The organism is Corallococcus caeni, from assembly GCF_036245865.1.
GTDB classification, from domain to species: domain Bacteria; phylum Myxococcota; class Myxococcia; order Myxococcales; family Myxococcaceae; genus Corallococcus; species Corallococcus caeni.
Genome location: NZ_BTTW01000002.1, coordinates 1,142,870 through 1,256,619 on the forward strand (window position 1 = coordinate 1,142,870; position 113,750 = coordinate 1,256,619).

Annotated in this window: 93 protein-coding genes, 1 tRNA gene and 2 pseudogenes (2 of these 96 running past the window's edge); 38 read left to right on the forward strand and 58 right to left on the reverse strand. The window is 69.5% G+C overall.

Annotated features, from left to right (window positions below):
* On the reverse strand, positions 1–1,432 hold the start of the coding sequence (locus tag AABA78_RS12785) for a hypothetical protein (protein WP_338263251.1). The gene continues 2,132 nt to the left of window position 1, outside the view; the window shows 1,432 of its 3,564 coding nt (coding positions 1–1,432); it begins with the start codon at positions 1,430–1,432; the stop codon falls past the left edge of the window.
* Positions 1,433–1,528: 96 nt separating this feature from the next.
* On the reverse strand, positions 1,529–3,643 hold the full coding sequence (locus tag AABA78_RS12790; protein ID WP_338263252.1) for a chloride channel protein: 2,115 nt from the start codon (positions 3,641–3,643) through the stop codon (positions 1,529–1,531).
* 177 nt (positions 3,644–3,820) lie between these two features.
* Here AABA78_RS12790 and AABA78_RS12795 point away from each other — a divergent pair, with 177 nt between their 5' ends.
* Positions 3,821–4,261, forward strand: a complete 441-nt coding sequence (locus AABA78_RS12795) for a peroxiredoxin (protein WP_338263253.1) — start codon at positions 3,821–3,823, stop codon at positions 4,259–4,261.
* Positions 4,262–4,291: 30 nt separating this feature from the next.
* Here the strand turns inward: AABA78_RS12795 and AABA78_RS12800 are convergent, their stop codons facing one another.
* The 3 genes from AABA78_RS12800 to AABA78_RS12810 all read right to left on the reverse strand — a co-directional run bounded on the left by AABA78_RS12800 (position 4,292) and on the right by AABA78_RS12810 (position 7,206).
* Positions 4,292–5,074 (reverse strand): DUF1109 domain-containing protein, encoded by a 783-nt coding sequence (locus tag AABA78_RS12800; protein ID WP_338263254.1) that lies wholly within the window; start codon positions 5,072–5,074, stop codon positions 4,292–4,294.
* A complete protein-coding gene (locus AABA78_RS12805) occupies positions 5,071–5,643 on the reverse strand; it encodes an RNA polymerase sigma factor (RefSeq protein ID WP_338263255.1) in 573 nt (190 codons plus the stop codon). The genes AABA78_RS12800 and AABA78_RS12805 overlap by 4 nt, the downstream gene beginning before the upstream one ends.
* A 135-nt stretch (positions 5,644–5,778) precedes the next feature.
* Complete coding sequence (locus AABA78_RS12810) at positions 5,779–7,206, reverse strand: site-2 protease family protein (protein WP_338263256.1); 1,428 nt, start codon at positions 7,204–7,206, stop codon at positions 5,779–5,781.
* Between the two features lie 96 nt (positions 7,207–7,302).
* Between AABA78_RS12810 and dusB the strand changes: the two genes are divergently transcribed.
* Complete coding sequence (dusB, locus tag AABA78_RS12815; RefSeq protein WP_338263257.1) at positions 7,303–8,316, forward strand: tRNA dihydrouridine synthase DusB; 1,014 nt, start codon at positions 7,303–7,305, stop codon at positions 8,314–8,316.
* On the opposite strand, the gene AABA78_RS12820 is transcribed toward dusB, so the two are convergent.
* Positions 8,295–9,620, reverse strand: coding sequence for a glycoside hydrolase family 1 protein (locus AABA78_RS12820; RefSeq protein WP_338263258.1), 1,326 nt, complete (start codon positions 9,618–9,620; stop codon positions 8,295–8,297). The genes dusB and AABA78_RS12820 overlap by 22 nt on opposite strands.
* Positions 9,621–9,968: 348 nt before the next feature.
* On the opposite strand from AABA78_RS12820, the gene AABA78_RS12825 reads away from it, so the two are divergent.
* The 4 genes from AABA78_RS12825 (at position 9,969) to pyk (ending at position 14,251) form a co-directional block, all read left to right on the forward strand.
* Positions 9,969–10,175: an excinuclease ABC subunit A gene (locus tag AABA78_RS12825; RefSeq protein WP_120528607.1), complete on the forward strand. Its 207-nt coding sequence runs from the start codon at positions 9,969–9,971 to the stop codon at positions 10,173–10,175.
* Between the two features lie 120 nt (positions 10,176–10,295).
* Entirely contained in the window at positions 10,296–11,753 is a 1,458-nt protein-coding gene (locus AABA78_RS12830; RefSeq protein ID WP_338263259.1) for an NFACT RNA binding domain-containing protein, read from the forward strand.
* A 152-nt stretch (positions 11,754–11,905) separates the two neighbouring features.
* Entirely contained in the window at positions 11,906–12,721 is an 816-nt protein-coding gene (locus AABA78_RS12835; protein ID WP_338263598.1) for a hypothetical protein, read from the forward strand.
* Positions 12,722–12,820: 99 nt separating this feature from the next.
* Positions 12,821–14,251 (forward strand): pyruvate kinase, encoded by a 1,431-nt coding sequence (gene pyk, locus AABA78_RS12840; protein WP_338263261.1) that lies wholly within the window; start codon positions 12,821–12,823, stop codon positions 14,249–14,251.
* A 9-nt stretch (positions 14,252–14,260) separates the two neighbouring features.
* Here pyk and AABA78_RS12845 read toward each other — a convergent pair whose 3' ends face one another.
* Positions 14,261–15,769: an HD domain-containing phosphohydrolase gene (locus tag AABA78_RS12845; RefSeq protein WP_338263262.1), complete on the reverse strand. Its 1,509-nt coding sequence runs from the start codon at positions 15,767–15,769 to the stop codon at positions 14,261–14,263.
* Between the two features lie 173 nt (positions 15,770–15,942).
* Between AABA78_RS12845 and rpe the strand changes: the two genes are divergently transcribed.
* Positions 15,943–16,599, forward strand: a complete 657-nt coding sequence (gene rpe, locus AABA78_RS12850) for a ribulose-phosphate 3-epimerase (RefSeq protein WP_171422249.1) — start codon at positions 15,943–15,945, stop codon at positions 16,597–16,599.
* Position 16,600: 1 nt separating this feature from the next.
* Here the strand turns inward: rpe and AABA78_RS12855 are convergent, their stop codons facing one another.
* Complete coding sequence (locus AABA78_RS12855; protein ID WP_171422248.1) at positions 16,601–16,999, reverse strand: response regulator; 399 nt, start codon at positions 16,997–16,999, stop codon at positions 16,601–16,603.
* Between the two features lie 253 nt (positions 17,000–17,252).
* Between AABA78_RS12855 and AABA78_RS12860 the strand changes: the two genes are divergently transcribed.
* Positions 17,253–17,329 (forward strand) — tRNA-Pro (locus AABA78_RS12860).
* Positions 17,330–17,969: 640 nt separating this feature from the next.
* Here the strand turns inward: AABA78_RS12860 and AABA78_RS12865 are convergent.
* The 3 genes from AABA78_RS12865 to AABA78_RS12875 form a co-directional block, all read right to left on the reverse strand.
* A complete protein-coding gene (locus AABA78_RS12865) occupies positions 17,970–18,914 on the reverse strand; it encodes a PAS domain-containing protein (protein WP_338263264.1) in 945 nt (314 codons plus the stop codon).
* A 122-nt stretch (positions 18,915–19,036) separates the two neighbouring features.
* Positions 19,037–19,324, reverse strand: a complete 288-nt coding sequence (locus tag AABA78_RS12870; protein ID WP_338263265.1) for a hypothetical protein — start codon at positions 19,322–19,324, stop codon at positions 19,037–19,039.
* Entirely contained in the window at positions 19,321–25,755 is a 6,435-nt protein-coding gene (locus AABA78_RS12875; RefSeq protein WP_338263266.1) for an RHS repeat-associated core domain-containing protein, read from the reverse strand. The genes AABA78_RS12870 and AABA78_RS12875 overlap by 4 nt, the downstream gene beginning before the upstream one ends.
* Positions 25,756–27,394: 1,639 nt before the next feature.
* On the opposite strand from AABA78_RS12875, the gene AABA78_RS12880 reads away from it, so the two are divergent.
* A complete protein-coding gene (locus AABA78_RS12880) occupies positions 27,395–27,532 on the forward strand; it encodes a hypothetical protein (protein WP_338263267.1) in 138 nt (45 codons plus the stop codon).
* A 536-nt stretch (positions 27,533–28,068) separates the two neighbouring features.
* On the opposite strand, the pseudogene AABA78_RS12885 reads toward AABA78_RS12880, so the two are convergent.
* Positions 28,069–28,246 (reverse strand): annotated as a pseudogene (locus AABA78_RS12885) (TetR/AcrR family transcriptional regulator); the annotation flags it as partial.
* Between the two features lie 174 nt (positions 28,247–28,420).
* Between AABA78_RS12885 and AABA78_RS12890 the strand changes: the two are divergent.
* The 3 genes from AABA78_RS12890 (at position 28,421) to AABA78_RS12900 (ending at position 30,817) form a co-directional block, all read left to right on the forward strand.
* A complete protein-coding gene (locus tag AABA78_RS12890) occupies positions 28,421–29,266 on the forward strand; it encodes a GC-type dockerin domain-anchored protein (RefSeq protein WP_338263268.1) in 846 nt (281 codons plus the stop codon).
* Positions 29,267–29,312: 46 nt separating this feature from the next.
* Positions 29,313–29,495 (forward strand): hypothetical protein, encoded by a 183-nt coding sequence (locus AABA78_RS12895; RefSeq protein ID WP_338263269.1) that lies wholly within the window; start codon positions 29,313–29,315, stop codon positions 29,493–29,495.
* A gap of 368 nt (positions 29,496–29,863) precedes the next feature.
* The gene (locus AABA78_RS12900) at positions 29,864–30,817 is read left to right on the forward strand and encodes a Vgb family protein (RefSeq protein ID WP_338263270.1); all 954 of its coding nucleotides are present in this window, start codon (positions 29,864–29,866) and stop codon (positions 30,815–30,817) included.
* Positions 30,818–30,900: 83 nt separating this feature from the next.
* On the opposite strand, the gene AABA78_RS12905 is transcribed toward AABA78_RS12900, so the two are convergent.
* Positions 30,901–31,110 (reverse strand): hypothetical protein, encoded by a 210-nt coding sequence (locus tag AABA78_RS12905; RefSeq protein WP_338263271.1) that lies wholly within the window; start codon positions 31,108–31,110, stop codon positions 30,901–30,903.
* A gap of 175 nt (positions 31,111–31,285) precedes the next feature.
* Here AABA78_RS12905 and AABA78_RS12910 point away from each other — a divergent pair, with 175 nt between their 5' ends.
* Positions 31,286–32,083 (forward strand): hypothetical protein, encoded by a 798-nt coding sequence (locus tag AABA78_RS12910; protein ID WP_338263272.1) that lies wholly within the window; start codon positions 31,286–31,288, stop codon positions 32,081–32,083.
* A 76-nt stretch (positions 32,084–32,159) separates the two neighbouring features.
* Here the strand turns inward: AABA78_RS12910 and AABA78_RS12915 are convergent, their stop codons facing one another.
* Positions 32,160–33,266, reverse strand: coding sequence for a sensor histidine kinase (locus AABA78_RS12915; protein WP_338263273.1), 1,107 nt, complete (start codon positions 33,264–33,266; stop codon positions 32,160–32,162).
* 164 nt (positions 33,267–33,430) lie between these two features.
* Between AABA78_RS12915 and AABA78_RS12920 the strand changes: the two genes are divergently transcribed.
* Positions 33,431–33,943, forward strand: coding sequence for a DNA alkylation repair protein (locus AABA78_RS12920; RefSeq protein ID WP_338263274.1), 513 nt, complete (start codon positions 33,431–33,433; stop codon positions 33,941–33,943).
* Between the two features lie 2 nt (positions 33,944–33,945).
* Here the strand turns inward: AABA78_RS12920 and AABA78_RS12925 are convergent, their stop codons facing one another.
* Positions 33,946–35,517, reverse strand: coding sequence for a serine hydrolase (locus tag AABA78_RS12925; protein ID WP_338263275.1), 1,572 nt, complete (start codon positions 35,515–35,517; stop codon positions 33,946–33,948).
* Between the two features lie 143 nt (positions 35,518–35,660).
* Between AABA78_RS12925 and AABA78_RS12930 the strand changes: the two genes are divergently transcribed.
* Complete coding sequence (locus tag AABA78_RS12930) at positions 35,661–36,803, forward strand: hypothetical protein (protein ID WP_338263276.1); 1,143 nt, start codon at positions 35,661–35,663, stop codon at positions 36,801–36,803.
* A 26-nt stretch (positions 36,804–36,829) separates the two neighbouring features.
* Here AABA78_RS12930 and AABA78_RS12935 read toward each other — a convergent pair whose 3' ends face one another.
* The 5 genes from AABA78_RS12935 to AABA78_RS12955 all read right to left on the reverse strand — a co-directional run bounded on the left by AABA78_RS12935 (position 36,830) and on the right by AABA78_RS12955 (position 43,838).
* Entirely contained in the window at positions 36,830–38,158 is a 1,329-nt protein-coding gene (locus AABA78_RS12935) for a DUF418 domain-containing protein (protein ID WP_338263278.1), read from the reverse strand.
* Between the two features lie 127 nt (positions 38,159–38,285).
* Positions 38,286–39,377: an NAD(P)/FAD-dependent oxidoreductase gene (locus AABA78_RS12940; RefSeq protein WP_338263279.1), complete on the reverse strand. Its 1,092-nt coding sequence runs from the start codon at positions 39,375–39,377 to the stop codon at positions 38,286–38,288.
* 4 nt (positions 39,378–39,381) lie between these two features.
* Positions 39,382–41,250, reverse strand: a complete 1,869-nt coding sequence (locus tag AABA78_RS12945; RefSeq protein ID WP_338263280.1) for a LodA/GoxA family CTQ-dependent oxidase — start codon at positions 41,248–41,250, stop codon at positions 39,382–39,384.
* Between the two features lie 28 nt (positions 41,251–41,278).
* Positions 41,279–42,994, reverse strand: a complete 1,716-nt coding sequence (locus AABA78_RS12950; protein WP_338263282.1) for a hypothetical protein — start codon at positions 42,992–42,994, stop codon at positions 41,279–41,281.
* A gap of 22 nt (positions 42,995–43,016) precedes the next feature.
* A complete protein-coding gene (locus tag AABA78_RS12955; RefSeq protein ID WP_338263283.1) occupies positions 43,017–43,838 on the reverse strand; it encodes a hypothetical protein in 822 nt (273 codons plus the stop codon).
* Positions 43,839–44,034: 196 nt separating this feature from the next.
* On the opposite strand from AABA78_RS12955, the gene AABA78_RS12960 reads away from it, so the two are divergent.
* A complete protein-coding gene (locus tag AABA78_RS12960; RefSeq protein WP_338263284.1) occupies positions 44,035–44,535 on the forward strand; it encodes a hypothetical protein in 501 nt (166 codons plus the stop codon).
* Between the two features lie 116 nt (positions 44,536–44,651).
* Here the strand turns inward: AABA78_RS12960 and AABA78_RS12965 are convergent, their stop codons facing one another.
* Complete coding sequence (locus AABA78_RS12965; RefSeq protein WP_338263285.1) at positions 44,652–45,632, reverse strand: LysR family transcriptional regulator; 981 nt, start codon at positions 45,630–45,632, stop codon at positions 44,652–44,654.
* A gap of 52 nt (positions 45,633–45,684) precedes the next feature.
* Between AABA78_RS12965 and AABA78_RS12970 the strand changes: the two genes are divergently transcribed.
* Positions 45,685–46,071 (forward strand): DoxX family protein, encoded by a 387-nt coding sequence (locus AABA78_RS12970; protein WP_338263286.1) that lies wholly within the window; start codon positions 45,685–45,687, stop codon positions 46,069–46,071.
* A 373-nt stretch (positions 46,072–46,444) separates the two neighbouring features.
* On the opposite strand, the pseudogene AABA78_RS12975 reads toward AABA78_RS12970, so the two are convergent.
* A pseudogene (locus tag AABA78_RS12975) lies at positions 46,445–46,737 on the reverse strand (trypsin-like serine peptidase); the annotation flags it as partial.
* Positions 46,738–47,182: 445 nt separating this feature from the next.
* Between AABA78_RS12975 and AABA78_RS12980 the strand changes: the two are divergent.
* On the forward strand, positions 47,183–50,329 hold the full coding sequence (locus AABA78_RS12980; protein ID WP_338263287.1) for an ATP-binding protein: 3,147 nt from the start codon (positions 47,183–47,185) through the stop codon (positions 50,327–50,329).
* A 314-nt stretch (positions 50,330–50,643) separates the two neighbouring features.
* On the opposite strand, the gene AABA78_RS12985 is transcribed toward AABA78_RS12980, so the two are convergent.
* On the reverse strand, positions 50,644–51,474 hold the full coding sequence (locus AABA78_RS12985) for a HEAT repeat domain-containing protein (RefSeq protein ID WP_338263288.1): 831 nt from the start codon (positions 51,472–51,474) through the stop codon (positions 50,644–50,646).
* A gap of 351 nt (positions 51,475–51,825) precedes the next feature.
* Between AABA78_RS12985 and AABA78_RS12990 the strand changes: the two genes are divergently transcribed.
* Positions 51,826–54,339: a CBM96 family carbohydrate-binding protein gene (locus AABA78_RS12990; RefSeq protein ID WP_338263289.1), complete on the forward strand. Its 2,514-nt coding sequence runs from the start codon at positions 51,826–51,828 to the stop codon at positions 54,337–54,339.
* 64 nt (positions 54,340–54,403) lie between these two features.
* On the opposite strand, the gene AABA78_RS12995 is transcribed toward AABA78_RS12990, so the two are convergent.
* The 4 genes from AABA78_RS12995 to AABA78_RS13010 form a co-directional block, all read right to left on the reverse strand.
* Entirely contained in the window at positions 54,404–55,405 is a 1,002-nt protein-coding gene (locus AABA78_RS12995) for a TolB family protein (RefSeq protein ID WP_338263290.1), read from the reverse strand.
* A gap of 367 nt (positions 55,406–55,772) precedes the next feature.
* Positions 55,773–56,963 (reverse strand): ARPP-2 domain-containing protein, encoded by a 1,191-nt coding sequence (locus AABA78_RS13000; RefSeq protein WP_338263291.1) that lies wholly within the window; start codon positions 56,961–56,963, stop codon positions 55,773–55,775.
* Complete coding sequence (locus AABA78_RS13005) at positions 56,960–58,459, reverse strand: hypothetical protein (protein ID WP_370469455.1); 1,500 nt, start codon at positions 58,457–58,459, stop codon at positions 56,960–56,962. Before AABA78_RS13005 ends, AABA78_RS13000 begins: the two co-directional genes overlap by 4 nt.
* Positions 58,460–59,164: 705 nt before the next feature.
* On the reverse strand, positions 59,165–59,767 hold the full coding sequence (locus AABA78_RS13010; RefSeq protein ID WP_338263292.1) for a winged helix-turn-helix domain-containing protein: 603 nt from the start codon (positions 59,765–59,767) through the stop codon (positions 59,165–59,167).
* A gap of 95 nt (positions 59,768–59,862) precedes the next feature.
* Here AABA78_RS13010 and AABA78_RS13015 point away from each other — a divergent pair, with 95 nt between their 5' ends.
* A complete protein-coding gene (locus tag AABA78_RS13015; protein ID WP_338263293.1) occupies positions 59,863–61,248 on the forward strand; it encodes a S41 family peptidase in 1,386 nt (461 codons plus the stop codon).
* Positions 61,249–61,741: 493 nt separating this feature from the next.
* On the opposite strand, the gene AABA78_RS13020 is transcribed toward AABA78_RS13015, so the two are convergent.
* Positions 61,742–63,094 carry a hypothetical protein gene (locus tag AABA78_RS13020; RefSeq protein WP_338263294.1) on the reverse strand — a complete coding sequence of 451 codons (1,353 nt, stop codon included), beginning with the start codon at positions 63,092–63,094 and terminating at the stop codon, positions 61,742–61,744.
* A 186-nt stretch (positions 63,095–63,280) separates the two neighbouring features.
* Here AABA78_RS13020 and AABA78_RS13025 point away from each other — a divergent pair, with 186 nt between their 5' ends.
* The 3 genes from AABA78_RS13025 (at position 63,281) to AABA78_RS13035 (ending at position 66,314) form a co-directional block, all read left to right on the forward strand.
* On the forward strand, positions 63,281–63,529 hold the full coding sequence (locus AABA78_RS13025) for an FG-GAP repeat domain-containing protein (RefSeq protein WP_338263601.1): 249 nt from the start codon (positions 63,281–63,283) through the stop codon (positions 63,527–63,529).
* A gap of 136 nt (positions 63,530–63,665) precedes the next feature.
* A complete protein-coding gene (locus AABA78_RS13030; protein WP_440588504.1) occupies positions 63,666–65,609 on the forward strand; it encodes an Ig-like domain-containing protein in 1,944 nt (647 codons plus the stop codon).
* A 402-nt stretch (positions 65,610–66,011) separates the two neighbouring features.
* Positions 66,012–66,314, forward strand: coding sequence for a hypothetical protein (locus AABA78_RS13035; protein WP_338263296.1), 303 nt, complete (start codon positions 66,012–66,014; stop codon positions 66,312–66,314).
* A gap of 10 nt (positions 66,315–66,324) precedes the next feature.
* Here AABA78_RS13035 and AABA78_RS13040 read toward each other — a convergent pair whose 3' ends face one another.
* Positions 66,325–66,489 carry a hypothetical protein gene (locus AABA78_RS13040; RefSeq protein WP_338263297.1) on the reverse strand — a complete coding sequence of 55 codons (165 nt, stop codon included), beginning with the start codon at positions 66,487–66,489 and terminating at the stop codon, positions 66,325–66,327.
* 187 nt (positions 66,490–66,676) lie between these two features.
* On the opposite strand from AABA78_RS13040, the gene AABA78_RS13045 reads away from it, so the two are divergent.
* Positions 66,677–68,317: an LVIVD repeat-containing protein gene (locus AABA78_RS13045; RefSeq protein WP_338263298.1), complete on the forward strand. Its 1,641-nt coding sequence runs from the start codon at positions 66,677–66,679 to the stop codon at positions 68,315–68,317.
* 77 nt (positions 68,318–68,394) lie between these two features.
* The gene (locus AABA78_RS13050; RefSeq protein ID WP_338263299.1) at positions 68,395–69,711 is read left to right on the forward strand and encodes a DUF1444 domain-containing protein; all 1,317 of its coding nucleotides are present in this window, start codon (positions 68,395–68,397) and stop codon (positions 69,709–69,711) included.
* Here the strand turns inward: AABA78_RS13050 and AABA78_RS13055 are convergent.
* Both AABA78_RS13055 and AABA78_RS13060 read right to left on the reverse strand, forming a co-directional pair.
* Positions 69,633–70,526: a helix-turn-helix transcriptional regulator gene (locus AABA78_RS13055; RefSeq protein ID WP_338263300.1), complete on the reverse strand. Its 894-nt coding sequence runs from the start codon at positions 70,524–70,526 to the stop codon at positions 69,633–69,635. The two genes, AABA78_RS13050 and AABA78_RS13055, sit on opposite strands and share 79 nt — an antisense overlap.
* A gap of 164 nt (positions 70,527–70,690) precedes the next feature.
* Positions 70,691–71,938 (reverse strand): glycosyltransferase family 87 protein, encoded by a 1,248-nt coding sequence (locus AABA78_RS13060; protein ID WP_338263301.1) that lies wholly within the window; start codon positions 71,936–71,938, stop codon positions 70,691–70,693.
* Between the two features lie 344 nt (positions 71,939–72,282).
* On the opposite strand from AABA78_RS13060, the gene AABA78_RS13065 reads away from it, so the two are divergent.
* Positions 72,283–72,798: a hypothetical protein gene (locus AABA78_RS13065; RefSeq protein ID WP_338263302.1), complete on the forward strand. Its 516-nt coding sequence runs from the start codon at positions 72,283–72,285 to the stop codon at positions 72,796–72,798.
* Here AABA78_RS13065 and AABA78_RS13070 read toward each other — a convergent pair.
* Genes AABA78_RS13070 through AABA78_RS13080 form a run of 3 tightly spaced genes read right to left on the reverse strand, consistent with a single transcriptional unit; the run spans position 72,791 to position 76,831 of the window.
* The gene (locus AABA78_RS13070) at positions 72,791–73,561 is read right to left on the reverse strand and encodes a phosphocholine cytidylyltransferase family protein (RefSeq protein ID WP_338263303.1); all 771 of its coding nucleotides are present in this window, start codon (positions 73,559–73,561) and stop codon (positions 72,791–72,793) included. The two genes, AABA78_RS13065 and AABA78_RS13070, sit on opposite strands and share 8 nt — an antisense overlap.
* Positions 73,558–74,187, reverse strand: coding sequence for a gamma-glutamyl-gamma-aminobutyrate hydrolase family protein (locus tag AABA78_RS13075; RefSeq protein ID WP_338263304.1), 630 nt, complete (start codon positions 74,185–74,187; stop codon positions 73,558–73,560). The genes AABA78_RS13070 and AABA78_RS13075 overlap by 4 nt, the downstream gene beginning before the upstream one ends.
* A complete protein-coding gene (locus AABA78_RS13080) occupies positions 74,180–76,831 on the reverse strand; it encodes a PEP-utilizing enzyme (RefSeq protein ID WP_338263305.1) in 2,652 nt (883 codons plus the stop codon). The genes AABA78_RS13075 and AABA78_RS13080 overlap by 8 nt, the downstream gene beginning before the upstream one ends.
* 176 nt (positions 76,832–77,007) lie before the next feature.
* Between AABA78_RS13080 and AABA78_RS13085 the strand changes: the two genes are divergently transcribed.
* Entirely contained in the window at positions 77,008–77,796 is a 789-nt protein-coding gene (locus tag AABA78_RS13085; protein ID WP_338263306.1) for a hypothetical protein, read from the forward strand.
* A 5-nt stretch (positions 77,797–77,801) separates the two neighbouring features.
* Here the strand turns inward: AABA78_RS13085 and AABA78_RS13090 are convergent, their stop codons facing one another.
* The 6 genes from AABA78_RS13090 to AABA78_RS13115 are packed head-to-tail and all read right to left on the reverse strand — an operon-like array spanning position 77,802 to position 84,392.
* Entirely contained in the window at positions 77,802–78,791 is a 990-nt protein-coding gene (locus AABA78_RS13090; protein WP_338263308.1) for a nucleoside-diphosphate kinase, read from the reverse strand.
* Positions 78,788–80,479, reverse strand: coding sequence for an alpha-amylase family glycosyl hydrolase (locus AABA78_RS13095; RefSeq protein ID WP_338263309.1), 1,692 nt, complete (start codon positions 80,477–80,479; stop codon positions 78,788–78,790). Before AABA78_RS13095 ends, AABA78_RS13090 begins: the two co-directional genes overlap by 4 nt.
* On the reverse strand, positions 80,476–81,387 hold the full coding sequence (locus AABA78_RS13100; RefSeq protein WP_338263310.1) for a nucleotidyltransferase domain-containing protein: 912 nt from the start codon (positions 81,385–81,387) through the stop codon (positions 80,476–80,478). The genes AABA78_RS13095 and AABA78_RS13100 overlap by 4 nt, the downstream gene beginning before the upstream one ends.
* Positions 81,384–82,634 (reverse strand): aminotransferase class I/II-fold pyridoxal phosphate-dependent enzyme, encoded by a 1,251-nt coding sequence (locus tag AABA78_RS13105; protein WP_338263311.1) that lies wholly within the window; start codon positions 82,632–82,634, stop codon positions 81,384–81,386. Before AABA78_RS13105 ends, AABA78_RS13100 begins: the two co-directional genes overlap by 4 nt.
* Complete coding sequence (locus AABA78_RS13110; protein WP_338263312.1) at positions 82,621–83,430, reverse strand: ABC transporter permease; 810 nt, start codon at positions 83,428–83,430, stop codon at positions 82,621–82,623. The genes AABA78_RS13105 and AABA78_RS13110 overlap by 14 nt, the downstream gene beginning before the upstream one ends.
* Positions 83,427–84,392 (reverse strand): ABC transporter ATP-binding protein, encoded by a 966-nt coding sequence (locus AABA78_RS13115; RefSeq protein WP_338263313.1) that lies wholly within the window; start codon positions 84,390–84,392, stop codon positions 83,427–83,429. Before AABA78_RS13115 ends, AABA78_RS13110 begins: the two co-directional genes overlap by 4 nt.
* A 196-nt stretch (positions 84,393–84,588) precedes the next feature.
* On the opposite strand from AABA78_RS13115, the gene AABA78_RS13120 reads away from it, so the two are divergent.
* From AABA78_RS13120 to AABA78_RS13130, 3 genes are all read left to right on the forward strand, one after another.
* Positions 84,589–85,500 carry an RluA family pseudouridine synthase gene (locus tag AABA78_RS13120; protein WP_338263314.1) on the forward strand — a complete coding sequence of 304 codons (912 nt, stop codon included), beginning with the start codon at positions 84,589–84,591 and terminating at the stop codon, positions 85,498–85,500.
* A 218-nt stretch (positions 85,501–85,718) separates the two neighbouring features.
* On the forward strand, positions 85,719–86,555 hold the full coding sequence (locus AABA78_RS13125; protein ID WP_338263315.1) for a hypothetical protein: 837 nt from the start codon (positions 85,719–85,721) through the stop codon (positions 86,553–86,555).
* A 236-nt stretch (positions 86,556–86,791) separates the two neighbouring features.
* Entirely contained in the window at positions 86,792–88,300 is a 1,509-nt protein-coding gene (locus AABA78_RS13130; protein ID WP_338263316.1) for an aldehyde dehydrogenase family protein, read from the forward strand.
* Between the two features lie 52 nt (positions 88,301–88,352).
* Here the strand turns inward: AABA78_RS13130 and AABA78_RS13135 are convergent, their stop codons facing one another.
* The 4 genes from AABA78_RS13135 to AABA78_RS13150 form a co-directional block, all read right to left on the reverse strand.
* A complete protein-coding gene (locus AABA78_RS13135; RefSeq protein ID WP_338263317.1) occupies positions 88,353–88,970 on the reverse strand; it encodes an HMA2 domain-containing protein in 618 nt (205 codons plus the stop codon).
* Positions 88,971–88,979: 9 nt separating this feature from the next.
* Complete coding sequence (locus tag AABA78_RS13140; RefSeq protein ID WP_338263319.1) at positions 88,980–89,219, reverse strand: hypothetical protein; 240 nt, start codon at positions 89,217–89,219, stop codon at positions 88,980–88,982.
* A 27-nt stretch (positions 89,220–89,246) separates the two neighbouring features.
* The gene (locus tag AABA78_RS13145) at positions 89,247–92,150 is read right to left on the reverse strand and encodes a cation-translocating P-type ATPase (protein ID WP_338263320.1); all 2,904 of its coding nucleotides are present in this window, start codon (positions 92,148–92,150) and stop codon (positions 89,247–89,249) included.
* 174 nt (positions 92,151–92,324) lie between these two features.
* Entirely contained in the window at positions 92,325–93,566 is a 1,242-nt protein-coding gene (locus AABA78_RS13150; RefSeq protein ID WP_338263321.1) for a hypothetical protein, read from the reverse strand.
* A gap of 287 nt (positions 93,567–93,853) precedes the next feature.
* Here AABA78_RS13150 and AABA78_RS13155 point away from each other — a divergent pair, with 287 nt between their 5' ends.
* Positions 93,854–95,032, forward strand: coding sequence for an efflux RND transporter periplasmic adaptor subunit (locus tag AABA78_RS13155; RefSeq protein WP_338263322.1), 1,179 nt, complete (start codon positions 93,854–93,856; stop codon positions 95,030–95,032).
* Positions 95,033–95,052: 20 nt separating this feature from the next.
* The gene (locus AABA78_RS13160) at positions 95,053–98,160 is read left to right on the forward strand and encodes an efflux RND transporter permease subunit (RefSeq protein WP_338263323.1); all 3,108 of its coding nucleotides are present in this window, start codon (positions 95,053–95,055) and stop codon (positions 98,158–98,160) included.
* A 28-nt stretch (positions 98,161–98,188) separates the two neighbouring features.
* On the opposite strand, the gene AABA78_RS13165 is transcribed toward AABA78_RS13160, so the two are convergent.
* The 3 genes from AABA78_RS13165 to AABA78_RS13175 all read right to left on the reverse strand — a co-directional run bounded on the left by AABA78_RS13165 (position 98,189) and on the right by AABA78_RS13175 (position 100,275).
* Entirely contained in the window at positions 98,189–98,302 is a 114-nt protein-coding gene (locus AABA78_RS13165; protein WP_338263324.1) for a DUF2378 family protein, read from the reverse strand.
* Positions 98,303–98,383: 81 nt separating this feature from the next.
* Positions 98,384–99,151 (reverse strand): zinc-dependent metalloprotease, encoded by a 768-nt coding sequence (locus AABA78_RS13170; protein WP_338263325.1) that lies wholly within the window; start codon positions 99,149–99,151, stop codon positions 98,384–98,386.
* 269 nt (positions 99,152–99,420) lie between these two features.
* On the reverse strand, positions 99,421–100,275 hold the full coding sequence (locus AABA78_RS13175; protein ID WP_338263327.1) for a class I SAM-dependent methyltransferase: 855 nt from the start codon (positions 100,273–100,275) through the stop codon (positions 99,421–99,423).
* A gap of 75 nt (positions 100,276–100,350) precedes the next feature.
* Between AABA78_RS13175 and AABA78_RS13180 the strand changes: the two genes are divergently transcribed.
* Complete coding sequence (locus AABA78_RS13180) at positions 100,351–100,782, forward strand: helix-turn-helix domain-containing protein (protein ID WP_338263328.1); 432 nt, start codon at positions 100,351–100,353, stop codon at positions 100,780–100,782.
* Positions 100,783–100,839: 57 nt separating this feature from the next.
* Here AABA78_RS13180 and AABA78_RS13185 read toward each other — a convergent pair whose 3' ends face one another.
* The 4 genes from AABA78_RS13185 to AABA78_RS13200 form a co-directional block, all read right to left on the reverse strand.
* The gene (locus AABA78_RS13185; protein WP_338263329.1) at positions 100,840–101,472 is read right to left on the reverse strand and encodes a glutathione S-transferase N-terminal domain-containing protein; all 633 of its coding nucleotides are present in this window, start codon (positions 101,470–101,472) and stop codon (positions 100,840–100,842) included.
* A 72-nt stretch (positions 101,473–101,544) separates the two neighbouring features.
* Complete coding sequence (locus AABA78_RS13190) at positions 101,545–102,762, reverse strand: serine hydrolase domain-containing protein (RefSeq protein ID WP_338263330.1); 1,218 nt, start codon at positions 102,760–102,762, stop codon at positions 101,545–101,547.
* A 98-nt stretch (positions 102,763–102,860) separates the two neighbouring features.
* Positions 102,861–103,916, reverse strand: a complete 1,056-nt coding sequence (locus tag AABA78_RS13195) for a lipocalin-like domain-containing protein (protein ID WP_338263331.1) — start codon at positions 103,914–103,916, stop codon at positions 102,861–102,863.
* Positions 103,917–104,061: 145 nt separating this feature from the next.
* Positions 104,062–104,850: a helix-turn-helix domain-containing protein gene (locus AABA78_RS13200; RefSeq protein ID WP_338263332.1), complete on the reverse strand. Its 789-nt coding sequence runs from the start codon at positions 104,848–104,850 to the stop codon at positions 104,062–104,064.
* A 78-nt stretch (positions 104,851–104,928) separates the two neighbouring features.
* Here AABA78_RS13200 and AABA78_RS13205 point away from each other — a divergent pair, with 78 nt between their 5' ends.
* Complete coding sequence (locus AABA78_RS13205) at positions 104,929–105,420, forward strand: anthrone oxygenase family protein (RefSeq protein ID WP_338263334.1); 492 nt, start codon at positions 104,929–104,931, stop codon at positions 105,418–105,420.
* Here the strand turns inward: AABA78_RS13205 and AABA78_RS13210 are convergent, their stop codons facing one another.
* On the reverse strand, positions 105,421–105,828 hold the full coding sequence (locus AABA78_RS13210; protein ID WP_120523420.1) for a DUF3224 domain-containing protein: 408 nt from the start codon (positions 105,826–105,828) through the stop codon (positions 105,421–105,423).
* A 138-nt stretch (positions 105,829–105,966) separates the two neighbouring features.
* On the opposite strand from AABA78_RS13210, the gene AABA78_RS13215 reads away from it, so the two are divergent.
* Positions 105,967–106,773, forward strand: a complete 807-nt coding sequence (locus AABA78_RS13215; protein ID WP_338263335.1) for an intradiol ring-cleavage dioxygenase — start codon at positions 105,967–105,969, stop codon at positions 106,771–106,773.
* Between the two features lie 119 nt (positions 106,774–106,892).
* Entirely contained in the window at positions 106,893–107,063 is a 171-nt protein-coding gene (locus AABA78_RS13220; RefSeq protein WP_158616851.1) for a hypothetical protein, read from the forward strand.
* 4 nt (positions 107,064–107,067) lie between these two features.
* Here AABA78_RS13220 and AABA78_RS13225 read toward each other — a convergent pair whose 3' ends face one another.
* Positions 107,068–107,511: a DUF4437 domain-containing protein gene (locus AABA78_RS13225; protein ID WP_338263337.1), complete on the reverse strand. Its 444-nt coding sequence runs from the start codon at positions 107,509–107,511 to the stop codon at positions 107,068–107,070.
* Positions 107,512–107,612: 101 nt separating this feature from the next.
* On the opposite strand from AABA78_RS13225, the gene AABA78_RS13230 reads away from it, so the two are divergent.
* Positions 107,613–108,536 (forward strand): LysR family transcriptional regulator, encoded by a 924-nt coding sequence (locus AABA78_RS13230; protein ID WP_338263338.1) that lies wholly within the window; start codon positions 107,613–107,615, stop codon positions 108,534–108,536.
* Between the two features lie 30 nt (positions 108,537–108,566).
* On the opposite strand, the gene AABA78_RS13235 is transcribed toward AABA78_RS13230, so the two are convergent.
* The 5 genes from AABA78_RS13235 to AABA78_RS13255 all read right to left on the reverse strand — a co-directional run bounded on the left by AABA78_RS13235 (position 108,567) and on the right by AABA78_RS13255 (position 112,988).
* Positions 108,567–109,151 carry a hypothetical protein gene (locus AABA78_RS13235; RefSeq protein ID WP_338263339.1) on the reverse strand — a complete coding sequence of 195 codons (585 nt, stop codon included), beginning with the start codon at positions 109,149–109,151 and terminating at the stop codon, positions 108,567–108,569.
* 122 nt (positions 109,152–109,273) lie between these two features.
* Entirely contained in the window at positions 109,274–110,032 is a 759-nt protein-coding gene (locus AABA78_RS13240; protein ID WP_338263341.1) for an iron ABC transporter ATP-binding protein, read from the reverse strand.
* Positions 110,029–111,000: an iron chelate uptake ABC transporter family permease subunit gene (locus AABA78_RS13245; protein ID WP_338263342.1), complete on the reverse strand. Its 972-nt coding sequence runs from the start codon at positions 110,998–111,000 to the stop codon at positions 110,029–110,031. Before AABA78_RS13245 ends, AABA78_RS13240 begins: the two co-directional genes overlap by 4 nt.
* Positions 110,990–112,024, reverse strand: coding sequence for an ABC transporter permease (locus AABA78_RS13250; RefSeq protein WP_338263343.1), 1,035 nt, complete (start codon positions 112,022–112,024; stop codon positions 110,990–110,992). The genes AABA78_RS13245 and AABA78_RS13250 overlap by 11 nt, the downstream gene beginning before the upstream one ends.
* On the reverse strand, positions 111,987–112,988 hold the full coding sequence (locus tag AABA78_RS13255; protein WP_338263344.1) for a siderophore ABC transporter substrate-binding protein: 1,002 nt from the start codon (positions 112,986–112,988) through the stop codon (positions 111,987–111,989). The genes AABA78_RS13250 and AABA78_RS13255 overlap by 38 nt, the downstream gene beginning before the upstream one ends.
* 162 nt (positions 112,989–113,150) lie before the next feature.
* On the opposite strand from AABA78_RS13255, the gene AABA78_RS13260 reads away from it, so the two are divergent.
* Positions 113,151–113,750, forward strand: partial view of a family 43 glycosylhydrolase gene (locus AABA78_RS13260; RefSeq protein WP_338263345.1) — the start only. The gene runs 990 nt beyond the window's last position; the window shows 600 of its 1,590 coding nt (coding positions 1–600); its start codon is at positions 113,151–113,153; its stop codon lies off the right edge, out of view.

Genomic DNA, 113,750 nt, shown 5'->3' on the forward strand with positions numbered 1-113,750 from the left:
CCAGGGCCTCGGTGTGCTCGGCGCGCCACATCCGCCGGGGCCACGCGGCCAGCGCCTGCAGCATCACCCCGCGCACCGGGTCCTGTTCGTTCTTCCGGGCCAGCACCGCCGCCAGCGCGGGCGCCACCCACGCGGGCTCGTCCGGGCGCAGGCCGGGCAGCGCCAGCAGGGCGCCCAGGCCCTCGCCGCGCATGGCCGCGTCCGGATGTCCCAGCGCGCCCCGGAGCGAGCCCAGCGCCTCATCCCAGGGCAGGAAGCGCGCGTAGGCGATTCGCGCCTCGGCGCGGGTGCCCAGCGCCACCACCTCGTTCAGGTGCCGGCGTGCCTCCCGCTCCCGCAGCTCCACCGGCAGGTGCCGCAGGTACTCCAGCGGGATGACGCCGTCGCGGTTGCGTGCCCCCACGGTCCAGCGCGCGTAGACACCCTCGCGCACGGCCGGGTCCACGATGCGAGCGATGAGCGGCGTGCCCCACGCGGGCGCGCGCTCCACGGACGCGGCCCAGGCCTCGGTGAGCGTCGGGTGCAGCGGCTCCGGCAGCTCCTTCAGCACGTCCTCCGCGCGGCCCAGCAGCGTCGGGTCGCGCTGGACGACCCACGTCAGGGACCCGGCGTCCAGCGACGCCACGACCTTCGTGAACAGCAGGTGGGGGAGGAACGCCGGGGGATGCCGGCGCAGGAGCGCCACCATGCGCACGGGGCGCTGCCGCACCAGCGTCCGCACCGCGTGATCGTCCGGCGGGATGCCCCGCTCCAGCAGCAGCGCCAGCAGCGTCTCCGCGACGTCGGGCGCCCGCTCCGCCAGCCACGAGAGGCCCCATCCCAGGTGCTGCCGCGTGACGGGGTCCGGCTCGCCCGACACCGCGTGCAGTCGCTCCAACAGCACCTCGCCCAGCACCGACGGCGCGTGCCGCGCCAGCCGCGCCCAGAACCGGTGGCTGGGCCGCTCCAGCGCCCGAGCCAGGTGCCGGCGCAGGACCGACTCGGAGGCCAGGGGCACCGTGTCCGCGAAGGTGGCGTGCTCGCCGCGCTCCACCAGCCCGTCCAGGAACGCGTCGATGACGGCGTGCCGTCTGCGCTTGCGCAACTGGTGGATGACGGCCTGCTCGCGGCGCATCCCGTGCGCCATGCGCAGCGCCTCCAGCGCCTGCGCATCGTCGCAGGCCACGGACACCAGCTGGAACGCCAGCGCGCGCACGCGGAAGGACTCGTCCGCCGTGGCCTTCAGCACCGCCGCGCCGTCGCGCCGCGTGAACTGCGCCGCCAGGGCCAGCCGCCGCTCGAAGGCGTCCCCCCGGGACAGCGCGTCCAGCAGCGCCTGCGCCTCCGGGTCCGTCAGGGCCTTGCGTCCCAGGGCCACCATGTGACGCACCCGGGCGTCATGGAAGGTGGAGGACAGCTCGGCGCGCAGGGTGGACAGGGCGGGTTCGGACATGGCGCCCAAGGATGCCTGCTCCCCAGGATTCCTGACAGACCCGGCCCCCCGCGCGGGCCCCCCTCCGCCCGGGGCGGACACCTCCGTGGCGACCACTCAGTGCGTCGCCTCGGTGGGCGTGATGGGGTAGTCGCCGGTGGCGTGCGCGCGGGTGTGCTGCGCGAAGAGGAAGCGCCGGACGGCGGCGCGGGTGAGGAGCCCGCACGGGGCAAGCCCCAGCACGGGGGCCACCGGCAGCGCGTCCACGTCCTCGTGGTCCATCACGTGGAGCGCGTGCGCCAGGTCCGAGTCCGGCGCCAGCGCGGGCAGCTTGCGCGCCAGGTCGCTGGCCACGAGCAGCGGGTACATGGACTCGTCGCGCCACACCTCGCGCAGCTGCTCCACCTGCACCGTGCCGTAGAGGTTGCCCTGCGTGTCCAGCACCGGCAGCGTGCCGGCCTCGGACGTGAGCAGCTGGTCCGTCAGCGCGCGCAGCGGCGTGCCCGCGGGCACCGCCGCCACCTCCGTCATCAGGGCCCGCACGTGTGTGGCCACGAGCAGGTCCTCGTCGCTCTGCACCTTGGGCGCGGTGCGCTCCGTGAGGTAGTGGCACAGCGCGGACGCGATGGTGCACGTCACCATCAGGGGCAGGATGATTTCATGGCTGCCGCTGAGCTCGTACAGCATCATCATGCCGGTGAGCGGGCCGCGCGTGAGCGCCGCCACCGCGCCGCCCATGCCCACGATGGCGTACGCGCCGCTGGGCCCGGTGGCGTGCGGGAAGAAGTAGTGCACCAGCGTGCCGAACGCACCGCCCGCCATGGAGCCGATGAGAGCCGCCGGGAAGAACGTGCCGCCGGAGCCTCCCGACCCGATGGTGAGCGACGTGGCCACGAGCTTCATCACGCACGCCGTCACCAGGAAGAGGAAGGGCAGCTGACCGGCCGCCGCCAGGTTGATGTAGTCGTGCCCGCTGCCCCACACCGTGGGACTCAAGAACACGAGCACCCCCGTGCAGAGGCCGCCCAGCGCGGCGCGCACCGGCAGCGGCTTCTTCCCCAGCCACGGGGACAGCCGTCCGCCCATGCTGCCGTGGAAGAAGTGCTCCACGCCGTGCAGCAGCTTCACGAACGCGAACGCCAGCAGCCCGCACCCGATGCCCAGCCCCGCGTACGCGAACACCTCCGCGCCGCTGACCAGCTCGTAGTTCACCCGGTTGATCATGGGCGCCTCGTCCAGCACGCCCCGGCTCACCAGCGTGCCCGCCACGCTCGCCAGGATGATGGGGGAGAACACCCGCAGCTCGAACTCGCGCAGGATGATCTCCATCGCGAACACCGCGCCCGCGATGGGGGCATTGAAGGACGCGGAGATGCCCGCGCCCGCGCCGCACGCCAGGAGGATGGACAGCTCCTTGCGGCTGAAGCCCAGCACGCGCCCCACGCTGGAAGCGAACGCCGCGCCGCCATAGACGATGGGGCCCTCGCGGCCCGCGGAGCCGCCGCTGCCAATGGTGATGGCGGACGCGATGAGCTTGAGCAACCCGCGGTCCGCCGGCACCACGTTGGCGCCGCTCTTCACCGCGCGCACCACCTCCGGAAGGCCATGGCCGTGCGTCTCCGGCCGGTCGCGCAAGAGCCGCCCCACCGCCAGCCCGCCCACCGTGGGCGCGAGCAGCATCAGCCACCAGGGCAGGTGCGGCAGCGCCGCGGGGAGGTTGTGCGCGTGGCCGAACACCGCGTTCACGGCCGCCAGCCCCACCAGCGGGTAGTACAGCGACAGCGCGCCCAGGGTCAGCAGCGCCAGCAGGCGCAGGCGGCGCTTCACCTCGTCGCGTGGACCGCCGGGCTCGATCACCCGCGCCAGCAGGAGCGCGCCCAGCGCCAGCGGCACGCCCACCAGCGCGTACTCCAGGTGCCAGCGCGCGGAGGAGAGCGACTCCATCAGCGTGCGCAGCCGCTGCGGCCTCAGCGTCGCCGCCAGCTCCGCGGCGCTGAACGTGATGCCGCTCATCACGCCAATGAGGTTGGAGAAGATGCCCGCGGCCAGGCCGCTGTACAGCCCCACCACCGCGCCCGCGATGGGCAGCACGGACGGGGTCGGCAGCCGGATGCGGTTGGACGCGCCCAGCAGGACGTAGATGAGGCGTGAGAGGTTCTGGCGCGCCCAGAGCGTGAGCGCGGCCACCCGCTGCCCTGGATGAGCAGGCGGAGGTTCGTCGGAGTCGTTCATTTGGTGCACCTACTAAACGGAGGAGGCCGGTGGGTTTCAAGCCTCTTGATGGAGGTGTCACCCCGGCGCCGTCCGCCTGCACTCCACTCCACACATCACCCGAGCGGTGCCCGGCTCCCCGCCCCCCGGGCGTGCTACGACGCCCCCTGTTTCCACCCCATGAAGGAGGCATCGCACATGCTCAAGCAGGGAGACGTGGCGCCGGAGTTCACCGTGCAGGACTCGACGGGGAAGACGCACCGGCTGTCGGACTACCGGGGCAAGAACGTGGTGCTCTGGTTCTACCCGAAGGCGGACACCCCCGGATGCACCGCGGAGGGCTGCTCCTTCCGCGACCACAAGACCCAGTACGAGGCGAAGGGCACCGTCATCCTGGGCATCAGCTTCGACACGCCGGCGGAGAACCAGGCGTTCTCCCAGAAGTTCGGCTTCAACTTCCCCCTCCTGTGCGACGTGGACCGTCAGGTGGGGCTGGCCTACGGGGCCGCGGATGACGCCTCGGCCGCCAACGCGCGCCGGGTGGGCGTCGTCATCGGGCCGGATGGCCGCATCAAGGAGTGGCACGCCAAGGTGGACGCGCGCGCCTTCCCCCAGGAAGCGCTGGCGCGCCTCCAGTAGGGGGCCCGCGTCCAGCCGGCTCCAGGGCCCTCAGGGCGCGTACGAGCGGGACGGCAGGCGCGAGCGGATGAACACCGCCACGCCCGCCAACGCGAACCACGGCAGCACGTGGCCCAGCATCAGGTGTCCCGCGGTGCCGTCCGGGCAGTGCACGTGAAGGACGAGCAGGCTCACCCCGGCGGAGGACAGGCCCGCCGCCAGCGCGCGCACGGGCTGGAAGGCGGAGCGGCACAGCAGGACGAGCGCCAGGGCCAGCGGCACCACCGACAGCATCACCTCCGCGCCCATGCACCCCAGGGTGCCGGCGAGGAAGGGCCGCACCTGGACGCCGGAGCGCCCGGTCAGCAGCGCCAGCGCCAGCAGCAGCGCGCCTCCGGCCACGAGCGTGAGGGGCCAGGTGCGCCGCACCGGCGCCAGGGCCACCAGCGCTCCGCCGCCCACGCCCACGACGATGAGCAGCGCCACGAGCGCCACCACCCACGGCGACGCGGCGTTGAGCAGCATCCCGTGCCGGCCCACCACCAGCAGGCCCACCCCTCCCACGCCCAGATAGGTGGCGAGCAGCACCGCCACCTCCTTCCACCACGGCGTGGGCAGGGGCCGCGCGGCCAGCTCCGTGAGGGACTGGCGCCGCGTCTGCTCGAGCTTCGCCTCGTCGATGGGGGCGGGGGGCGGTGCCGCGGCGGGGGGCGCCAGGGCCTGGAAGCCGTCCAGCAGGGCACGGCAGTCCGCGCAGCCGGCCGCGTGCGACGCCAGCTCCGGAGGCAACGGGCCGTCCAGGCAGTCCAGGACGCGTTCGCACTCGGGCGTCATCGCGAGGTCTCCTGCTGAAGGGGGGCGAGCAGCTCGCGCAGGCGCGCATAGCCCCGGTGGGCGCGGACCTTCACCGCGCTCTCCGTGAGGCCCAGGGCCTCGGCGATCTCCGCGAAGCCCATGCCCTCGAAGCGGTGCATGAGGATGGGCAGCCGCTGGCCTTCCGGCAGCTGCGCCAGGGCGCGTTGCACCGCGCGCTCCAGGCCCGCGTCGCGCGGCTCCGGGGTGTCCGCCACGGCGGTGAGGGGCAGCTCGCCCTCCGGGGTGAGGTCCTCCGGACGGCGGTGGCGGCGCGCATGGTCCCGCGCGGCGTTGGTGGCGATGGCGTACAGCCAGGGCCGGACGCGGGCGCCGGGTTGATAGCGGCCGCGCGCGCGCACCAGGGACAGGAAGGTGAGCTGGGTCAGGTCCTCCGCGGTGGCGGCGCTGCCCGTCAACCGCGCCAGGTAGCCCTGGACGGGGCGTGCATAGCGCTGGAAGAGCGCGTCGAACGCCTGCGCCTCGCCCTGGCAGAACCGCTCCATCAACACCTCGTCCGAGTCGCCGGAAGCTCCCAGGGATGCCGGCATGTCACCGGTACGCACCGGCGCGGCGGAAGGTTTCACGGGAGGGGACGAAGGGCTCACGGGGCAGGCGGGGACTCTAGGCCCCGGAGGCGGTTCGCGGGAGAAAGTCGCCCTCCCGCGCGCGGTGTCAGCCCGGCTTCAGGGCGAGGCCGCCGGACGCAGCCGCGCCAGCCACTCCTCGAAGGCGGGGTGGCCGTGCAGGTGCGACAGGTCCTCGTCGGAGGAGGCATACGCCGCGTCCTGGAAGCCCAGTCCTTCCGCCCGCTGGAGCAGCCGCACCGCCTCCGCCACGTTGCCCGCGCGAGCGAACGCGCAGGCCGCGTCGTACGCGATGCCCGGGTCCGGCACGTACTTCAGCGCCGCCTCGCTCACCGCCGCGGCCTCCGAGTAGGCGCCCCGGATGAACAGCGCCCGCTCCGCGCACCGGAACGCGGCCGCCGGGTCCACGCCGGGCAGCCGCAGCGCCTCGTTCACCTGGCCCAGGCGGATGAGCGCGCCCGCGTACTCGTGCATCACGGTGCGGTCCTGCGACTCGCCCCACGCCTGCTTCCAGTAGCCCACCGCCCGGGCGTCATCCCCCACCAGCGAGAACGCCGCCGCCACCGCGTGCATCTCCACCGGCTGGCCCTGCACCTGGGAGAAGTGGTCCAGCGCGGGCCGCCCGTGGCCCTGCTTCAGCGCCACCCAGCCCAGCAGGTAATGGGCCCGGCTGGTCAGCCCCGCGGACAGCCCCGGCGTCTCCAGCAGCTGGTTGCCCAGTCGCCACGCGTCGTCCAGCCGGTCCTCGCGCAGCGCCTGCTGCGCCTCGCGCAGGGCCTGGGCCTTGGGGCCCTCCTCCTCCTTCGCCTCGTTGCGCGCGCGCATCACGTCCGCCAGCACGCGGAACGACTGGTAGCCGAACGAGGCGAAGAGGACGCCCATGAACAGGGCCCCGCTCTTGATGGCGAGCAGCACCATGCCCACGCACAGGCCCAGCGCCAGCACGTGCGACACGATGAAGCCCCGCCGCCCGAACATCCGCGTGGCCAGCGCCGTGCTGATGTGCCCGCCGTCCAGGGGCGGCACCGGCAGCAGGTTCAGCACCGCCCACACCATGTTGGCGAAGAAGAAGTTGCCCAGGAAGAAGTCCGCCACCTCCGAGCGGCCCCGCACCTGCATCAGCACCGCCCAGCACAGGACGCCCAGCGTCAGCCCCGCCAGCGGGCCCGCGAAGCTGCTCACCACGTCCTTGTGCCAGGGCAGCGGCGCGTCCGTGTTGGGCCGGGTGACGCCGCCCATGAAGACCAGGTCCACGCTCGGCCGGTAGCCGAAGAAGCGGAAGGCCACCGCGTGCCCCAGTTCGTGGATGAGCACGGACACGAAGACGATGAACATCCACGACAGCACGTAGGTCACCACCGCTCCCATGTGCCCGGGCGACGAGGGGTCGGCCAGCTGGTCCCCCAGCCACCCGGCACCCGAGTGCCGCCCCGGTGACGGCAGGGACTGGTAGGCGAGCACCGCGGAGAACAGCAGGTGACTCGTGTGGACGTGGACGGGGACGCTCCCGAGCCGAAAACGGAACATGGGTGGGGACCTTAATCGTTGGCCCCCACTCGCGCAGGGTCGTTCTCATGGCCCGCGCGCTTCTGTTCCCCGCCGGGTATAGGGTGTCTTTTTCGCATGCTGAAGCTGGGTCCCTACACGCTCCCCAACCCCTACATCCTCGCGCCCATGGCGGGCGTGAGCGAGCGCCCCTTCCGCGTCATCGCCTTCCGGCTGGGCGCCGCCCTGTGCCCCACGGAGCTGGTGAGCGCCCAGGGGCTGATGCGGCAGAACCAGCGCACCCTCAAGTACCTGCGCTACGACGCGGCGGTGGAGAAGCCCTACTCGCTGCAGATTTTCGGCGGCGAACCGGAGGCCATGGCCCAGGCCGCGCAGGTGGGCAAGGCCGCCGGCGCGCAGCTCATCGACATCAACATGGGCTGCCCGGTGAAGAAGGTGGTGCGCAACGGCGCCGGCAGCGGCCTCTTGTGCGACGTGCCCCGCGCCGCGGCCATCGTCCGCGCCATCCGTGAGGCCACCGGCCTGCCCGTCACCTGTAAAATCCGCTCGGGCTGGGACGCGCGCACGCTCAACTACCTCCAGGTGGCGGAGGCCCTCCAGGAGGCGGGGTGCGCGGGGCTCGCCCTGCACCCCCGCACGCGCGAGCAGGGCTACTCCGGCCAGGCGAACTGGGCCCACATCGCGGACCTGAAGCGCCACTTCCCGGAACTGCCCATCATCGGCAACGGGGACGTGAAGACGGTGGCGGACGCGCACCGCATGCTGGACGTCACCGGCTGCGACTTCGTGATGATTGGCCGGGGCGCCCTGGGCAACCCGTGGCTCTTCCGCGAGCTGACGGGCGGCCCGCCCGCGACGCCCGAGGAGCGCTGCGCCCTGGTGCTGGAGCACGCCCGGTCCCACGCGGAGTTCGTCGGGGACCCCCTGGGCGCGGTGCGCTCGTTCCGCCGGCACCTGGCCTGGTACGCCCATGGCCTCAAGGGCGCGGCGCACTTCCGCTCGGAGGTGAACGGGCTGGACTCGCCGGAGGCGGTGGAGGACAGCGTGCGCCGCTTCTTCGCGGGCGCGGACACGGACCCCACGGCTCCACCAGAGGAGCCCGAGGTGGACTACCGCGCGGCGCTGGGCTGAGCGCTGCCAGGGCTCGGAGCCGCCGGCGGCACCAGCACGCGCCCGGTGGCCACGGCGCGGAAGTAGTCGCAGGCCGGGGTGGGGCGGCGCTCCAGCGTGTCGAAGTCCACGTGGTAGAGGCCGAAGCGCGGGCCCCAACCCTCCAGCCACTCGAAGTTGTCCAGCAGGCTCCAGTAGAGGTAGCCCTGCACGTCCACGCCGGCCTCGCGCGCGGCCAGCACCTGGCGCAGGTGCGTGTGGAGGTATTCCGGCCGCACCGACCCCTGCCGGTCGTCGATGCCGTTCTCCGTGACCCACACCGGCTTGCCGTAGCGCTTCACCTCCTGGAGCAGTTGGAGGAAGCCCTCGGGCCGCTTCTCCCACCCGATGTCGGTGAGCCCGCGCCCGTCCGGGTCGCGGTACTTGAAGTCGATGAAGGGCGGGCGCGGCATGAAGCGCAGGTGCGCGCGCGTGTAGTAGTTGACGCCCACGAACTCCACCGAGTCGCGCGCCCCTTCAATCCGCACGTCCGTGGACGCGACCCCCGGCATGAACACGCGCAGGTGGCCGGACGACAGCGCCTCGTGGAACGCGTGGTTGTAGGCGGGGGCCGCCAGCCGCACCAGCGAGCGGTCCAGGGGATGCCACCAGCGGTCCGGCGCGAACGCGAGCATGTTCTGGGAGATGCCCAGCTCCACCCGGCCCAGACGCTGACCCAGCTCCTCGCGCGCGATGACGTGCGCGCGCACCAGGTTGCCCAGCGCGGCCATCGTCTTCGCCCCGTCCGTGATGCCCGGCGGCATCAGGCCCTGGAGGTAGCCGCCCAACAAGAGGACCATCGGTTCGTTGAAGGAGATGACGAGCGCGTCCAGCCCCTCCAACAGGGGCGCGCATTGGCGCACGTACTGGCGGAAGGCCTCCAGGCTCTCCGGAAGGTGCCAGGGCGTGGACGTGTGGAACCACGTGGGGTGGGTGAAGTGATGGAGCGTCACCACCGGCCGCAGGCCATGCGCGCGCAGCTGGAGCAGCCGCTCGCGGTAGCCCTCCAGCGCCGCGCCATCGAAGCGGCCGCGCTCGGGCTCGATGCGCGCCCACTCCAGCGACAGCCGGAACGCCGTGGCCCCCACCGCCTTCGCCAGGGCGTAGTCCTCCGCGTAGCGGTTCCAGTGGTCCACCGCGCGGCCGCAGCGGGCGTGGGGCTCCTTCAACTTCCCCTGCCGCTCCCATTGGGCCCAGTCGTTCTCGATGCCGCCCTCCACCTGGTACGCGGACGTGGCGACGCCGAAGGTGAAGGACGCGGGGAAGGTCAGCGTGGCGGAGCTCATGCGGGCGGGCACCGTAGGTCGTCGCCTCCACGACGGGAAGCGACGCGATGCGCGCGCGCCGGATGCACGGCAGCGGACATCCATACCTGTAGCGCGGACCCTCGAAACGCGTCCGGAGCCGGAAACTCGGCCCCGCACGCGACGCGCCGGACCCCCGAAATGACCGCCCACGAACGGTTCGAAGCGCCCGGAGGCCAAAAATCGGCCTCGCCGCGCACTGCAATACATCACCATGCGTTGACACACTGGCATGTCGCCCGTACCATTCATTTCAAGCACTCACGTTCAGTCCAAAGTGGGTGCAGGGCTCGCGTCCTCGCGGGCCTCAACACTGAACGGAGGATTCCGATGGCCGCGAAGAAGAAGACCGCGAAGAAGGCCGCGTCGAAGAAGACCGCGTCGAAGAAGACCGCCGCCCGCAAGGCCCCTGCCGCCAAGCGCGGTGCGGCCAAGAAGGCCCCGGCCAAGAAGGCCGCCGCGAAGAAGTCCGCGCGCAAGACCACCCGCAAGAGCGCCAGCAAGGCCGCTGCGGCCCCGGCGACGCCGGAAGCCTGAAGTAAAGCGTCATGACGGGCGTCGGTTGACGTCCGGTGAACGGCTCGGCGAAACCCGCCGGGCCGTTTTTCTTTTGCGGGCCAGGGGTTCCCACCTCGCGTCCCGCGTCCGGGAGGCCCCATGTCGCTGCGTCCGGTGGAGTTCGGTGAGGTCGTGGCGGAGGCCGCGGCCCGGCTGGTGGGCGCGGTGGCCCAGAAGGCGTGGTGCCCGCTGCCCCGCCTGGCCTACCTGGAGCTGCGCGTCCCGGGCAGATCGGTGGTCCTGTGTCTGTGCGCCGAAGGCGAGCTGTCGCGCCTGTCCGTCGCGGAGGACCGCTTCCCCACGCCGGGCGAGCCCGCCCCCTTCCAGCGCTGGCTGCGCCAGGAGCTCACCGGCTTCAAGCTCCAGGCCGCGAGCTACCTGGAGGACAGCCGCGCCATCGTCCTGGAGTTCGAGCGCGAAGGCGTGCGCCGCCGGCTGGTGCTGGAGGTGGGCGCGCCCGGGGGACTGCTCCTCCTCAGCGACAACCACCGCGTGCTGATGCTCTCCGGCGAGGGCTTCGGCCCCAGGCGCAACCTCTATCCCGGAGCGCAGTGGTCGCCGCCGGAGCCCGTGTCCCCGCAGGCGCTGGCGAAGGGGCGCGCGCAGCCCTCGCGCCTGGAGCCGCGCGAAGAGGACGCGCTCCCCAAGCTGCAGGCCGCCGAGCGGGTGCTCGGGCAGAAGGACCGCACCAGCCGCGCGGACGCCATCCGCCGCCGGCTCGCGCAGCCGTACCGGGCGCGGCTGAAGCGCTCCTCGCGCACGCTGGAGAAGGTGCGCGCGGAGGCCCAGCGCGGTCCGGAAGCGGAGAAGCACCGCGAGGTGGGCGAGCTGCTCGCGCAGAACCTCCACCGGCTCAAGCGCGGCGCGTCCCAGGTGACGCTCACCGCCTATACGGAAGCCGGCGTGGAGGAGGTCCAGGTGAAGCTGGACCCGAAGCGCACCCCGAAGGAGGAGGCGGACTGGCACTTCCACCAGTACCGGCGCCTGCTGCGCGGCGTGGAGCAGGCCCGCCACCGCGAGATGGAGCTCGCGCGGGAGGTCGCCCACGCGCAGACGGCGCTCACGCAGATTGAGGCCATGGACGACGCCGCGCTGATGGCGCAGGCCGAAGTGCTCCAGGTGGTCCAGGGCGAGGAGGGCCCGAAGGGGGGCCTCCCCTTCAAGGAGTACGTGGGCCACGGCGGCGCCCGCATCTGGGTGGGGCGCGGCTCGGAGGACAACGACCAGCTCACCTTCAAGGTGGCCCGTCCCTGGCACATGTGGCTGCACGCGCGGGGCCTGCCGGGCAGCCACGTGGTGGTGCCGCTGGAGAAGAACGCGGAGGTGTCCCAGGAGGTGCTGCTGGACGCGGCGCACCTGGCGCTGCACCACTCGGGGGCGAAGGGCGAGCCGCGCGGCGAGGTGAGCTACCTGCCGGTGAAGTTCGTGCGCAAGTTGAAGGGCGCTGCCCCCGGACAGGTGACGTATGCCCGGGAGAAGACCTTCGTGGTGCGCATGGAGCCGGAGCGGCTGGAGCGGCTGCTCAAGTCGCGCCATGGGGACCCGGGCCTGCCCTGAAGGACAGGGGCACTGGGACGGATTCAACCCGGGGTGTCACGCTCGGCGTGTGGGCCAGGTCGACCGGCGGACGAGCGTCCAGCCCCTGGCCTTGAGGTTCGGGAAGTGCCGGGTACGATGCCCCCCGCGTGACGCCCGAAGCCTTCCGCCAGATGTCCCTGTTCCCGCGTGGCTCGTCCGCGGAACGCGCCGCCACCTCCGCGCAGCGCGCGCCGGAGGGACAGGCGCCCCTGCCGCCGCGCAACCGCGTCGCGGAGGAAGCCCCGCGAGTCCTCACCGCGTCGCGCGAGGAGCTGTGGACGCGCGCGGAGTCGCTCGCGTGGCGCCTGAGCGCGAACCTGGGCATGCCGGTGCGCCTGGCCGTGACGGACAACCGCTCCACCATGGTGTCCTTCCGCCGCGGCTCGCAGGTGCTCCAGCTGCGGCTGCACCACATGTTCCTGGACGCGCCCGAAGGCATCGTGCGCGCGGTGGCGGACTACGCGGGCCGGGGCCACCGCGCCGCGGGCGCCCTGCTGGACGAATACATCCGCGGCCAGCAGCCGCTCATCCGGCAGCTGCGGCGTGAGTCGGACGCGGAGCTGAATCCGCTCGGCCGCTGCTTCGACCTGCGGGCGCTCTACAACGGCGTCAACGAGGCCTACTTCCAGAACGCCATCCAGGCCCGCATCGGCTGGGGCCGCATGCCCCCGCGCCGCCGCCGCAAGTCCATCCGCCTGGGCGTCTACGACCACCAGACGCGGGAGATCCGCATCCACCCCGCGCTGGACAAGCCGGACGTGCCCGCCTTCTTCGTGGAGTTCATCGTCTTCCACGAGATGCTCCACCAGCTGTTCCCCAGCAGCAATCGCACCGGGCGCCGCGTGCACCACCCGCGCGCCTTCCGCGAGCGCGAGCGCACGTACCCGCACTACGCCGCCGCGCTGCGTTGGGAGCGCGAGAACCTGGGCACGCTGTTGCGCGGTTGAGCGCACGCCGAGCAGCCTGGACATTTACTGGTTTACCTGCTCGGTCACATTCGGTGACTCCTTGACCGAAACGCGGGGGTCCCGGATGTTCGCGCTCCTATGCGACGAGCAAAGATTGTCTGCACCCTCGGCCCGGCCAGTCAGACCCCGGAGATGTTGGAAGCGCTGCTGGAGGCCGGCATGGACGTGGCCCGGCTCAACTTCTCCCACGGCAGCCACGAGCAGCATCAGGCGAACATCGACATGCTGCGCGCGGCCTCGCTGAAGGTGCGCAAGGCGGTGGGCATCCTGGGCGACCTGCAGGGTCCGAAGATCCGCACCGGCCGCTTCATCACCGGCAGCACGGAGCTGAAGCACGGCGCCACCTTCCACATCACCACCGACGAGACGGTGAAGGGCACGGACGAAATCGTGTCCACCACGTACCCGCACCTGGCGGCGGACGTGAACCCGGGCGACCGCATCCTCCTGGACGACGGCCTCCTGGAGCTGCGCGTCGTGGAGACGGACAAGAAGCAGCTCATCAAGACGGAAGTCGTCCACGGCGGCACGCTGAAGAACAACAAGGGCATCAACCTGCCCGGCGTGGCGGTGCGCGCGGACGCGCTCACGCCCAAGGACCGCGAGGACCTCATCTTCGGCCTCAAGGCGGGCGTGGACTACATCGCGCTGTCCTTCGTGCGCCAGCCGTCGGACCTGGACTCCGCGCGCCAGGCCATGGCGGAGGTGGGCCGCACGGTGCCCATCATCTCCAAGCTGGAGAAGCCGGAGGCCATCGCGCGCCTGGACGCCATCCTCGACAAGACGGACGGCGTGATGGTGGCCCGCGGCGACCTGGGCGTGGAGATTCCCCCCGAGGAGGTGCCGGCCGTCCAGAAGGACATCATCCGGCGCTCCAACCTGCGCGGCCTGCCCGTCATCGTGGCCACGCAGATGCTCAACTCGATGATCGACAACCCGCGCCCCACGCGCGCGGAGGCCAGCGACGTGGCCAACGCCGTGTACGACGGCGCGGACGCGCTGATGCTCTCGGGTGAGACGGCGAGCGGCAAGTTCCCCGTGGACTCCGTGCAGATGATGGAGCGCATCATCCTGGCGGCCGAGTCCTCCTCCCGCGCGCAGCACCAGCCGCGCGTGATTGAGGCCCCGCTGGGCCTGCCGCTGCACTTCCCGGACGTCATCGCGCGCGTGGCGTGCGAGGCGGCCAAGGCCAGCGGCGCCTCGCTCATCGCGGCCTTCACGCTGTCGGGCGTGACCGCGCGGCTGCTCGCGCACTACCGGCCCACGGTGCCCATCGTGGCGTTCAGCCCGAACCAGGAGGTGCGCCGCCGCCTGTCCCTGCTCTGGGGCGTGGTGCCGCGCGTGCTGGAGCCCATCCAGGAGACGGAGACCATGCTCCGCCGCGTCGAGGAGGAGCTGGTGTCGCGGGGCCTGGCGCGCAGAGGCGACCGCATCGTGGTGGTGTTCGGCGCGCCGGTGGGCCAGCCGGGCAAGATCAACAGCCTCCGGCTGCACACCATCAGCGCCTGATGCCGTGCTCTACGCCGGGCCCTTCTTGAGGGCCCGGCGGGGAATCTCCGCCTCGACGAAGATGGTGAAGAGGTCCTTGTCCAGCTGTCCGGACCCCGCCTCCTTCTTGAGGATGTCCAACGCGAGCGTGTGCGGCACGGCCTTCTTGTAGGGCCGGTCACTCGCGGTGAGCGCGTCGTAGATGTCGCAGATGGACATCATCCGCGACTGCACGGGAATCTCCGGCACGGCGCGAGGGTAGCCCGTGCCATCCAGCTTCTCGTGGTGCGCGTACGCAATCTCCGGCACGCGGCGCAGCGCGCGAGTCCACGGAATCTGCGACAGGAAGCGGTACGTGTGCTCGACGTGGCTCTCGATTTCGCGGCGCTCCTCTGGAGAGAGCGTGCCGCGGGTGATGGAGAGGGATTGGATTTCGTGGGGCAGCAGCAGCGGCTGCCCATGGTCGTGCGCGTCGGTGTAGCTGAGCTTGCCCAATTCCAGCAGCCGCTCGAAGTTGCCCTGCGCGAGCACCGTCGGCTTGTTGCAGGTGAGCAGGAACCCCATCACCTCATCCAGCTGCGCCAGCTCCTGGGCAAGCCGGGCGTCCTCCTCCTGGTGGATGGTGGGCAGGGCGGACAGGCCGCGAGCCTCGACGGAGGCGAGCCTGCGCCGGGAGCTCTGCAGCTGCAGGTCCTTGCGAGCCAGCTGGAAGCGGGCGCGCAGCGTCTCCAGCTCATGCGGGTAGAGCTTCTCCGCCTTGACGAGCACGTTCTCGCGCACGCCCACCTTGCCGAAGTCGTGCAGCAGCGACGCGTACCGCAGCTCCTGCAGCTCCACGGCGGTGAAGCGCGTCTGGGCATACGGGCCGGTGGTGTGGTGCTCCAGCGCCCGGGCCAGCGACACGGTGAGGTCCGCCACGCGGCCGGAGTGGCCCGCGGTGGTGGGGTCGCGCGCTTCGATGGCGACGACGGACGCGGAGACGAAGCCCTCGAAGAGGCGGTTGATCTCCTCGTGGAGGAGGGCGTTTTCAATCGCGCCGGCGGCCTGGGCGCCCAGGGCGAGCAGCAGCTCCTCGTCCTCCGCGTCGAAGATGCGTCCACCGCGCTTGTTGAGGGCCTGGATGACGCCCGTCACATCTCCATTCGCGTCGCGCATGGGGACGCAGAGGATGGTGTGGGTGCGGTAGCCGCTGGAGACGTCGAAGCTGCTGTTGAAGCGGGGGTCGGCGTAGGCGTCGGGGATGTTGATGACGGCGCCGGTGTGGGCGACCTGTCCGGCGATGCCGCTGCCCATGGGGAGCCGGATTTCATTCTTGGAGCCCTGGGCCACCTTGCTCCACAGTTCCTCGCGCTCGCGGTCCAGGATGAAGAGCGAGCAGCGGTCCGACTCCACGACCTTGGTGGCCTCATAGAGGATGAGGGGCAAGAGCAGGTCGAGGTCCCGCTCGGCGCTCATCGCCTTGGCGACATCCAGGATGGACGTCAGCTTCGCGAGTCGGCGGGACAGGTTGGGGGAGGCGGGCACGGACTGGGGAAGCACCGGGGCGGGCTCCGTGGGATGCGGCGGATGGCCGCGGGCGCGCCAAGTTGTAGCACGCGCGGTGTGTCGGCCGCCCGGCCCCCCCACCTGCTGGGTCCACCTGTGTCCGCCAGGTCTCTGTCCAGTCGGGCAGAGGTACCGTGGCCAACGGGAAGCGGTTATGAAGCGCCGCCATGACCCGCCCTGTCCGCATCTCTCCGTCGCTGCTCTCCTGTGATTTCAGCCGTCTGGGTGAGGAGGTCCGCGCCATCGAGGCTGATGGAGCCGACTGGATTCACGTGGATGTCATGGATGGCAGGTTCGTCCCCAACCTCACGTTGGGGCCGCCCATCGTGGAGGCCATCAAGCGGGTGGCGACGAAGCCGCTGGACGTGCACCTGATGATTGTCGAGCCGGAGAAGTACGTGGACGCGTTCGTGAAGGCGGGCGCGGACGTGCTGACGGTGCACCAGGAGGCCAGTCCCCATCTGCACCGCACGCTCCAGCAGATTCGTAACGCAGGGGCGAAGCCGGCGGTGGTGTTGAACCCGGGCACGCCGCTGGTGACGATTGAAGAGGTGCTGGGGGACGTGGACATGGTGCTGCTGATGAGCGTGAACCCGGGGTTCGGGGGCCAGTCGTTCATCGAGTCCACGGTGGACAAGGTCCGCCGGCTGCGCGCGATGTTGGACGCGCGGGGGCTGGACGTGGACATCGAGGTGGACGGCGGCATCAACGCCGAGACGGCGAAGCGCGTGGTGGCCGCGGGGGCGACGGTGCTGGTGGCGGGCAGCTACGTGTTTGGCGCGAAGGACCGGGCGGCGGCCATCCGTTCGCTGCGTCCGTCGTGAGTCAGGCGGCTTCGGGGGAAGCGGGCGGGCGCACGGCGGCGGCGGCCATGCGGGCGATGCGGGCCATGAAGGTGGGGTCGCACGGCTTCACTTCGTAGTCGTCGGCGCCCAGCTCGAAGCACACGTGGCGGGTGAACTGGTCCTCCACGCCGCTGAGCATGATGACCTTGGAGTCGCGCGTGGCGGGGTCCTTCTTCAGCTGCGCGAGCAGGTCCCGGCCGTCCTGGTGCTGGTTGATGTCCAGGATGATGACGGCGGGGCGGTGCTTGCGGGCCAGCTCCAGCACATGTTCGGAGGTGGTGTCGGACACGCACACGAGGCCGGAGCGCTTGGCCTCCCGGGCGAGTGCGGACACGACGAGGGGCTCATCATCCGAGATGAGGACAGTGGGGGCAGTCATGGTCCTCTGTGGGGGAACAGGGGCGGATCAACGTGCAACACCTTGGAACTACAGGAAGGCCCGGATGTTGTGAAGAGGGTGAACATTGTCCCGTCCTGAAGGGTAGGTAGGACAACAGTCGAGGGAGCTGGGGCGGTGGGCAGGGGGAGGGAAGGGAGGGGCGAAAGAGTCCGTTGACTCAAGGAAGCGGCTCGGATAGATCCGCTCGCGCTTCGCCGGGCCCGAGGGCAGTTCCTGGCGCAGCACCGGATATCGGGGAGTGGCTCAGCCTGGTAGAGCACTTGGTTCGGGACCAAGGGGTCGCAGGTTCAAATCCTGTCTCCCCGACCAAACGATGAAGCGGGCTGGAGGCCGAAAGGTCTCCAGCCCGTTTTCATTTTCGGGGCTCAAGCATCGGATCGCCGCCGACTTGGCCGCCGGGCTTAGGTGCATGTAGCGCTGGGAGTAGATATTCTGGTGCCCGGCCAAGTCCTGGACGGCCTCCGCCGGAGCGCCCACCATCGCCAACTGGGAGTAGAAGGTGTGGTGGAGGATGTGGGGATGCCTCCCGTCACCCTCAGCTCTTCCAGCCGCTGGATGCGGCTCATCCACTTGTTCAGCAGCACCTGGGGCATCTTTGGGTGGCCGTCGGCCCGCCAGAAGATGCGCTCGCCCCGGAGGTGACGCTGCTTGCGAAGGGTGTCCGCCAGCCGGGCGGTCATGTTCACCTGTCTGGCCCGTCCGCCCTTGGGCAAAGAGCCCTGCTCCATCCGCAGTGGGGCTCCTCCCCAGGCACTACTGCCCGTGCCTCACCGGTTCCCGAAGATGCTCGGCCAGCGCGAAGACGACGGCCGCCATCATCTTTCGGGTGAGTGTCGAGGCCAGCAGCTTCCTCACGGCGCTCAGCATGGCGTTCACCCCCTTCCCGCCGGACTGATGACGCCTCGCCCATACCGTGACAGATACGGGGACGAAGCCTTCTCATCGATCCTTATCCCATCATGGTGAGGAGACTTGCCGTCCAGCGCGAACGTCCGGCGCAGCAGTCCCGTCCAATCCAATCGCGGCGTGCGCTCCTTCGCCGACTCCACTGTCGCAGCCAGGGCCGGGCTCTCCTCCTCCAGCCCCGGCTCCGCCCCCGCTTGAGGGAGCCAGGGGCTCCGGATAGGGGCCCGCGGACACCTGCCCGAAGCGGGCTGTCAGGTCCGTCACCTGCTCCACCCGTCCGCTGCGCACCGCGCGCGCGAGCGGCCAGGCCCCGGCCTCCGCGTCGGAGGAGAGCCGGAGGGCGCGGGGCGCGAGCGGCCCTCCCGCCGGGGTCCCGCACGTTCCGCGCAGCAGCGCCTCCGTGCCGTCGGGGGGGCGTCACGTAGAGCAGCGCGAACGACAGGTCGGAGCCGTACTGGCCCAGCGTCGTGAGCAGCAGGGCGCAGGCCTCGTCGAACACGAGCGCCCGCCCCGCCCGGTCGGCGATGTCTCGCAGCGCCCGGGTCCGCCGCTGGGAGAGCATCGTGGCGGTGGTTTCGGTCACGGGGTGGAAGAGGCCCACCACCTTCCCGGACTCGTCGCGGATGGGGCTCAGGGAGAAGGTGAAGAACGTCTCCTCGGGGTAGCCGTTGCGCTCGAGGAACATCCGCTGGTTTTCGAGGTAGGACGTCTCGCCCGCGAGCGCGCGCTCGAACGGTTCCCCGATGGCGGGCCAGGCGGAAGCCCAGGTGACGCGGTAGCTCTCCCCCATCGCGCGGGGGTGCACGGCGCCACACACCACGCGGTAGCCGGCGTTGTAGATCTGATTGTGGCCGTCACCCCAGATGATGTTGATGGGGAAGTTGGACGCGAGGCAGATGCTGACGGTGGTGCGCAGGCTCTGCGGCCAGGATTCGATGGGGCCCAGAGGGGAGTTGGACCAGTCCAGCGACGCGATGAGCGTCGCCATCTCGACTCCGCCCGCCAGCCATTCGAGCCTTCCGGGGAGCGTGACCATCGCGGAGAAGGGTAAAGGTTGTGCGCGTGCCGGCGCAGAGCAATGTCTCCGGCACGTGAGAGCAGATTGACCGCCTACGCAATGATCTTCGAGCCGATTCGCCGCAGCAGCGAAGACAGCCACACCAGACCGTAGCCAATCGGCGGCTTCTGCCCCGACCCGATTTGCCGTAGCTCATTCCAGTCGTCCGACAATTGCCCGACCGTGAAGCCGGATGGGTCTTCGTAGACCGAGTACAGGCGTTCCTCCGGAATGTTCCAGTAGAAGTCCTCGGTGAACTCGACTTCCGGATGGCCGCTCCGCTCAAGATGGTCGAGTAGGAGGTTCGTCATGTGTCGGAGTTCGGAGACTTTAATCTTCATGGGGTTCCTCCAAGATCAGTAATGGCCTTTGCGAACGCGCGAATCTCGTCCCCCAAGTGTTTGATGCGTCCATCAATGATCTTCTGGCGCACCTCAGGCGACGGAGCGTTCTTCAAGAAACCCTCATTGTCGAAGGCATCCGGATTCGCCCGGTAATCCGCGAGCTTCTTCTCGTGCTCCGCCATTCTATCTCTGAGCGACTCAATGGACTTCTCTGGGCTCAAACTCGTCTGCTGTCCCACCTGCTTTGTGGCATTGGGAGACGATTTTCTCCCACCGCCCGCTTGATTCGCCATCTGGAGCGCGTTCTTCGCCCCTTCCGCGTTCGCAACCGCGGCCACCGCTGCTCCGGCGCCTGCGGCTACTGCAGACACGCTGATGCCCTCGACGACGATACCCGCTCCCGCGGCCCCTCCTGAGGCGAGCATCATCCCGCCCGCACTCATCCCGCCCATACCCGCGAAGGTTGCCGCCATTCCAAGCGCAGACTCTACCTTCGATGCCCAATCCAGCGACCACGCATACCCCTGGTAGTACGCGGAGGACTGACCGGGAACCATGGGTATGAAATAGGCACCCAGGGGTATCTCCGCGACCCAACCCCCAAGGATCGCCCCCCCTGCGAAGCGGGCTCCGTGCCTCAGAGCCTCCTGGTAGTAGGCCCCCTGCGCCCCCAGGGTCAACCGGGTCAGGGCCCACCACGTCTCGGCGCTCATTGATGGGCCGGTCTCCCACCACGCCTTCTCCTCCCGGTGTACTACGTCACACGTCTGACCCGTTGGGGTCATTATATTACAATTGGTTTCATCAATCCACTTGACCACGCGACTCATGGCCCAGCCCGGGGTCACATACCCGCCATACCAGGAGTCATACACAATGATGGGCATGACCAGGGGCAGCCAGCCAGACGGGTCCACGTACTTCAGCGGGTTGTTGAGCACGTAGCTGTACCGATTCAAGGCTTGGCTGGGGGCCTGCCCCGGCAGGAGCCGGTCCGGGCTGAGGAATCGACCTAGGGACGGCTCGTAGATGCGCCCCTTCATGTTGATGAGACCCAGCTCCTCTTCATGCTCATGACCGGTGAATCCCTGACGGACACCCGATGTTCCACGAACCACGGGGTTTGCCAGGGATTGAGCCAGCCGGCGCCCGCCAAACGGCTCGTAGCGCAGTTGCTCCGTCACTCCACCCATCTCATCCGACAACGTCGCGACCGAGCCGAGCGCATCCGTGTGGAGATAGGTCGTCTTGGGAGCGCTCGCATTGCCCAGCGCATCCGTGGCCCATGCAAGCTGCGCAACCGTGCCCGCATCCCCCAGGACATTGAAGACACGACTCATCGCTCCGTTGGGGGCTCGTCGCTCCTCGAAGAGTCCCCCTACGTAGAAGGTGGACTCCCCGGAAGAGTCGCTCTTCACAACCCGAGCATTCATTGAATCGTACCGGTATTCGGTGTTTCCCGTGCCGGTAACGACTCGCGAGGGAAGGCCAAAGGTCGTGTACGTCACGGTCCGGCCAGGCGCAGTCAACTGGTTCCCGCTCGCGTCATACGTGTACGATCCAAAGGAGGACCGTGTCACGGCATGAGGGCCCGCTCCGCCGGTCCGCTCATAGAAGCTGGAGATGTTCTCCCCCATCCCCTGGCGGCTCAGGAGGTTGCCAAGATCATCGTACCCGTAGTTCGCGGTTCGCGACTGGCAGTTCTGGAAGACAGTCCAGGACTTCACGCGGTCCAACGCGTCGTAGGTGAAGTCCTCCGTCGACATCCGCAGCGGGTCATGACGGTCGTGCCGGCTTCGAACATTGCCGTTCGGCTCGTACTCGTAGGCCAGCTTCTGCAGTTCCTGGCTCCCGTGGGTGCCCTGGATGAACAGGAGGCGCCCCCGCGTGTCGTACCGGCGCAGGCTGGAGACGCCATTCCCGAAGGACTCCGCGGTCAACTGCTGCAGACCATTCCGTCCCTCCACACTCCAGTAGACGGGACCGTTGTTCGCGGCCCGCACCCGCTTCAACGACCCCCGGGCGGTGTACTCATAATTCACCGCGAAGTTCGTCGTGCCCACCTGGGGATACTGCAACTGGGAGAGCCTGCTGTATGCGTCATACTGCCGGCCAATCGCGTACTGGGAGCCTCCGATCGTCCAGAGGTCCTCCACCGGGCGCCCGAATGAATCATAGGCATACTTCGTACTGATCACGCTCTGGGCGGTCCCCGCGAGGTCGTCCTTGATGCTCTTGTACAGCTTCCCGATGCCCGCATTGCCCGCGATAGCGTTGTCCCAGATGTACGTCGACACACCATCGCGATTCGTGGTCTTGGTCACACGCCCCAGAAGGTCGTGCTCGTATTGCGTCGTGTCCCCGTTCGCGTCCTTCGACTCAGTGAGTTCGCCCAGGGCGTTGTACTTGGAGATCGACAGGCCGGAATCCGGATCATTGACTTCGACCCGTCGGCCCTGACGGTCATACTTGAAGGTCGGTCCCGTCCCATCCGCGCTGAGCACCCCGGCGGGATTCCCGAACGGCCCATACCGGTACGTCGTCGTGAGCTTGCGCCCGTCCACGTAGTCGTCCACGGAGGCCGTCCGGCCATAGACATCCAACCAGCTGACCTGGAGATTGTTCTTCTCATCGAAGCTGTTCACCTGGTTCGCGATGTATCGACGGAGGGTCTTCGAACCATCCGGATACGTGGTCACCAGGGGCCGCCCTAGCGCGTCGTAGGTGAAGGACGTGCTGACCTCCCTGGAGCCCGTGGGCGACGGCGCCCAGGAGTAGGAAACGCGTCCCAGCAGGTCGAACTCCCGCCGGCTCGTGATCCAGCCATCCGCGTCGTTGAAGGCACGCTTCGAAACACTCAGCGTTCTTCCCAGACGGTCCAGGTTCGTCCGCTCCTCCTGGCCCTGGACCGTTTGAGACTGGACCTGGTACGCGCACCCGGCCTCGTTGGGGCAGGGGACGTACGACAGCGAGACGTCCGCAGCATCCGGGTTGTCCAGCTTCCGCACCCGGCCAAAGCCATCGTACTGCCAGCGGGTCGTGAGGCCGTTCTCATCCACCTTGACCGCGGGTAGACCCAGTGAAGGATGGTAGGCGTGGGTGACCGTGTGGCCCAGGCTGTTGATCACGGACGCGGGATGGACACGCTCCAGGGCGTCGTAGGTGAACAGGGTGCTCCGGGTCACCATTCCCACCCCCGTCGTCCGGACCTCGGTGAGGAGCCCATCGTCATCACGGATCTGTTCGGTGACCACCTCCAGGATCGGGTCGTTCGGCTCCACGGTCGTCTTCTTGAGAAGCACGGTCCCTGGCTTGTACTCATACGACAGCCGTCTCACCTGCGCGACACCCTGCACGGTGCTCGTCTGCGATTCCTGGATTGGCAGCCCTACGAGCCAGTTCACGGGGTCGTTCTGGTAGCCCGTCACCCACTCCATCTCATCGCCGTTGGAGAACATCTGCTTCCGGTTCAGCACGTTTCCGTAAGTCTCATCGAAACCCAGCACGCTCACGACCCGGTTCAGGAGTCCCGCGTTCCAGGCATTCGTCTCCAGCCGGTCGTACACTTCTTCCGTGATGACCTCGGGGAAGACCCGCAGTCTGGCATCCACGCGCGAAGTACCCTGCGCGAGGATCTTGTGCTGGGTCGCACGCACCTGCAGATGCAATCGCCCAGGCAGGAACATCGTGGTCACTTGAAAGACCGGCGTGCCCGCGAGTGGGTAGAAAGTCCCTTCACGGGTCTGGTTGTCAAAGTCGACCCGGGACTCCGTCCCAGAAACCAGGTCCTTCGCTGTCATCCGCGCGAACCCCAGCCACCCTCGGCCCAGGAGATCAGCGCGACCATCCCCATAGGAATACCGGGTCGCATGCATCACCGGGGACCCAGTGTCCACGCGATGCTCTGAAACCAACCACTGCCCCTTCTTCACGCACACCTGCGGATAGGAGCAGCCCGTGCCGGGCGTGTAGACCGACGCATCGCTCATCGGCTTGTACGAGAACTCGATTCGCGCGCCCAGCGAGTCCGAAACGCCCGTCAGCAGCCCGGCGGGCGGCCCCTTTCGAAGATAGACGTGCAGCCTGCCGTTGACGATTTGTGCGAGGTCCATCAGGCCGTCACCATTCGCATCCAACAACTGCGAAAGATTGACCCCCAGCCCCCCAGCCTGCGCTACCGGCACGCCCAAGAAGCGCGTGGCGAACCCGGTCCCCACCGACTGGAGGAGTGCCACCTGGCCGCGCGTCCCGGCTCCATCATCCATCAGCAGCAGGTCCTGTCGCCCATCCTGATCGAAATCCAGGACGCGGATTCCGTTATCCCGGGTGAATGGCGCCAGGTTGAATCCGACCGGCAACTGGATTGGGACCGGCGGCGCAAAGCCATCGCCCGTGTTGACGAGCACCTCCAGATCCCCCCCTGTCTTCGCTTTTGCCCGGACGGCATCCGGGAGGCTGTCTCCCGTCAGATCCACGAAGAGATATTGCCAGTTGTAGCAGTTGTTGCAGGTCTCATCTCCTTCAGGGCCATGGTCAAAGGGAGTTCCATCCGGCAGCAAATCCACGTCTGAGCGGACGAGCGTCGTCTCCTGCTTGGCGAAGGTGCCATCCGGCCGCTGGGTCATCGACCAGTACCGCTTGCCTACCTCTGCGTAGATGTCGTGCGGACCGGGGGGCCTGCGCATTTCAATGAACAGGAGGCTGGTCTTGGACGAGCCATCCAGGTTCAAGGCGAACTGGGTGTTGTCATTCAAGTCCGACGTGACGATAGGCTGAAAGGGCTGCAACGCACCGCCCACGTTCGGGCGGTACCCCAGTGTCCGGGTTGACGTGAGCACCCGCACCAACTCAGGGTAGGCATCTCCATTGAGGTCCGCGTACCAGAATGCGTCTCCCCATTTCCCATCGTTTCCCACTTCTTGGAACGAATTGGCCGCACGTCCGCCAGCCAGGTTCGTTCGCCGGAAGTGCTTCAATTCACTGTATTGACCCGGCCCGACACAGGCATTCCATTGAAGAATGCTGACATCCGGCAGACCATCCATATTGACATCCGCCCATTTCCCATTGTGTCCTGCCGAGCTATCCCAACAGGCATTGGGCAGGGACACAGCATCCACAGCGGCGCCATAGCCAGCAGCCGAACCGTAGCGCATGACCCATTTGAACGAGTTGGATTGACTGCTCGTCGTGCGGTAGAGCAGGTCGTCGAATCCATCCCCGTCAACATCCATGGGATTGAGCGCACGGAAGATGGCCGCGGAAGTGGGCGGGCTCAGGATGTCCGTGATTCCAGTATCGACGTCCTCGAAAAGGTCGCTCTCTGGGGTCCAGGAGAACGTCACGGCTGGAAGGCAAACCCCTGCACCATCGCACTCCTGGAAGGATGCAAGGCGGGTCACGCTGCTTTGAGCCGGGGGCAGGTAGGTAAAGCGGTACGCGCGGACAAGGCCTGTAGAGACGGGGTTCGGACCACTCACCCGAATCTCCTTGAGCCGCCGACTTGCCTTCGTCTTCAAGCCATTCAAGTGGACGACACGTGGGTTTGTGTGGTCGCCATAGTCAAAGTCGACGAAGCGGTACGCGGGACGCCCCGCCCCGAGCGAGGAGCCTGTGTAGGCGATACGCGAAAGGGTCTGTTCGTAGCTTCCATCCGCCGGGTCCTGGGTCTTCGCGTACTGGAAGCTCATGAAGTTTCCGCTGCGGTCCTCCACCTGGGAGAGCGCCCAGACGAGCCGGTTCTCCCTTCCATCCCTGGAGACGGCGAATCCGGTCGCGTCCAGGGCCCGAACGCTGCCGCGCTCCCCGGCGAGGGTCGAATTGTTCAGCTTGCCGTAGGTCATGACCCGTCCGTCCTTCAGGTAGACCTTGAACAGGGCGGGCCCGGATCCATCCGCTTCCAATGAGACGACCTTCGAGAAGCTTTCCTGCTCGGTCCGGTATTCGGTGCCCGAGGCGCCATACCCCCCCTGGATGGCGATGAGTCGCTGGCCGTCCAGGCAGAACGCGTCCGCGCTCGTGAAGGAGATCCCTTCCACCCTCCCATCCTGCGCCAGCGTTCGGGGGCAACGAGCGACCGCCGACAGGCCGGTAATGCTCCAGCCCTGCCCCAGCATGTTGCTGCCACTGTTGCCTTGATAGGAGAGGGTCAGTGCCGGCTGCATGCCCGCGCGGCCATCCGGAACCCAGAGTGGCAGCGTGTACTTCGCGGTGCCATCCGGGCTGACGGACGAAGCCCCCTTCGATAGACCTACCGCGAGCCCATCAGGCCCCACCTGGGTCGGAATGATGGTGTCCGCGGGCGTGGTCACAACCCTTGCGGAACCCGTTCCCAACTTGAGATCCGCATCAAGACTTTCGGGCTCCGCGGGACCGCATGCGCTTACGGCGATGACCAGCCCCAAGGAAAGGGCAATGGCATTCTTCAAGCCTCGACTCACGGTCAATTTCATTTCATCACCCCGGGGCACGTTCCGCAGTTGAGCGTCCCCCCGCAGCCATCCGCGGCCGAGCCGCAATTGACCCCGAGCTGTCCACACGTCAGCGGCTGACACTGACACGTCGTTGCGTCCGAGCGACAGACGCCGCCCTCGTCAAAAAGATTGTCACAGTCGTCATCCAGCCCGTTGCATACTTCCGCGGGAGCGATGCAAGCGGACCAGGCTCCCGCCACGCAGCGCTTCAAGGAGCCCGGGCACTCACCATTGCCACCCTGGCAGGTGCTGACAAGGGTGTCGCGTCCCTGCCCCGGCAGGTTGTCGGCCACGCTGTCCCTGTCGTCATCGCAGCCGTTGCACGCTTCAGGCGCCGCGACATCCCTCGTGCAGACTCCCAGAGAGCCGTCCGGGTTGCACTGACGGTGGGCCGGCGCTCCGCACTGGGTGCTGCAATCCACGGTCTTGTTCGAGGGAATGAGGCACTGCCATCCGCCCGCGACACACGTTCTCGTGCCAGAGCAGCCATTCCCCTGAGGATCACACGCTCCCGACGTCAGCCCTTCGTCAATGGCTCCGTCGCCGTCGTCATCACAGTTGTTGCAGGCCTCGGCGGCGTAGGCGGAGCATGACCCTGAAATGAGATCGCCGGCCTCGGTACAGGACCGGGTCCCCGCCCGGCCACAGACAGAGCATGTCGCGCTCGATGCTTGAGAATATTGGCAGTAGGTCGTGGGGTAGTCGCAAACCTGTGTCCCCATGCACACTCCCTTGTTGCAGCTTTTGGGAGGAGCAGTCGGGTCACAAGCGGGCGCTGCATCAACGGGCAGCGAAAGGATGAGCGGAATCGCAAGCGCCATCCAGCGCGCCAACACAAATATCTTCATAATTCCCATCTAACGTGGGCCCCTTGATTCCTTGCAGTGCGAGTTCTTCCAATTCCCCAACAGGAAGACCTCCGCGCGGCCGCGCCTTAGACCAGACATTCCGCCCACTGTCCATGACGCTGGGGGTTCTTCAGGGAAGGGAGGTCGGCGTAGGCTCTGCCCCCATGAGCGCTCCTGCCGCGTCCCAGGTCCACTTCCGCACCTGCAACCTCTGTGAAGCGATGTGCGGCAAGTATAGGACGGATAGGAGCCCTGTTGAGGGCGGCGGGCTGGTGAAGAGGGGCCAAGAAGGGCCGCTGGAGGGTGACGCGCGGGCTGTGCGCCGGGCCGGAGCAGAGGCCGTGCCGCCCCTCGGGGCGCATGCCGACCCAAGCGGCCCAGCCAGGCGGCAGGCCGCAGGGGCGTGGGCTTCCAGGTCACTGTGGGTGCTTGGGCTCAAGACTACGCGCCCTGGGGTGGACCCTGTGCCGGGGTCAGCTTCGCAGGCCGCGAGGGCAATGCCAGGTGCTCCAGAACGGCGCGCCCTCCACCGGGGCCGTCAGGGATGCCAGCACCCTCCTGCGGCCTCCACACCTCACTCAGGCGAACACGTCGAAGTCGAACGTCCTCCTCAGCAACTCGGCGTAAGTCCACTCGCGGCGTTCTCTGCTTCATCCGCTCCGTTCTGGCCGCTGCCTCCTTTCCCCCTCTCGCCGCCTCCTCACCTGCTTGGGGGAACGCCTTTGACCTGGTGACGGGCACCCTGGATGTCCAACTCCAGGGCACGAACGGGCAGCCCATCGTTCTTCCCTGCGGGGCCGGCGGATGAGAGCCAGGGCCTCTACGGCCGGCTGGACGTGGCCACCACGGGCGCGCCCCTCGTTCCGTTCCGTCCCACGCGCTGAGCCGCGAGGGAGCAGCTGGTGAAGCAAACGCTAAAGCAAGGCCTGGCAACCCGTATTGGATTGCCAAGCACCTAGCTGCCTTCGCGGCTAATTGCAGACGCCGTCGCGGTCCGCGCAGTAGGCGAAGCAGGACGACATATAGACACCCATGATGCTGGTGCCGTCGCAGCAGTAGCACATCACCCAGGAAGCGTTCTTCTCAGCCGCGTCGGCGCTGGGACCGCACGTCGCCTCGCACTGAGCAATGGAACCGGTACACGTGGTGCCGTCCGCGCATGCAGCGACAACCTCTTCGTCGGACGTGCCACCACACCCCGCCAAGAGTCCCACTGCCATCAAGCCCGCGACGATTGCCATTCGCATGTGTATGTCTCCCGGTTGAGTGCTGCCCGGCCACCATAAGACAGGGTGTCTCCCCTCTGGGAATACGGGTCGCGAACACCTCATGCACTGACGGGGTGCGGGGCCTCCAGGCCTGTCACGGCTCGACGATGAAGGTGATGGAGTCCACTCCGGTACTCCCGGTAACGGGGGCATACGCACTCATCGTGATTTCGTATGCGCCCCGAGGCCGCGGCCTGCGCGAAGGCCTCCTCTAGGAAGTCCACGTAGCGCTTCTTCCGCTCATCGATGAACGCGCGCCTCGCCCGTCCGGGTGGCGTGCTCGTGGAGGATGCTGATGACCTCCTTGCTCCACCCGTGCGTCACCAACAGTGACGCGAGCTGCCAATGCTCGGGGTGTGGGGGAGCGAGACGAGGGGTACGGATTTTTCCTTGTGTTTCGCGGAGCTACGAGAACAGGCGGGCCGTCACCGGATTGGTAGGGAGGCCGTCAGGCAGGGCGCCTAAGTTGCGCGCTTGACCCCGTCACGCAGCTTGGAGGTTTCCATGCGTCGCATTCACATGTTGGCTGGTGCTGTTCCCCTCTTCGCGGCCACGTCCGCGCTCGCGCAGGCGCAGTTCATCACTCCGTCGGAGGGCACCCGCTCGGTGTCCGCCACCGTCATCGCGAAGGACGCCGGCATCACCAACGTCAACGCGTCCGACTCGCGCCGGACGAATGGCTTCGAGGACTTCAACGAGAGCCTGGAGCTGAAGGCCAGCAAGCAGCCGCAGTACGACGACACGCACAGCCACGCGGACTCGAATGGCTCGGGCACGGAGACGTCGAGCATCACCGGCTCCCGCATCAGCGCCGAGGTCCGGGCCACCGCGAATGGCTGGACGCAGGCCACCGGGCGCGGCTACGCCACGGGTAACGCGGACTTCTACCTGACGTTCCAGCTCAACCGCTTCGCGCGCTACGCGGTGTCCGGCGATGCGACGGCGGACACGACGGCGGGGGTGTACGGCGGCTCCACGTCGCTCGTGTACATCGCGAGCCTCACCACCGGCGAGCCGGTGCTGTCCATCGACATCGGCAACACGGACTCGGACTCGGTGCGCCGCAAGGGCTGGCTGTTCCCCGGGCCCTTCACGCTGCAGGGGGACGTGTCCGCGCTGGTGGACGCGCGCGAGGGCACCGCGGGCACGGCGACGTCGTGGTGGAAGATGGACATCCAGTTCTTCTGCCCGGCCGACTACGACACCAACGGCACCGTGAATCAGGCGGACCGCGACGCGTTCCTCAACGCGTGGAACGCGGGCAGCCTGGACGCGGACGCGGACGGCAACGGCGTGGTGAACAGCACGGACCGCACCACGTTCCTGCTGGCGTACGGCTCGGGCTGCTGAAGCAGTCGCTTGAAGCACCGGTGCGGGAGGACGACATCCCGCACCGGTGTCCCAGCACGTCGAGTGGACGCACTGGCGGACGCCGCCGATGCACCGGCCGAAGCTGGCCCCCGGGTCCATGCAGTCGCTGGCGCAGACGCCCGTCGTGCAGGAGGCGAGCGGCTCGCCCGGCGTCGGCGCGAGTGCCACGGTGGTACCGAACGACACGGCGGCGCTACGAGGGGCGTGAGCTTCAGGAGCAGCGCGACTGTTCGAGGCTCAACACCCGGTCTGCTTCGAGCCTGGAGCGAAGACGCCGTGGAACCTCGTGAGGAACACCTCCCAGGGCCCCAGCGCATTCAGCCTGCTCTGTTGAATCAGGCTGTAAACAAACAGGCCGGGTTTGAGTCGTGTTGGTAGGGATTGAACGTGTGGCGTTTTGCCCCAAGCACCGGGCTCTCGCGTCAGCCCAGACCCAGTTGCACAGCCACTCAATGCCTGTCAAAAGAACCCGTGCGTCAGGAACACCGAGACAAAGGCTGTTCCGATTCAAGGACCCTGAGCTCCGCCGTCTGGTGGGGCGGGGCAAGCGGTCCGCTCACTCCCCCCGAGATATAGATGAGACAACCAGGAAGGCTCCTCGCCCTCGCCCTTGCCCTCGCCTCGCTCACCGCGCTCGCGGGCGGCACCTCGTACGGCTCCCTTTCGACGTACGGCCTTCCCAGCCCCACCTCCCAGCCGCTGGACATCGTGGTCGCTCCCGACGGCAACGTCTGGTTCACGGAGTCCTCGGACAGCTGGAGGAAGGTTGCCCGGCGCGACACCCAGGGCAAGCTCACCGAGTTCCCCGTGCCGGAGGCCCCGAGCCATATTACCGTGGGCTCGGACAACAACATCTGGTTCACGATGAACACGTCCATCGGCCGCCTCACGCCGGCGGGCGCACTCACCGTGTTCACGCCCGTGAATCAGTATGGCTTGACGAGCTTTCCGCGGGACATCGCGAGCGGCCCCGATGGGAACCTCTGGTTCACCATGGGGTCCTACGTCATCAAGATGACGACGGCGGGCGCGATGACCTGGTACCTCGTCTCGAACCCCTACCCCCCGAACCTGCAGGGCATCACGGCCGGACCGGACGGCGCGATGTGGTTCGCGGACTACGAGAACAACATGATCGGCCGCATCGACATGAACGGGAACATCACGCAGTTCGGGCCGGTGTTCGTGACGTACGACGGGCCGGCGAACGTCGGCGCCGGCCCCGATGGCAACGTGTGGTTCACCTGCCCGTTCAGCAGCACCATCGGGCGCATCACGCCCACGGGAATCATCACGCTCTTCCCCCTTGGCGGCTCGCTGGGTCCGGAGAATCTCCGGGCCGGCCCGGACGGCAACCTCTGGTTCACCGAGTACCTCGGCAACAAGCTGTCGCGGATGACCCCGGACGGGGTGGTCACTGACGTGGTGACCGTGAACGGCGCCGATGGGCTCGCCCGCGGCGTGGGCAACACCCTCTGGGTCACGCACCGGGACGAGGGTAAAATCTCGAAGTTCACGCTGGCGCCGTAGCCTCCTCGCGCCATGTGCCGGAAGGGCTTCCTCCCGTGGCGGCAGCGCCACTGCCACGGGAGTCGAGCCCATCGCCCGCTACGTCAGGAAATCGCCAGCAAGGTGCTGTCGTCGTCGAGCCGCAAGATTCGCGGCTCGATGCCGAAGGTCTCCTTGATGTCCGCGAGGCTCAAGTCGTGGACGACGCCCACGGTGACCAGGTCCTTCGCGCGCGAGAGCGTCTGGATCTGCCGCATGAATTCGAACTGATGCTGGATGTCGAGCGAGGCGAGTGGCTCGTCGAGGAACAGCACCCGGGTTGGAGCCCGCCGGCTGTGGCGAGCTCCAGCCCGGTGAAGAAGCGGTGCGTGGTGCCGTCGGGCAGCGGGCGCTTCATCCGGTAGGCGATGCGGCCGTTTGTCCCAGGAAGAAGCCGCCGCATACCTGCGTCCGTACACGGCCTTCACGTGTCGCGGTGGCCGCCTGGGCATGGACGTCGACCCCCAGGTCCTCGCGTCTGTCTTCAACAAGAGTGGCGCCGGGCTCTTCACGGGCGGCCGCGTTCCCTCGCTCAGTCTCACGAACAACAAGGGCTCCACGTTCATCGACGGTGACCTGTACGTCGATGGGTGGCTGGAGAGTCCAGGAGGGCTTGTCTTCGTCCGCGGCAACCTCATGGCGCAGACGCTCTATACGGAGGGCTACCTCGTCGTCCTGGGGGAGCTTCGCGTCCGGCAGTTGTTCGGCCAGGGCGAGCCGCTTGGCACCTATGTCTTTGGCGACGCCTCCGTCGAGAGCGCAGCTCTGAACCACAACCATCACTTCGACGTGTGGGGAAAGGCCGAGCTGGGAGACGTCCTTCACGACGAGCTGCAGGGGCAAACGACCGTGCGCGAGTGGCTGGAGGCCCACGGCATGCCCTCCGCCCCGAGGTACGAGGACTTTCTCGTCGGCGTCCAGCAGGGCCTGCGCAACCTCGCGGAGAGGCGGGGCCCGCTCCCAGAGGACTGGGTCGCACGCCGCCACACGCCGAAGCCCGGAGACATCGATGCCGGGCAGCTTCCGCCTCCCCGGTTGGGCGTCATCCTCGAGCTTGAACGGTGGCTGGCGACCACGGAGCTTGCCCAGCGGCAGCAATTGGAGGAACTCCGTGCGCACTGGCTCCCGCGGCTGACCGACGCCGAGGTGCGTCCGGAGGCCCTGCGGATCATCCGCAAGGCCATCAACTCGAAGAAGCTCGTCGTGGAGCGTGACGCCCTTCTGCGGGTGCTGGACGGAAGCGGGTGAGGTCCTCTGCGCCGCGCACCGCGACCGCGCCGGTCGTCAGGAGGTACAGCGCATCACCTCGAAGCCTTGCGCGCAGCTACGTCGCGGTGGCCGCCGCGCCAGGGAGCGTGAAGAGGAAGGTGCTGCCCTGGCCGGGCTGGCTCTCCGCCCAGATGCGCCCGCCGTGCGCCTCCACGATGCCCTTGGAGATGTAGAGCCCCAGCCCCAGGCCCCGCCGGTCCTCGCTGCGAGCCTGCCAGAACCGGTCGAACACCACCTCCAGCTGGTGGCTCGGGATTCCGGGGCCGGTGTCCGTCACGGAGAAGCGGACGGACTGGTGCACCGGCTCCACCCGGAGGGAGATCCTGCCGCCGCCTGGCGTGAACTTGATGGCGTTGGACAGCAGGTTGGCGAGCACCTGGAGGACGCGCTCATGGTCGAACTTCGCCATCAGCGTGTTCCCACGCAGCTCCACGTCGAGCGTGAGGCCCTGGGCGGAGGCCAGCGGCTGGAACGTCTCCAGGGAGTCCTTCACCAGCGCGGTCGCGTCCTGCAGCGCTGGGGCGACGCGGATCCTCCCCGCTTCGATGCTGGCCACGTCCACCAGGTCTCCAATCAGCCGGTTCATCCGCGCGGTGAAGCGCTGGATCTTCTCCGCGGCCTGGGTCGCCTTGCGGCCCGCCTCGTCCTCGCCAGCGCCGCGCTTGAGCAGGGCCGCCTGCAACGCGATGCCCCCCAGCAGCGTGCGCAGGTCATGGCTGACCATGCCCATGAAGTGGTCCCGGGTCGCGAGCGCTTCGTCGGCGTGCGTGCGCTCTCCCGACAGCCGCAGGTCGGTCTCCGCGCGCTCCAGGTGGAGGAGGGCCTCCAGGGCGTGTACCCGCTCCTCGCGTTCGTCCCGCAGCTCCGCGTCCGCGGTGTCCCGCTCTCCCTGGAGGGCCGCGTCCTCGTCGGCCCGCTCCTGGGTGAGGGTCTCCTTCGCCACGGGCGCCGCGTTCCGCGCCCTCCTCGCGTCCGCGGTGTCGCGGGCCGCCTGGAGGGCCTCGTCCGCCTGCTCGCGGGCTTTGTTGATGGCGGCGTCCGAGCCCTCTTCAATCGCGTTCTGCCGCTGGGCGTACTCCCGGTCCGCCTTCTCCCGCTCCACGCGGAGGCCTTCGTCCGTGTGGGCCCGCGGGAGCTGCGGTGCTGCGTCCTGGGTCGCCATGGAGAAGCCTCCTGGGAAGTGCCACCAGGCGCCACAGTAGTCCCAATCCGCTCCGCCCCGGGCCGGAGGAAGCCAGGGGTGTTGCCTGGCCACTGCTCAGGCTGGCCCTGGACCTGCCCCGGACATCCGTACAACCCTGGGCCCTCCATTCACGGGATGGGCCCATGCGCGCGACCCCTGCCGTCATCGACGAGCTTCGAAGCACCCTGAAGTCGCGGAGCGACCCGCGCCTCGCCGAGGCGACCCGCCGCTACTTCCCCACGGACATCCGCGCCCTGGGGGTCGGCAACGCGGAGGTTCGGCGCATCGCCGATGCGCTCGTCAAGCAGCGGGGCCTGTCTCCCGAGGACTGCCTCGCGGTGACCGAGGACCTGCTCGCCCAGGCGACCCACCATGAAGAGGTGCTCCTGGGGTTCGCCATGGTCCGCAAGGCGGTCGGGCGCGCGTTCGACGAATCGCTGCTGGACCGCTTCCGGTACTGGTTGGAGCACACCGACGTGCAGAAGAGCGTGGGATGGCTGCTGAAGGTGGCGGCGGACCACCACCGGGAGGCGGTGGTGGGGTTCATCCAGGAGAACATCTCCAGGATGCAGCGGGACACCCTGCGCTATGCCATTGAGCGGCTGGCGCCGGAGCAACGCAAGGCATTGCTGGCGCTGAAGCCCAAGATGCCCTGAGCTCACTTCCCGGTGGGCACGCCCAGCTTCCCGAGGACCTTCACCGCGTTGGCGTTCCCCGCGTCCAGTGCGAGTGACTTCCTGTAGCTCGCGATGGCTGCTTCCTTCTGTCCCTGTTGGAGCTGGGCCTCGCCCAGGCTGTCGTAGGCATTCGCATCCGTCGGGAAGAGTTTCACGTTCGCCTCGAACACCCGCACCGCTTCCGCGCCCTTGCCGTCTGCCAGCAACCGGTAACCGAGCTGGTTCAGGTCCCCCGACTCCAGGCCCTTCATGCCCTCGCCATGCTTCGCGGTGTACCAGGCGAGCGCGGTGTCGACGCCCTTGAGCCGCATGAGCACATCCACCTGGGCGGACGGCGACACGGGCTCGGGCTTGAACGCGGTCCAGGCATACTCGGCCGCCACGCTCGCGATGAGGCGGTCGAAGAGCAGGAAGCCGTTGTCGGAGTTGGCCATGACGACCACGCCGCTGCCCGTGTCACTGAAGGCCATGAACGCGGCCTGGAAGCCTTCGTCCGAGCCTCCGTGAACGAAGCGGTCGGTGCCGGGCTCTACCTGGAAGCCCAGCCCGAATCGCTCCGACTGCTGCGTCAGCATCTGTTTCGTCATCGCTTGCGACAGCACGCGCTGGGACTTCCCTGCCTTCGCGCTGGACACCTCGAGGGCGACCCGCGCGAGGTCGGACGGCGTGGTCCACAGTCCGGCCGCGGCCATCTCCGGGTACACATGCCATCGGCCCGCGACGCTCTTCCCGCTGGCGTACGTCCCGGTCGCCGTCCTGACGGCGAGGGCCGGAGGCAGGGGCTGCTCGTAGGAACTGCTCGTCATGCCGAGCGGCTTCAGCACCGTTTCCCGCATGACCTGGGGGAACGGCTTCTGGAGCTGATCCACCATCATCAACTGGACGATGGACGTGCCACCGCCGCTGTAGCGCGTCTTCGTCCCGGGCACGAGGTCGACGCGCACCGGGCCGGTGTTCGCGGGCGCCGCGCCCTCCAGCACCTGCACCAGCGTGGGCATGGGCGCGTCGACGGCGTACCCGGGGAAGCCATGCACGGTCGTCCCCGCGCTGTGGCTGAGCAGCCGGCGCAGGGTGACCTTCTGCTCCTTCGTGAAGTCGTTCTCGGGGAGCTTCCACGAGCGCAGCTTGTCGTTGATGTTCTCATCGAGCGACCATTTGCCGGCCTCGACGAAGTGCAGCGCTGCCAGGGCCGTCACCGGCTTGCTGATGGACCCCGCCTGGAACAGCGTCTCCAGGGTGACGGGCTCCGAGCCACCCGCCTCCTTCACGCCATAGGTCCTGGCCCAGACGATGGCGTGCTTGTCGAAGACGGCGATGCTCAGCCCGGGGATCCGGTACAGCGCCATCCACTGCGGGAGCGTCAGGCTCTGGGGTTTCTCGCCTTCGATCACGACCGGGGCCAGGCCCGCCTCCACTCGCGCCGCGCGGGCCGCCTGCGCAGGGCTGGCCAACCATTGCGTGGCGGGCTTCTTCGTCCCCTCCGCCGCGAGGGCCGCACCTCCCGGGCTGAACAGGAGGGCCGCGAGCACGAGGCGGGACAGGGAACGGCGCATGGGTTCACCGAAGGATGGGGGTGGGACGCGAGGTGTACGCCGTCCCCACCTTTCGATTGCCGGTCCGAACGCTTTTCCCGTGGAGGCCCACCTGCCCGTCACGACGTCAGGTGCTCCCTCGGATTTGAGCGACAATGACGGACATGGCGGTCCGCCTTGCGTCCATCGTGTGTCTCCTCGCTGCCTTGCCCGCCGCCGCCAACGTGGCCGCCTCCACGCGGACGCCAGCAACCCTGACCCTGTCCTCGGGGACCGCGCGCACGCGCTCGGAGGTGCTCAGCGAGAAGCTGGACTTCGATTGCGCGGAGGCGGAGCAAGAAGCGGTCTGCCGCTTCGAGGCGCGCTACTGGCTGCGCAACGGGACCTCCGAAGCGGAGGTCATCGATGCCGCCTTCCTGGGAGTCCGTACGCACGAGGTCCGCGTGCGATTCGACGAGGAGCCTCTCCCGGTGACGGAGGGGAAGGCGGACTCGGTGGGACCCACGTCGCCGGTGGAGCGCTTCGGCTTCACCCTCACGCTTCCGCCCGGGCGGGAGGGGGAGCTGGTGGTACGGGGCCTGATGCAGCTCGCGCGGCGCTTCCTGCCCTCGGGGTACGTGTGGCCCGCGGTCCAGGCGCGTCACGTCCTGCTGTCCTCCGGACCGCCGCGGGCCACGCACTGGGACATCGACTATCTGCTGGGGCCCATCCGGACCTGGGCGGGCAACCCTACGCTCCATGTCACGGTGCGTGTCCCTTCCTCGTGGGAGGTGGGCAGCAGCCCGGACGCATCCGCGCGTACGCTGCCGGTTGCCACGGGCTGGCGGCTTCGGCACGAGGAAGAGCACGTGGTGGCGGAGCGGAGCCTCACGGCGGCGAGCGCGCCCGAGTGGCTCAACGTCACGCTGACGAAGCCCAGGCCGTGGTGGACTCCGGGCGGTGTGCAGCTGGGCCTGGGAGCGCGGCTCGGGGACGGTTCCCGCTTCATGGCCCGGCTCGGCTACCAGCTCGCCGCGCCCGAGTCCTTCCTGCACTCGCTCTCGGTGGAGACAGACTTTCGCGAACAGGTCGTCCTCACGCCCCTCACGCAGTATGCGACGCCCCAGGTCGCCATCATCCCCAGCTTCGGGCTCGGCCTGGGGATACCGGTGCAGGTGCTCCCTGAAGTCAGGCCGGGACTGCGGCTCCTCGCGGACCTGCACTTCGGTCCGCTGGGGGCCGCGCTCAGCTGGGACCACCATCCAGCGCTGAAGGAGGGCACGGACTCCTTCTCGCGGCTCATCCTCCTGTTCCAGGTAGGGCTGTAAACCGGCAGCCCCTCTTCGTCGAAGCGCTACACCGGCGCGGTCGTGCGTTGTCCCAAGGCGTCATCCCGACGCATTGGCTGGGCCTTTCCATACGTCAGCGAACGCCACACCCACTCCGCGGGGCCGAAGCGGAACCTCGACAGCCACAGGTGGCTCCACACCACTTGAACGGAGAAGACAGTCAGGCAGTACGCCACGCACGCCGCCGGGCCCAGCTTCGTGATGAAGCCCAGTCCGTAGCCGTAGAAGAACAGCACGCTGATGATGGACTGGGACAGGTAGTTCGTCAGCGCCATGCGCCCCACCGGCGCGAGCAGTCCCAGCGCCCGCTGCCAGGTGGCTCGCTGGAAGAGCAGGGTGATGCCGGACACGTAGACGGCCGCGAAGCCCAGTTCGCCCAGGTTGCGCAGCGGCGCCATGGCGAAGGGCACCCAGGTCGGCAGCGTCTCCGGGGTGAAGACCTTCTTCAGCATGAGTTGCTGCAGCACCAGACCGCTGCCGCTGCCAATCACGCCGGCCATGAGCCCCCACCCGAGCAGCCGGCGGAACAACCCCAGGTGCTGGGGCACGTCGTGGAAGATGCGGCGCCGCCCCGCCAGCAGGCCCAGCAGGAACCGGCCAAACACAGGGAGCAGGATGGAGAGCAGCAGCGGGAAGTAGTCGCGGAAGAAGAAGTTCCCGGTCGCCTTCACCGCGTCCAGCCAGCTCCCATTCGTGAAGGCCGCCAGCGTCTGCGCCTTGATGGCCGCGGACTTCTCGTTGGCCGCCTTGAGGAGGGCCGCGCCAGCCTCCGGCGTGTCCGCCATCAACTGCGGGAGCTTGATGATGACCACGCTGATGACGGACCACCCCAGGGCGAACAGCAGGGCGCTGATGAGCAGCGTCCGGTCCGAGCGACGCCGGAACAGGAACAGGCCGAATCCCAGCACCGCGTAGGTGCTGAGGATGTCGCCGTACCAGATGAGGAACAGGTGGGAGAGCCCCATCACCAGCATCACTCCCAGCCGCCGGACATAGAGCGGCGTGATGGAGGTCCCTCGTGCCTCGGCGCGGCCCATCTGCACCGCGAAGCCGAGGCCGAAGAAGAACGAGAAGAGGGTGATGAACTTCCCTGCTACCAGTGTCGAGAACACCTGCCAGACGACAGTGTCGACGAGCGGCGCGTTGTTCATCGCCGTGAGGACCTGCTCTCGCGGCAGGAAAATCCTGCCGCTGAACCACACCATCACATTGGAGATGAACACGCCGCACAGGGCGAAGCCGCGCAGCGTGTCGAGGAGCGCCAGTCGCTCGTTGGAGTCCACGGGACGGGCTTCGGCGCTGGGGTGCGAGGCCTCGGAGGAGACTGGGGTCATATTCGGAAAAGAATGGGCAACGTGAACCCACCTGCCCGTATTCCACGCAAGCGCGTCACGTGAGCGCCGGAGGCGTGGCGCCAACGAAGCCCCGTGTCGCCAGGCCCATGCGGTGGGTGCTCGGTCCTCAGAGCCTGTGGCGCGTTTGCCAGTATGGCGCATCCGGCCAACGCTGCTCGTCGCGATAGAGGCGAAGGGCTTCGCGCCGGTAGGCATCGAAAGCACGCGCAAGACGGGTGCTGTAGGCCGGCAGCGCGGAGGCATCGCCTTGTGCGTCGGCGACAAGCGCGTCCGCGGCGTCGATGCCCGTGCGTAGCGCGAGCGTCAGTCCATGCGCGGCGATGGGGTCGTAGGTGAGCGCGGCGTCGCCGACGGCGACCCAGCCCGGGCCGCACGTCGTCGCGAGGTGGGCACTGCTGGCGTCGACGAACCGCGGGACACCTTCGAGCCTGGCGCCGTGGGCCTCGAGGCGGAGTCGCGTATGCGGCGCGTTGGCGAGGAGCGCGCCAAGCCCGTCCGGCGTGCGCACGCTTGCCGGGTGGTGCAGGGATGCCTCGGTGAAAAGCGAGAGGACGAAACGTCCACCGGGAATGGGCGCCGAGTACCAGAAGCCCTTGGGCACCGCCTCGATGAGCGTGAACGCCTCGTCGAGCTGCCGGGTCACCCGCGAGAAGGCGAAGAGCGCCACCTGCTCCCAGGCAAGCTGGCGCGACACTCCCTGACGTCGAGCAAAAGAGGCCGCTCTGCCTGACGCGTCGACCACGTAGCGGGCTCGGACCGCGGGGTGTCTGTCTGTCGCCTCCGCCCTCCAGACCCCGTCCTCGTATTCAAGGTCGCGCGGCGCGTCGCCTTCGAACAACCGCGCCCCTACCGCGACGGCTCTCTCTCGCAGCATGGCCTCGAAGCGCATGCGGTCAACGTGGAAGCCGTGTCCGCGCGGGTCGCGGACGAAGTCGTGCCATGTCAGCACGGGGCTGCCCCATGCGGAGGCGTTCGCGTGGCAGGGCAAGGGCCCATCCTCGATGAACCGCTCGCAAAGCCCCAATCGCGCGAGGAGGGCTGGAGCCCCTGGCGACAGGCTTTCGCCGATGCGTTCACCCGCCTGCGTGCGCCCAAAGACAGCCACACGCAGCCCCGCGTGGGCGAGCGTGATGGCGGACGCGCACCCGGCCGGCCCCGCGCCGATGATGACCACGTCCGCCTCGAGTTCGCGCGCCACTGCGTCAGTCTTCGGAGGCCCAGATGGGGCGGAGCGCCGTCATCGCCGGCTGGCTGTGTTCCACCTGCCGGCCTGTCTCCACCCAGAGCTGGCCGGGCAGCGGGCCACCCGGTCCGGGCAACGCTTCGATGATGCCAACCTGCGCCCACTCACGGACGAACTTGTTGATGGCTTCCTTCGAGGGGTAGATCTGCGGCGGGTAGGTCGGCTTCATCGGGTAGCGGATGCCGCGCAGCCACTTCACGCGCTGGTCGAAGGCGAGCACCCGCTCCTTCTCATTGGCGGGCGTCTTCGGGTCCATCACCTTCTGGTATTGCTCCTCGCTGAGCACGTCGTTGGGCACGCGCGCGGGCCAGAACGTCGGCAGGTAGTCGTCGACGTAGGGCACGTAGGCTGACAGGCACGACGAGGTGTCCGTCTGCCACGGCGTCGCCATCCAGCGGGTGAGGTCGCCCGCCGTCGAGCCATCCAGCGGGCCGCCGCGCATGAGCGCGATGGAGGAGATGAGCTGGGGGCCCCAGTCGGGTTCGGGAGCGGCGCGGCGCTTGATGCGGAACGGCTCCGCGTAGAGCATCGCGTGGCGCATGGGCCAGGTGAACTCCGCGCCGGGGTGGAAGGGCCCGCCGAGCACCTCGTCGAGCACGGCGCGGTCGATGCCCCGCACCTGTTCCGCCGCGCTCAAGCTCGTCCAGGCGGGAGGTGCCTTGGGCGGCCCGTCGGCCACGAAGTCGCCTTCCGCCCACTGTTCGAGCCACTTGTATTGCGTCGGCAGGATGGCCATCCACTCGCGGGGACCGGTCTGCGTGGTGTTGAGCGTCGTCCCGTCGCCGTAGTAGGCGGGCAGGGCGGCCGGCTGGGGATGGTCGTAATTGGCGTTCCTGAACCCGTTGAAGATGCTGAAGCGCAGTGAGCGCGAAGCGTCGGAGGGGTCGTTGAGGCGTGCGGCGAGCGCGGGGTCCGTGAAGTCATTGGGCGTGCCAAAGCCGAAGTCACGCGCGAAGCCCGCGTTCACCCACTGGTTGAGCGTGAACCGCCGGAGCAGGGGATGGATGTGCTCGGAGAACTTCGGACGCTCGGGCATCCGGGAGGGATCGATCTCCGTCGCGACCTGGAACAGCAGGTCCCAGCCGGTGACGATGGACTGCACGCCGGGCGCGTAGTCGGGCGGTCCGACGAGGACCCAGGCCCCCTTCGCCTGGTAGGTCTTGCCCGCGTACTCGACGGTCGCGTCGACCGGTCCATCGGAGATGTCATCGTGCCAGCCGGTGTTGTTGGCGAACGTGGTCGCTGGCTGGCCATCGAAGCTCGCCGCCTCACCACGGCCACCCAGGAACACCAGTCGGCCCTCGGCGTCGGTGCGGAGCTCACCCAGGTAGACCGACTTGTTCATGAAGCGGCCGGTGAGCGCGAAGGAGGCCTCGGCGCCCAGCGCGTTGATGCTCTTGCCGGCGATGGTGGCGGCGGGCGGGGTGATGGCCAGGCTCGCGCGCTCGGGCCCCTTCACGTTCGCGTTGCGCAGGATGCTCGCGATGCCCGGAGTGCCGACGACGAGGCCCTGTGACTCGGGGATGTCGAGCGCCTGGTCGAAGTCGAACCACGCGGCCTTCTTGTTGGCGACCTCGACCTTCCAGGTGATGTGGGCGTCGTCGGCCGTGATCTCCTTGACGACCTGACCCCGCGCATCGAGCCCGTAGACGCGGAAGCGAGCGGCTTGTCGTTTGATGCGGCCGCTCGTGTCGCGGTAGGCGCCCCGGTCACGCGGGGCGCCGGGCAGTTCGGGCCCGAAGAAATACCCATCCGGGCTGTTGCCAACCCTCGCGACGCCAATCGACGGATAGATGGCGAACTGCGTGATCGCCTGCGATTCGCTCATGACGCCCCCCAAGGAAAGATAGACGTCATCATTCGTGGCCGGCCTGGTGGGTGTCAATGAGACACGTCAGGTCATGCGCGCCGTCTTCCAGCAGGCGCTCCCGGGGGTGCAGGCTCGTGATCGAACACTGGTAGCGCAGCGTCCAATAGAACATCGCCCAGGACTTGTAGGCCACCGTGGGGAAGCCCTGGAGCAGGGGGATGCCCGCGTGCATGAGCTGCGCGAGCGACTCGTTGGCGGCGCTGTTCCCGAAAGCCATGCCCTCATGCATGACGTACTGCCAGCGCCCCGCCTCCAGACACGAGTCCGCCTGGACGGCGTAGGTGAAGGCATGCGGGGCGTCCACCTCCACGCGCAGGTGCTGGTGCGCCGGGATGTGCGGCACGCCCGCGACGGCATAGGGCTTCTCGTGGTCCCAGCCCCACAGGTGCGTCTCGTCATTGCCCGTGGGCAGCCAGCGCCAGTGCATGTGCAGGCAGTCGTGGATGCAGAAAGGCGCCATCGCGATGTTGTCCAACCGCATGTCTTGCGAGGCGTTCTTGAAGAACTCGCGGATGCTCCGGGGGGCGCGCATGGGTGGCGCCACGTGGATGTTGTCGAAGTAGCCCTGGCGTTCCTTGAGCGGCTCCTGCCAGCGCTGGTAGTGGTCGCGGTCGAAGACGTCGACGTTGAAGCCCGGCCCCTCGGCGATTTGGGGCGACGCCATGAGGTAGCCCGTGCCCGCTCGCAGGTTCGTCCTGAACCGGCTGAACATCTTGTGCCACAGCGGGGGAATGTTCGGGTTGAAGAGGTTCTTCCAGGACAGCAGCCCGTCGTTGGCGTCGGACCACATGCCCGTGGCCATCTCGTGCAACATCTCGTCCTGGTCCTCTGGACGGTCACCCGGCAAGGCCTGGGCGTGCACGCCGTGGTGGTGGCCATGCCCGGGGTCCGTGGGCGTGGTGGGGGGGATGTCGCCCGAGGGAGGCGGCGTCGGCGGCGGGGACGGGTGGGCCATGCTGGACATGGGCGGGCGGCGGACGTGGATGCGCGCGGCCATCCGCTCCAGCGGGCGGTTGCTCATGAACATCAGGTGCGGCCGGAACCGCGAGGTGGCGGCGAGCCCGTGCGGTGTGTAGTCGTTGCGCTCCTTGCAGCAGACGAACTCCGCGCAGACGAGCACGCGCAAGGGCGACAGTGAGAGCGTGCCGGTCTCCGTGCGCTTCACCTTCATGACGGGCGGCTTGGGCGGCGCGGTGGGCTTCTTGACGGGCATGAAGCCGTCGCTGCACAGCACGTCCTTCGGGATGGGCTCCAGCGCGAGCGTGCCGGCCGGAGCGCGCAGGTTCACCTGGAAGCCGAACACCAGCATCAGGCTGCGGTCCAGGTCCGTGGGGATCCAGAACGTCGTCCTCTTCGCCACGGAGCCGCCGGGCGTCTCATAGCGGCGCAGGAGGAACTCACGGGTCAGCTCCAGCTTCAGCGCCGTGCCCTTGTAGGTGATTTCAATGGGGCTCCAGACCAGCTCGTCCAGCACGGTGAGCGTCTGCGCGGGGAACCACGGCGTCTCCCGCACGCGGTGGGTGACGTTCCTCACGCGGCCCGGGGTGCCGAGGTTGTGCGTCCAGCTCCAGACGCTGCCCGCGCTCGGTCCGGCGGCGGCCTGGGCCTGGGCACCCCCGCCGCCCTCGAAGGACTGGTAGGTCGCCCCGGGGGCCGCGGTGAGCAGCAGCGTGTCCTTCAACAGCGTGTCGAGATCGGGCATGGGTCGTTCGGAGGAGAAGGGTTCAGGCGGCCGCGTCGGGTACACGGTCCACGGTCCACGCGCCTTGTTCGCTCAGGGTGAGCGGCGCGCTGTCGCGGAGCACTTCCAGGAGCGTGTAGACGTCCTTGCCGGTGCGCGGCAGGAAGACCTCGCCCTCTTCATCCGTGACGCACTCGCGCTCCGTGCCGTCCGGGCAGAGCACGCGCAGGCGGCAGTGGGGGAGCGGGTTCTGGTCCACCGTGTCGTCCACGATGCGAAAGGTGGGCAGGCCCGGCGTGACGCGAATGGAGCCGGAGATGACCGGATCCTCGCAGGCGCTGACCCCAGGACAAAAAGGGCTGTTCAGCGTGAGGTGGCTGGGCTTCGCCGCGAGCCGCACCGCACCCGGCTGCTCCGGGAAGGGCTGTTGCAGCAGCAGTCCGACGACGGACTCCTCCTTCGAGGGTTTGCCTCCCGCGCCTTGGAGCCAGTTCTGGACGGTGTACGTCAAGGGCAGGCCCTGGTCGCCGTTGATGAGGTCTCCGACGCTGAGGCTGCCGACGTGGCCATCGTCGGTGTAGAGCGTCAAGGTGGCGGAGCCCGCCCCGGTGGTTCCGGAGAAGGAGGCGCGGCTGCGCGACAGCAGGGCCCCCTTCTGCCCCTCGCTCAGCCCCGCCTCGGACCACCCCGAGACGCGGAAGGTGACCTGGGGGTTGTGGAACGTGGGGCGCAGCGGGTTGTCCCGTTGGAGTTGGAGCCTGAACGTGGCGGCGACGGTGTAGTTCGCGCTGTGATGCCAGACGTTCGCCTGGGGCCCCTCCTTGGGGTCGAACCTGCGCCACTGATGAGAGACATCGAAGCGCATGCGGCAATACAAGTAGGGGACGTTGAACCAGGGGCTGGTCATGGGTGGGGGGCGGGGCGAGGCCGGTCCAGCAGCTCCTCAAGGAGAAGGGGGGATTGTATCACGCGTGCGGCACCGCCCCCCACGCGCCGAGAAGCACGGACTGTGTCTGGAGCGGAGCCACCGTGGGGTGGATGCCTTCTCATATCCTGGCGCCATGAACGCTCTTGCTCTGCTCGCGCTGGTCGTCCCGGCAGCGTCGTCTGACGACGGCTCCCCGCAGCCCTGGTTCACGGTAGGGCCGCTGGTGAGCGTGAGCCGCCGTCAGGAGGAAACCGCATGGGGCATGGGCGTGGAGTCCACCCTCAACCTGGCGATGCACAACAATCTCCTGGGCTCCTTCAGGTCGGGGGCGGTGGGCATCTTCGGGCAGGGCCAATGGATGGAGGGTGACCACTCGCGGCTGTGCGGTGGAGTGCAAGGCACCTTCCTCATTTTCGGGTTGGAGACGGGCGTGGCCTACGAGACGGCGACGGCGGCCCGCCGGGCCACGACGTCGCTCCACCTGGCGCCCTTCCTCGGCTTCGTCTACGGCTCCGTGGGCGTCCGCTTCAGCGTCCCACTGGAGAACGCGCGGGACCTGTCAGGCCGCCTCCCGTATGGCCGGGAGGTGGGCCTCACGCTGACCCTCAAGAAGCCCTTCTCTCCCATGCTCTGAAAAGGCTCTCACGAAACATCCATAGGCGGGATGGAGGCCATGTGGAGGGTGAGGTCACGGGGCCAGACGACGGGCGTCGCCTCGGCCTTGCGGCAGAAGGCCAAGGCCGAGCTCGTTCAGCGCTGTCGCGGGCGTTGCGGATCTTTCGCGCGCGCGACACCTGATGCTTCACATTGGCGGGTGGGGAGCCCCGTTTCGACGATGAAGTCGATGAGCGTGCGCACGGCGAACGGCATCAGTTCGCGCTCGTGGTAGACAACCGACATGGGCGTCTGCGCGCCGATGTGCCTGGCGAGAACCCTCACCAGCGTGCCGGCAGCGACCTCTGCCTGCGCCAGGAAATCGGGGATCAGCGCGATGCCAAGGCTGGTGCGTGCCGCGCCGAGCAGCACGAACATGTCGTTGGAAGTCATGCGCGGATGAATGCGCACGCTGCCCCCATTGAGGCGCGGCCAGCTCAGCGTGGGCGTTTCTCCGCGCACGAACGGACTCAAGCAAGCGTGCCTGCGCAGGTCCGTGGCGCGCTTGGGAGTTCCTGCTCTTGCCAGATACGCAGGCGTCGCCACGCAGACCAGCGTGTTCGCACCCAACTTCCGTGACACCAGGTTGAGCGGCGTCGACGCGACGGGACCGGCGCGCAGCGCGAGGTCAAATCCGCCGTGAATCAAATCGACGTGCGTATTGCTGGCGTCCACCTCCAGTACGACGTCGGGATGGCGCAACGAGAACTGACCGAAGAGCTCCCCCAGGATGTCGGGAGCTCCGGTAGGAACGGAGATGCGCACCCGGCCCTCTACCTTGCCACTCGGCCGCTGGACGATGGCGCGCGCACGCTCGAGTGCTTCGACCGAGTGGCGCGCGTGCTGGTAGAACTCGGCGCCCGCGTCGGTGAGCGCCTGTCTTCGGGTCGTGCGTTTGAGGAGGCGGATGCCGAGGCGTTCTTCGAGCCGTTGCAAGCGCCGTCCAACGGTCGAGCGCGGCAGGCGCAGCTCCTTCGCGGCGCGTGAGAGCGAGTGCGTGTCGACCACGCGCACGAAGGCGATCAGTTCGGCTGTCTCCGGTAGGTCGTCCATTTGGAGCAAATCATAGCCAATCATTCCAATTCTTGCATCATTGCTCCAGGCCGGCGCGAAGGCTTAGGCAAGGGCCATGAGAACGAAACTCCTGTACTGGGTGCCTACCGGCTTGCTGGCGGCGATGTTCCTGATGTCCGGCGCCTTCAACGTCACCCACCAGCCCCATGTGATGCAGGTCTCGGCGCGTCTGGGCTACCCCGGCTACGTGGCCACGCTCCTCGGAGTCTGGAAGCTGCTCGCCGCAGTCACCCTGGTGTTCGGCTCGCGTTGGCCGCGCTTGAAGGAATGGGCGTTCGCGGGCCTGTTCTTCAACCTCAGCGGTGCGGTCTTCTCTCACGTAGCCTCCAATGACACCGTCGCCAGCAGTGTGCCCGCGGGCGCACTGCTTGTTCTGACTGGCATCACCTACGCGGCGCAGCGACGGTTCGGCCCTGCCAGTTCGGCGCTGAAGACGACGTAGAGCCATTACATGTCGGCTGTCAGCCGTGGTCCGGGTCGCGCTGCTGGGCTCGACCGTCAAGCGCGATGACGGACGCGTAGCCCCGAGCCCAGGAGCGGAGGCGGTGCGCCCGCCCATGAGGTGCGCGGCAGGTGCCTGGCTGTCTGGGCCCTTGCGGCTTGAGCTTCAACACCCTGCGGCTTGGAGGGACCCGCGCGCCGGGGCCCGCCTTGCACCTGCCGTGGGCAGGCCCAGGTGCGCCAGAATCGCTCGCACCCCTCCTGCATCGTTCACGTACGCCAGCACCCGGCGCCTGCCGCCACACCTCGAGCAGGCCCACACCTCCAGCGCCCTGCGTACGGCGCCCCGTTGTACGAGGTGCTCCAGGGGCCCTGACGACGTTGCAGCTCCCGCTGGCCTTGTAGTCGGTCTCGCCGCGCACGAGGATGCCGGCCACCGTGTAGCCGCTGTTCTCGTACACGCCCGAGCCCGAGTTGCCGCCGAACGTGTCCGTGGTGGCCACGAAGTCGTCCAGCGTTCCCGAGCGGGCATCACGCACCGCGCCGCCCGAGTCGATCTTGAAGGGAATGCCGCTGCCCGAGCCGATGACCGTCACGTTGGTGCCCACGGCCAGCGGTGTTGCCCGTGCGAATGGGGGGCGGGCGCGCAGCGTGGCGTCCGCGTGCGCATACACGTCCGTGCGGTTGTCGGTTCCGTAAGGGTGCACGAATAGAATACGCGACTCAGGGGAGCGATTGCATGATTCCTGCGGGAGTGAACTCCGGCCCCATTCCCGGGGACGGCGCGCCGCCACGAGAGGCGGGCGGCCCCCCGGAGTGGCGGTGAGCAAAGACAGCCATTGGCCCCGATGGGCGGGGATTAGCGGATGAGGCTGGCCGCCATCATCAGGCTCGAGGACGCAAGTCACGTCCGTGTTCGGAAGGCCGAGGTTGAAGACAGTCGCCTCCTCACCGCGGGCGCTTGAGCTGCCCTTGCCCCTCCGAGGATGTTAGGCTTTCAGCGCTTCACTCGGGGTGCCCGCGACAGCGGTGCCGGACACCCGGGGGCTCGCGAGAGGGAGTGCGGCGTGACGATGAAAATGGGGGCGGAGCCCTGTCCCAGGTGTGGGGCCGTGGGCCCCGAGGGCTTCCGGTTCTGCGGCGCGTGCGGCGCCCCGCTCACCCCGCGAGAGCCTCCCGCCTCCGCTCTGTCACGGCCTGGAGCGCCCGCTCGCGCGGACCGTCGCCAGCTCACGGTGCTCTTCTGCGACCTGGCAGACTCGACGGCGCTGTCGGAGCGGCTGGACCCCGAGGAGTTGCGAGACGTGGTGCGGGCCTATCAGGCGGCCTGCGCGGAGCCCATCGAGCGCTTCGAGGGGCACATCGCCCAGTACCTGGGAGATGGGCTGCTGGTCTACTTCGGGTACCCGGAGGCGCACGAGGACGATGCCCGTCGCTCCCTGCTCGCGGCGCTCGCGATGCTCCAGGCCATGGCGCGGCTCAATGCGACGGTGATGGAGAAGCAAGGCCTCCGGCTGGCGGTGCGCATCGGGATCCACACCGGGCCGGTGGTCGCGGGCGAGGTTGGCGCGGGCGTTCGCCGGGAGCACCTCGCCGTGGGACAGACTCCCAACGTCGCGGCCCGGTTGCAGGGGTTGGCCGAGCCGGACTCCATCGTGTTGAGCGGGGCGACGTACCGGTTGGCGCGGGGCTTCTTCCAGTTCGAGCCGCTCGGTGAGCGCATGCTCAAGGGCATCTCCACTCCGGTGGACGTCTACCGCGCGGTGCGGGAGACCGGCGCGCGCAGCCGCTTCGAGGTGGAGCGCTCCCAGGGCTTGTCACCCCTCGTGGGACGGCGGTGGGAGCTGGACGCGCTCGTCGGGTGCTTCGAAGCCGCGCGCGAGGGCCGCGGACAGCTCGTCCTCGTGGAGGGGGAGGCGGGCATCGGCAAGTCGCGCCTGCTGCACCAGTTCGAGGAGCGGCTCGCGGCGCACGCCCACACCCTGCTGGTCTGCCGCTGCGCGTTCTTCTACCGCTCCAGCGCCTTCCACCCGGTGGTGGACCTGCTCAAGCAGGTCTTCCGGTGGCGCGAGGAGGACAGCCCCGAGCGCAAGCGGGCGCTGCTCGAGGAGCGGTTGCGTCGCTTCGGCCTCCCCCTGGAGGAGTCCCTGCCGCTCTACGCCGACCTCCTGGGCCTCCCGCTCGGGGAGGCGCACCCTCCCTCGCAGCTGAGCCCGCGAAGGCAGAACCAACTCACGCAGGAGAGCCTGCTGACGCTGCTGCTCGAACAGACCCGGGCGCGGCCGGTGGTCCTCGTGCTGGAGGACCTGCACTGGGCCGACCCCTCCACCCGGGAGCTGCTGCGGCTGCTGGTGGACCGGATGCGCGACGCGCCCCTGCTCCTGGTCATGACCACGCGCCCGCCGTGGGATGCCTCCTGGAACGAGGTGCCCGTCAGGCTCCGGCTGACGCTCCCGGGCCTCACGGACGAAGAGGTGACCCGGTTCGTGATGGGCCTCACCGGCGGACGGACGCTGCCGCCGCGGGTGCTGCGCCAGGTGATCCAGAAGACGGATGGCATCCCGCTCTTCGTGGAGGAGTTCACCAAGACGCTCCTGGAGTCGGGCTTCCTCCAGCGGGAGGAGACGGCCTATGTCCTGAAGGGGCCGTTGCCGGCCGTGGCCATCCCGGCGACGCTCCAGGACGCGCTGATGGCGCGGCTCGACCGGCACGGGGACCTCAAGGAACTGGCGCAGCTCTGCGCCGTCCTCGGACGGGAGTTCAGCTACTCGCTGCTGGCATCGGTCGCGGACCTGGAGGAGCTGGAGCTGCGGGGGAAGCTCCAGCGCCTGGTGGAGGCGGAGCTGCTCTTCGAGAGCACGCGGGACGGCGCGAGCTACCTCTTCAAGCACGCGCTGCTCCAGGACGCGGCCCATGACTCGCTGCTCAAGAGCACGCGCCAGGACTTCCACCGTCGCATCGCGCAGGCGCTGGAGGCCCGCTTCCCGCGGCTCGCGGAGGAGAAGCCGGAGTTGCTCGCGCACCACCACCTGGGCGCGGGCCTCACCGCGCAAGCCGTCCCATGGCTGTGCAAGGCCGGTCAGCGGGCGCTCGCGCTCTGCGCCAACCAGGAGGCCATCACCCACCTGGAGCAGGCGCTCGGGGTGCTGGAGGGGCTGCCTCCAGGGCCCGAAAGGGACGAACAGGAGCTCGCGGCGCAGCTCACCCTGGGCGGAGCCTGGAGCGCCAGCCGGGGCTTCTCTGCGCCCCAGGTGGAGCGCTCCTACGGACGGGCGCTCGCGCTCTGCGGACAGTTGGGGGACTCCCCCCGGCACTTCTGGGGGCTGCTGGGGCTGTGGAACTTCCACCACGCGCGAGCCGATCTCGACCCGGCGCTCGAGCTGGGACACCGCTGCCTCCAACTGGCGAAGCGCCTGGGAGGGCATGAAATGCTCCTCTCCGCGTACAACGCCGTCGGCTCCACGTTGTACTTCCGCGGCGCGCCCGCCGAGGCGCGCGGATACCTCCAGACGGCGGTGGACCTCGACGACGCGAACCGCCACCGTCCGTACTCCACCCCGGCGGGCGCCTTCGGCGGCGTGAGTGCCCGCTGCGATCTGGCGGCCACGCTCTGGCACCTCGGCCTGCCGGAGGAAGCGGTGGCGCACAGCCGCGCGGCCATCCTCCGCGCGCAGGAACTCGACAGCGCCAACAGCCTGGCCTTCGCGGTCACCTTCGCGTCCCAGCTGTACCAGTCCATGGGGGACCTGGTGCAGCTGCGCCATCACGCCGAGTGGGCCCTGAGCACCTCAAGGGAGCGGGGCTACTTCTTCCAGACGGTAGCCCTCTTCTTCCTTGGCGCGGCGACGGTGGGCGAGGCCCTGGCGCACGGAGGAGCGGACGTCGAGGCGCGGTTGGACGAGGGGCGGGCGCGCATGTGCGAAGGACTCGACGCGTACCGGAGGCTGGGGGCCCGGCTGTCCGAGTCGTACCTCCTGGCGCAGCTCGTGGCGCTCGACATCGCCCGCGGGCACCTGGAGCTGGCGAGGGCGCACCTCGAGGACGCCTTCCAGGCGGCGACGGGTGAGGGGTACTGGCTGGCGGAGCTCCACCGGCTCACCGGCCTGCTGGCGCGCGCGGAAGGGAGCGCCTTCGCGGAGGCGCGGGCAGTGGAGTCCTTCGGGAGGGCCCTCGACGTCGCGAGGAGCCAGGGGAACCGGTTGTTCGAACAGCGGGCGCTGGCGGACCTGGAAGGGGCGCGGCGCCGCGGCGAGCCCTGAGCCGTGTCGAAGCGCTTCTTCGACCCTGGCTTGCCGAAGACCCGCGTCTGTTGGGCGGCTCATTGCCACGGTGTGGGCCTGAAGCAGGGGCGGGACGGACGCGCTGGACCTCTAATGGCGAAAGCGAATGCGCTGCATCGGACCGCCCCGTACAGACGCTTCCCGATGCATGTCACCGCATCCAGGTCCTCGGTCACCTGGTATCAAAGAAATGGATTCACCCTGGTGCAGCCCGCGACCTGCAACGATGAAGACACTCCGTGCGGGTGCTCCATCATGGTCAAAGCGGCTCCGCCCCAGTAATCACAGAGGTCTCACCGCGACAGGGACTCCAGGACGTGGATGGCCTCGTGGAGGACCGGGAGGAATTCAGGGTCATCGTCCTCCGCGTCGAAGGCCTCCCGTTGCGCCAGGAGCATCGGCAGCAGTGAGACATCCTCCAGCGCCTGGGCCGCCTCCACGGCCAGCGTGGTGACCTCGGGCTCCTCCAGCGCGCGCCGCAGTGGTCCGAGGACGCGCGGGTCCTTGCGCAAGGCCAGCCCCAGGAGCGCCTCCCCGCGAATCTTGACGTGGGGCTCGGAGAGCCGGTCCATCAGCGCCTCGCGCAGCTCCGGTGTGTCCACCTCCCGCGCCTGACTGCCGAGCGTGAACGTGGCCCAGTCGCGCACGACGTCGTCGGGGTCGCGGGAGAGCTGGATCAGCGTCTGGATTGCCTGGGCGTCCCGGTGCTGTGACAGCCCCATGACGACGCCGAAGCGGACGTGGGGGTCCGGGTGGTCCTTCAGCGGAAGGAGCGCGGGCACGGCGCGGGGATCGCCCAGGTGGCCCAGGGCGGCGGCCATCGCCTCCAGCACGGCGGCATCCTCTTCCATCGCGAGCACCGGCAGGAGCGCGTCCGTGAAGCGGGCCACGCGCTCCGGGGAGCGGCTCTGGAACTCCAGTTGGGCCAGGATGTTCGCGCCGCGTCCCCGCTCCTTCGGGGAGGCGGACTGGAGCCAGGCCGCGGCCCGCTGGAAGACGTCCTCCCCGCCGCGGCGGTGCAGTTGCCAGATGGCGCGCCACGCGCCCGCGTCCTCCTCGCCGCCCTCGAGCGAGCGCGCGAACAATTCATCGGTGGAGAGGTCGGCCTCGGGCGGGGAGTCCATTCCACGCAGTGTAGCGCCGTGCGCCCCTCTCCTACCGGATGCCCACTCCTCACAATGTCAGCAAGAAGTCCCCGCCATCGAGAAGCTCCACGCCAACGAATCGACCGCGAACTGCTCGAGGCGCGAGGCCTCGAGTGCGGCATGGCGCGCAAGGGCAACTGCGGGGCCCGCGTGTGCCCGGACGGGCTGCCTGTGGGCAGCCCGCTTCTCCTCCTTGGAAGGGCCGTTCCCTGGCGCGCCCCAGGCCTTGCCGCGCCGTGACCCCCGAGGGCCGCCGCGTGTGCTGAAGGCTTCGTCCTCCCGGGCACATGCGGTGCACGCCCCGCTCCGGGTCTCTCTGAGGGGGCTGGCATGGATTGGAAGCGGGCGTGGAGTGGGCGTTGGGCCGTGGGGCTGCTGGCGCTGGTCTTGCTGACCCACTGTGGCGGTGACGTGGCGCAGGAGCGCGTCGAAGCGCCGCCCATGGAGAGCCGCGACACGGCGTTGCGGCCCGCCGTCACCGGGGAGCTTGATGCGGCACTGCCGCCCGAGTGCCTGCCGCGTCTGGAGACCTTCGAGTTCAACGGCGAGCCCGAGGCGGACGCGTATGTTTCACGGGACGCGCCGGACCAGGGCTTCGGCGGCGAGCCCGTGCTGCGGGTGGACGGTTCGCCCCGGCTGGAGTCCTACCTCCGATTCGGCGTCCGCACTGATGGCATGCGCGTGCGGAATGCGACGCTGGAGCTCACCGCCCTGGACTCGACGTCGAGCGGGCCGCGGGTCTACCGCACCTCCGACGACTGGAGCGAGGACGTCACCTGGAACACACGGCCGAGCCTCATGGGGCGCCCCCTGGATGACGTGGGGCGCATCCGCGCCGGCGCGCGCGTCCCCTTCGATGTGACGAAGGCGGTGACCTCCGAGGGCACCCACAGCTTCGGCCTCATCCCCCAGTCGAGCCATGGCGTGGACTTCTCTTCGCGGGAGGTGAGCACGCCCGAGCTGCGTCCCAACCTGCGCGTCACCGTGGAGACGTCCCTCTTTTGTTCCTACCGCGGCTCGGGAGGCGGGCAGACGAAGTGGAAGCGGCAGTACGGGGGCCCGGACACCGACCGGCTCGTGGCCCTGGCCACCCTGCCGGAGGGCGGCTTCATCACGGTGGGCCGCTTCGGAGACGCCGTCTTTCCGGAAGCGGAGGAGGGCCTCGCGTTCGCGCGCTACACCGGAAAGGGCCGGCTCCTCTGGACGCGCGTGGTGGCCACCGAGGATGTCCGCGCGACGGCCATGGCGCTCACCCCCTCGGGCGACATCTTCGTGGTGGGCCTCTACGAGGGCTCGCCGGATCTGGGCGCGGGCAGCCTGCCCCCCGTGCCCGAGGAGACGGGGAGGCAGGGCCTCTTCCTCGCCCGGTTCTCGCCCACCGGAGTGGCGGTGTGGAGCCGGGGCTTCATCGCCACGGACGACAGCGGCGCCCCCCAGCCGGTGTCTGCCTCGGCCGTGGCGGTAGACGCCGATGGCAACGCCGTCATCACCGGCGACTTCCAGGGGCGGATGGACCTGGGCGGGGGCGCGCTGTCCTCGGGCCCGGTGACGGACCCGAGCCAGCCACCCCCCAGGGGCGGCTTCCTGGCGAGGTACTTCCCGGGCGGCCAGAACCGCTGGTCGCGGGCCTTCGAGGGCGATGGCTCCGCCCCGACGGCCGGTGGCTCCGCGGTGGCCTTGGACGAAGGCGACAACCTCCTCGTCGGGGGCCGGACGAGCCCCCTGACGGACCTCGGGAATGGGCCGGTCGGCGAGTTCGCCCCCTTCATCGCGAAGTACACCCCCGAGGGGCAGCTGCTGTGGACGCGGCTGCTCAGCGGAGCCTTGGGGAGCATCACCTCGGTGAGCGCCCAGGGCCCGGACCGGGTCGTCTTCGCCGCCGGGCTCGCGGGCACCTTCACCTTCGCGGGTCAGACCTTCTCCGGGCTGCCGTTCCTGGTCGAGGGCTTCTTCGGCGCGCTCACCCGCACGGGAGCGGACGTGTGGATTCGGGACCTGGGGGCGAGCGCGAGGCCGCAAGAGCTCGCCGTGAGCCCGGACGGAGCGCTCACCCTGCTGGGCCGGGGCTTCGGCGAGTTCGATGTCGGCGGGGGCCCGCTTGGCGTCGACGAGAGGATCCTCGTGATGCCCTTCGTGGCGCGCTACTCGCCGGAGGGCGAGCACCGCTGGTCCCGCGCCTTCGCCGCGGGGTTCGCCCCGCACCTGGGGCTGCCGCCGGGAGGGGTGCTGCTGGGCGGCGACTTCGGCCCCCGGCCCATCGAAGTGGATGGGCGCGTCTTCACGTCCAGGGGCCCGCGCGACCTGCTCTTCCTGGAGCTCACCTCCTCGCCGGAAGACGGCACCGTCTGCCCGGCCCGGTCCTCGCTGGAGCTGCGGGCGCTGCCTTCGGAGCTGATCTGCTATCCGTACCAGAGCAGCCCCGAGGAGAGCCGCCCCTTCCGCTACGAGCTGCGCAACACCGGCGCGGTGACACTCTACGGCGCGCAGCTCTCCTCGCCGCGCTTCGGCCGCGCCTGCCTTTATGAAGACGGACGGCTGCGGTTCACCGACGATCCCCTCAACGGGTTGCCGCTCCCGCCCGTCGTCACCTGCCAGTTCAACCTGGGCCCCGGCGAGCGCCTCACGGTGGGCGCGACCGAGTTGAGCGCGCCCAGGCCGGGCGAGGACGTCCTCTGCAACACGGTCACCGCCACGGCCTCGGACGCCTGCGGCAAGGTCCGCACCGACAGCACCACCGCCCTCTCCCAGATGTATGGGTGGGCGGATTCACCCGGGGAGTGCGCAGCGGCCTCGCCTCACCCGAGGTGCCCGTGCTCGGACGGCATGACACCGCGCGAACCTTGAGCGGCTGTGTCCCGCCCGGGTGGGCCGCCCGGGCGGGTGGGCGCGCCGTCTCACCGGGCTTCCGTCACTGCCAGGACGGTTCGACGTCGTCCGCGCTCACGGTGTTCGTCAGGTTGGTGAGGGTGCCGTTGACGGACCTCATGAAGATTTCGCTACTGCTCGTGCCGCCCGGGAGGCGTTCGAACACCAGGGTATCCGCGGTAGGACTGTAGGCCGGGCATTGGTCGTCCTCCGGCCCGTTCTCCAGCGCGACCAGACCCGTCCCGTCCGCGTTCATGGAGTAGAGGTCCCGATCGTACAGGCTCTGCACCGAGATGCTCGCGGTGAAGGCAATCTTCGTCCCCGCCGCGTTGTAGACCGGGAAGAACGAGGTCCAGTTGGAGGGGCCTTCGTTCAGCCTCACCAGTCCCGTCCCATCCACGTTGATGCGGTAGATGCCCCGGAAGGGAATGTCCGACGTGCTCAGCGCCTCGTAGCCGAACACGACCTTCAGGCCATCGGGGCTGAAGCTCGGCGTGATGTAGCTGCCGGCGCCTTGCAGGTCCGTGGCCAGGAGGGCCAGGTTCTGGCCGTTGGCGTCCATCAGGTAGAGGCTGCACCGGGAGGTGCAGTGGACGAAGACGATGCGCGTCCCGTCGGGGCTGAAGGCGGGCTGTTCGTCTTCACCTTCCCAGTTCGTGAGCCGCTGCATGTTGCTGCCGTCGATGTTGGCGGTGACGATCTCGAAGTCGCCAAAGTACGGAGATGTCTGGCCGTAGTCGCGCTGCCAGACCACCTGGGTGCGCGCCTTGTTGAGTTTGGGGCGCCGGTCCATCACGAGGTCGTTCGTGAGGCGGTTCAACACGGTGCCGTCGGTGCCCATCACGAAGATGTCGTAGGTGTTGATGGGGTGGGCGGGGTCGCTTCCCCGGTTCGACGCGAAGGCGATCTTCGTCGGCGGTGGGCAGTTGGGGAGGCACGTCTTCGCCGTGACCTCGTCCTCCGCGGCCTCCTGTTCAGGGTTGGAGACACCACACGCGGCCGTCAGCAGGACTGCTCCAAGGATGCAGCTTCTTCCCATCATCATGGCACTGGTCTCGCGAGGCTCACCCTGGAAGGGGGTTCCCGGGCGCACCGGGACGGAAGGGCGAGCATGACGTCGACAGAGCAAGGGCAGGGCCAATCCACGTTCAAGGCCGCTTCCCCTGGAGCGACCTGCGAGGACGGCAAGTCTTGCCGCGAACCGGCGCTTCGGGCCGGCAAGAGCTGCCGTTGCTGGCAAGAGTTGCCGTCACCGCCACTGGGCCAACTGCCACGTCGACATCCATTCGTGAATGAACGCCAACGCACCCCGCTTCGACATGGACGCCCCCGACGCCGTGCAGGAGTTCGACGCGCCCGAGGCTGCCCGGCCCGCGTTCACGCCCCGGGAGGAGATGCCCGGGGCGTAGTGCTCAGCGCCGCGTGAGCCGGGTCTCGGCCGCCTTGAGGACGTGTTCCTTGAGCAGGTAGCCGAAGCCCGCGTTGCGCAGCCGGACGATGAGCTCGTCGCGGGTCGTCTTGAGCTGCTCGGCGGTGCGCTCCAGGCTCCAGCCCCCTTGCGCGAGCTGCTTGAGCAGGTAGGCCCGCCGCGTCTGCGCCGCCGAGAGCCGGTAGGTCTTGAGGTACTCCACCGTGCCGTCGCCGCGCAGGATGGCCTCACCCATGTGGTTCTCCTCCGCGGGCGACAGGCCCGTGATGAAGCGCTGGAGGTGGAAGGGACCGGCCTCGTAGACGGGGGAGGTGACCACCTCGGCGCCGATGACGCCCTCGGCCATGAAGCCCATGAAGTCCGCCCAGTCCGTGCGCATGCGCTCGACGGCGGCCCGCAGGTCCTTCATCGAGTTCACCCGTGCATCCTCCACGCCCAGCCCCAGCACGGGCACGTCTCCAAGGAAGCCGTACTGCACGAGCAGATCCCCGTAGAAGTCCTCGAGCAGGGCCCGGTGCAGGGCGCGATAGTCCTCGGGGTGCGAGACGATGGCGCAGGAGAGCATCGCGTCCGCCTGGAAGATGAGCATGCCCACCTGACGCTCGTGCAGCTCGAAGATGCGCAGCGCCTCCGCGAAGGCCGCGCTGGCCCAACCCGAATAAGCCCACTCGCTCCGGGGATTGAGCCCCTGGGAGAGGGCCTCCTGGGAGTACTCGCTCCACGCCACCTGCGGCCCGCCGAAGTACAGCGCGAGGAAGCCCTCCATCGTCAGGTGCATGGGGAGCAGCCGCAGCCGGTGCTTGTCCTCGCGGTGCACCATGCGGTGCAGCACCCGCGTCGAAGAGAAGGGCCCGTGCTTGAGGCTCTTTCCCTCCTTGCCCTCGGGCTTGCGCAGCCGGGTCTCGGGCGTCACCGCCGCGCCCTTGTCGTCCCAGTCCACCACCAGGCCATGGGGGACGTAGGACGCGTAGTGGAGCCCGGGCTCCATCAACCCGCCCTGGAGCGACACGACGCCCGCGTCCTCGTCGTAGCTCCTGCGGGTGATGCGCAGGTCTCCGGGGATGTCGTCGCGCAGCACGGGCACCAGGCGGATGCTCCCCCAGACCTGCGAGGGCGCGAGCCGCAGCCCCGTGAGCGGCAACCGCCGCACCGCGCTCTTGCCGCCCTCCTTCATGCCACCTCCTCGTCGAGCGACTCTTCCGGGGGCTCGGTCCCGGTGTGGCCTTGGGGCGCGTGCTCGAGCATCCGCCGCACGCGCGCCGCCAGGTAGTCCTCGAGCTCCGCGAGGGGAGAGGCCCCCTCGGCGAAGCGCGCGAAGCCGAGCACCGTGGGCAGGTCTTCCGCGTCCCGCACGCCCACGGTGGGCACGTGCGTCCCGATGCCACGGGGGGCGTAGAGCTCCGAGGCGAACACGGGGTTGGCGTGGATGATGGTGGTGCGGCGGGCGGGGTCCAGCTTCGTGCGAAACAGGCGGGTGACCTCGGCCACGGCGTTGGGCGGATCGTTGTCGTAGCCATCCGACACGACGACCACCAGCTCGGGCATCCAGTCCAGCGCGTTCAGCAGCGGGGAGGCGAGGTCCGTCTGTCCCCGGGCGCGCGAGAGCAGGGGATGCTCGGGAGGGTGCATCCAGAAGGCGCGGTACTCGCGCGCCGTGGCGGCCAGCAGGTAGTGCGCCGCGAGCGCCACCCCGAGGGGCCGGCGGCGCTTCTCGCTCGAGCCCGAGGCGGAGTAGCTGTTGTCCAGCACGGCCGCCACCCGGCCCAGGGGCACCGAGGCCCGGCGCAAGCTGTTCACCGCCGCCCGCTCGAGCGCCGTGTGCAGCTCCGTCAGACGCTCCTGCCGCACCTCCAGGGGGAGGGAGAGCACGTAGAGTGCCAGCCGGGTGAGCGGCGTGCGCCCCAGGTCCAGGGCGATGGCCCCCTGGGCGCGCGTGGCCGAGCCCTGCAAGCGCAGCCGCTCGGCGGCGGTGAGGCGCGGCTCGATCTTCTTCAGGAAGACGTCCCGGGGGAGCTGGTGCTTCGCGGCGAGCCCCTCGGCGACGGTGTAGGGCAGCTCGAAGAGGGCGGAGGCGTCGTAGTGGGCCCTGCGGAACGTCTCCAGCAGGGGGGCCTGGAACACGCGCTTGCGCCAGCCGTGGAAGAGGAAGGGGTTGAGTTCTCCGGGCAGCTTGAGGTGGCCGTGCGCCACGGCGGCGCGCAGCTTGGAGCGGTACTTCACCGCGTCGAAGTGCAGGTCCGCGCGCCCGTTCAGGAACTCGCGCACGATGGCGCGGGAGCGGCGGTTGTTGATGCGCCGCTCGCGCAGCACGTCCAGCACCCGGTAGGCCCGCTGGGGCGGCAGGGCCCGCAGTGCCGCCGCGATGAGCGCGCCCTCCTCGTGCCGGTCCGCGGACGGGGTCTGCTTTCCGCTCGCCAGCAGGTTGAGGATGATCTGCGCCTGGTTGAAGTGGTTGATGCCCGCGGCCAGTGTGCGCGTGTAGAGGCGGCGGTAGTTGCCGAGGATGTAGGCGTGCAGGAACTCGATGGACACCGCCTGCCCGCGCCCGTCGTTGTAGAACTCGCGCTGCCCGGTGCACGAGAAGCACGCGTTGACGAACATGACCAGGTCCTCACGGGCGACCTGCTCGGCACGTGCGCCCGCGATGTCCATCGGAGGTTCACCCTTCATGCGGAGGGAGCGCCGCTCGGGGAAGGCGGACACGATCAGCTAGTCAAGCTACAAAGGCTCGGTTCGGAAATCGCATCACAGTCCCGCGAGCGGCACCCCTGACCGTAGCATGACGCGGCAGCCGGGCGCGGGCTGACACGCTCCCCGCCGGCCTGCGCTGGAGCTACAGCAACACCGGCTACGTCCTGCTGGGCATCCTGGTGAACCAGGTCGCGGGCACGAAGACGACTCCTGCCACGAAGGGCGGCGAGGCGGCCAGGAAGGCGACGGAGAAGCCCAAGAAGCGACGTCCGGACGCCATTCTGAAGGGACCCGCGGCGCAGAAGCCTCCGGCGCCTCGCACCCCGCTCATCATTCCAACCACGGACGTGTCGGCATGGGGCGTCAACGAAGCCCTGTCATTGCAGGTGGTGTCACCGCTCCAGGCCAGGTACTCCCTTGAGAATCCTGGAACAGCGGGGGTCAACGTGAAGCTGACCCTGCCCGACACCGTCCCGGGGCTGCCCCAGCATGTCGTGCAACACGCCAACGTCCGGGGGCTCTCCCTCTACACGCCCGAATTCTTCAAGAGCTTGAGCAGCATCGAACGCGCCTGCCGCCTCGGCTCATCCACGGCGCGAATCGAACACGTGGGCGAATCAGGTAAAAACGTCACCGCGAGCCTCCGGTTCCAGGAATGGGACCTTCGTACCAAAAGGCTGGGCCTCAGCGGCTTCCGGACGGAGCCCGCCGCTTCGCGCGAGCGCGGATGGGCGCGAGCACGAAGGAGAGGCTCATCAAATGCTCGCGGCCGGGTGCCCGCGGCTGGCTGGTGAGCTCGCAGAGGCGCTCGATGAGTCTGTTGACCTCCTCGACGTCCCTGGCGTTCAGCCAGCCCTTGTTGCGTGCGGTCCAGAGCTCGCGTCGCGGACCGTCGAGGGCCACGTCCTCCAACTTCAGCGCCTGCTCGAAGTCGCGCGTCGCGACGCGCAGGAGGCCCCGGGCAAAACCTCCCACGGCCCCGAGATTGCCGGACCTTCCCGCACGGTAGGCCAGCCGGAGAGGCGCATCGCCGGTGCCGGCGAGGCGGTAGCGCTTCTCGTCTCCTTCGGCGGGCGCTACCTCGCGGACCAGCCCGCCGCGGCAGAGCGCCCGCAGGTGGTAGTAGAGCCCGTCCGCCGGGCGCCCGAGCTGCTCCGCCAGGTCGGCGACGCTCGCCTCTCCGCCGAGCGCGGACAGGGTGTCCACCAGCTCCTGCCGCACCGGAGAGGAGAGCAGCCGGATCTGTGACGGATCCTGGATGGCGCGGCGATCGAACGTCCTGGGCATGCGCGGTGGGCTCCGAACTATGTGTTGAAATTCGGCGCAGTATTTCAACAATGGGGTGGCCGCTGCAAGCCATGCCGGGCGGCCTCGGAGTCTTCATGTTCGCTTCGCCCCTGTTTCACACCGTGCGCCGTGGCTCGCTCGCACTCACCGCCGCCGTCCTCGCTTCCTGTGCCTCGCTCCCCACTCCTTCCGCCGCGCCGGAGACGCTCTCGCCCGAGGCGCTACGCGCGGACCTGCGCTTCGCGATGGAGACCCTCGAGCGCACCCATCCGGACCTGGCGCACTCCATCGACCGGAGCGAACTCGAGCGCATCCGGATGGAGGTCGAACGCACGCTCGACCATCCCCTGACGCATGACGAGGCATGGGCGGCGCTGGCCCGGCTGAACCCGGCCTTCGCGGACGGACATGTGCTGATTGGACCCCAGGGCTGGCGGGAGGCGAGCCGCGCGCACCTGGCTTCCGGGGGCGGCTTCTTCCCGTTCGAGGTGTTCCTCGGGCCGGACGGTGCGCCGAGGATTCTCTCGGCGCTCGGCGGGGGCGCCACGGCGCAGTCCGGCCGGGTCCTCACTCGCATCAACGGACAGGACGCGCGTGATGTCGTGCGGGGGCTGATGTCCCGCATGCACGGAGACACGCCCCGCTTCCGCGCGGCATTGCTCTCGCAGCGGTGGTGGCTCTACTACGGGAAGCTCCACGGCACGCCTGCGCGCTTCGAACTGGAGCTGGACGGGACTGAAGTCGTCCGCGTGCCGGCGAGCCGCGAGCTTCCCGCGATGCTCCAGGCCGAGGAGGACTTCAAGCGGCTCTACCGCTTCGAGCTTCTCGAGGGTGGGGATGCCCTGCTCACGCTGGGCTCGTTCTCCTGGCCGGACAAGGCGCGCTACTTCGCCTTCACCCAGGACGCCTTCGGCAGGATGCGCGCTGCCGGGACGCGACGGCTCGTCATCGACCTGCGCGCCAATGGCGGAGGGGATGACGACATGTGGAAGGAGGGCATCCTCCGTTACGTGGCGGACCGGCCCTATCGCGCGGGTTCGACCTACCTCAAGCGGGTGCAGGAGTCCTCTCGCAAGCAAGGGGAGACCACCGGTCAGGTGGTCTCCGGCGAAATCACCAGCCTCGAGGAACCTCGCGTGGATGAGCCGCTTCGCTTCGCGGGAGAGGTCTGGCTGCTGGTCGGTCCGCTCACCTACTCGTCAGCGGTGCTCTTCAGCAACGTGGTCCAGGACTACCACTTCGGCGCCGTGGCGGGAGTGGGGGACGCGGTACGGGTCCGCCAGTCCGGTGGCACGCAGAGCGTGGTCCTGCCCCACACAGGGCTGATGTTGTCCTATCCCCGGTTCGTGCTGGACCGTCCCGCGGGGGCGCGGGAGCCGGTGCTGCTGCGGCCGGAGGTGGTGCTCGACGATGATCCGCTGCACCCCCGCGCCGCCGTGGACACCCTGCTGTCTCGGCCGGTGGGCGCGCGCCTCCCGTGAGCCCTCTGCGGGAGGCGCGCGTCAGCGCCTCCTGCCAGCCAGCTTCTTCGCTGCCTCGATGAAGTGGCGCAGGGGCCGCGAGCGCTGTGCGCGGCTGGCGGCGGTGCCGAGGAGGACCACGGACGGGGGCCGCCCAAGCAGTGAGCCAGGCAGGTGGAGAAGTGGCTTGAGCCCCTTGGGGTACACGCTGGCCCTGGCCGCCCGCCCATGAGGTGGTGGAGGCGAGGCTCGTGGAGACCCCGCGCTACATGGGCACTCAGCGCAGCTTCGCGCTCAGCCCGGATGGGCGGCATCTGGCCATCGCGAGCGAGCGCCTCGACCGCGGTGGAGACGTGCGCACGTATGGCCCCGCCATTCGTACAGGTCGCGCCGAGAGCCGGTGCGGGCCTACGACGAGATTCTGTGGATTGGACCGGCGGTGCCGCTCGAAGGGCCTGAGACCGGACCCTGACGCAACGCCCGGCGGAGGTGCTCCGCCGGGCCGGTCCCTGGGTTACGGCAGACAGGACTGCGCGTAGACAGGACTGCTGCAGATGGCGTCGTACACGGCCGCGTTGCAGGAGTCGGGGCCGGGGACGACGTTGCAGAGGGTGCCGAAGGAAGCGCCGTAGTTGCCGCAGTTGAACTGGATGCGCTGGCCGTAGCGGTAGAGGACGCCCACCGGGACGATGTAGCTGGAGCCGTTGGCCAGGCAGATGTCCTGCGTCCCCAGCAGATCCACCGTGTAGACCTCATTCGGGTTGAAGCTGCGGCACTCCACCGTGCAGCTGGTGACGGGCTGTGGCGGCAGGTAGCCGAACATGAACGTCGTGGGCTGCCCGGTGAGCGCGCCAAAGGTGCCCGCGGGCGCCCCGGTGGCGGCCAGCGGGTTGCCGGTGCCGTTCCAATTGCCCTGCCCCAGCGAGTAGGTGCCCGCGCCCACCGCGGCCAGCGCGCCCAGGGCCGCGGGCTGGTTGCCGGCGGCGCCATAGTACAGACGGAAGGAGCGCACGCGCCCCGGGGCCAGCGCGCCCAGTTGGAAGTCGAAGTGCGAGCCCACGTCGCCGGGCCCCAGGTCCGTGAACGAGGGCGTCCCGGTGGGGAGTGTCGTGTGGACGGCCAGCGGGTCGAGCGAGGCGAAGCCGTTGCTGGCCACGCCCAGCACGGAGGGGGCCGTGGCGCCCGCGAAGCTGACGAACTCCGAGAAGGTGTTGGGCAGCACGTCGTAGTCGATGCCGCGCGTGTAGCGCAGGTCCGCCACCGGCACGGTTCCGGTGTTCTCGATGAGCACGTCCACCTGGTACAGGAACGGCGTCGCGGGCGACGGAACGTAGCGGTGGGTGACGCGGAACGTGGTGCCCACTCGCACCACCGACGTCGCCGTCGTCGTCGTCGCGGTGAAGCTCTCCACGGTGACGTTGGCGACGCCGCAGCCCGCGGAGGTGTGGCCGGTGATCCCCAGGTCCGCGCTCGCGACGCCCCAGCCCTCGCAGGGCGTCCCGGGGGCTGCTGCCTCCGCGTTCGTGGGCAGGTAGCGCAGCCCCACATCCGTGGTGCCGGACGTGCCGCTGGACAGGGTGCTCGTGGTGCACGTCACGGTCAGGTGTCCCGCGCTCGCCACGCCCAGGCGCACCGTGCCGTTGTCGATGACGCCCGGGCACGAGGGGGGCGGGGGCGGCGGGATGTAGGCGGCCACGGCCGCGTCCGCCTCCGCGCGCCGGAGGCCCTCCACGTTCGCGGGATGGATGGGCGTGCCGGCCTTCGTCAGCACGGGCTCGGGCTCGCCCGCGAGGCTCGCGGTCCCCAGGGTCAGGGTTCCAGCGAGTACGGCCAGCAGCGGCGAGCGGAACTTCGGGAAGGGTCGCATGGGGCTCCTCGGGTGGGTGTGGCGCACGCCAGCAGTGCAGCGCGGGTGCCATGCACGCTCCGCCCGGGGGCCCCTGCGACGGGGCGCGCGGCGGTAGCAGCGAACGCCACGATGCGGCCCCGACTGTGACCCCTCGCGCTACAGCGCTCCTTCTGCCGCCGCTGACCCCGCTGGGAGCCGGGGGGCATCCGCGTCCTCACTGCCGACTTCAACGGCGACGGCCAGGTGGACCTCTTCTCGTTCAGCAACCACGAGGCCGCCATCGTGCTCCAGCAGCCCGCCGGAGCCTATGCGGCCGGGCCCAGGACGGCCTGGGGAAGGGCCGTCCTGGACGCGCTGAGCGCGGACTGGAACGGGGACGGACTGCTGGACCCGGCGCTCGCGGATGATGACGCCCAGACCGCCACCCTGGTGATGAACGTCTGTCTGCCCTGACCCGGGGCGCATGACGGACTCATCCGGTGCCCGGTTCCGGCTCAGCCCGGGACCGGGTATCGCTGTGGCGCTTGGAAGAGATGCTAGACGCGCTTCCGCATCATTTCTCCGCGCGTCGGCTCATCCCCTACAAACCATGCCCCTCCACCGTCCTCTCCCCGCCCTCTCCGGATTGCTGCTGCTCGCCCTCATGGCTTGTAGCGCTCAGCCCGTCGGCTCCGTCCAACTCGCCGCCTCCGTCCAGCAAGCCCTCTCCTCGAGTGATGTCACCCGCGTCAAGGTGACCATCTCCTCCTCCGACATGTCTTCCCACGTCATCGAGCTGGTCAAGTCCAGCGGCTCCTGGGGTGGCCTCATCGGCGGCATCCCCGCCGGGTCCAACCGCGCCTTCCTCGCGGAGGCCTTCGACACCTCCGGCACCTTGCGCTTCCAGGGCCAGACGTCCGGTGTCTCCATCACCGCCAACCAGACCACCGCCGTGGCCCTCAGCCTCCAGGAGACTCCGGCCCCTGCTCCCTATGGCAACGAAGCGCCTGTCATTGACGCGCTGGTCGCCTCTACCAATTCACTTCAGACAGGCGCCTCCCTCTCGCTGGCCGCCACGGTTCATGATCCCGACCCCGGAGACACCGTTACCCTGGCCTGGACCGCCTCTGGAGGCACTTTTTCCGCCCCCACCGCCGCGGCTTCCTCGTGGACGGCTCCTGCCTCCATCGGAGTGCAGACCCTCACCCTCACCCTGACGGACTCCCAGGGCTCCGCCGTCTCCGTCTCCCTCGCCGTCAATGTCGCCCCGGACCTCGCTGCTGGCGACGCCGCCCTCGACATCTCCTTCAACCGCGGGCCTGTCGTCACGAAGGTCTCCGCTTCCCTCAACCGTCTCGACGTGGGGCAGTCCACCGACGTCTCCGCACTTGCCTCCGATGCGGATGCGGATGCCCTTTCCTACCAGTGGACCTCTTCCTGTCCCGGCACCTGGACGAACGCGACGTCCAGCACCGCCTCGTTTGTTCCCTCCTCCAGACCGGCCGACGCATGCAACAACTGCCGCCTCACCGTCACGGCTCAAGACGGCCGGGGTGGGCAGACCACGGGCGCCCTCAACCTCTGTGTCACCGACACCTCTCCCGTGCGTTTCGCTCCGATTTTCACCCACTTCTACCAGTCCGCCACCTCCACCTCGCCAGAGCAGACGGTGGCCTTTGACGTCACCGCGCTGGACCCGCAGGCCAGCTCCCTGACTTTTGCCTGGACCGCCAACACAGGCTCACTGGCCACGGCGCAGAACACCGCCAACACCAGCCATGTCGTGTGGACGGCGCCTGCCTCCACGGCAACGGGTGTCCCCCCCACCATCACCGTCGTCGTCACGAATGCCCACGGCCTCTCGGCCTCGAAGTCCTTCTCTGTCTTCGGGCTGCCGACGGCCATCGACCCAACCGGGATGCTCACGAGCGGAGGGTTGACCTGGGTGAGGCCGGGGACGGCCACCGTGACCTGGATGGATGGAAATACGTACTGCACGAATACGGTCATCGCGGGTCAATCCGGATGGAGAATGCCCACCGTGGAAGAGCTGGCCGATTTGTGGGTCGACAAGGGGACCAGTCTTCTCGCGGCTGAAGGTTGGTCGCTCGAATGGATCTGGACCATGACCCCCTATTCCACTGGTCACGAAGTGGTGCGCATGTCGACCGGCGGCGTCAGCTATGCCTTTGATTTCGACAAGCAACTCCTGGCGTGTGTTCGTGGGACGGGTGAATACCCAGCCACCCTCACCCATGCAGGACGGACCTGGATGCGGCCCGACGCGCCCCCGCGAGCGTACCCGGACGCGGAGACGTACTGCTCCAGCAGGACGACCGCCGGCCACACGGGGTGGCGGCTGCCGACTTCATCGGAACTGGGAGCCTTGCACGTCGCCAAAGGCAGTCGCTTCCTCGCGAACGCGGGATGGCCTCTTGAGTGGATCTGGACCTCGACCCCCTATCGCACCGGGCACGTCGTCGTGCGCGCCGCTGGCGCCGAGAGCTGGAGCGAGGGGGCCGGTTCGTATTTTGTGACCTGCGTATCTCCATGACCCTTGCCTGAATCCGGCCCAAGCAGTGCGCCAGGCGGGTGGAGAAGCGGCTTGAGCCCCCTGATGCGGCTTGGAGGGGCCCGCACGCCGGGGCCAGCCTTGCACCTGCCGTGGGCAGGCCCAGGCGCTCCAGAATCGCTCGCACCCCTCCTGCCTCGTTGAGACGGAGAAGGCCTGAGCGTTTGAACTGGAGTCGTGGGATGACCTTACGACTCCTGTTCCTCCTCGGCGTCTGTCTCCCCTTCACGGCCCTGGCCGGAGCACCCAGGGCGCGGACCTATGACATCGTCATCGTCGGCGGCGGGAAGACCGAAGCCGAGGCCCAGGCCGCGCTCGACAAGCTGAAGCCCCAGGTGCTCTGGGCTGTGTCCCAAGGGCGGCGACACGGACATCAAGAAGCTCATGAAGGCGGTGAAGACCTTCGCCCCGGGTGCGTACTCCAAGAGCATCAAGGGTCAGTACGGCGACCCGTGCCCTCCCGATTCGGCCTTCCTGCCGCCTGACGCCGAGGAGAAGCCGCTCCTGGACCGCATCGCGAAGGAGCCGAACTCCGCGGAGGCCTTCTACGCCTACTCCGCGCACCTGAAGGAGGAGGGCCGTCTGGGGGAATCCCAGGCGATGGTCGACGAGGCCTTGAGGCTGAACCCGAATCACGCCGAAGCTCAGGCCCTGACGCGAGTGCTGATGGTGCTGATGACGGACTGAGCAGGGCTTGTCAGCCCCTTGCGACAGGCGTGCCTGGCGCCTCTTCGAGGACGAAGCCGAACTGACGCACGTCTTCCCCGACGCGCTCGTCCAGAAGGCAGTGCACGTACACCGGCCGGTCCGTCACGCGCGCCGTGGAGAGGAACTCCCAGGTGATCGTTTCCGTGAACTTCACGATCAGCCGCTTTGCCACCGGCCCCGACGGAGTCTCGAGCTTCAGCAGGAGCCACGCCTGGCTTCGGTCGCTATTGGAGGTACTGACCTCTTGGGCCGCGTCGTGAGTGATTGTCCACTGAACGCTCGGGTCACGAAGGCAGGATGCGAATCCCTCTCATCCGGCGCAACGCTATACACTCCCTGGCATGGCCCTCGAGTCCCCTGCCTTCCGTGCAGTCATTCTCGGTTGTGCCCTGCTGTCGTCCTCCTGCTCCGACACCTCCACGCCCCCGCCGACCCCTCCGCCTCCCGAGGAGCCCTGGGACGGGACCTATACGCCCCTGGTGGACCCAACGGACTGGGTCGACCGGGGCGAGTACGCCCCCTGCGCGTTCACCCCGCCCCCGGGGACCGTCGCCGACTGCGATGAGCCTTCTCTCTTCGACCTGTCGAAGTGCGACACGGCCTCGCTCGCCACCCTGGAGCCGCATGGCATCTACCAGGTGGACATGCGTCACGCCTCGGGCCTCGCGGACTTCGCCGGCATCCGGGTCCCCGGGGATGGCGGCACCGCGACCATGAACTACCTCCCGACGATGCGGAGTGCTCCGGTCACGCGGCAGCAGCTCCAGGGGGCCTTCCGCATCTCCGCGCAGTACACCTTCCGGGACACCGTCCGGAACCTGGTCTTCGCGGGCTGCGGCGTCACCGGGCCCGGACTGGTGACGGGGTGCTTCGCCCGCTGCACCGATGGCAAGGTCGCCACCTCCGGCACTTTTGAAGCCGCGCGGATGACCTGGGCGCGGGGCGAGTCCGAATCCTCGGGAGGGCTGCGGCTCCTCTCCGAGACCCATGTGCGGACGGTGCGCCCGGTGGATGTGTATGTCCACCGGGGCCACGCCTACGTCGTCTCCATTGATGACCCGCTCACCCAGGCCCCGGGAGGGCTCGCGGTGGTCGACGTCCGGGACCCCAGCCATCCCGTCATCACGAAGCGCATCACCCTCCCGGGAGACTCGTACTGGAACGCGGCCTGGGCCAAGGACGACGCGCTCTACATCGCCAGCAAGAGCTCGGGGGTCATCGTCTTCGATATCAGCGACCCCGCGGCCCCGGCCTTCGTGCGCAGCGTGCCGGGTCGCGGCCCCATGGATGTCCACACGATGTTCGTGGACGGCAACCGGCTGTACGCCGTGTCGCCGGGTCCTGCCCCCACTGGCGAGACGCTCCTCTTCGACATCTCCACGCCGCTCCAGCCCGTGCTGCTCAGTCGCTTCACCGCCGCCGACACGGAGTCCGCTTTTCCCTCGGCGCATGACTCCTTCGCCTACCAGGACCGGCTCTACGTCAACCACTTCAGCGCGGGCTACGTCGTCTTCGACGTGAAGGACCCGATGAGCCCCCTGGAGCTGGGCCACTACACGTTCGAGTCCGACAACAGCTACGCGACCAGTCACGCGAGCGCGGTGGGCACCTTCGCGGGGAAGACCGTCGCTTTCGAGGGAGGCGAGTACCAGGGCGCCCACCTGCGCGTGCTGGACGTCACGGACCCCACGAACATCCAGCTCATGGGGCGCTACAAGCTGCGTCCGCAGACCTCCATCCACAACATGATCCTCCGGGGCACGCGGCTCTACGTCGCCCATTACCAGGAGGGACTGCGCGTGCTGGACGTCTCCGTGCCCCCTCGGCCGCGCGAAATCGCTCACTTCAACACGTTCCGCGAGTCCGACATCAACAGGGGCGATGACCTGCTCGAGGGTGCCATTGGCATCCGCGTTCCCGGAGACGGCCACGTGTATGTCGTGGACACCGCCAGGGGACTGCTCATCTTCAACGAGCCCTGAGCTGGCGCGATGGGGCGCGGAGCCACACCCCGCGCGGGTTGCGCGATGCGGCCCGGCGGGTGTCTGCTGCCGGGCCCATGTCACGCAACACGCAGTGGAAGGTGGCCGGCTTCGGTGTGTCGGCCCTGGTGCTCGTCGCCGCGCTGGTCTTCGCCAACGGCTCGCATGAGGTCCCTGGAACGCTGTCCTCGGAGCAGAGCGACCGGGATGAATACGCCCAACTGGCGCTGGCGGCCCTCCGCGCCGCGGACCCCACGGGCGAGCTGAAGTACGACCCGGAGCAATTCCTCATCCAGCGCTTCGCCCCGGACGGCGGTCTGGGGATGTCCCTCTACCTCGCGAACTTCTACCGCGAGTACCAGGACACCCCGCCCGAGCGGCGCGGCCAGGTGCTCGCGCGGTTGGGCCGGGCGGGCGTGCTCCCGGAGGCCCCTGGCACCTACGAACAGGCGCGTCCCCTGTTGATGCTCGTGGTTCGCGCCCGCGACACCTTCGAGGCGTTCTCCCAGCAGGGCGGTGAGTCCTCTCCGGTGTCGTGGCGGCCGGTGGGCGAGGTGCTGGCGGAGGCACTCGTCCAGGACACGCCGGACGCCATGCGCTACGTGCCCACGGAGGAGCTGGCGCGCTGGGGCATCTCCTACGAGCAGGCCCGCGCCGATGCGATGGCCAACCTGCGGCGGCTGGAGGCCGCGCCGCTCCGGAACCTGACCCTGGGCGCCTGCGGCCTCTTCACGAACGACAGCTACGGCGCCTCACGGCTGCTGCTGGACGACGTCGTGCGCGGCTGCGAGGTGAAGGGCGATCCGGTGGTGGTCGTCCCCAACCGGGACACGGTGCTCATCACCGGCGCCGACGACGCCACGGGCCTGCTCACGGTGGCGGAGGCGGCCCTGGAGGGCGTCCAGGCGCCGCGCCCCGTGGATGGCCACGCGCTGCGCCTCACCGCCGACGGATGGAAGCCCTTCCTCCCCGAACCGAAGAGCCCGTCGCGGAGCATCCTGGAGAACCTCGCGTTCGCCAGCCGGGTGCGCGGCTACCAGGAGCAGACCGAGCGGCTGCGGAAGCAATTGGAGCAGGAGCACAGCGAGGCCTTCGTCGCCAGCCTCGTGCCGGCCAAGGACGCCCGGGGCCGCCACTTCGGTCAGACTGTCTGGTCGAACGAAGGCGAGGCCCTGCTCCCGCGAGCGGACGTCATCGTCTTCATCGACGCGGCGCTGGGCCCGGACGCGCCCCCGGTGGCCACGGTCCGCTGGGACCTGGTGGTGCGCGACGCCGGAACGCTGCTGATGCCCGAGCTGGGCGTGTATCCGGAGCGCTACCGCGTGCAGGGCTTTCCCTCCAAGGAACAGCTCCAGCGCTGGAAGTCCGACCCGACGGCCATGGACGTGCCCTGAAGGAGGAGGGGGCCCTCACCGCCGAGGGACTCTCTCCGTTGTCCCGGGCTCATCCCCGTCCAGCGCTGGAAGGCGCGTCGCAGGGCCCGTGCATCCGAATAGCCCACTCGCTGCGCGATACCCGCGACGTTGAGCGAGTCGTCGGCAAGCAGGCGGCGGGCTTTCTCCAGGCGGGCGTCCTCGGTCACTTCGCGGAACGTCCGCCCCTCGGCCTTGAGCCGGCGCTGGAGTCCGCGCGGGCTCATTCCCAGGCGCGCGCAAACGCTGGCGAGCGACGGCTCTCCTCGCTCCATGGCCTCTTCGACCTGGGCCCGGAGCCGCTCACGCCAGCCATCGGTGCAGCGGGCGAAGCACCCCGTCACCAGTCCGGGCCCGGTGACGCCGCAGCCCGCGAAGACCAGGTTCCGGACGGTGTACTGCGCGGAGATGCGGAAGGCCCCCTGGAGCTGCTGCCGCGTGACCGGAGCACTCCGCATCGTCGGGAGATAGTTCATGGTCGCGGTGCCGCCATCCCCGGGGAGCCGGATGCCGGCGACGTCCGCGAGGCCCGAGGCGTGGCGCATGTCCACCTGGTAGATGCCATGCGGCTCCAGGGTGGCGAGCGAGGCCGTGTCGCACTTCGACAGGTCGAAGAGAGAAGGCTCATCGCAGTCGGCGACGGTCCCCGGGGGCGGGGTGAACGCGCAGGGGGCGTACTCGCCCCGGTCGACCCAGTCCGTTGGGTCCACCAGGGGCGTATAGGTGTCGGAGCAGGAGGACGACAGCAGGGCACAACCGAGAATGACTGCACGGAGGGCAGGGAACTCGAGGGCCATGCCAGGGAGTGTATGGTGTTGCGCCGGATGAGAGGGATTCGCCTCCTGCCTTCGTGGCCATCACGGGCCTGCTTTTCGTAGGCATCCCGACCTGGGAGCAGAATCGATACGAACGCGTCCGTCGCGAGGGTCAACGCTATCGATATGCGGAAGCGGAGAGTGGCTCACGCATCCACTGAGCCGCCAAGCATGGCGGGCCGGGGGACCTCCGCCAGCGCCTGTGCGCGGAGGCACAGCGCGCACAGGCCCAGGATGCCCAGCAGCTTGCAGAGGGAAATCCACGGCGCGAGGACCGGCACGTACGCGGCGACTCCCAACATGCCCGCCAGGGCCAGGAGCAGGCCCAGCGGGAAGACCATGCACGCATAGAGCACTCCGAAGTGCCACCGGGGGCCGCCGTCACGGGCCGCGATGACAACGGCGGGCATCATCAGGAGGAGGTGATGCTCCCAGGCATAGGTGGAGGCGATGGACGCAATCCCTAGCAGCACGGCCAGGGCCGCTGAAGGTGGACAGGCATTGCGGACCCACAGGGCCCACCTGACTAGCAGCGCCGCGATGAAGCTCAACGCTCCGAACTGGACGGCTCTCGCGGGATGGTAGATGTCGGCTCCTGGCCATGCGTGGCTGAGCACGCCGACCAGGGAGTGATTGTACTCCGAGGCAATGGGCACCCGGAGCCCCAGCTCCTTCAGGTTCCCCTGCGCGTGACCCAGCAGGATCTGCGTGTAATAGGCAAGCTGAATGTCCAGCCCCACCAGCGGTAGCACCATCACGGAGAGGCCGACAACAATCGCAATCGCCGCCACCACCGGGCGCCACTGGCGCCGGACGAACCAATAAAGCAGAAGCAATCCCGGAATCACCTTGATGACCGCGGCCACGCCGACAAGGGCTCCAGCGGCACGGGGACGCCGCTCCGCCAGCACCATGGCGCCGAGCGTTGGCAGCAGGACCACCAGGTTGATCTGTCCCCAGAGGAGGTTGTCCCAGAGCGGGAAGTAGGTGGCCACCAGCAGCGTGGCCAGCTTCCAGTCCAGCCCCAGGTGTCGTCGCATCAGCAGCAGGATGCCCACCAGCAGCAGCTCGTTGAGAACGAACATGGCGAAGTAGCCGGTCTTCATCGGGAGCGCCATGCTCCACGACATCGTCAGCAGGAAAGGCGGTGGGTAGACGAAGGGAGGAAGCTGCAGGGAGCTGAGTTGCCGCAGCTGCTCGACGTCATAGGGATTGCCGCCATCGAGCGCCACCTTCAGCGCGTAGTAATACGCGCCAAAGTCCCCTCCAGCAGCGAGCATGCGCTTGGGCAGGAGGTTGAAGGCCAGGTACAGGAGCGGAGGCAGCAGGTGGATGAGGCTGGCGAGCGCCAGGAGAAGCCATTGGTGGGGGCGGACGTTTTTTTCCAAGTGCATGTCGGCTCTTCGGGAGGAGGGCGACAACCGTCCGCGCGGCGAACATGGGAGGGGGTCGTGCCAGTCGCAGACGAAAGCCCTCGTACCAGGAATATCGAGGAAAATGGAGCCATTGCTACGGTGAACAGCCCAAGCTTGATGGACGCGTGAGGCCCGTCGATGCTTCGGGCTTGACGTTTTCAGTGAATTCGCAGCGCGCCCTGGCTCAGTCTTACGTGCGGCGTTCCGGTGAACGAGGTGCCCCAAGGGACCTCGAGCATCCCGCCCGGGGTAGAACCACCGGAGCAGGCTGTCAGACCGCGAGGGCAAGCTTCCTTCGACTGGCACCCGATTGAAGGACGTTCATGGCAACCCTGAAACAGCTGGCGTTCCGGATGGCGCGGACCCCTGCCTCCGGCTCCCTGGTGCGCTTTGGCTTCGCGCACGCGGACCGGCTCCTGCCCCTCACCTCCGTGGACCGCTCGGAGCTTGCAGCCCTCTACCGTCACCCGCGTCCCGTCTACGGCACCTTCCACCACATCGCCGTCCCCTTGCGGGGCGTGCCGGACGTCTTCGCCCTGGCGCACCCTCGTCACGCTGGGCTTCGCGCGGGCCTCTTCGCGCTCATCGCCGCTGCACGGCAGCGGGCCCCCGCGTCGGTGCTCGTCAATGCGGGCCCTCGGCAGGACGTGGGGCAGGTGCACTTCCACCTCACGGACGACACGCCCTTCAGCGACGCCGTCCGCTCGGAGCAGCTCACCTGGCCGGACTGGGACGCGGCCGTCCGTGCGCTGACCTCCGTCCCCGACATCCAGGAGCGCTACCGCGCTGGGTTCTCGCTGCTCCAGGACGCCGGGGACCCTCGGGTTCGCCTCATCTGACCGCTGTGGGGGACCAGAAGCCCGCCAGCGCCCCCGAGGCGTGGGCCTCGGTGTAGCGGCGCAGGTCCTCCGCGTTGTCCGCCTCCAGCCAGCCGGACGCGATGGGCACGGCGTGGATCGCCACGCCGTCGGTGATGAGGTCCTGGAGGAAGGCTGTCATGGAGATGTTCCAGTAACGCGGGTCCTTCGCCACTCGCTGCTCGAAGCGCTCCATCAGTGCGTGCAGGACGCCGGGGCCGAAGCGCAGCAGCCCGATGTACTGCCCCTGCACCTGCTCCACCGAACGCACCCTCGCGCCGATGTCCACGATGCGCTCGCCTTCCAGGCGCAGGGACTCGCAGTCCGTCGTGGGGTCCTCCATCCTCAGCTCCCAGAGCCGACGCCACTGCGTGTCGATGGCGACCTCCACGTCCCGGGACGCGGCGAGCATCCGCGCCAACACCTCATGCTTGAAGACGATGTCCCCATAGGAGACGAGGACCGGCTCCGTCCTCGACACCACCGGCAGGCTGAAGCGCAACGTGGAGACCATGTTGCCCGTCGTGTACGCCGGGTTCACCACGACGCGCACGTTGCGGCCCGCTTGCGTCAGCTCTGGATACGCGCCGGCCATCACCGTGACGTCCACGCCGAAGTGCTCGTAGACCGCCAGCTGATGGTCGAGCAGCGGGGCTCCCGCCAGCTCCACCAGACACTTCGGGCGGTTCGCCGCGAGCGGCCCCATGCGGGTGCCCAGGCCCGCGGCAAGGATGATGGCTTTCATGGTTCGTATGCCTCCATGACTTCAAGGACCGAGGGAAGGTGACGGGGCTCACGCTCGGGGTGCCAGAGGACGCCCAGCGAGCGCCGCTCCCTGTTCGCGAAGGCCTCCACCGCGCCGTCCTCCGAGCGCGCGAGGACGTCCCATCCGTCAGGCATTGAGTCCTCCGCCACGCCCCATTGGTGGAAGCTCGCCACCTGCGCCGGGCCCCGCCACGCATGGGCGAGGGGACCCGTCAGCACGTGGCGCACGCGCACGTGGCCTTCGACAGGCACGAGCCGCATCCCCGCGAAGAGCGCGAGCATCTGCGCGCCCCGGCACACGCCCAGCACCGGCGTCCGCGTCCGGGCGGCGAGCGACAGCAGCACCGCCTCCATCTCATCACGCGCGGGGACCGCATCCGGTCCCGTGCCCGGAGCGTCGTTGCCTCCGCTCAGGATGACGAGCCCTGGACGAAGGGCTTCGAACTGCGCCACGGCCGCGGCGGCCACGTTCACCGCGGGGAACGGCACCCAGCCGGCCTCCCACAGGCCCGAGGCCCAGGAGTCCTCGAGAGCATCCCGCACCTCCGGACGCCCGGGGACGCGGTCGCTGCGCTGGGTGATCAGGGCCACTCGGCGCTCACTCATGGACGAGCCTGCGCCCCCCGCAATCCAGCGTCATCACCCTTCCGCCCGACAGCCGCCGGAACTGCTCCCGGCCCACTCCGATGGCGGCGGGCAGCTGCAGCTCGGTGCAGCGCACCGCCATGTGAGAGTTCGCGCCCCCGTACGCCGTGACGATGCCGGCGACGCCCAGCGCGAGCAGCCCGTCGTAGCCGGGGTCGGCGCGCTCCAGCAGCACGATGTTGCCTCGCACGCGCTCCGGGTCCGGCAGCCCGTCCGCGACCAGCACCGGCGCGCGCACGCACGCCTTGGTGACGAACAGGGGCTGCTCTCCGCTGCTCACGTGGAAGAGCAGGTGCGACGTGCGCACCAGGATGTCCGGCAGCTCGATGAGGTTGACGGCGGCGGCGTGCTCGCGGGCCTCCTCCACGGCGTCGCGGCACCACGACCGGGCTTCACGCGGCGGAAGCGACAACGAGCTCTCCACCTGCTCCAGCGACAGGTGCGCCAGGTCATCCCGGCTCAACCCCAGCGGCTCTCCCCACGCAGCGAGGTGTTCGAGGACGCCACTCAGCGTCTTCGTGAACACGTGCTTGCCGTATTCGCGCCCCGCGATGCCCGCGCCCAGGTGCGCGAGGAACACCTCGCTGGTCATCGACAGGCCGGCGCTTCGCAGGCCCGCGCTCAGCCGCTCGTGGAGGCTCCGGGACAGGGGGGCCTCGTGCCTGAACGGTTCCTCCGCTCCGGAGATGAGCGGGCCGAAGTAGCGCTCCGGGTCCGCGTCATAGCGGGGCATCCGGATGTCATAGGTCCCCGGGCGCAGGTGCCCGAACTCCGCGACGAGCGCCTCCAGGCCCAGCTCGCCCCGCCGCACGCGGAGCGCGTCCGCTTGCAGCTGTCCCGCCACCGTCCGGATGCGCTGGAGCACTTCGCGCTGCTCGCTCGAATCCATCACGCCTTCGCGCACGAAGCTCTTGAGCAGCGCGGTCACCACGAACGCCGTCCTTGCCAGGTGCGCGAAGGGCAGGGTGCCCAGCTCTCGCAGGCGCGCGAGGATGGGGCCGAGCCCGCCCTCGAAGCCCGGCGCGAACGGATGGGACCGCAGCCGCTCCACCTGCTCCACCTGCGCGGGCAGGTCGGCAAGGCCATGGAGCGTGATGTCCCGCAGCGCGGTGGCCAGGGCGTCCAGCTCCCCTGCATCCAACGAGGACGCGTAGAGCCTCCGAAGCCGCTCGCGCAGGCCGAGGCTCGCGCACGTGTCCGCGATCTCGAACTCCACCTTGTCATGCAGCTCGGGGGCGTGGGCCAGCCGGGCCAGCTGCCGGGAGACCAGGACCTCCGCCACGCGCGCCGGGGTGACGGCCGGGATGAAGGAGTTGAGGGAGGCTCGGACGTCCACGTAGGCGTGGCCCGCGAAGTCACGCAGCAGGGGGATGCCGCGCAGGTCGCGGTAGCCGTAGGCCGCGCGCTGCTCCGCCCAGGTCCGGTCCGTGATGAGCCTGCCGTAGAGCGTCCTCGCGAGCGGGAGCGGACGCCGGCCAATCATCTCCGCCGGGTTCCAGTCCGTCATCGTGCTGTAGACGGGTCCCTCTCCGACGACGGGGGCCTGGGGCCGTAGCAGCGCCTGGTGCGCCGTGCAGGCATCCGCCAGCAGCAGCGCCCGGCGGACCTCGTTCCCCCCCGGCTGCGACGAGCCCTTGGCGATGGGGCGCACCTGGAAGAGGTGGAAGTCGCCGCCCGCCAGCGCGAACTCGATGTCCAGCGCATCCACGCCCATGAGCTTCACCAGCTCACGCCCCACGGTGACGACGCGACGGAGCGAGTCCGGCAACAGGCCCCGGGGCACGCCGTGCTCCACGTACGCGGAGGAGGGCTTCTCCAGGGCGCCGGAAGTAATCTGATCCGTGCGACCGCTGGAGACGTCCGACGCCACCACCCAGTACGAGGCCAGCGTCTCCGGGTGCCGCGCCATCAGCACGCCGCTCTCGCTCACCGGGTGGACGTAGGACTGGAGGAAGACCTTCTCCTCCTCCGCCCCCGAACCGTACGAACCGAACACGTCCGAGATGGCGCTGCCCACGGCCACGGCATCGCCCGCGTCCACGTCGAGCACCGAGAGGAAGCGTCCCGCGTTCGACTCCGTCCACGCATCCTCCGCGGAGCAGGAGGAGCGCACCACGACGCGCTCGCTTCCGAAGCGCTCCCGCACCCGCTGGAGCACGGCGTCCCGGTCCCGGGCCCAGTCCTCACCCCTCACGATGTGCGGTGGGGAGATGCGCCACGGCCCGTGCAGCTCCGACAGGATGTCGAGCGTGCGCGCCTTGTCCCCCAGGACGAGTCGGCCCACGGGGGCCAGGGGCTCGCTCGAAGCCTCGGTCGCTTCCAGCTCGATGCGCGCCACAGCTCCAGCCCGGATCAGCCGGTCCGCTGCCGCGTCCAGGTCCGCTCCCTCCAGCGCTTCCCGCACCGCCTGGGTCCTTCCGACGATGAAGCGGCACTCGCCCCGCCAGGTCGCGATGACGGCGGAGGCCGCCTGGAGCCGCACGCGGAGCGCGCGCGGACGTGGCAGCACCGTTCCCTTGAACACGAGCGTCAGCGGCACACTGCTGTATGTCTGGGCGAGCGTGTCCAGGACGCGCTCGGCCCAGATCCACATGGAGGCGTGCACGAGGCCTACGCCACGGATTCGGCAGTCAGGCGCAATTCCAACCAGAGGGGTGGGACGAAGCATCGCGGCTTCGCGGTCCAGGGCTGTCACGGGAGACCTCGCACGAGCGGACGTGGTGCATGGCGCGTGCGCGGCAGCGCATTGTGGCCTCTGCCCACGTGTGGTGGATTCGATGCATGAGAACCTTCGCCACGGATGAACGGCTGGCGTACCGCCGCCCGGGCAATGAGCTTCAGCCCCGCCCGTCCGAGGACCATGTCCTCTCCTACGAGTACCGCTTGATGCAGCTGCCGCTGGTGCGGCCCGACCACCCGGAGGTCGTGCCGTTCGACCTCAAGGCCGGCTACGACTGGCTGGGCACCTACCGCGCGCCCCGCGTCTCGCTGGTGGGCTTCGTGGACTTCGGCGCCTTCGCCCAGAGCCCCCAGTTCAACCGCTTCATGAACGCCGTGGCCATGACCGCCGCGGCGCGGAAGATCTCCTGGGAGACCGTCGAGCGGCGCAAATACAGACACCACTTCACCATCTGCAACGGGCTGCACGAACGCATGCCCATCGCGGACATCGTGCCGTTCGTGAAGCAGCGGCTGGAGGGCTTCCCCCGCTTCCGCATCCAGGTGAAGGGCGGCTGGTTCTGGGGCAAGAAGAACGGCCGCATCTACTTCCCCGTCTACCCGGAGCTGACGGACGGCCCGAACCCCGTGGACCACCTCACCGAGGTCCAGACTCGCCTGGGCCACTCGCTCCACCCGGGCTTCTACATCGGCTGCCTCCAGTTGATGGACCACCTGCGCTTCAACTCCGAGCTGGACGTGCACGAGGCGGACGAGCTCTTCGGCGTGCTGCGCGGCTTCCGGGAGACCACCATCGTGGAGCTCGACGTGACCGAGCTCTCCATCCTGCGCACGCACGACGACCTCATCCTCAAGAGCCGGGTGCTCGAACGCGTGCCGCTCACGGGGTGACGGGTTCATTCGAACTCCTGGAGCGCGCTGCGCAGGAGCACGCGCTCGTAGGCGTTGCGGACCAGCGCCCCCAACGGACCGATGAGCCGCGTGAGGTCTGTCTCGCGGTACAGCGCCGGGTGGTGGAGCAACTCCAGCACCGTGGCAGCGAGCGAAGGCTCCACGCGGTAGTCGAACATCCCGGGCCGGCGCGGATGCGAAAGCCCCGCCTGGACCGCGTCGTCCACCAGCGCCGTCTCGCGGGCCACGACGCGCAGGTACACCTCGCGGGATGCGGAAGGTTCGGAGCGGAGTGCCTCCAGTTCGCCCGCCGCCTCACGCCACGGTGCAACCAGTTCCTCCGGCCAGGGGGCGACGAGCTCCACCTCCTCCGCGAGGCGCAGGCGGAGGTGGACCAGGAACTCCATGGGCGAAGGCCGCCACGCCCGCCCCACGACGGCCCCCGGTAGTTGCTGGATGGCGGAGCCCGCGCGCCGGGTGGGACGTCCTTCCGACTCCAGGAGCATGCGCAGCTCTCGCGGGTCGAAGGCCGTGGCTGCCTCTTCAATCATGGCGCGCGTGTCGTCCGAGGAATGCATGAGGCTCAGCGCGCGCGTCGGGGCCTGCAGCCGGCTGCGCAGGTGGAGCGGTGAGCGCTTGCGCGGATCCGCCGACCCCTTGAGCGACTTGAACGCCGCGCAGGCCGACCGGCCCGGGGTGCGGAGGATGAGCGCGCAGGAGGACTCCAGCAGGTACACCTCGCTGGGGACGGCCCACGTCTTGTCGAGCGCGATGGGCCGGTTGGGGCTGTACACCGCCTCGATGCTGCTCTGCGTGTATTGGACGAAGCGCCGGTCCACGACGCGGAAGCCCTCGCCCTCCAGGAACGCGAGCGCCTCTTCCGCGAGCCCGAGCCCGATGGCGTACGGGTCGAAGAACGTGAAGACAAGCTCCTCGCTCCCTGGACGCGAGCCGAAGGCCTCCACGAGTCCGGACACACTGGCTGCGTTTCTCATGTGCGGTCTCCACTCCCGGGCTCCACGAGCCACAGCGCTTCTGCTGGCGCGAGCAGGACGTCTCCCTGCCCCTGACGCCCGCCGAGCAGGTCCTTCCACTCCCGCAGCGGCACGGACACGGACACGGGGCCCACGCCGAAGTTCACCAGGACGTGCAGGGGCTGACGGCCATGGCCTCGCGCCAGGTGCAGGACTCCAGGTGCTGGCAGCCGCGCCTCGCAGCCAGGGTCCTCCCGCAGCGCGAGCGTCCGGTCGCGCAGGCGGATGAGGTTCAGCAGGGACTTCCGGATGCTCGCGTGCACCGGCTGCCGGACCAACGCTCGCAGGGCGCCCTCCGTGTAGCGGTGCCGGTTCGCGGCGCGGGGGTTGGAGGGCTCGACGCCCACCGCGTCCGGCAGCCCGAACAGCGTGGGGAAATAGAGGCACGGCGTGGCCGGGAGCGCGAAGAGCAGCGCGTGCGCGGCCAGGTAGCGCTCGACGTCGAGCCCCGCCTCCGTGGAGAAGATGCGATGCAGGGAGCTGTTGAACTCGTACGGCCGGGGCTCTCTCCCCACGTCCGCGTGGGACACCCGGACGCCAGCACGCTCCATCCGCTCCAGCACCCGCCGCAGCGTCGGGGCATCCAGCGGCGGATCCATGGGACGCAGGTGCACGCCGTCATGCGTCTGGAGGAAGGCGTAGCCGTCACGGCCGTGGGCATCCGACGCGGATGCGTTCACCCAGTCCACCAGCGGACCGGCCTCACCCGCGAGCGCCGCCGCGAAGACGAGCAGCGGCACCGCGAGGTGGTTGTCGTGCTGCGCCAGCTCCTCGCCCAGGTAGCACCGCTCCCCTGCGCGGTGGTCCGTCTCCGCGAGCAGGCGCACCGACGGGTCCGCGAAATCAGTCACGGCTCGCAGCGCGCGCACCAGCAGCTTCGCCTCCGGCTGGTGCGGTCCTCCGGGAACGCGCTTCCACACGTGGGGAATGGCATCCAGGCGCACGACCCGCGCGCCCGCCTCCACCAACCGCAGCAGCGTCCCCGCCATGGACAGGAAGACGTCCGGCGAGCCGTGGTTCAGGTCCACCTGCGCGCGCCCATACGTGCACCACGCCCAGACCGCGCGGCTCCCCGTGTCGAAGCGCTGGAGGATGGAGGAGGTCCGCACCCGCGTGCCCCACTCGATGGCCTGCGGCTCGGAGAAGAGGTGGAAGTCCCCGGGCCGCCCCTCGCCGCGCAGCACGTCCCGGAACGCCGGGTGCGACGTGGACACGTGGTTCATCACCAGGTCGAGCATCAGCCCGCCGCCCACCTCCGACAGCCGCTCCAGGTCCTCCCATCCCCCCAGGCGCGGATGCACGGCCTGGTGGTCCACCACCGCGAAGCCGTCATCCCCGTCCGACACATAGGGCGGCAGCACATGCAGCAGGGCCGGCCCCACGCCGCCGACTTCTTCCAGGAGGAAGCGCCGCAGCGCCGCGAGCGGAGCCAACTCCCCGTCGAGCACGTGGTCCGGGTACACGGCGATGACCGCGGGCCGCGCGTCCACCGCCGCGCGCCCGGGCTTCAGGCGCGCGCGGACGCCCTCCGCCGTCTGGGACAGCTCCCGGACGAGCGCCTCCGCGCGCTCCGCCCCGTAGAGCTGTCCCAGCGCGTCCCCCAGCCGCACCCGTGCGAGTGGGGTCGCCGTGTTGCCGGAGGCGCTCATCCCTGGTGCTCGAGGACGTACGTGATGCTGCCCTGGAGGAACTCCACCGCGCGCGCCAGCTCCGGCTCCGCTGCCATGCGCCTGGCCATGCGCTGGTGGAGCGCTTCGATGCGCGTGAGGCACTCACCCAGCGGGCCCGTCGCGCAGTCCGCGTGGATGGAGAGCCCTTCCGCCAGCAGGCTCCGGTCCACCTCGCCCGCGGTGGCCATCGCCTTGCGCGACTCGATGAGCAGCCACTTGCGCGCCGCGCTCGTCACGCCCAGGGCCGCGAGGATGGAGACCAGCGCTTCCTCCACCGCGATGCGTGCCACGTGCCGGCTGGACTCCTCGCTGACGGCGCGGTGGCTGATGGCGTCCTCCAGGTACTCGTGGACCTCCATGAAGTGCCGCACGGTGAGGTAGGTGGGCAGCAGCTCCACCAGGAACTCGTCCCGCCAGCTCGCCACCAGGCTCGGGTTCAGCAGCGGAAGCCCCGCGCGCAGCCGGTGCAGGAAACGCAGCTCCGGGCCGTCGATGATGGGGATGAACTTCAGCTCGGACGGCTTGTAGAGCGCCGGCGCGATGGCCGTCATCCAGGTCATGATCTCCGCCACGCGGCCGCGCTCCGCGAGCTCGATGTTGACCTCGATGCCGTCGCAGTACTGGAGCGCTTCACTGAAGCGGCTGTTCTTGAAGCGCACGCCGTCCTTCGTCGAGATGAGCGACGTGCGGTGCGGCACCAGCACCATCAGGTCCACGTCCGAGCTGGGCGTGCCGTTGCCTGCCGCGAGCGAACCCGTCAGCAGCACGCCGCACGAGGCGGGGTCGCTGACCAGCTCCGACAGGATGCGCTCGACGTCCACGCCGTGGGCGCGGAGCGTCTGCGTGGTGAGCGGTTGACCACTGGAGAGCTGATGTGTGCGCTTCATGATGCCACCTTCCCGCGTCCCTCATGGGACAGCTGCAAGTCCGAGAAAACGTCAGCGCACGCGTCCGCGACGGTGCGCACCATCTGCTCCTCATGCGTCCGCATCACGCTCAGGCGCAGCAGGCCGCGGCCCGCTGGGACGGCCGGGTGGATGACCGGGTTGGCGTAGATGCCCCGGTTCCACAGCAGCCTCCACGCCTGGAGCGTGTCGAAGTCCGCGCCCACCTCCACGCTGACGATGGGACCGTCCGACGGAAGGGGCCGCAGCCCGCGCGCCACCAACGCCTCGCGCAGCGAGCGCACCCGCTCCTTCAATTGGGCCACCAGCCCCGGGTCCTCCTGGAGGATGCGCAGGGCGGCCAGCGCCGCGGCCACGGAGGCCGGCGTGTTGGCGGCGGTGAAGAGGAAGGGCCGCGTGAGGACGCGCAGCGCTTCAATCTGCTCCTTGTCCCCGATGATGGCGCCGCCGCACGAGCCCAGGCTCTTGGAGAAGGTGATGGTGATGAAGTCCGCGTCCTGGACGACGCCGTCCTCCTCCACGGTGCCCAGTCCCCGCGTGCCCACCGTGCCCAGGCCGTGCGCCTCGTCCACGACGAGCGCCAGCCGCGTCTCGCGGCACACCTCCAGGAACCGGCGCAGCGGAGCCCGGTCTCCGCGCATGGAGTAGACGCCCTCCACGACGCAGAGGCCGGAGGCGGTGTCCTCCTTCGCCTGGGCCAGCAGGTGCTCCGGGTCGTTGTGGCCGAAGCGCTTCATGGTCGCGCGCGCCAGCCACACGCCGTCCAGGACGGAGGCGTGCATCTCCTCGTCCACCCAGGCGCGGTCATTGCGGCCCAGGAGCGAGCTCATCAGGCCCAGGTTGGCGCCGTAGCCGGTGGAGAACACCATGGCGCCGGTGCGGCCGTAGAAGCGCCGCAGCGCGTCCTCCAACTCCTCGTGGAGCGCCAGGTTGCCGTTGAGCAGGCGCGAGCCCGTCACGCCCGCGCCCCAGCGGCCGGACGCCTCCTGCGCGGCGGCGATGACGCGCGGGTCGTTCGCGAGCCCCAGGTAGTTGTTGGAGCCGAAGTTGAGGATGTCCCGGCCCTCCATGCGGGTGATGGGGCCGGTGGCCGACTCCACCCGCGTGAAGTAGGGGAGGCGGCCAATGCGCTTGCCCAGCCGGGCCTGCGCCACGCGCGGATCCCCGAGCAGCCGCTGGATGACGGGCACCCGAGGGCGGCCCGCCGTGTCTTGTTCAGGTCGTGTCATGTTTTTGGTCCCGGAAGTCGAACGCCAAGCTCGCGGCGGTCGCGCAGACAGCAGTGAAGGTGAGGATGACGGCGGTGCTCTGGAGCACGACGCTCCAGCGGCCCTGGCCGAAGGTGGCTTCGTTGAGCGCGCGCAGGGCCCAGTAGTGCGGCGTGGCGTAGCCGAGCGTGCGCGACCAACCCGGCAGCGCTTCGGTGGCGACGATGGCGCCACCCACCGCGCTGAACGTCACCAGCACCAGGTAGGAGAGGTTGGAGAGCGTGGCGGTGCTGCGCGTGATGGCGAAGAGGAGGAAGCCCAGGGCCGAACCGCTGGTCACCAGCGCCGCGCCGGTGAGGGCCACCTGGAGGACGTCGCCATTCAATGGCAGCCCCAGGAACACCGCCGCGAAGCCCGTGAAGAGCAGCAGCTGCACGAAAGACATCGCGCACGCGGGCAACACCTTGCCCATGGCGAACGCGAGCCGGGCGGGGCGGATCAACGCCTGCCTGCCGTGGGTGTGGTACCAGAAGTCCCGGTAGAAGGCGTGACCGGAGTAGGTCACCACCATGTAGCTGAACATCACCGCGAAGCCGATGGTGGCCCGGCCCATGGCGCCCGGCGCCGCGTCGAGCCCCGACACCCCCGGGCCCAGGATGGCGGAGAGCACCGCGGGCAGGATGAAGATGAACACCATGGCCGTGCGCTCGCGCGCGAGCACCCGCCACTCCGTCAGCGCGTAGCAACGCACCACGTTGACAAAACCCGCCACGCCGCTGGGTGCGGAGGGGGCACTGGAAGCGATGTCTGGATTCATGGCCCTTCCGACTCCCGGGCGAAGGCGCTCAGGGAGGGGTCCCGCAGCAGGATGTCGCGCAGCCGGTTGCCGGACAGGCGCAGCTCGGACAGGTGGACGTCGGAGGGGACCTCGCCCAGCTTCGAGCGGACCTCCTCCAGGCTGCTGGTGGCGAGCGTGAGCTCCCACGAAGCCTCGGCGCCCCGCAGCGACAGCGTGCGCGCCTGACTCGACAGGACCGCTCCCAGAGCTCCCAGGTCGCGCGTCTTCCCGTCGCGCAGCAGCACCAGCTCCGTGGACAACTCCTCGATGTCCTCGGGGTAGTGCGCGGTGACCAGCACCGCGGCGCCCTCCTCGCGCCACGCGCGCACCCGGCGCACCACCAGCTGGCGGGCCTCGAAGTCGAGCGCGACGGTGGGCTCATCCAGCAGCCGGATGGGCGGCGCATGGACGAAGCTCGCCGCCAGGTGCACGAGCCGCCGCTGCCCCCCTGACAGGTGATGCACGCGCGTGCGGGCAATGGGACCCAGCGCGAACTCCTCCAGGGTCCGCTCGATGGCGGCCTTTGCTTCTGCGCGCCCCAACAACAGCCGGGCCAGGTGCCCGACGTTCTCCTCCACCGTGAGCACGGGATAGAGCGCGATGGCCTGCGTCGCGAACCCGATGGCGCGGCGCGCGGGCAGCCCGCCCACGTCGAGCCGCACCGAGCCTCCCGCCGTTCCCCGCACGGTGCCGGTGAGGGCCCCCAGCAGCGTCGTCTTGCCCGCGCCGTTGGCCCCGAGCAGCCCCACGGACGTCCCCGCCTTCAAGTGGAGGGAGGCCTCGCGGAGTACGGGCGTCCCCTGGGCGAAGGCGAACGAAAGCCGCTCCGCGGAGAGCAGGGCGGTTCCGTGCGCGGGCCCCAGGGATTGACGAAGACGCCCAGGTGTCTTGATTGGATCCTGAAATGCTTCTTGTTCAGGAAAAGAATGTTTGTCGGTCATCGTCGGGATGACCTTCTACAGATGCGGTCTGACATCCGGCGTCAGCCGCCTGCGTCGAGGATGAGCTGGCCATACCCATCACGGAGCGCTCGATGAAAGCCTTTGTCACCTCGCACGTCCTGCTCGCTTTCGCGGCGCTCTCCCGTTGCTCTCCGCGGACCGTGAGGATCCTCGACGGGCCGGTTAGGATGGACGGGTGACGTCCAACTCAGGCCTGAATGACGGCTACGTGTACCGCGAGCAGATCGAAGCCGGCGCCGGGCGCAGCGCGCTTGCCTACCTGACGGACACGTACCGGCACTCCTCCGAAGCGGAGTGGCGCGCCCGCTTCCTGCGCGGTGAGGTCCAGCTGGATGGCGTCACGGCGACCGGCGACGAAGTGCTGCGCGCCCGGCAGGTGCTGTGCTGGCACCGCCCTCCCTGGCAGGAGGGAGAGACGCCGGACAGCTTCGAGCTGGTGCACGAGGACGCGACGCTGCTCGCGGTCATCAAGCCGAGCGGGTTGCCGACGATTCCCTCGGGCGGCTTCCTCAAGAACACGCTGCTCTCGTTCGTGAGGAGGCGCTGGCCGGAGGCTTCGGCGCTGCACCGCCTGGGGCGGGCGACCTCGGGGCTCGTGCTCTTCTCCCGCACGCGCGAGGCGGCCGCACGTCTCTCGCGCGACTGGCGCGAGGGCAGCGTGGAGAAGCGCTACCGCGCGCTCTCGGAGGGGCTCGCGGTGCAGGAGCATTACGAGATCCGCGCGCCCATCGGGCTGGTGCCCCATCCCCTGCTGGGCTCCGTGCACGGGGCAACCCCCCAGGGCAAGGCGTCGAGTAGCAGCGCCCGGGTGCTGGAGCGACGTGCCGACCAGACGCTCTTCGAGGTTCACATCCACACGGGGCGTCCCGAGCAGATCCGCATCCACCTGGCGTTCATCGGCCACCCGCTCGCGGGAGACCCGCTGTTCGCCGCAGGGGGGCTGCCCCGTGAGCACTCGCCCGGGCTGCCCGGAGACGGCGGCTACCTGCTCCACGCGGAGACGCTCGCCTTCACCCATCCGCTGTCGGGGGAGCGCCTGCGCTTGTACGCGCCACCGCCTCCCGGGCTGAGGACCGCCGAAGGCTGACGTACGCCCGCTGGCCCGGTCGCGTCTTCCTGGGGCACGTGACGCGAATGACCGCCAGCCCGCAATCGGGCTGCTCCCCGGGCCAGTTCTTCCGCTGGCCACCGGTTTCCACCTTCGTCCCGGTTCCGACTCCCGAGAGGACTCTCGGTGTGTCCGTCGGTGCTGCACGCCCACCGCTCGGTGAGCGCGCGGGCAAAGACAAACAGGATGGGGGCAAGATGAAGAAGAAGATGAAATGGGCGCTGGGGTTCTTGTCGCTGCTCGCAATCACTGGCTGCGCCGACGACGACGTCTTCTACGACCCGTACTACTACGACTCCGCCTACTACGATCCCTACTATGGGGCGTACGACGCGGCGTGGAGCTACGCCTGGGTCGATCCGGTCTACAGCTATTGGTATTACAGCATCGGCAGGTTGCTGCCCCTGTCCACTGGCAGCGGGCAGCCTCAGGCCCCCGTCGACGTGAACGCGGCGGCCGCACAGCTCGCGGCGAACGCCTCCTCCAACTTCACTCCCGCCGGGTGCGCCACCGCCACCGCGTCGGGCGCGACGGTGAACTACACCTTCAACAACTGCGCGGCGCCGGTCGTGCTCCAGCAGATCTCCGGCAACGTGCAGTTGGTGCTCGCTGACAACCAGGGGCAGCTCTCCATGAACGCCACCTCGTCCAACCTCTCCATCAACGGAGCGCCCTTCAACCTCTCCATGCAGATCACCGGCTCCCCTCCCAACGGGAACCAGCGCCAGGTGACCATCGCCTCCAACAGCTTCTCGCCGGATCGCTTCGACACGAGATCGTCCCAGAGCACCGTCACCTGGGTGGCGGGCAGCGGGTGCTTCACCCTGGACAGTCAGTCGACGGGCACGCGCAACGGCCTCAGTTCGTCGACGACCGTGTCGGGCTACCAGCGCTGCGCCAACCAGTGCCCCTCGGCGGGGTCGGTGACGACGCAGACGAGCTCTGGGACGTTCACCTCGTCGTTCAACGGCTCCAGCACCATCACCGTCACCGGGCCGAACGGCAACACCCAGTCGTATTCACTGGGCTGCTGAGCTCCAGGCACCGCGGGCGGGCGGGGGCACCCGGCTCCCGCCCGCCCCAGGCGCCTGCCTGCTGTTGCTCCGGCCCCGCTTCACGACGCGCGTCCCGCCCCTCGGGGCGCGCGACCCCTTGCCTGCCTCTCCAGACAGATGGAACGCGCGTGACGATATTGCGCTCATGCCGCGGCTCGTCATGTGCCGGGCTTCAACTGAGCTGGCGCGCAGCCACTGCGCGAGGAGGGACACCCGTGCTGAATACCGAAGCCATTGGCGAACCCCTGATGCACCTGGACAGCCGCCGCCTGCTTGCTGGCGCCCGGCGCGCCGTCCCGGAGGCCTTCGACGCCCAGGGCCGGCTGCTCTCACCCGTCGCGGGTCGGTGGATCCATCCGCCTGCCTGGTTCAATGCCAGCTCACCCATTGACGGCAGCGTCATCGCGGAGCTGCCGCTGCTCGGCGCCGCACAGGTGGCGTCGGGCGTCGAGCAGGCAGCGGCGGAGTTCGCTCCCTGGGCGGCCCGTCCACTCGAGGACCGCGCCCGAGCCGTCGCGGAGGCGGTGGTGCTGCTTCACGCGCACCGGGACCTGCTCGTGCGAATCCTGGCGTGGGACATCGGCAAGACGCTGCCCACCGCGTACAACGACGTGGACCGTTGCCTCGCGGGCATCGCGTGGTACCTGGAGCGGATGGGCTCGATGCTCGACGGCCGCAAGCCGCTCGGCCTCGTGTCGAACATCGCCTCCTGGAACTATCCCTTCTCGGTGCTGCTGCTCAACGTGCTCGTCCAGACGCTCGCGGGCAACTCGGTCATCGCGAAGATCCCGACCCAGGGCGGCGGTGTCTCCCTCACGCTCGCCTTCGCGCTGCTGCGCCGCGCGGGCCTTCCCGTCTCGCTCGTCGGCGGGCGGGGCAGGGACCTCTCCGAGGCGCTCGTCGGCCACCCTCGCATCGGAGGCGTCGCCTTCATTGGTGGCCGCGCCAACGGTGCGGAGGTCCACCGCCGCCTGCGCGAAACGGACAAGCGCTACGCGCTGGAGATGGAGGGCGTGAACGCCTACGCCATCACGCACTTCTCGGACTGGGACGCGCTCGCAAGACAGATTCGAGCGGGCTTCGACTTCGGCAAGCAACGCTGCACGGCCTACACCCGGTGGGTCGTCGAGAAGTCGCTCGTCCCGAGGTTCGTCCGGACGTATGTCGACACCGTCTCGGCGTTGCGCGTGGGCAATCCGGTCCTGGGCGCGCACGTGGACTTCGGGCCCCTCATCTCTCCCAGCAAGGTGGAGGAGCTCCGCTCGCTCATCGCCGAAGCGCGGGAGCGGGGCACGGCGGTACTGCATGAGGGCGAGCTGGCGGAGGACGCCTTCACCCCGCGACAGGAGCGGGGCGCGTATCTGCCGCCCGTCCTGCTCTTCGGCGTCCCGCGCGACAGCGAGCTCTACCTGCGCGAGCCCTTCGGTCCCGTCGACATCGTGGTGTCGGTGGACTCCGAGGAGGAACTGGTGCGGGAGGCCAACGTCTCCAACGGCGCGCTCGTGGCCTCGGTGGCGACGGATGACCCCGAGCTCGCACAGCGCATCGCCTCGCGGCTCCACGCCTTCAAGGTCGGCATCAACGCGCTGCGCTCGCGCGGCGACCGCGAGGAGTCCTTCGGTGGCAAGGGCGGCTCGTGGGCGGGCGCCTTCGTGGGTGGTACCCACCTGGTGCGCGCCTTCACCGACGGCCCCCATCCTCTCGAAGGCAACTGGCCAGACTGAAGTCGACCCTCGCGTCGCCAGGAGAGGTCCCCCAGGGGTCCGGGGATTCACGTCATGCGTCGTGCCCGGGCGCCCTGGCGGCGTCCGGGCCGTGCGGGACCCCGTTGCCTCCGTTGTTGCGCACCGGGGCGGGGGTGTTCCGGATGGCCACATCCTCCAGGGTGGCGAAGGTGCGGAAGGCCCACCAGGCCAGGTTGAACCACGGCGGGCGGGACACCCTGCCGGTCACGGCCACCTCCGCCGCGCCCGCCACCGCGAAGCCCATGGCCGCCAGCACGCCCAGGTCCATGCGCCCCTCGGTGGCACGCAGCAGGTCCAGGTTGACGCCCTTGAAGAACTGGCTGGCCGCGCGCGCCACGCCGCTGCCCTCCGCAAGGGCCCGCAGCAGCCTCGCCTCCTCCTCGGGGGGCTCCTCGCCGGGGCGCAGGACCTCGTCCACGCCGGTGCGCCGGCGCACCTCCTCCAGCACGCGCTCGACGCCCAGGTCCTGGGGGGCGTGGAGGCACAGCACGCTGCCGGTATAGGGCCGCACCTGGACCTCGCGCACGCCCTCCACCCGCGTGAGCGCGTCCGCCAGGGACGTGGCCTGCTTCGCGTCGTGCCGCAACCAGGGCAGCCGCAGGCGCGTGCGCCCCGGCGAGGCGTGGATGACGTGGATGACTTTCGGCATGTCCGCTCCCTAGGCCTGGGCCTCGCCCACCGGGCGCGTGCGCTCGTTGCCGCGGGCCCGGGCCTTCGCCTCGGCCAGCAGGTCCTCGAGGTCCTCCTGCTTCATGGCGGCGCGCGCGGCCACCCGGTCAACGAAACGGTAGGCCGCGGTGGCCACCTCCATGAGGAGGGGACGCAGGTGCTTGCCCAGGAGCATCGTGCCTGCTCCCGCGCCATAGCCCATGAGAAAGGATGGAAGGTCGAACTTCACGGCGTTGCCTCCGGAGGGGAAGTTGCATCAGTCATGGGCCTTGCTCCACGCGGGCAGCGCGCCCATCAGGGCCGGCAGGACGAGGCCCACGGCCAGCCCGCCGAACGTCAGGACCGTGGGCGCCGGAAGGCCCAGCACCCGCCGCAGCGGGGGGAGGGTGAGCGCCGCCACGTGCACCGCCGCGGCCCCGCCGATGAAGGCGGGGATGCGCCACTCGCCGTCCGAGGGGAGGTGGCGCCGCGCCTGCCTTGGCGCCCGGCACACGGCCGAGTAGCCCAGCTGCACCGCGGTGAGCGTCCCGAACGCCAGCGGCGGCCCGCCCAGCGCCAGCCCCAGCCCTCCGACGCCCGCCATCAGCGCTCCGTCCCGCACCACGCGCCGCACCGCCGGGCGCGTCAGCAGCGGCATCCCTGGCGGCGCGGGCGGCCGGTCGAGGACGGCCGGGTCTCCCGGCTCCATGGCCAGGGCGATTCCCGGCAGCGTGTCCGTGAGGAGGTTGATCCACAGCAGCTGCAGCGGCGTGAGCGGCTCCGAGAGCCCGAGCAGGCCCGCGCCCAGCACCAGCGTCATCTCCGAGAGGTTGGTGGCGAAGAGGAAGCGCAGCGCGCGGCGCAGGTTGTCCTGGACGATGCGGCCCTCGCCCACCGCGGACATGATGCTGCGCAGGTCCTCGCTGGCCATCACCACGTCGGCCACCGCGCGCGCCATGTCGCTGGAGCGCACGCCCACCGCCACGCCTACGTCCGCCGCCTGGAGCGCCGGGGCGTCGTTGATGCCGTCCCCCGCCATGGCGACGGTTTCGCCGTGCGCGCGCAGCGCCTTCACCAGATCCCGCTTGTCCTCCGGCGTCACGCGCGCCAGCACCGCCGTGCGCTCGAGCCTCCGCGAGAGCTCGGCGGCCGGCAGCTCGAGCATCCGCGCCAGCGCCGCCGGCGTGAGCGTGTCGCCCTCCAGCCCCACCTGCCGGGCGATGGCCTCGGCCGTGCGGGGCTGGTCTCCCGTCAGGATCACCGTGCGGATGCCCGCGCCGCGCGCCTTGCGCACCGACTCCGCCGCGCCCTCTCGCAGCGGGTCTCTCAACCCCACGAAACCGATGAAGGTATAGCCGTCCGTGGGCGCGTGTCCGCCGTCTCCGGGAAGCCTCCGCCATGCCAGCCCCAGCACCCGCAGCCCGTCCGCCGCCAGCGCGTCGTTGCGCCGCGCCAGCCGCTCCCGGATGCGCGCGTCCAGCGGCCCCTTCAGGTCCCGGTCGCACAGGGTCAGCACCTGCTCGGGAGCCCCCTTGACGAAGGCCACCGTGCCGCCCCCGGGCGCCCGGTGGATGCTCACCACGTAGTGGATGCCCTCGGAGCGCTCGAGGAGGTCGCGGCGAGGGAAGGCGCGACGCAGCGCGGCCCCGTCCAGCCCCGCTGCGTGCGCGGCGGCCACCAGCGCCTTCTCCGTCGAGCTGCCGGACACCTCCAGCTCCTTGCCGCTGCGGTGGACGTCCACGTCGCTGTTGAGCAGCGCCAGTGCCAGCGCCAGCGTGGGTGGGTCCTCCAGCACGGCGTCGGGCCTCGGGCGCAGCGAGGCCAGCTCCAGGGCCCCGTCCCCCAGGTCCAGCACTTCCAGCCGCATCTCGTTGCGGGTGAGCGTGCCCGTCTTGTCCGTGCAGATGACGGTGACGCCTCCGAGCGCTTCGGCGGCGGAGACGCGCCGCACCACCAGGCCGCGCGCGTGCAGCCGCTGCATGGCGCGCACCAGCGCGGCGGTCGCCACCAGGGGCAGGCCCTCTGGCAGCGCCGCCACGCCCAGCGCCACCGCGCCGCGCAGCACCTGGGGCCCGGAGCGGCCGTGCGCCAGCCCCACCAGGGCGGACAGCCCCGCCGCGCCCACGGAGGCCACCGCCACGCGCCGGTCGAGCTGGCCCAGCTTGCGCGTCAGCGGCGTGGCGGGCGCGGACTCCTGGGCCACCAGCTCCCGCACGCGCGCCTGCTCCGTATCCGCCCCGGTGGCCACCACCAGGGCGCGCCCATGTCCCGAAGCCACCGTGGTGCCCGCGAACAGCAGCGACGCCCGCTCCGCCAGCGGCGCCCGCGCATCCACGGGCGCGGCCTGCTTGGCCTGCGGCTCGCTCTCGCCGGTGAGGGGCGCCTCGTCCGCGGTGAGCCGGTGCGCGTCCAGCACGCGCACGTCCGCGGGCAGCACGTCCCCCGCGCGCAGCAGCACCACGTCTCCGGGCACGAGCTCCGCCACCGGCAACGTGAGGAGGACGCCGCCGCGCAGCACCTGCGCCGCGCCCGCCTCCAGCTTCTGCCAGGAGGCGAGCAGCTCCTGGTTGCGGCGCTCGATGCGGTAGCCGATGCCCGCGTTGAGCCCCACCACCGTGAGGATGGCGGTCGCCTCCACCGCGTCTCCGGCCAGCACCGAGGCCCCCGCCGAGCCCACCAGCAGCAGCGTGGGCACGGTGGCCAGTTGCGAGCCCAGCATGGACAGGCGCGAGCGCGGCTTCTCCGCCACCACCAGGTTGGGGCCGTAGTGCCTGAGCCGCCGCGCCGCCTCCTCCGAGGTGAGTCCCTGGTCCGTGCCGTCCAACCGGGCCAGCACCGCCTCCACGGTCATCGCGTGCCACGGCTCCCGGGGAGCGCTCCGCGTGCCCGGCACCGGGCGGGCGTGGTGCGGGACGGGCCAGGCGACCGGCTCGTCGGGTTCATCGCGCAGTCGGGCCAGCAGCGGGGCCTCCGGCGCGTAGCGCACCAGCAGGCGGCCGGTGCGGGGCTCCGCGCGGGCCTCCTGGATGCCGGGCCAGGTGGCGAAGGTGCGCTCCAGCCGCTCCCCGAGGACGTGGTTCCACCGCAGGCCGGGGACCTCCAGACGCAACCGCCGCGCCGCGGTCGAGTGGCGGACCACCCTCGCGGGCGCCGCCTGTCCGTCCATGAGGAACACCATCATCCGCAGCCCCCCCACGCCCCGGCATGAGAGGTGGGCGTGGCGGCCCGTCCGGACAAGGCGGCCCGGCGCGCCAGGGGACGGTGAGGAGGTGACACCCGCGCGCCGGCCGTTCCACCTCTCAACACCCTGCTCGTCCTTCAGTCCCGGGAGGCAGGACCTGGAGGGACGGGGGGCTCAGTGGTGGAGGTGCGCTGGCGTCTCCCGTGCCTTCGCCGCCCGCGAGGTCTTGCGGCTGGCGGGCTTGCGTGCGGGCCGCGTGGCGGCTCGTACCGGGGCGGCGAACGCGTGGGTCACGCCCTCCGTGCGGTAGCGCCGCACCAGCGCGTCCAGGTGTCCGCTGTCCATGGAGGTGTGCAGGGCCTCCGCGGCCCTCCGCAGCAGGTCTCGCTCGGGGGCGGACACGGTGAGGTCCGCGGCGGAGAGCTGGTTCAGCGACCACATGAGGACCTCGCGCGCCCTGGCCGGCGCCGAGCGCAGGCGCTTGAGCCACGCGGAGGCATCCTCCACGAAGCGCTCCGTGGTCTCCTGGCGCCGTGACGGGGGGAGCCGGGCGAGCTGGTGGGCGAGCACGGCGGACTCCTCCTGCCTGAGGCGGCCATCGGAGACGAAGAGGAACCAGGCGCTCTCCATCAGCAGGCTCACGGCCTCCGGGGCCACGCGGCGGATGGCGGCGTCGGCGTCCTCCAGGGCGCGGCGCAGCCGCACGTACCCCAGCACGGACCGGCCCAGCCGCCGGGTGCGCCGCCAGTTGGCCACGGAGGACGTCACCACGTTCAGGAAGGGTACGAGGTTGCGCGACACGCTCTCGCCCAACAGCTTCGACCCCAGGTCCTCGCCCAGGTCGGTCGCCTTCGCCCGCGCCAGGTGCTCCACGCGCCCCAGGCCGAGCGGGTCCTCCTCGTCCTCGGCGTGTTCTGCCTGGCCGCGGGTGATGGCGTAGAGGCGCGAGAAGTCGGAGGGGTCCTCCGGGTCGAAGCGCACCTGGAACGCGCTGGCCAGGTCACACGCCATCCGCAGGTTGATGAGGGCATTCACGACCATCTCCGTCGTGACGGCCAGCCCCGCGGCGGGGATGCCCACCACCAGCCCGGGGACACCCGCGTCCGCTGAGGCCACGGTGATTCCGGAGGTCACCGAGCCGCTCCCCGCGCCGGAGAGGAAGGCGGCCCCGCAGGCGCGCCGGATGATGGCTTCGGTGGTGTCCGCGCCCGTCCCCTTCGCGGCGGCGGCCCGGTGCAGCCGGTGCGCGTCGTAGTGCCGCAGGTAGGTGGACAGCAGCTTGGTGAACCAGCGCCCCGTGCGCAGGTCCCTGGGGGAGAGTTCGTGCGTCAGCGCCCCCACCAGCTGCCAGGAGCGCTGGAGGAGCGCCGCGCCTTCCTCGCGCTCGCGTGGAGCCAATTCCATCGTCTGCGTCATGGTTCCTCCTCGAGGACTCGCGCCAGCAGGGCCAGACCCCGCTTTCCGTGCGGCCTCGCCTCGCAAGAACCTTGGACACGCGCGCAAGCCCTGGCAGACACCGGCGCCAGGGGAGCAGCCCCTCGAAGGCCCGTAACGGCCTCGTCACCTGCTCGCTCGACAAAGTCGTCCACGCGCGGTGGTCACAACCTGAACAGATTTTCAAGGGAGCAAACGCGGGACGATTCGGCTACAGCGCGGCCATTCCCTGACACGGCTGCTCCTCTCAGCCGGTTCGAGTGCCCACGATGCATGCTCCTGCTCCTGAAGTGCCTCTCTCCTCACCGCGCCCTGCCAGCCGCGTCAAGCGGTGGGTCATCGGCGTGCTGCTGCTGGTCGCGGTCTTCGCGGGACTCGTCGCGGTCAAGGCGGGCCAGATCGTCGCGATGATCAAGGCCGGTGAAACCTTCGTGCCGCCGCCGGAGTCCGTCACCTCCGCCCAGGCGGAGTCCTTCGGCTGGCAGGGGACACGGAGCGCCGTCGGCACGGTGATCGCGCTGCGCGGCGTGACCCTGAGCGCGGAGCTGCCGGGCGTCGTCAACGACATCCGCTTCGACAGCGGCGCCTCGGTGAAGAAGGGCCAGGTGCTCGTCCAGCTGGATACCTCCAGCGAGCTGGCGCAGCTGGCCGGCGCCGAGGCCGACGCGGAGCTGTCGCGGCTGAACCGGGACCGCGCCGAGAAGCTCAACGCCCAGGGGGCCAACACCCAGTCGGACCTGGATGCCGTCCGGGCCCGGGCAACCCAGGCCGCGGCCACCGTCGCGCACCTGAAGTCCCTCATCGCGAAGAAGACCATCCGCGCGCCCTTCGAGGGCCGCGTCGGCATCCGGCAGGTGGAGCTGGGGCAGCTCGTCTCCCCGGGCAACCCCATCGTCTCCCTCCAGTCCACCAGCCCCGCGCTCGTGGAGTTCCAGCTCCCCCAGCAGGCGCTGGCCCAGGTGAAGCAGGGCCAGAAGGTGCGCCTGCGCGTCGACGTCTTCCCGGGCGAGTCCTGGGAGGGGGACCTCACCACCATCAACCCGGAGGTGGAGATGTCCTCGCGCAACGTGCGCATGCGCGCCACCGTGCCCAACGCGGACGGCCGGCTCCTGCCGGGCATGTTCGCCAGCGTGGAGGTGCTCTCCGACGCCAGCGAGCCCGTGGTCGCCATCCCCGCCACCGCCGTCCTCTTCGCGCCCTATGGCGACTCGGTGTTCACCCTCGCCGAGGGCAAGGACGCCGCGGGAAAGACGGCCCTGCTGGCGCGCCAGCAGTTCGTGCGGCTGGGTGAGCGCCGGGGTGACTACGTCGCGGTGACGTCCGGCCTCAAGCCCGGGCAGACCGTGGTCAGCAGCGGCGTCTTCAAGCTGAAGAACGGCGCGGCCGTCGTCGTGAACAACGCGCTGGCGCCTCCCGTCGAGGCCGCGCCCCAGCCGGTGAACCCGTAGGGACGCGGAGAGGCGAACCCATGAACTTCACCGACCTTTTCATCCGGCGTCCGGTCGTGGCGCTGGTCGTCAACCTCGTCATCATCATCGCGGGCCTGCAGGCCCTGCGCACCCTCAACGTGCGGCAGTACCCGCGCAGCGAGAACGCCGACATCACCGTCACCACGGTCTACGTCGGCGCCAACGCGGAGCTCGTCCGTGGCTTCATCACCACGCCGCTGGAGCGCGTCATCGCCGCGGCGGACGGCATCGACTACGTCGAGTCCACCAGCTCGCAGAACATCTCCATCATCCGTGCGCGGCTCAAGCTCAACTACGACGCCAACCGCGCCCTGAGTGAGATCAGCGCCAAGGTGGACCAGGTTCGCGGCGACCTTCCGCCCGAGTCCCAGGTCCCCGTGCTGAGCATCGAGTCCGCGGACAGCCAGTTCGCCGTCGCGTACCTCAACTTCACCTCTGACTTCCTCCAGCAGAACGAGCTGTCCGACTACCTGGTGCGCGTGGTGCAGCCCCGGCTGTCCTCGGTGGAGGGCGTGCAGCGCGCGGACATCCTCGGGGCGCGCACGTTCGCCATGCGGGTGTGGATGAAGCCGGACGCGATGGCCGCGCTCAACGTCAGCCCCATCCAGGTCCGTCAGGCGCTCACCGCCAACAACGCGCTCGCGGCCGTGGGCCAGACGAAGGGCTCGCTCGTCCAGGTGAACCTCACCGCGAACACGGGCCTGCGCTCCGTGGAGGAGTTCAAGCAGCTCATCGTCCGCAAGGACGGTGGCGCGGTGGTGCGGCTGTCGGACGTCGCGGACGTGGTGCTCGGCGCCGAGGACTACGACACCGACGTGACGCTCAACGGGAAGACGGCGGTCTTCGTCGGCATCTGGTCGCTCCCCAACGCCAACTCGCTGGACGTCATGCAGCGCATCCGCAAGGAGATGGAGTCGCTCAAGAAGGACCTGCCCGAGCAGATCCACGGCGGCGTCGCCTTCGACGGCACGGACTACATCCAGAACGCCATCGACGAGGTGGTGAGCACGCTCGGCGAGACGCTGCTCATCGTGGTCCTGGTCATCTTCCTGTTCCTGGGCTCCGTGCGCTCCATCCTGGTGCCGGTGGTGGCCATCCCGGTGTCGCTCATCGGCACGGTGTTCCTGATGCAGGTGTTCGGCTTCACGGTGAACCTGCTCACCCTGCTCGCGGTGGTGCTGTCGGTGGGCCTGGTCGTGGACGACGCCATCGTCGTGGTGGAGAACGTGGAGCGCCACCTGCGCGACGGCCTGCGCCCGGTGGACGCCGCCCTCAAGAGCGCGCGGGAGCTGGTGGGTCCCATCATCGCGATGACGCTCACGCTCGCCGCGGTGTACGCGCCCATCGCCTTCCAGGGTGGCCTCACGGGCTCGCTGTTCCGCGAGTTCGCGCTCACGCTGGCCGGCGCGGTGACCCTGTCGGGCGTGGTGGCGCTGACGCTCTCCCCGATGATGTCCTCCGTGCTCCTGAAGGCGGGCCACGAGGACAAGGGGTTCGCGGGCGTCATCAACCGCGCCTTCGCGCGCCTGCGGGCAGCGTATGCCCGCTCCCTGGACAGCTCGCTCCTCGTCCGCGGGCCCGTCTACGCGGCGTGGATCTTCCTGAGCGTGCTCGCCCTGGTGATGTTCAGCCAGTCGGCCCGGGAGCTGGCGCCGGTGGAGGACCAGGACTTCGTCATCGGCATCGTCAGCACCCCGTCCAACTCCACCCTGGATCAGCTGAAGCCGTCCGTGACCCGGACCAGCGAGTTGCTGATGGACATGCCGGAGTCCAGCTTCAACTTCCAGATCGTGCAGCCGAGCAATGGCTTCTGGGGCCTGGTGCTGAAGCCGTTCAAGGAGCGCACGCGCACCACGGCGCAGGTGCTGGCGGAGGCGCAGGCGCGGGTGAACACCCTCCCCGCGGTCCAGACGTTCGCCCTCCAGCCCCCCGCGCTGCCGGGCGGTGGCAACTTCCCGGTGGAGTTCGTCATCGCCTCCACGGCGGAGGCGGATGAGCTGCTGGGCTTCGCGCAGCAGCTCCAGGAGAAGGCGGCGCAGAGCGGGCTGTTCGCCTTCCCGCCCATCATCGACGTGAAGCTGGACCAGCCCCAGTCGGAGGTCGAGGTCGACCGTGAGAAGGTCGCGCAGCTGGGCCTGAACCTGGGGACGGTGGGCATGGACCTGGGGTCCGCCGTGGGCGGCAACTACGTCAACCGGTTCAACATCGCTGGGCGCAGCTACAAGGTCATCCCGCAGGTCCTGCGGACCTCCCGCCTCAACCCGGAGCAGCTCAAGGACATCCACGTCACGGGTCCCGACGGCAAGCTCGTGGCGCTGTCGTCCATCGCAACCCTCAAGGAGAAGGTGGCGCCCCGGTCGCTCAACCGCTTCCAGCAGCTCAATGCGGTGAAGCTCAGCGGCGTGGCCATCCGCCCGCTAGATGAGGCGCTGACCTACCTGGAGACGGAAGCCGCGAAGATCCTGCCCGCGGGCTACCGCATCGACTACACGGGCGAGTCCCGGCAGCTGCGCCTGGAGGGCGACTCGTTCGCCCCGGCGTTCGGGCTGGCGGTGGTGCTCATCTTCCTGGTGCTCGCGGCCCAGTTCAACAGCTTCAGGGATCCGCTCATCATCCTCGCCGGGTCGGTGCCGCTGGCGCTCTTCGGCGCGCTGACGACCACGTTCCTGCGGATGCCGAACCCGACGATGCCGTACTTCACGGACAGCTTCACCACCACGCTCAACATCTACTCCCAGGTGGGCCTGGTGACGCTGGTGGGGCTCATCGCGAAGAACGGCATCCTCATCGTGGACTTCGCCAACCGCCTCCAGGAGGAGGGAAGGACGAAGCTCGAGGCGGTGAAGGAGGCGGCGGCCGAACGGCTCCGTCCCATCCTGATGACGACCGTGGCCACGGTCGCGGGCCACTTCCCGCTGGTGCTGGTGTCGGGCCCGGGCGCGGCGGCGCGCAACAGCATCGGGCTCGTGCTGGTGACGGGCATGGCGCTGGGCACGCTCTTCACCCTCTACTTCGTGCCGGCCATCTACCTGCTCATCGCGAAGACGCGCACCGCGGCCGCCAGCGAAGCCGTGGCACCGCGGGAGCAGCCCGAGGTCGCCACGTAGCGGCTGCGAAGTCGCTGGGGCCCGTGGCTCACGGGTCCCAGCGCACGCGGTAGGCGCAGGCGTGGCCGTTGAAGTCGAAGGGCTCCACGCGGACGTTCTTCGCTCCGGCCTTCATCAGCCCCGCTTCGACGTGCGGGAGCATCCCTGGAATGACCCTGCAATGCACTCGCGCGCGGGGTGAAGTCCCCCGGGTCCTGCGCGGACCCGGGGGGCACTCAAGCGCTCAGTAGAGGTAGTCCAGCGCCGTGCGGTCGGAGCTGGTCCACTCGCCGGTCTCGTTGGAGCTGAAGCAGGAGTTCATCACCGAGCCGCCCCGCGAGGCCGTGGTCGGCGTCCCGGGGATGTGGATGGCGCCCACGTTGGACGCGCCTTCGTCACCGCCGGTGCCGCAGCTGATGGACCGGTCGTAGTAGTCCGTGTGGCGGAAGCCGATGGTGTGGCCAATCTCGTGGGTGATGACGTGCTCGTTCACGTCCACGCTGTAGTCCTGCAGCCCGACGCCGATGTTGATGGTGCCGTAGGGCTTGCCGCCCTTGGGGAAGCCGGACGAGCCGCCGACACCGCTGGTCGTCTTCGCGGAGATGGTCGCGGTGCAGTCGGACGCGGAGCCGCGCGCGAAGGTGATGCGCAGCCCCTGGCTGTTGTAGTTCTCGATGGCCAGGTCGAGCCCCGCGCTGAGGCGGCTGTAGCTGTTGAACTGGGCCGTGGGGACGACGCAGATCTTCGTCACGCTCGTGCCGACGAGGTTGGTCGTCCGGTACTGCTCCGCCGTCTCACCGCGGGTCTGGAGCATCTCCCGCGAGGCCTCCAGGCTCACGTGAGCATCGCGCCCCACGTACACCGCGTTGTCGACGACCATGATGTCATTCGCGGGGAAGCCCGCCTCGACCAGGTTGGAGACGATCTCCTCGTTCTCGCTCTGCGCATCGCCACCGCAGGCCGTCAGCAACGCGCCACAGCTCACCACGAGGACAGCAGCCTTCTTGAACATGTTCGATGCCCCTCTTGACGTGGATCAGCCCAGCTCCCGCCCCCGGCACGGAGCGCCGGGCGGGATTGTCGCCAGTCTAAGAGGGTTTCCATCCGCGAAGTCCAATAAAACGAGAAATTGTAGTCAGTCGGACTTAGCTCGCGAGTGCGGAAACACATGTCAATACGCGATGATGTCTCAGCGCTCCCTGCCGCGAAGACCCGTGGTTTCACGGAGAGCGTGTGACAGGCCGCGCCACTGTTCTCGAATGCCGACGCGCCCGCCGCTTGCTACGGCGCGGCGGGCGCTCGGGCCGCGACGCTCCAGCAGGCCGCGGTGAAGCGAACCTCCGCCCCGTGCACGAAGGGCTCGAAGGCGGCGCGGACCGTTTCGATGACCTGGGTGCGGGTCCGGTCGTCCAGCTCGTGAAGAACCCGGCCGAGGATGCCGAGCCGGGTGAGGTAATGGACCAGCTCCTTCTCCGGCAGCGTGCACGCGAAGTCGATGGGCTGGATGTGGATGTCCGCCCAGCCGCTCTCCTCCAGGATGTGGTGGACCCGGCTCGCGTCCGCGAAGGCGAACTGCCCCGGCGCGTCCGGCCGGCGGGCGGGGAGGTTCGGCAGGAACGGTGCCGCGGCGCGCTCGGCTGTCGTCATGAAAGGATTCTCCGAAGGACTCCGCCAGGCGATGAACCGGAGTCCGGCGCCAGCCTTCGCGGCACGCCGCAGGTTCGCGAAGGCCTGGACGGAGTCCTCGAAGAACATGACGCCGAAGCGCGACAGGATCATGTCGAAGCTCGCGGGCTCGAAGGTGTGGCGCTGCGCGTCCGCGCGGATGAAGCTTGCCGGAAGGCCCTCCCTTTCAGCGCGGGCCCGGGCGGCGGTGAGCATCGGCTCCGAGATGTCGATGCCGGTGCAGCGGCCCTCCGCGCCGAGCCGCCGGGCGAAGGCGAGGGTGGTGCTGCCCGTGCCGCAGCCGACGTCGAGCACCTGTCTCGCGGAGCCGGCGACGACCGCTTCGACGAGCAGGTCTTCCATCGGCTTGAACATCGAATCGAGCACCTCCTGCGTGTCGACCCAGGCGCGTCCGGCGGTCCCGTTCCAAAGCGCTGTCTGCTCATTCCCGGTCTGGCGAGTCTCATCCATGGTCGTCTCCTCCTGCTTGCCTTCAAGAACCGAAGGCCGCACTGTGCCAGTTCAAGTCGACTTGAGGTCAAGACGGTGAACGAACTGGACATCACGGAGGTCGCGCGGCGCTCCGGCGTTCCGGCCTCGACACTGCGGTTCTATGAAGAGAAGGGGTTGGTTGCTTCGGTGGGCAGGCGAGGTCTGCGCCGCCTGTTCGACGCTGGCGTGCTGGAGCGGCTGGCGTTGATCGCGATGGGGCGCGCCGCTGGCTTTTCGCTCGAGGAGATCGCGCTCATGTTCGCCCCGGACGGGCGGCCGCGCATCGACCGGCGGATGCTCCTGTCCAGGGCGGAGCAGCTGGACAGGACGATCCGCGAGCTGAGCGCGATGCGCGACGGCCTCCGGCACGCCGCTGCCTGTCCTGCGCCGAGCCACATGGAGTGCCCCACCTTCCGCCGGCTCCTGCGGGGCGCCGCGTCTGGCGCGAAGGGCGCGCGAAGCCGCAAGCGCCTGCCTCCCAGGTGAGCTTCGGAGGCCCACGCGGCCTGGACCCGGACGGGAGCGCGCGGCTCCCGGTCCGCGTCAGGTGTCAAAGCGGAAGGCGGTGTCCCGGGCCGAGGGCCGCTGCTCGAACTGCTGGCGGAAGCGGTTCAGCGCCACATAGGGGGCAATGGGCAACACGTCCCGGAACTCCAGGTGGGTCACGAGACAGTAGAGGGTGACCTCCAGGTAGCTCAGGTCCCGCTCGGGCGGGAGGGCGGCGAGCGCGGCGCTCGAGTGCTCCTCCAGCCACGCCATCATGTTGAGCAAGGACTTGCGCAGCTTGAGGGCATGGGTCGTCCCCTCGCCGCCGCCGGCCATCTTCTCCATGACCAGCGTCACCTCCGTCGCCATGGCTTGCAGGGTGAGCTCCTGCACGTTCGCGAGGAGCGGCACGTCCAGGTCCTCCGGCCACACCACGCGGGGCCTGGGATTGGACTGTCGCCACAGCTCCCGGGAGACATTGAGCGCGCCGAACCAGGCGCCTCGGGAAGTTTTCAGGACGGGGATCCGGAGCGCGGGGTTGCCGCCGTAGTCCGCCGGGTCGGTGGACAGCAGGTCCCGCAGCACCTGGAAGGAATGGTCGACGCGCAGCTCCGCGGCGAAGAGCCGGGCGATGCGCGTGAAGTGCGAGCTTGAACGGCCGATGATGACGGGTCTGTCGAGCGCGGACATGCGGGGCCCTCCGGTGGAAATGGCGCGGAAGGCTACCGCGCCACGCACCGAGGATGCAGCCCCCGTACCCTCTCAAGGTCGGGAGGGCCCCTGCAGGGCCGCCGCGATGATGCGCGCGGCGATGGCGGGTTGGTCACCGCCCATGTGGAGCGTGTTGACCGAGTAGACGAGGCGCCGGCGCAGGTCGCGCGTGGCGCCCATCCCGTTGTTGTAGCCGTGCCGGTCGCCGCTCTTGCCCCAGAAGAGGACGCCGTTGATTTCATAGCGGGTGAGGCCCGCGCTGTAGCTGGCGCCGGGCAGGTCCGGGACGGTGAACAGCTCCTCCAATTGCTTGCGCGGCAGCAGCCGGCCCTGGAAGAGCGCGACGAGGAAGCGGTCCAGGTCCTCGGCGGTGGAGATCATCTCTCCGGCGGCCCAGGGGACGGACTGGCTGGCTTCGGTGACGTCCACCAGGCACCGCGTGCCGTAGGGGATGGCGCCCGCCGGACACGGCCCGTCCTCGGGAGTGACCTCCTCGTAGCCATGCGCATGCCGCCCGGGGATCGTCACGTCGTTGCCGGGCACGAAGGTGTCCCGCAGGTGCAGCGGCCGGAGGATGCGCTCCCGCACCGCGTCCCCGTAGGGGCGGCCCGTCACCTGTTCGATGAGCAGGCCCGCGACGATGTAGCCGATGTTGCCGTACTCCTGCCGCGTGCCCGGGGCGAAGCGCGGGCCCGGCGGGAGCGCCAGCGAGACGAGCTCGCGGGGGCTGAAGCGCCGGAACCGGTTCTCGAAGAACCACTCCGGGGCCTTCTGCGGCACCGGCACGCCGGGCAGGCCGTGGGTGTGATTGAGCAGCTGGCGCACGGTGATGGGCGCGTAGACGCCCGCGGGCAGCAGGCGCGGCAGGTAGTCCTGGACGGGCCGGTCCAGGTCCACGCGTCCCTCGGCGGCGAGCTGCAGCACGACGGTGGCCGTGAACGTCTTCGTCATGCTGCCAATGCGGAAGTGCGCGTCCGCCGGCACCGGGGCGCCGGTGCGGACGTCGGCCACCCCGGACGTCCCCAGCCAGCGGCCGTCCGCGCCGGTCACCCGGACCAGGGCACCGGACACCTCCGCGTTGGGCAGCCCCGCGATGGCCTGCCGCAGCGCCTCGCGGTTCAGGGGCGGCAGGGGCGCGGGGTCCACCTCCAGCCCCAGTTCGCCCACCTCCAGCCCGGTTCCCACCGGAGCCTCGGGCCCGCAGGCGGGGGTCATGAAGCTCGCGAGCAATGCCATACCAACCCGCAGTCCGCGGTGCAGGACAGCCATGGGGTTCCATCTCCTGTGAGGGAAGGGGCCGGCGCTTTTTTGCGGCCGGCGGATGGAACACCGGCGTCCCCCGGCGGTGTCACCGGGCGGGTGGAGATTCAGTCCGCTGCCACGTACAGCTCGCCGTTCTGCCCGATGGCGCCCGGGGCCAGGGACCAGCCCGGGTGTTCGCTCATGAGGTAGAGCGTGCGCTTGCCCTCCGGCGAGCGCGCCGCCCCGATGAGCAGGTAGCGGCGTGTCCGCTTCGCTCCGGTGAGCGTCAGCACGTCGTGCTTCACGCTCCAGGTGCCCTGGTCGTCCTCGGAGCCGAACCTCATCGCGCCCACCTGCCCGGACGCGCCCGCGTACTTGTATTGAAATGCGTGATTGGCGCCGAAGGTGTAGTCGATGCTGTAGGAGACCGCCGTCATGGTGGTGCTCCCGGTATAGGTGTTGACCCACTGGGCTCCGGTGCTGGTGCCGTAGATGAAGTGGCCCACCACCTCCGCGTCGTCCACCAGCGGCAGGCCCACGGGGCTCCCTCGCACGCCCTTCAGCGCTTCCTCCACCCGGGTGTAGGACGTGTTCCAGGAGAACGAGGCCGACATTTCCTCGCCCGCACTGCCCGGCGGGCTCATGAAGCTCTGGATGAACACCAGCGGCTCCAGCCGGTCGCCCGCCTCCACCAGGTAGAGGCTCACGCGGAAGGTCCGGCCGTTGTTCTTCGCGCGCACCACCGCCGCGGTGAAGAAGGCGCGGGCGCCGTTGGCCACGAAGCGCCGCATCACCAGCGGGTTCGGCTTCACGTCGTTCCAGTCCGCGCCCACGCGTTCCTGCCACAGCCGCGCGACCTTGCCCTCGGCGTCGTCGAGCCCGGGCACGGCCGGCAGCCGGAGCGCCTCCACGCCCAGGGTGTCACCCCGCTCGTCCCACTCGAGGATGAACCGTCCGTCCTGCTGGGTCTTCCAACCCTGGGGCGCGTCGAACGCGAAGCCGCCGGGCTCCCCCGGGCTGCCGCCGTGCGCCCTGTTCGCGGCGGCGGGAGTCCCGGGGGTGTCGCTGTCTCCGGCGAAGAGGCCCAGGGCCATGAGCCCCAGGGTGCCGGTGCAGCAGAACGCGCAGGCGCCTCCGACCGCGAGGAGGATCCAGACGAGGGGGCTCTTGGGACGGGCCATGGTGGGGTGCCTGTGAGGAGGTCTCAGCCGCGAGGGACGTCCCGGCGGATGCGCCGGTCATCCCTGGTACGCGCGCCGGGGCCAATCTTCCCGCCCCCACCCCCAGAAACGACATGGCGGCCCTCCCCGGTGGAGCTCGCAGGCGTCAGCGGCCCGCGCGCCGCAGGACGGCGGGCGTGAGGCCCGTCAGCCGGCGGAACACCGTGGTGAAGTGACTCTGTGAGCTGAAGCCGACCTCCAGCGCGATGTCTCCGAGGGAGCGGGTCGTGTGGCTCAACAGGCCGCGCGCCCGCTCCACCCTCCGCTGCTGCACGTAGGCATGCGGTGTCATGCCCATGGACTGGCGGAAGGCGCGGGTGAAATAGAACACGCTCAGGCCCGAGCGCTGGGCCAGCTCCCCCACGCGGATCCTCCGCGCGAGGTGCGCTTCGATGAAGAGCCTCACGCGATGGAGCGCGGCGGCGGAGAGGCCACCGCGCCGCCGCGCGGCCCGTGTGCCTCCTGGCTGCTGGAGCAGCTTCGACACGCGGGCGGCATGGCGGTCCTGCGACGCCCGCGCCTCGCTCAGGAAGCGGGCGATGACCTTCAGCTCCGCGTCCGGCAGGGGTGACATCAATTGCAGGCCATCCGCCTGGAGGGGGCCCCACAGGGTCTCAATCCATTCGCGCGCGTGCCCGGTGAGCGCGAGCCGTCTGCCATTCCCGGTGCCTTCCCGCTGGACGTAGCCGGCGAGCTCCAGCCGCTCCACGTCGGCGCCTCGCGCGACCGCGCTCAGGGGCGCGGGGCCTCCGAAGTGCAGCTGCGCCAGGCAGGTCAGCTCCGCGCGGCCGAGCGCGAGCACCGCTCCCACGGCCGCGTCGAACTCCGCGGAGGCATCCTGGAAGCGGACGATGTCGGCGCCAATCTGGGCGAGGAGGGAGTGCCGGGGCGTCATGGAGGAACACCGCAAGTTCGAGAAAAACAGCACAAGGGCACGAAAGACGCTCGCGCGCCCGGGACGCATGCTGCCCCCATGATGAACCTGAAGCCCTCCGCGGCGGAAATCCTGTTGTGGCTCTTCGTGCTGAACCTCGGCGTCGCGTTCGGTGCGGGGCTCTATGAGCACCGCATCTCGCTGCCCCGCTGGCTCGACGCCACGGGCGCGCACTGGTCCGCGGAGGCGGCGCGACAGGATGACGTGGGGCGGCGCTTCTGGGGGCTGGTGAATACGGGACCGCTGACGCTGCTCACCCTGGCGAGCCTCTACTTCGCCACGCAGGCCACGGGGCCGCTGCGCGCCTGGTGGCTCGGGGCCGCGCTGGTGGCGCTCGTGGACCGGCTCCTGACCTTCGCGTACTTCATCCCCACGATGGTCCGGCTGATGCAGTCCGTTGACTCTCCGGCCGCCGTGGAGACCGCGATGCGGTGGGCGCGGATGAACCACCTGCGCCATGCGCTCGCGGCGGGGGCGTGGTTCGCGGCCCTTCAAGCCCTGTCATGGCTGCGCGTGAAGGGCGGCGCGTGACTACGCCTTGTCCGGGAGGGTGTACTGGAAGTCGTAGGAGTGCTTCCCGCCCGGGGCGATGTCGATGGTCATGGAGCCGGCGAGCCCCGTGAGCTCGCCGGTTCCGGAGTCCGGCACCACGGAGATGACGAGGTGGGGCGCACCGCGCGTCATCACCCCGAAGTGCTGGAGCGCGAAGGTGCCGCTCCGGCCGTCCAGCGTCCCGCTGACGCGCTCCATCGCGACGTACCCCGCGGACCCCTCCACCGCCGTCCGCACCGCGAGCATCTGCCCCTGGCTCGTGGCCTCCAGCGCTCCATGAAAGCGCTTGTCGAGCGCCATCCGGCCCGGAGCCCCCTCCACCACTCCGGCCTCCGGTGCCATGGGGGTGAGCTTGACGTCGAAAGGGCCGTTCGCGCGCTTCGTCATGGGTGCCTGCTCCCTTGCTGGATGGGCGGACACATACGCCCGGAGCCCGCCCCTGGATTGCAAAAACGCGTCAGCCCCGGGGGGCCTTAGGACTCGCTTAAGACCTTTGCCCTACCGTCACGGTCACTCCAAGGGGGCATGCACTTGAGCGACGACGAACGGAACCACCACCACGGACTCCAGCAGGACCTGCGGGTCCTGGCGAAGCGCACGGACCGGCGGGAGCTGCTGCGCTGGATGGCCTTCACCAGCCTCATCCCCATCATCGGCTGCGGTGGGACTGACTCCAGCGGCGGCAGCGGTGACACGTCGGGCTGTGCGAGGATTCCGGAGGAGACGGCCGGCCCCTATCCCGGCGACGGCTCCAACGGGGCCAACGCCCTGGTGCTGTCGGGCATCGTCCGCGGCGACATCCGCTCCAGCATCGCGGGCGCGAGCGGCGTCGCGGCGGGCATCCCGCTCACCATCACCCTCACGCTGGTCGCCAGCGACGGCAGCTGCACGCCGCTGCGCGGCTACGCCATCTACCTGTGGCACTGCGACCAGGCGGGGCGGTACTCCATGTACTCGTCGGGCGTCACCAGCGAGAACTACCTGCGCGGGGTGCAGGTGACGGATGAAGAGGGCAAGGTGACCTTCACCAGCATCTTCCCCGCCTGCTACAGCGGCCGCTGGCCGCACATCCACTTCGAAATCTACCCCTCGGTGGAGGCGACCTCCTCCTCGCGCAACAAGGTGGCCACGTCCCAGCTGGCCCTGCCGGAGGACAGCTGCGACGCGGTCTACGCCACGTCTGGCTATTCGCAGAGCGTCCGCAACCTGGGCCAGGTCTCCCTCTCCAGCGACAACGTGTTCAGCGACGGCGCGTCCACCCAGCTGGCGACCGTGACGGGCAACACCACGGACGGCTATGCCGCCTCCCTGGTGGTGGGCATCCAGGTCTGACGCGCCGGCGGCGGGCCCGCCTGCCCGCCCGTGCTCCGTCCTGGAGGGATGGCAACCCTCCGGGGCGTGATGCATCTTCAGGGGGCCGCGGTCCCTCTCCCTGAACAGGAGCCCTGCCGATGTTCCAGCCTCCGAAGGACACCACCTCGAAGAAGCACCGGGGTGGCTACATCCAGCAGACGAAGGACTACGAGAAGATCCGCAAGTCCACGAAGGTGACGGGCAAGCGCATCGGCGGGGCGCTGCGGGCGGAGTTCGCCCGGCAGCAGAAGCGCCGCGACTCGCGCTGACGCGTCACTTCGCCTTGGCGGGCGCGAAGTCGAAGGGCTTGTCCTGGGCGATGAGCACCACGCACTCGGCGTCCGCCGCGCACTGGTTGCGGTGCACCACCTTGCCGGGCTGGTCCCAGGTGCTGCCCGCCTCCACGGCGCCGGCCTCCGCGGCGCCCTCGCTGGTGTTCGTCATGCGGCCCTTCACCAGCACGCCGTGGTAGTCGGCGGAGTGGGTGTGCGGCCCGGAGTCGAACCCGGCGGGGAACTTCATCAGCAGGGCGTACGGGCCCTTCTTCATGTCGCCCCAGAGGACGTGCACGGACGGGCCGCCGGGCATCATCTGCGTCCAGGTGAGCTTGTCATAGGCGGTCTGCTGGAACGCGGCGGACTCCTTGCCCTTGGCGGCGGCGAAGGTGAACGCGGACACGACGGCGACGGCGGCGACGAGCTTGGGCAGGGTCTTCACGGTGGGACTCCTCGGTGGAAGGAAACGCCCGGGAGGATGGCCGCGAGGCGGGTCTGCGAAAATGCCCGTTTGCGCAGAGCACCTCTGCGAGAATGCAGGCCATGCCCGAATGGAGCGACCTGCGGCACTTCCTGGCCATCGCGAGGGAGGGCAACCTCTCCGCGGCGGCGCGGCGGTTGAAGGTGGACCAGACCACCGTGGGCCGGCGCCTGGCCGTGCTGGAGAAGGAGCTGGGAGCGCGCCTCTTCGACCGGACCCCCACGGGCCTGCGGCCCACGGCGGTGGCGCTGCGCATCCTGCCCGCCGCGGAGGCCGTGGAGGCGGAGGCGCTGCGGGTGGAGCGGCTCGCCAGCGGCGAGGACCTGCGCCCCTCCGGGCCGGTGACGGTCACCGCGACGGACTCGTTCCTGGTCCACAACGTGATGCCGTGGCTGGCGGGCTTCCAGGCGCGGCATCCTGAAATCGAGTTGCAGCTGCTCTCCGGCTACGAAGCCCTGTCGCTCGTGCGGCGCGAGGCGGACGTCGCCATCCGCCTGGTCCGGCCACAGGAGGCGTCGCTGCGGGCCCGGAAGGTGGCTGCCATTGGGGTCGTGCCCTTCGCGTCGAAGGCATACCTCGCCCGCCGGGGGCCGGTGCGCTGGGACGCCGGGCTCCAGGGGCACGCGGTGGTGGGCTACGCGCAGGACTCGCGGCGCTGGCCGGAGTCGAAGTGGCTGGACGTGCACGCGGCGAAGGCCACCGTCGCGGTGCGGCTCACGTCCATCCTGGGGCTGCTCCAGGCAGCGCGTGAAGGCCTGGGCGTGGCGCTCCTGCCGGCGTACTTCGGGCACCTGCACGCGGAGTTGGTCCCGCTGCGGGACGCGCTGCCGGAATTGGAGCGGACCGTGTGGCTGGTGTTCCACGAGGACCTGGCCCACAACGCGCGGGTGCGCGCGGTGGTGGACTTCCTGGCGGAGACCATCGGGGCGCAGGCGGAGGCGCTCGCGAGGCCTCCCTCCAGGCCCCGGAAGAAGCGCGCGCGGTGAGGACGTCCCGCCCCGCCGCGCGTCAGGGACTCACGGCTCCGAGACGATGACGGTGAAGCCCTTGGGCGTGCTGGAGGTATCCACCACGTGCGCCTGGGCCGTCGCCGTCCAGACCACCTCCACCTTGCCGGCCGCGGCGTTGGGTTCCAGCATCAGCTCCAGGTTCGTGGTCCATTCGCAGCTCGAACCCAGCCGGCAGTCGCGGCCGAGGTACGTCTGGACTTCGGTCGTCACCGGCTGTCCGGCCACCAGCGCGACGCCAGCCTCAGGCCCGGAGAAGTCCGACTCGCCCTCGACCAACACGGCGCGCAGCCGGGGGGCCGCTGTCTGGCTGGAGTCCGCGGGCGTCCACGTGGCCGACACCAGGACCTTCACCTCCGCCTCGACGACCTTGTCGGGAGACTTCGTGGCCGTGGCCCGCACGACGAGCGGGATGCGGGTCTTGGGCGCTTCCGTCGTGAGGGTCACCGTCGCGCCCGTGTACGGCTCCGAGAGCACGTCATCGGAGACGGCCTGTGACGTCGCGACGACGCTGACGCAGGCGACGAGGAGGGCCAGCCGGGAGGCCCAGTGACGCAAGCGGGAGTTCGGAGTGGTTTCGAGGTGGTGGGGCATGGTGGCTGCCGACTGAGCAAGCCCGATGCCATGACTTCACAGAGGGAGACATTCCCGGGGCACACCGGCCGTCAATCCCAACCGCGACGCGCGTGTCACGGTTTCACGCGCGGGCGCGCGGCTCAGCGGTAGTGGACGGCGATGCGCTTTCCATCGAGCAGGTGGATGTCGATGTCCAGGTCGTAGATGCCCCGCAGCACGTCCGGGCGCATGAGCTCCTCCGGCGTCCCCTGGAAGGCGACCTTCCCGCCGCGCATGGCGATGACGTGGTCGGAGTAGCAGGAGGCGTAGTTGAGGTCGTGCAGCACCAGCACCACGCACCTGCCCAGCGTGTCCGCCGCGCGCCGCAGTTCCTTCATCATGGACACGGCGTGCTTCATGTCCAGGCTGTTGAGCGGCTCGTCCAGGAGGACGTAGTGCGTGTCCTGGCACAGCACCATCGCCACGAAGGCGCGCTGGCGCTGGCCGCCGGACAGCTCGTCCAGGAAGCGGTGGGCGATGGGCTCCAGGCCCAGGTGGTGGAGGGCTCCCTCCACGAAGGCGCGGTCCTCTACCGTCGGGCGGCCCCTGGAGTGCGGGTAGCGGCCGAACGTCACCAGGTCGCGCACGGTGAGCCGCGAGGTGACGGCGTTGTCCTGCCGCAGGATGGCCAGCCTGCGCGCCAGCGCGTCGCCGGGCGTGTGCGCCACGTCCAGGCCGTCCACCAGGACCGTGCCGGAGGACAGCGGCAGCAGGCGGCTCACCATGGACAGCAGGGTGGACTTGCCCGCGCCGTTGGGCCCGATGATGGACGTCACGCCCTGCTCCGGGAGCTGGAGCGTGACGTCGTCCACCACCAGGGTGTCGCCGTAGCGGCGGGTGACGTTCCGGGCTTGAATCATCGCAGCGCGCCTCGCATGAGCAGGGTGATGAACATGAGGCCGCCCAGGAACTCGATGATGACGCGCAGGTTGGCTCCAAAGGAGAAGACGCGCTCCAGCACGAGCTGACCGCCCAGCAGGCCAATCACCGCGAGGAACACGGCGGCCGGCAGCACGTGGACGTGCCGATGCGAGCGCACCAGGCCGTGCGCCAGGTTCGCCACCAGCAGGCCGAAGAAGGTGACGGGCCCCACCAGCGCCGTGGACACCGACACCAGCACCGCCACCACCGCCAGCAGCCGCGACACCGTGCGGCGGTGGTCCACGCCCAGGCTGATGGCCACGTCGCGGCCCAGGCCCAGCACGTCGCACGCGTGCAGCAGGCGCAGGCCCAGGACGGACGCGCCCACCGTCATCAGCGCGGAGACCGCGAGCAGGTCCGGGTCCGGGTTGTTGAAGCTGGCGAAGAAGCGGTCCTCCAGGAAGGCGAACTCGCCCGGCGCGATGACGCGCTGGAGGAAGGTGGACAGGCTGCGGAACAGCACGCCCAGCACCACCCCCGTGAGCAGCAGCAGGTGGATGCTCCGCCCCCGGCCCTCGAACAGCCAGCGGTGCAGCACGGCGGAGAAGAGCACCATGACGGCGACCTCCACCGCGAACAGCAGCCGCGGGTCCAGGGACGCCACCGTGCGCGAGCCCAGGAAGAAGAGCAGGCACGTCTGCAGCAGCACGTAGAGCGTGTCGAAGCCCATGATGGCGGGCGTCAGCACGCGGTTCTCCGTCACGGTCTGGAACAGCACCGTGGAGACGGCGATGGCGTAGCCCACCAGCAGCACCGTCGCGACCTTGCGCGCGCGAAACGGCAGCACGAAGTCCCACCGCCCGCCCGCGTCCACCGTCATGAACACCCCCACGCAGAGGACGGCCAGGGCCCCCAGCAGGAGCAGCCGCCGCTCGTGGCCCTCCAGGCGAAGCGCGCTAGCCGACACGGCTGTCCCTCCGGAAGAGCAGGTGGAGGAAGACGAGGCTGCCCACCACGCCCGCCACCGTGCCCACGGGAATCTCATACGGCTGGCGCACCACCCGCCCGACGACGTCGCACAGGAGCACGAAGCCCGCGCCCAGCACCGCCACCCACGGGATGGCGCGGCGCGCGTTGTCTCCCACGATGAGGCTGACGACGTTGGGCACCACGAGCCCGATGAAGGGAATCATCCCCACCGTGGCCACCACCACCGCGGTGACCATGGCGACGATGGCCAGCCCCAGCGCCACGATGCGCGGGTGGCTCAAGCCCAGGTTGGTGGTGAAGGCCTCGCCCATGCCGGCGACGGTGAAGCGGTCCGCGACGACGTAGGCGAGGACCGTCAGGACGAAGGCGCCCCAGAGCAGCTCATACCGGCCGCGCAGCACGCTGGAGAAGTCGCCCGTGGTCCAGGCCATCAGCGATTGCAGCAGGGAGAAGCGGTAGGCGAAGAACGTCGTCGCCGCGTCGAAGATGGCGCCCAGCACCAGCCCCACGACGGGCACGACGAGCGCCGAGCGCAGAGGGATGCGCCGGAGGATGAGCAGGAACAGCGCCGTGCCCGCCATGGAGAAGCCGGCGGCGACGGCGGTCCTCGCGAGGATGGGGATGCCGGGGGCGAGCAGGGTGACGACCAGCAGGCCCAGGCTCGCGGACTCCGCCGTGCCCGCGGTGAAGGGCTCCACGAAGCGGTTGCGCGCGAGCATCTGCATGATGAGGCCCGCCACGCCCAGGGACATGCCCGCCAGCACCAGGGCCAGCGTGCGCGGCACGCGGCTGATGACCAGCACCTGCAAGGCGCGCGGGTGCTCCGCGGGCGCCAGGAGCGCGTCCCACGACACGCGGCTCACGCCAATCAACAGGCTGGTCCCCGCGAGCACCAGCACCCCCAGGCCGGCCAGGGCGAGCAGGGGCAGCGGGCCCCTGGGCCCGGGGAGTGCGAAGGCCGGCTCAGGGAGCAGGGGGCTGTCGGGGCTTCGCGTAGGCATCGGAGATCTGCTCCAGCAGGCGCCGCACGGACTGGATGCCGCCGCCGATGAGGTAGGTGTCGGCGGGGTCCAGGTACACGACCTGGCCCTGCTTCCAAGCCGTCGTCTGGCGCACCAGCTCGTTGTCCAGCAGCCGCTGCGCGCCGCCGCCCTCGCCGATGGCCGCGTCCCGGTCGATGACGAACAGCCAGTCCGGGTTGGTCTCCAGGATGAACTCCGAGCCGATGGCCTCCCCGTGCAGCGACGCCTTGAGCGACGGGGCCGCGGGCGGGATGCCGAAGGACTCGTGCAGCACGCCGAAGCGCGAGCCCGGGCCGTAGGCGCTCATCCGCCCGCCGGATGTCAGGACGATGAGCCCCTTGCCCCGGGTGGAGGTGGTGCCCTTCAGCGCCTCGATGGACTGGCGCAGCCCTCCAATCAGGGCGCGCGCCTGGTCCTCCTTGCCGAAGACGGTCGCCAGCCGCTCGGTGTTGCCCACCACGGTGTCCAGGTAGTGCGCGTCGTCCGTCGTCTGGTCGATGGTGGGCGCCATGGCGGCGAGCTTCGCGTACCGGGCGCTGGTCCGGCCGCCGGTGATGATCAGGTCGGGCCGCGCGGCGTGGACGGCCTCGTAGTCGGGCTCGAAGAGCGTCCCGAAGCGCGGGTACTTCTTCGCGTCCGCGTACTTCGCCAGCGGGCCGGGGAAGTACTCACCCGCCACGCCCCGCACCTCCACCCCCAGCGCGTCCAGCGTGTCCAGCGCCGCGAGGTCGAACACCAGGACCTGCTTCGGGTGGGGCGCCACGACGGTGCTGCCCTGCGCGTGCGTGATGGTCCGGCCCGCCCCCGGCGCGGAGGCCGCCGGTGCCGCGGCTTCCACGGTGGGCGCGCGTGAGGGGCGCAGGCCGAGGAACGCCAGGCCGAGGACCACGACCCCGAGGAGGGCCGCGATGAGGAGAGGGAAACGCCGGGGAGAGGTGCTCACGAAAAGGCCCATCCAGAGGGATAAGGGATATCAAGTGATATTGATACTCATTATCGAAGTCGGATATAGCGGATCCCCGCTGGACGGTCAAAACCCATCGACCTTGCGCTCGCCGGGTCTTCCCTGGAGGCTTGGATTTCAAGACTTCCAGGGAGAGGTGCCATGAAGCCCGTCCGTGCCGTCCTGCTGCTGTCCTTCCTCTGCTCGGCCCTGTCCGGGACTGCCCACGCGCAGGACAACTCGCGCACGCTGCTGATGCAGTGGCTGGCGGATCCGGACGTCTACAAGGAGAACGACGACCTGTTCTTCCTCACCGGCACCGGCAACGGGGTGGTGCTGCCGCTGTACGAGTCGAACGACCTCACGGCGTTCCGCTTCAAGCGCGACTACAACCCGTCCGCGGCGGATCCGACCTACGACTACTGCTTCCTCTGGGCGCCGGACCTGAGCAAGACGGGCAGCGTCTACCAGCTCCACTTCTCCGGCCACCGGGTGCCCAACGGCGCGGCGTGTCCTCCCGCCGGCCAGGAGGTGACGACCTTCGTCGCCACGGCGCCGGACCTGAACCTGGCCTTCGGCGCGCCCCAGCCCATCAACGCCAACACGACCTGGCCGCGCACCACCACCGGCACGGCGTGCCTGCCGCAGGGGTGCAACCGGAACATCCGCATCGACTCGGCGACGTTCAACGACGGCGTGGACCGCTGGCTCTTCTACGTCTGGTTCCAGAACGGCAACAACATCTCCTCCTTCAAGCTGGCC

Coding starts and splice junctions, on each gene's coding strand:
- AABA78_RS13050 (WP_338263299.1), top strand. CDS start 68,395: ATGTCACGCAACACGCAGTGGAAGGTGGCCGGCTTCGGTGTGTCGGCC.
- AABA78_RS13205 (WP_338263334.1), top strand. CDS start 104,929: ATGATGAACCTGAAGCCCTCCGCGGCGGAAATCCTGTTGTGGCTCTTC.
- AABA78_RS13115 (WP_338263313.1), bottom strand. CDS start 84,392: ATGACCGACAAACATTCTTTTCCTGAACAAGAAGCATTTCAGGATCCA.
- AABA78_RS12985 (WP_338263288.1), bottom strand. CDS start 51,474: ATGGACTCCCCGCCCGAGGCCGACCTCTCCACCGATGAATTGTTCGCG.
- AABA78_RS13185 (WP_338263329.1), bottom strand. CDS start 101,472: ATGTCCGCGCTCGACAGACCCGTCATCATCGGCCGTTCAAGCTCGCAC.
- AABA78_RS12910 (WP_338263272.1), top strand. CDS start 31,286: ATGGACGTCGACCCCCAGGTCCTCGCGTCTGTCTTCAACAAGAGTGGC.
- AABA78_RS12950 (WP_338263282.1), bottom strand. CDS start 42,994: ATGCCCGATCTCGACACGCTGTTGAAGGACACGCTGCTGCTCACCGCG.
- AABA78_RS13195 (WP_338263331.1), bottom strand. CDS start 103,916: ATGGCCCGTCCCAAGAGCCCCCTCGTCTGGATCCTCCTCGCGGTCGGA.
- AABA78_RS12955 (WP_338263283.1), bottom strand. CDS start 43,838: ATGCGCTTCGATGTCTCTCATCAGTGGCGCAGGTTCGACCCCAAGGAG.
- AABA78_RS13170 (WP_338263325.1), bottom strand. CDS start 99,151: ATGTTCAAGAAGGCTGCTGTCCTCGTGGTGAGCTGTGGCGCGTTGCTG.
- AABA78_RS13220 (WP_158616851.1), top strand. CDS start 106,893: ATGTTCCAGCCTCCGAAGGACACCACCTCGAAGAAGCACCGGGGTGGC.
- rpe (WP_171422249.1), top strand. CDS start 15,943: ATGACCCGCCCTGTCCGCATCTCTCCGTCGCTGCTCTCCTGTGATTTC.
- AABA78_RS13240 (WP_338263341.1), bottom strand. CDS start 110,032: ATGATTCAAGCCCGGAACGTCACCCGCCGCTACGGCGACACCCTGGTG.
- AABA78_RS13030 (WP_440588504.1), top strand. CDS start 63,666: ATGCCCCTCCACCGTCCTCTCCCCGCCCTCTCCGGATTGCTGCTGCTC.
- AABA78_RS13055 (WP_338263300.1), bottom strand. CDS start 70,526: ATGGCCCTCGAGTTCCCTGCCCTCCGTGCAGTCATTCTCGGTTGTGCC.
- AABA78_RS12970 (WP_338263286.1), top strand. CDS start 45,685: ATGAGAACGAAACTCCTGTACTGGGTGCCTACCGGCTTGCTGGCGGCG.
- AABA78_RS13235 (WP_338263339.1), bottom strand. CDS start 109,151: ATGCCCCACCACCTCGAAACCACTCCGAACTCCCGCTTGCGTCACTGG.
- AABA78_RS12855 (WP_171422248.1), bottom strand. CDS start 16,999: ATGACTGCCCCCACTGTCCTCATCTCGGATGATGAGCCCCTCGTCGTG.
- AABA78_RS13145 (WP_338263320.1), bottom strand. CDS start 92,150: ATGATGGTGTTCCTCATGGACGGACAGGCGGCGCCCGCGAGGGTGGTC.
- AABA78_RS13065 (WP_338263302.1), top strand. CDS start 72,283: ATGGCAACCCTGAAACAGCTGGCGTTCCGGATGGCGCGGACCCCTGCC.
- AABA78_RS12915 (WP_338263273.1), bottom strand. CDS start 33,266: ATGGCGACCCAGGACGCAGCACCGCAGCTCCCGCGGGCCCACACGGAC.
- AABA78_RS12800 (WP_338263254.1), bottom strand. CDS start 5,074: ATGACGCCCGAGTGCGAACGCGTCCTGGACTGCCTGGACGGCCCGTTG.
- AABA78_RS13250 (WP_338263343.1), bottom strand. CDS start 112,024: ATGCCTACGCGAAGCCCCGACAGCCCCCTGCTCCCTGAGCCGGCCTTC.
- AABA78_RS13090 (WP_338263308.1), bottom strand. CDS start 78,791: ATGAGAAACGCAGCCAGTGTGTCCGGACTCGTGGAGGCCTTCGGCTCG.
- AABA78_RS12965 (WP_338263285.1), bottom strand. CDS start 45,632: ATGATTGGCTATGATTTGCTCCAAATGGACGACCTACCGGAGACAGCC.
- AABA78_RS13105 (WP_338263311.1), bottom strand. CDS start 82,634: ATGACACGACCTGAACAAGACACGGCGGGCCGCCCTCGGGTGCCCGTC.
- AABA78_RS13000 (WP_338263291.1), bottom strand. CDS start 56,963: ATGAAGGAGGGCGGCAAGAGCGCGGTGCGGCGGTTGCCGCTCACGGGG.
- AABA78_RS12795 (WP_338263253.1), top strand. CDS start 3,821: ATGCTCAAGCAGGGAGACGTGGCGCCGGAGTTCACCGTGCAGGACTCG.
- dusB (WP_338263257.1), top strand. CDS start 7,303: ATGCTGAAGCTGGGTCCCTACACGCTCCCCAACCCCTACATCCTCGCG.
- AABA78_RS13010 (WP_338263292.1), bottom strand. CDS start 59,767: ATGCCCAGGACGTTCGATCGCCGCGCCATCCAGGATCCGTCACAGATC.
- AABA78_RS12825 (WP_120528607.1), top strand. CDS start 9,969: ATGGCCGCGAAGAAGAAGACCGCGAAGAAGGCCGCGTCGAAGAAGACC.
- AABA78_RS12995 (WP_338263290.1), bottom strand. CDS start 55,405: ATGATGATGGGAAGAAGCTGCATCCTTGGAGCAGTCCTGCTGACGGCC.
- AABA78_RS12870 (WP_338263265.1), bottom strand. CDS start 19,324: ATGAAGATTAAAGTCTCCGAACTCCGACACATGACGAACCTCCTACTC.
- AABA78_RS12835 (WP_338263598.1), top strand. CDS start 11,906: ATGTCCCTGTTCCCGCGTGGCTCGTCCGCGGAACGCGCCGCCACCTCC.
- AABA78_RS12960 (WP_338263284.1), top strand. CDS start 44,035: ATGAACGCTCTTGCTCTGCTCGCGCTGGTCGTCCCGGCAGCGTCGTCT.
- AABA78_RS12880 (WP_338263267.1), top strand. CDS start 27,395: ATGTCCAACTCCAGGGCACGAACGGGCAGCCCATCGTTCTTCCCTGCG.
- AABA78_RS13085 (WP_338263306.1), top strand. CDS start 77,008: ATGAGAACCTTCGCCACGGATGAACGGCTGGCGTACCGCCGCCCGGGC.
- AABA78_RS12920 (WP_338263274.1), top strand. CDS start 33,431: ATGCGCGCGACCCCTGCCGTCATCGACGAGCTTCGAAGCACCCTGAAG.
- AABA78_RS12830 (WP_338263259.1), top strand. CDS start 10,296: ATGTCGCTGCGTCCGGTGGAGTTCGGTGAGGTCGTGGCGGAGGCCGCG.
- AABA78_RS12805 (WP_338263255.1), bottom strand. CDS start 5,643: ATGCCGGCATCCCTGGGAGCTTCCGGCGACTCGGACGAGGTGTTGATG.
- pyk (WP_338263261.1), top strand. CDS start 12,821: ATGCGACGAGCAAAGATTGTCTGCACCCTCGGCCCGGCCAGTCAGACC.
- AABA78_RS13015 (WP_338263293.1), top strand. CDS start 59,863: ATGTTCGCTTCGCCCCTGTTTCACACCGTGCGCCGTGGCTCGCTCGCA.
- AABA78_RS13125 (WP_338263315.1), top strand. CDS start 85,719: ATGAAGAAGAAGATGAAATGGGCGCTGGGGTTCTTGTCGCTGCTCGCA.
- AABA78_RS13060 (WP_338263301.1), bottom strand. CDS start 71,938: ATGCACTTGGAAAAAAACGTCCGCCCCCACCAATGGCTTCTCCTGGCG.
- AABA78_RS13075 (WP_338263304.1), bottom strand. CDS start 74,187: ATGAGTGAGCGCCGAGTGGCCCTGATCACCCAGCGCAGCGACCGCGTC.
- AABA78_RS13135 (WP_338263317.1), bottom strand. CDS start 88,970: ATGCCGAAAGTCATCCACGTCATCCACGCCTCGCCGGGGCGCACGCGC.
- AABA78_RS13200 (WP_338263332.1), bottom strand. CDS start 104,850: ATGACGCCCCGGCACTCCCTCCTCGCCCAGATTGGCGCCGACATCGTC.
- AABA78_RS12925 (WP_338263275.1), bottom strand. CDS start 35,517: ATGCGCCGTTCCCTGTCCCGCCTCGTGCTCGCGGCCCTCCTGTTCAGC.
- AABA78_RS13230 (WP_338263338.1), top strand. CDS start 107,613: ATGCCCGAATGGAGCGACCTGCGGCACTTCCTGGCCATCGCGAGGGAG.
- AABA78_RS12820 (WP_338263258.1), bottom strand. CDS start 9,620: ATGAGCTCCGCCACGCTGACCTTCCCCGCGTCCTTCACCTTCGGCGTC.
- AABA78_RS13190 (WP_338263330.1), bottom strand. CDS start 102,762: ATGGCTGTCCTGCACCGCGGACTGCGGGTTGGTATGGCATTGCTCGCG.
- AABA78_RS13210 (WP_120523420.1), bottom strand. CDS start 105,828: ATGACGAAGCGCGCGAACGGCCCTTTCGACGTCAAGCTCACCCCCATG.
- AABA78_RS12930 (WP_338263276.1), top strand. CDS start 35,661: ATGGCGGTCCGCCTTGCGTCCATCGTGTGTCTCCTCGCTGCCTTGCCC.
- AABA78_RS13070 (WP_338263303.1), bottom strand. CDS start 73,561: ATGAAAGCCATCATCCTTGCCGCGGGCCTGGGCACCCGCATGGGGCCG.
- AABA78_RS13095 (WP_338263309.1), bottom strand. CDS start 80,479: ATGAGCGCCTCCGGCAACACGGCGACCCCACTCGCACGGGTGCGGCTG.
- AABA78_RS13160 (WP_338263323.1), top strand. CDS start 95,053: ATGAACTTCACCGACCTTTTCATCCGGCGTCCGGTCGTGGCGCTGGTC.
- AABA78_RS13020 (WP_338263294.1), bottom strand. CDS start 63,094: ATGCGACCCTTCCCGAAGTTCCGCTCGCCGCTGCTGGCCGTACTCGCT.
- AABA78_RS12810 (WP_338263256.1), bottom strand. CDS start 7,206: ATGTTCCGTTTTCGGCTCGGGAGCGTCCCCGTCCACGTCCACACGAGT.
- AABA78_RS13045 (WP_338263298.1), top strand. CDS start 66,677: ATGGCCCTCGAGTCCCCTGCCTTCCGTGCAGTCATTCTCGGTTGTGCC.
- AABA78_RS12945 (WP_338263280.1), bottom strand. CDS start 41,250: ATGAGCGAATCGCAGGCGATCACGCAGTTCGCCATCTATCCGTCGATT.
- AABA78_RS13155 (WP_338263322.1), top strand. CDS start 93,854: ATGCATGCTCCTGCTCCTGAAGTGCCTCTCTCCTCACCGCGCCCTGCC.
- AABA78_RS13175 (WP_338263327.1), bottom strand. CDS start 100,275: ATGGATGAGACTCGCCAGACCGGGAATGAGCAGACAGCGCTTTGGAAC.
- AABA78_RS13100 (WP_338263310.1), bottom strand. CDS start 81,387: ATGAAGCGCACACATCAGCTCTCCAGTGGTCAACCGCTCACCACGCAG.
- AABA78_RS13110 (WP_338263312.1), bottom strand. CDS start 83,430: ATGAATCCAGACATCGCTTCCAGTGCCCCCTCCGCACCCAGCGGCGTG.
- AABA78_RS12890 (WP_338263268.1), top strand. CDS start 28,421: ATGCGTCGCATTCACATGTTGGCTGGTGCTGTTCCCCTCTTCGCGGCC.
- AABA78_RS12990 (WP_338263289.1), top strand. CDS start 51,826: ATGGATTGGAAGCGGGCGTGGAGTGGGCGTTGGGCCGTGGGGCTGCTG.
- AABA78_RS12900 (WP_338263270.1), top strand. CDS start 29,864: ATGAGACAACCAGGAAGGCTCCTCGCCCTCGCCCTTGCCCTCGCCTCG.
- AABA78_RS12865 (WP_338263264.1), bottom strand. CDS start 18,914: ATGGCGACGCTCATCGCGTCGCTGGACTGGTCCAACTCCCCTCTGGGC.
- AABA78_RS12935 (WP_338263278.1), bottom strand. CDS start 38,158: ATGACCCCAGTCTCCTCCGAGGCCTCGCACCCCAGCGCCGAAGCCCGT.
- AABA78_RS13150 (WP_338263321.1), bottom strand. CDS start 93,566: ATGACGCAGACGATGGAATTGGCTCCACGCGAGCGCGAGGAAGGCGCG.
- AABA78_RS13215 (WP_338263335.1), top strand. CDS start 105,967: ATGCACTTGAGCGACGACGAACGGAACCACCACCACGGACTCCAGCAG.
- AABA78_RS13165 (WP_338263324.1), bottom strand. CDS start 98,302: ATGCTCCCGCACGTCGAAGCGGGGCTGATGAAGGCCGGAGCGAAGAAC.
- AABA78_RS12790 (WP_338263252.1), bottom strand. CDS start 3,643: ATGAACGACTCCGACGAACCTCCGCCTGCTCATCCAGGGCAGCGGGTG.
- AABA78_RS13035 (WP_338263296.1), top strand. CDS start 66,012: ATGAAGGCGGTGAAGACCTTCGCCCCGGGTGCGTACTCCAAGAGCATC.
- AABA78_RS13005 (WP_370469455.1), bottom strand. CDS start 58,459: ATGAAGGGTGAACCTCCGATGGACATCGCGGGCGCACGTGCCGAGCAG.